Here is a 115,343-nt window from a genome sequence, read left to right as displayed (position 1 = left end):
GTGCTCGACCGGCACGGCATCCTGTGGATCACCGATGAGGTGCAGACCGGCTGGGGCCGCACCGGCGACCACTTCTGGGGCTGGCAGGCACACGACCGCTCCGGGCCGCCCGACATCCTCACCTTCGCCAAGGGCATCGGCAACGGCATGTCGATCGGCGGTGTCGTCGCCCGCGCCGAGGTCATGAACTGCCTGGGCGCCAACTCCATCTCCACCTTCGGCGGCAGCCCCATCACGATGGCCGCCGGTCTGGCCAACCTCACCCACCTGGTCGAACACGATCTGCAGGGCAACGCCCGCCGGGTCGGCGGGCTGCTGATCGAGCGGCTGCGCGCCGCCTGCGCCGGTCTGGACACCGTGCGCGAGGTCCGCGGCCGGGGGCTGATGATCGGCATCGAGCTGGTCGAACCGGGCACCGGCGACCCGTACCCCGAGGGCGCGTCCGCCGTCCTGGAGGCCGCGCGGGAGGGCGGGCTGCTCATCGGCAAGGGCGGCGGGCACAACAGCAGCGTGCTGCGGATCGCCCCGCCGCTCAGCCTCACCGTCGCCGAGGCCGAGGAGGGCGCGGAGATCCTCGAGGCCGCCCTCAAGACCACCCGGTCCGGAAGGAGCGTGAGCTGATGTCCCGTACCGTGATCCGTGGCGGGCTGGTCGTCACCGCCGCCGAGGAGACCTTGGCCGATGTGCTGGTCGAGGACGGGAAGGTCGCCGCCCTCGCCTCGTCCGGCAGCGCGTACGCCCAGGGCTGGACCGCCGACCGTACGATCGACGCCACCGGCAAGTACGTCATCCCGGGCGGGGTCGACGGGCACACCCATATGGAGATGCCGTTCGGCGGCACCTACGCCGCCGACACCTTCGAGACCGGCACCCGGGCGGCGGCCTGGGGCGGCACCACCACCATCGTGGACTTCGCCATCCAGACGGTGGGCCACGCGCTGCGTGAGGGGCTGGACGCCTGGCACCTCAAGGCGCGGGGCAACTGCGCCATCGACTACGGCTTCCACATGATCCTCTCCGACGTGAACGAGAGCGCGCTCAAGGAGATGGATCTCCTGGTCGGGGAGGGCGTGACCAGCTTCAAGCTGTTCATGGCCTACCCGGGGGTCTTCTACAGCGACGACGGGCAGATCCTGCGGGCCATGCAGCGCGCCTCCGCCAACGCCGGGCTGATCATGATGCACGCCGAGAACGGCATCGCCATCGACGTCCTGGTGGAACAGGCCCTGGCCGAGGGCAGGACCGACCCCCGCTACCACGGTGAGGTCCGCAAGGCGCTGCTGGAGTCGGAGGCGACCCATCGCGCCATCCAGCTCTCCCGGGTGGCCGGCGCCCCGCTGTATGTCGTCCATGTGTCGGCGCAGGAGGCCCTCGCGGAGCTGACTCAGGCGCGTGACCTGGGACTTCCGGTCTTCGGCGAGACCTGTCCGCAGTATCTGTTCCTGTCCACGGACAACCTCGCAGAACCGGACTTCGAGGGCGCCAAGTACGTGTGCTCCACACCGCTTCGGCCCGTCGAGCACCAGGCCGCGCTGTGGCGGGGGCTGCGGACCAACGACCTCCAGGTGGTCTCCACCGACCACTGCCCGTTCTGCTTCACCGGGCAGAAGGAGCTGGGCCGGGGCGACTTCTCCAAGATCCCCAACGGGATGCCGGGCGTGGAGCACCGGATGGACCTGCTCCACCAGGCCGTGGTGGACGGCCATATCTCCCGCCGCCGCTGGATCGAGATCGCCTGCGCCACCCCGGCCAGGATGTTCGGCCTCTATCCGCGGAAGGGCACCATCGCGCCCGGGGCCGACGCGGACATCGTCGTCTACGATCCGGCGGCCCAGCAGACCCTGTCCGCCGAGACCCACCACATGGACGTCGACTACTCGGCGTACGAGGGCAAGCGGATCACCGGGCAGGTCGAGACCGTGCTGTCGCGCGGTGTCCCCGTCATCGACCGGCGGGAATACACCGGGCGTGCCGGGCACGGCCAGTTCCTCATCCGCGACACCTGTCAGTACCTCAGCTGAGCCAGGGAGCGAGCATGGACTTCGGACTCGTCCTGCAGACCGATCCACCCGCCTCTGCCGTCGTCGAGCTGATGCGCCGCGCCGAGCGCAACGGCTTCGGCTACGGCTGGACCTTCGACTCCGCCGTGCTGTGGCAGGAGCCGTTCGTCATCTACAGCCAGATCCTGGCCCGCACCGAGCGGCTGATCGTCGGCCCCATGGTCACCAACCCGGGCACCCGCACCTGGGAGGTGACCGCCTCCACCTTCGCCACCCTCAATGAGATGTACGGCAACCGCACCGTCTGCGGTATCGGCCGCGGCGACTCCGCGCTGCGGGTGGCCGGGCGCAAGCCCAACACCCTCGCCCGCCTCGGCGAGGCCATCGACGCCATCCGCGATCTGGCGGAGGGCAGGGAGGCCGTCGTGGACGGCAGCCCGATGCACATCCCCTGGATCGAGGACAGCAGGCTGCCGGTGTGGATGGCGGCGTACGGCCCCAAGGCGCTCGCGCTGGCCGGGCAGAAGGCCGACGGTTTCATCCTGCAGCTCGCCGACCCCTTCCTGACGGAGTGGATGGTCAAGGCGGTGCGCACCGCCGCCGCCGGGGCCGGGCGCGATCCGGATGCGGTCACCATCTGCGTCGCCGCCCCCGCGTATGTCGGCGACGACCTGGCCTACGCCCGTGAGCAGTGCCGCTGGTTCGGCGGCATGGTCGGCAACCATGTGGCCGACCTGGTCTCCCGCTACGGCGAGCACTCCGGCGCCGTCCCCGACTCCCTGACCGCGTACATCAAGGAGCGGCAGGGGTACGACTACGCGCACCACGGCCGCAGCGGCAATCCGGACACGGCCTTCGTCCCCGATGAGATCGTCGACCGGTTCTGCCTGCTCGGCCCGGCCGAGGCGCATATCGAGAAGCTGGAGCGGCTGCGCGCCCTGGGGGTGGACCAGTTCGCCGTCTACGCGATGCATGACGCGAAGGAGCGCACGCTCGACGCGTACGGCGAGCGGGTCATCCCCGCGCTCACCGGCTGACGGTCCAGCCGCGCACCCGCACCCGTAGCCCGCACACCACATCTGCCGGCCGGCCCACCACCACCGGCCGGCCCCCGGGCCCCGCACGGCCCTCGTTCGTTCCGCACTCCCCGACACCTTCCGTACGAACGAAGAGGGTCCCCATGACCGCTACCGCACCGCCCCCTGCCGAGCCGGACCCGGTCACCCCCCGCCCCGACGGCCGGGTGGAGCTGCCGCCCGGTGCGACTCTGGACGACAACCGCTTCAGCAACGAGGATCTGCGCCCGGTGCCGGTGGCCGAACGCCGCTGGACCACCTATAACTTCAGCGCGCTGTGGGTGGGCATGGCCCACAACATCCCCTCCTGGACGCTGGCCTCCGGTCTGGTCGCGCTCGGCATGGACTGGAAGCAGGCCGTCTTCACCATCGCCGTCGCCAATGTCGTCGTCCTGCTGCCGATGCTGCTCACCGGCCACGCCGGGCCCAAATACGGCATCCCCTTTCCCGTGCTGGCCCGCGCCTCCTTCGGGCTGCGCGGCGCCAACCTCCCGGCGCTGATCCGCGCCGCCGTGGCCTGTGCCTGGTTCGGCATCCAGACCTGGATCGGCGGGCAGGGCATCTACATCCTGCTGGGCAAGGTCGTCGGGGGCGGCTGGGAGAGGGCCGGGGAGATCGCCGGCTACCCCTGGACGCTGTGGCTGTGCTTCCTCGTCTTCTGGGCGCTGGAGCTGGCCATCATCTACCGCGGCATGGAGACTCTGCGCCGCTTCGAGAACTGGGCCGCGCCCTTCGTCCTCGTCGGAGCCGTGGTGCTGCTGGTGTGGATCGCGGCCAAGGCGGGCGGCTTCGGCTCGCTGCTCGACCAGCCCTCCCGGCTGGGCTGGGGCAGCGACTTCTGGCCGGTCTTCTTCCCCGCCCTCATGGGCATGATCGGCTTCTGGTCCACCCTCTCGCTGAACATCCCCGACTTCACCCGCTTCGGCGCGGGGCAGCGGGCCCAGGTGTGGGGCCAGACGCTGGGGCTGCCCACCACCATGACCGCCTTCGCGCTGCTGTCGGTCCTCGTGACCTCCGGCTCCGAGGCGGTCTACGGGGAGCCGATCTGGGATCCGGTGGCGCTCGCGGGCAAGGCCGACAATGTCTTCGGCCTGCTCTTCGCGCTGGTCACGGTGCTGATCGCCACTGTCTCGGTCAATATCGCGGCCAATGTGGTCTCGCCCGCGTACGACCTGGCCAATCTCGCGCCGAAGTTCATCACCTTCCGTACCGGGGCGCTGATCACCGGCATCGTCGGGGTGCTCATCTTCCCCTGGAAGCTCACCTCCACCCCCGAGCTGTACATCTTCACCTGGCTCGGGGTGGTCGGCGGACTGCTCGGCACGGTCGCGGGCGTCCTGATCGCCGACTACTGGATCATTCGCCGTACCGTTCTCGATCTCGTCGATCTGTATCGGCCCAAAGGGCGCTATTGGTATGCATCCGGCTGGAACTGGCGGGCGGTCGTCGCCTTCGCGGTGGGCGGCGTGCTCGCGGTGGGCGGTTCCGCCTCCCAGCCCGGCAAAGGGCCTTTTCCCAAGGAAGGGTTAATTCCGTTTCTGCGGCCGCTCGCCGACTATGGATGGGCGGTCGGACTCGGGACTTCATTGGTGCTGTATACGGCCCTGATGCTGCCCGTCGGGGCCCGGAGAACAAAAGACACTCCCGCTCCCTGAAACCTTCGAACATGGCTACAATCACCTCGGATTTTGTGCTCTGATGTGCCGCCGGCTGAACGACTCCTTGCCAGAGAAGGGTTGGGCATGACGCAAACCGAGGTACCGATAGAAGTGGAGCTCAGAGGGCTCTACAAGGCCCACTATCGGTTTCAGTTCCTGAGCGCGGGATTCCAGTTGGGGCTCTTCGCGCTGGTGGAGAAGGAGCCCGGTCTGGCCGTGCGGGAGATCGCCGCACGGCTGGACCTCAAGGAGCAGCCCACCCGCATCCTCCTTCTCGGCTGTACGGTATTCGGGCTTTTGCGCAAGGACGGCGCGGGTTACCACACCACCCCGCTCTCGAAGCCGCTGACCGCAAACTTCGACGAGGCGCCCGCCTCCAACATTCCCTGGGAACAGCACGGTATCTACCGGGCGATGGCCTGGTTCTGCGAATCCCTCAAGGAAGACACCAACATCGGTCTGCGGCGGGAAATTCCGGGAACGGCGCCCACCCTCTACGGGCGGCTCGCCGAAAATCCCGAGCTGGAGACCACATTCCACACCATGATGTCGTCGGTGAGCAGGCTCGTGGGCGCCGAGCTGGGGGAGAAGCTGGACCTCTCGGGGTGCGGCCACCTGCTGGACATCGGCGGCGGAACGGCCATCAACGCCGCCAACCTCGCCGCCCGCTGGCCTGAACTGCGCATCACCATCGCCGATCTGCCCTCCGTGGCCACCGCCGCCAACGAGAAGATCGGGAAGCTCGGGCTGGCCGACCGGGTGCGGGCGGTGAGCCTCGACGCCTTCCACGACGAGTTCCCGACCGGCTGCGACGGAGTGCTCTTCGCCCACTTCCTGGAGATCTGGTCCGCCGAGCGGATCCAGGAGCTGCTCGCCAAGGCCGCCCGCGCCCTCCCGTCCGGCGGCGGGATCTACGTGGTCACCCCGCGCCAGGACGACGACGGCACCGGACCCGAGCGGGCGGCGATGCTGTCCGCCTACTTCCACACCATCGCCTCCGGCGAGGGCATGGTCTACACGGGCGCCGAGTACGAGCGGTGGTTCCGCGCGGTGGGCTTCGAGCCCACCGGACGGCTGCCCCTCGGCGCGGACACCGTCGTGATCACCGGCCGCAAGGCATAGTCCGGAACCAGGCGAGGCACCCCCGGCGGGCGGACCCTTCGATGCGGAGGTCGCAGCGGTCCGTGCGCCGGGGCATGACCCGCCCCGATCGGGAGGCGAACCATGGCCGGCTCCATGAGCCAAGCCACTCCGGGCGACGCGGGCAGCGAGGGAGACGGTCCGCCGCCGCGCCACCGCCACAAGTGGCTGATCCTGGGGATCTGCTGCATCAGCCTGTTCATGGTGGGCCTCGACACCACCATCGTGAACCTCGCACTGCCGTCCATCCAGGACGATCTGGACGCCTCGCCGTCGGGGCTGCAGTGGACGGTGGACTCCTACACCGTGGTGCTCGCCAGCCTGCTGATGCTCTCCGGCTCCATGGCCGACCGGTTCGGCAGGCGCCGGACCTTCCAGACCGGGCTGCTGCTGTTCAGCCTGGGGTCGCTGCTGTGCGGGCTCGCCACCGACACCGGTTCGCTCATCGCCTTCCGGATGGTGCAGGCCATGGGCGGGGCCATGCTCAACCCCGTCGCGGTCTCGATCATCGCCAACACCTTCACCGACCTCAAGGAGCGGGCCAGGGCGATCGGGCTGTGGGGTGCGGTCGCGGGGGTGAGCATCGCGCTGGGGCCCGTCGTCGGCGGTGCCCTGGTGGACTCGACGGGCTGGCAGGCCGTCTTCTGGGTCAACCTCCCGGTCGCCGCCCTCGCCCTCGTCCTCACCGCGCTGTTCGTCCCCGAGTCCAAGGCCCCGCGGCCGCGCAGGCTCGATCCGGTGGGACAGCTGCTGGTGATCGCGCTGCTCGCGACGCTCACGTTCGGCATCATCGAGGGCCCGGTCAGGGGCTGGGGCTCGGCGCAGATCGTCGGCTGCTTCACGATCGCGGCCATCGCCGCCGCCACCCTCATCGGCTATGAACTGCGCCGCGCCGAACCGCTGCTGGACGTCCGCTTCTTCCGCAGCCCCTCCTTCAGCGGCGCCATCGCCTCCGCGGTGTGCGGCTTCGCCGCGCTCGCCGGGTTCCTCTTCCTCAACGCCCTGTATCTGCAGGACGTACGGGACTTCTCCCCGCTGCACACCGGGCTGCTCACGCTGCCGATGGCGGCCATGACGCTGGTCTCCTCACCGCTCGCGGGCCGTATCGTCGGCGCCCGCGGCCCGCGTATCCCCATGGTGATCGCCGGAGCCGGTACGGCGGGGTGCGGGCTGCTGCTGACCCAGGTGGGCGCGGACACCCCCATCTGGTACCTCGTGATCGCCTATGTGGCGTTCGGCATCGGCTTCGGCATGCTCGACGCCCCGCTCACCTACTCGGCCGTGTCCGGGATGCCGCGCTCCCAGGCGGGGGTGGCCGCCGCGGTCACCTCCACCGGCCGCCAGGTGGGGGCGGCCCTCGGCGTCGCCGTCCTCGGCTCGGTCTCCACCGCCCGCGTGCACGGTCCCTTCGCCTCCGGCTTCCCCGAGGCCAGCCATCTGGGCTGGGCGATCATGGCCGGCTGCGGTCTGGCCATCGTGACCCTGGGCCTGGTCACCACCGGCTCGCGGGCCCGCGGCCCGGCGGAGCCCAGCCCGGAACCGGCCACCGGCCGGCCCGCCGAGCGCGTGCGCTGATCCCTGTCCGGCGCCGGGGGTGTTCCTGTGCCGCCCCTGGCGCGCGGCGGCGCGTCCGTCCCCGGGCCCCTGGCGCCCGGCGGCACGCTGGTTCCCGCGCTCGCGGCGCCCGGCAGCGTGCTCGTTCCCGGGCCCCGGGCACCTGGCAGCGCGTCCGTTCCGCGTCCGCGGCGTCCGGCACCGCGCCTGTCCCGTAGGTCGGCGGGGTGAACCGGGATGCCGGGCGAAAGGGGTTGTGCGGCGGTCGCTCCCTTCACCTCGATGACACCGCCTGGCAGCCGCTATGCCACCTGCCGTCGCTGAGACATGGTTCGATGAACGCATGATCGATGAATTTCTCGCCGGTGATCTCGGCGCGGTGGAGGAGGCGATCCGCACGGCGGTCGCCGACGAGGTCATGCCGCGCTACCGGCAGCTCGCCGCCCACGAGATCGTGGAGAAGAAGGGCCCGCACGACCTGGTGACCACCGCCGACCGGCAGGCCGAGGAGCAGCTGACCGACGCCCTCACCAGGCTGCTGCCCGGCTCCGTGGTGGTGGGCGAGGAGGCGGTGCACGCCGACCCGGCCGTGCTCACCGCCCTCGGCGGCGACGCGCCCGTATGGATCGTCGACCCGGTCGACGGCACCCGGCAGTTCGTCCACGGCGACCCCGGCTTCGCGACGCTGGTCACCCTCGCACACCGCGAAGAGCTCCTCGCGTCCTGGACCTACGCCCCGGTGTTCGACCAGATGGCCATCGCCCGCCGTGGCGGGGGCGCCCTGCTGAACGGCGAGCCGATCCACTGCGGCTCCCCGGAGCCCGGCGCGGTCCTCCACGTCGCCGTCTCCCACTACGACTTCACCACCGACGCGGAGAAGCGCGCCCTGTCGGGCCTGCAGGTGCCGGGAGTTGAGGTGCGCCCCTGCGGTTCGGCCGGTCTGGAATATCTGAACGTGGCCCGAGGGCTGCTCGACGCCGTCGCCTTCACCTGGGAGAACGCCTGGGACCACGCCGCCGGTCTGCTGCTGGTCGGCGAGGCGGGCGGGGCACATGCCACGCTCAGCCGCGAGCCGTTCCGGATCACCGGGGGCAATGCCCTTCCTTTCACGGCGGCCAGGGACGAGGCGGCCGTTGCGCATATCCTGGGCTTGCTGGCCGCCGCCGGCTGATCGTTCGACTGATTCCTCAAGGACGAGGGGGCCGAGGTGCCGTCCATGCTCGACGCGGTCGTTGTGGGTGCCGGGCCGAACGGGCTGACCGCGGCCGTCGAACTCGCCCGCCGCGGCTGTGCGGTGGAGATCTTCGAGGCCGCGGACACCATCGGCGGGGGCTCCCGCACCGAAGAGCTGACTCTCCCGGGCTTCCGGCACGACCCCTGCTCCGCCGTGCACCCCCTCGCCATCGGCTCCCCGGCCTTCGACCGGATGCCGCTCGCCCGGCACGGCCTGGAGTGGCTCCACCCCGAACTCCCGCTGGCCCACCCCTTCCCGGACGGCTCGGCCGCGGTGCTGGCCCGCTCGGTCGGCGAGACCGCCATGTCACTCGGCCCGCGCGACGCCGGCACCTACCGCCGGCTGATCGCGCCCTATCTGGGCAAATGGGCCACCCTCGCCCCCGATATGCTGCGCACCCCCTGGGACGGAGTGCCCCGCGACCCGATCACCTGGGCCCGCTTCGGGCTGCACGCGCTGCAGCCGGTCTCGCTGCTCGCCGGGCCGCTCCGTTTCCGTGACGAGAAGGCGCGCGCCCTGTTCACCGGGCTGGCCGGGCACGCCATCGCGCCGACCAGCGCGCTGGCCACCGGCGGACCCGCCCTGATCTTCGCCGTCGCGGCCCATGAGGTCGGCTGGCCGATTCCGCGCGGCGGCTCCCAGTCGATCGTGGACGCGCTGGGGGCGTATCTGCGGGAGAACGGCGGGACGATCCACGTCTCCACCGAGGTCAAGCGGCTCGACGAGCTGCCGCCCGCCCGCGCGTACATCTTCGACACCTCGCCGCGCGCCCTGGCCCGTATCGCCGGTCTCGGCAACGCCTACCGCCACTACCGCTACGGGGCCAGCGCCTTCAAAATCGACTACGCGCTCTCCGGCCCGGTGCCCTGGACCGCGCCCGAGGCCCGGCGCGCGGGCACCGTCCATGTCGGCCCCACCTCGGGCGAGATCGGCGCGGCACTGCGGGCCGCGGTCGAGGGGCGCGACCCCTCCGTCCCGTTCCTGATCACCTCTCAGCCGACCCTTCTCGACCCCTCACGGGCCCCGGAGGGCAAGCACACCTTCTGGGCGTACGGCCATGTGCCCAGCGGGTGGAAGGGCGACGCCACGGAGGTGATCGAGCGTCAGCTCGAGCGCTTCGCCCCGGGTTTCCGCGATCTGGTCCTGGCCCGCGCGGTGGCCGGACCGCCCGAACTCGCCGCGCGCAACGCCAACTACATCGACGGCGACATCGCCTGCGGCGCCTTCGAGGGCATCCAGGCGGCCATACGGCCCAAGCTCGCCCGCGTCCCGTACGCCACCGCCCACCCGGCGGTCTTCCTGTGCTCCTCCGCCACCCCACCGGGGCCGGGCGTCCACGGCATGTCGGGGCACCACGCGGCGCGGGCGGTGTGGCGGAGGCTGCGGGCGCGGTAGGGCCCGGAGGCCCGGACGGCGGCGGAGCTGCCTCAGTGCGGGATGGTGTCGATGACCTCGCGGGCGCCCTGCCGCAGCAGCGCCACCGCGACCGACGTGCCCAGGGTGGCCGGGTCCAGCGGGCCCGCCCACTCGTGGGCGTCCAGCACCGTCTTGCCGTCCGGGCTGAAGACCCGGGCGCGCAGCGAGAGCCGGCCGTCGCGCTCGGCCTTGGCGTAGCCCGCGATGGGGGAGTTGCAGTGCCCCTGCAGCACATGCAGCAGCATCCGCTCCGCGGTGATTTCCTTCCAGACGTCGGCGTCGCCGAGCCCGGCCACGGCCTCGATCGTCTCGGTGTCGTCCTCGCGGCACTGCAGCCCCAGCACTCCGGCCCCGATGGGCGGGCACATGGTGTCCACCGGCAGGATCTCGCTGATCCGGTCCGTACGGCCGATCCGCTCCAGCCCCGAGACGGCCAGCATCAGCGCGTCGCACTCGCCCGCCGCCAGCTTCTCCAGCCGGCGGTTGGCGTTGCCGCGCATCGGCACGCACTCCAGCTGCGGGTGGGTGATGGCGAGCTGGGCGACGCGGCGGACCGAGGAGGTGCCGATCCGGGTCCCCGCGGGCATCTCGTCGAGGGTCAGCCCCTCGGGGTGGATCACCGCGTCCCGGATGTCGTCCCGCTTGAGGTACGCGGCGAAGACCGTGCCCGCGGGCAGCGGGCGGTCGGCGGGCACGTCCTTGATGCAGTGCACCGCGAGGTCCGCCTCGCCCGCCAGCAGCGCGGCGTCCACCTCCTTGGTGAACGCCCCCTTCCCGCCCAGCTTCGACAGATCGCCCATCCAGCGGTCCCCGGAGGTGGTGACCGGCACGACCTCCGTACGGATACCGGGTCGCAGCGCGGCCAGCTCGGTGCGGACCCGCTCGACCTGGGCGAGGGCCATGGGGGAGGAGCGGGAGACGATGCGGACGAGATCGGCGGAGCCGTGACCGGAGTCGGAGGCGGAAGACATGGCCTAGAGGATAGGCCCTCGGCGTGGGCGCTATGTTCCGGCCCCGGGGAACCCCTCCGCGACCAGCGCCGCGAGATCGAGGTAGGCGTCGAAGGTCCTGGGCGCCAGTTGCTCGAGGTCGATTTCCCTCCCAGCGGCCACATGGTCGTCGTACGGCACGACGACCACGTCGCGGCAACGGGCCCGGAACTCCGTGACCGGGTCTTCCCTCGGGTCGGGCTGGGATGTCTCGTGTGATGTGCTGATCACGGTGATGGCATTTCGTGCCAGGTCCGCGTGGCCGTCCTCGGCCAGCCGGTCCAGGATCGTATGCGCGCTGTTCGTGAGTTCCGCGGACGGGGTGGTGACGATGATGAGCTGGTCGGCGAGGTCGAGCACGCCCCGCATACCGGTGCGGGACGCGCCGGCGTCCGAGTCGGCGAGAATGATCGAGTAGTGCCTGCTCAGCACCCCGATGACGCGGCGGTACTCCTCGTTGGTGACCGGGACTCGCGGGGTTCCCAGGCTCCTTTGGTCATAGTCCCCCGCGAGGATCTCGAGTCCGGACGGCTTCTGTGTGGTGAATGGCTCCAGGGACGGATGGTCGTCGGGAAGCGGATCGCTGTGCGCCAGATCACGGATGGTCGCCCTGGTCTCGTGCCGAACGCGACGGGTGAGACCCCGGCCGCCGGGGATCGCGTCGACCGCGAGGACGTGCTCCTCGCGCTCGCTCGCGAAGATGGCGCCGAGCGCGAGGGTCGTGGCGGTCCGCCCGACCCCGATCGGGTGGCTGATCACCGCGATGCGGTGGCAGACCGTCAGGTCCCTCAGGATCACCTCCCGTTTACGTTGCCGCCGGGCACTTCTGCCGAATCCGGCGTTCCGGAGAATGGTCGTCAGACGGCTGGGGCGCGCGGCGCGGGCGGGCGGGTCCTCGGGCTGTTCCGGAAGCGGCACCTGAGGGCCAGGGACGGGCGTCTCCGGCGCCGGGTCGTCCGGGAGTTGGGCGCCTGTCGGGAGTTGGGCGTCCGTCGACTCGAGCTCGTACAGCGTCTCGTGGCCGGACGTCGGCGTGGTCGACAGGCACCGGACGAAGACGTCCGCCACCCGGCCCGCCGACGGTCGCCTGCCCGGCCGGTCGTCCAGACAGGCGGAGATGGTCGAGAGCAGCTCGGGGTTGCGCCACAGGTCCATGGTGCGGATGAGCTCACCGGTCGGCTGCGCGTCGCTCAGATCGCGGAGGATCTGGCCCAGGGCGTAGACGCTGTCCGCGGCGGTGGGAGCGCCCGGGAGGCGGTCGCCGACACTCGCCTCGGTCCAGCCGATCAGCTTCACCGTGCTGTCGGTGACGAGCACGGTGTCCGCCGTCAGGGTCCCGGGCACGACGCCCTTGAGCGAGCACATGTTCACCGCCTCGGCGATGCGGAGGCCGATGGTGGCGGCGCGCTCGGCGTCCAACCGGGGCGAGCCGTCGGGCCTTCGGCCCATGAGCGAGGACAGCGGTGGGGCCGGTGAGCCGTCGGGCAGCCGGACGCATTCCACCACGAGCCCCGGAGGGTTGAGCGAGGAAGCGTCGACGAAGAGCCGAGGGGCATAGTGCCCGGCCATCCGCCGCAGCGCGTCCGCCTCGGCCCGCAGTCGCCGCCCGATCCCCCGGGCGGTGCCGCCAGGGGCGACGCGTATCACCACATCGTTCGACGCGCCCGGCCGACGGGCCAGATAGACGCCGTACCCCTGACTGCCGCCCAGCCTGCGGTAGGCCCGATACGCGTTGATCGACGGCAGGCCGCTCCTGGGCTCCGGGCGGGAGACGCGAGCGGAGTCGGGTGGCGCCGACGACGGCGGGGTCGTCAAGATATCCGAACCGCAGGTATCGCAGAAGCGGTCGTCCGGGGCAAGCGCACTGCCGCACTGCGCGCAGACGATGGGCCGCTCGGTCCGGGGGCGTCGGGCGCGGGGCTCCGGTGTTCCGGCCTCCGGCCGGAAGTGCATGAGGAACTCCCAGACCTCGTGCGCGGTGTGGCCGTGGGGCCTCTCCCGGCACGACATCACCAGGGTGCGGAGCGGCTCCCAACCGGCACTGCTCCAGCGCGGCATGAAATAGAGCCCCGGGGCGGGCCGACGCGTCGACGCCCCGCCGCCGAGGCTCACCAGGATGTCGCCCAGCGCCCTGACGTTGTCCTGGGGGGTGGGCGGGCGGTCGCCGCCGAGTGCCGGGGACGGCACACCGTCGATGGACGCCGATGACCAGCCGGTCAGGAGGATGTCCGCCCCGGCGACATGCACCGTGCTGATGCTGAGGTCACCGTGCACCATGCCCGCCTCCTCGGACAGCCGTACCGCGTCCGCGACTTGGCGGGCGAGCGCGAGGGCGGTGAGCCCGTCCCACCGCCCGGGGTCGGTACGGGTGGCCTCGTCCAGCCGGTCGTCCCATCGCTCGGCGTCGCCGCGCAGGACGTCCAGCCGGTCGTCCCATCGCTCGGCATTGCCGCGCAGGACGTAGTCCAGCCGGTCCCCGATGAGGGCTTCCTCCGCGAGCCACGGAACGTCGTCGCCCAGCCCCGTGCGCAGCAGACGGCGGGTGTAGCGCCCGTCCATCCGGCGCAGTGCCTCCGCCTCCACGCCCAGCAGGTCGGCGGCCCGCTGTCCGCGCAGATGGCGGGCGATCCGGACGATGGCCGCCGCACCGTAGGCGTCCTGGCCCAGAAAGGGATTGACCCGCGCTCCCGGCGGCCCGGCCATCGTCAGCCGGTACGGCCCGAGCACGTATGGGTCACCGGGTTCCGGGCGGCGCCACTCCTGCGCCGCGGTGGGGGTCGCGAACGCCGACGGCAGCGACGGCGCCCCCAGCCGGGCCGCCAGCCGTCGCTCCACCGAGCTGAAGGGCCGGGCGCCGGGCGGGAGCCGATCGGTGCCGCGCGCGTCGGCCAGCCAGGCGGGGAAGTCGGGTGAGCGGCCCGCCAGTTGCTCAAGACGGCGGCCGATCAGCTTGCTGGTCGCGACCAGTTCGGACAGCGGCACCGCGCCCAGCAGGGCCCGCTGCGCCGCGTCGGCGAAGGCGAAGGGACGGTGTTCGGGCGGCAGCGGGTCCGGTCCCGCCGAGGCGGGCGGTGCGACGGGGCGCATCAGGCCGCCCAGGAACACCTCGGCGAGACGTCCGGTGTCGGTCCGGCCGTCCACCGCCTTCTGCACCATCCGCATCACCGGCACCGGCAGCGGGGCCACGGCGGCCAGATGGGCCGCCAGCCGGTATGCCTCCGGGGACGCCGCGTCCCGGAAGCGCTGGACACGGCTCAGCTCATCGGCCGGGGTCGGAGCGGCGGCCGGGCTGGGGGCGGTGGCGGCCGGGGCGGGGCGGGGGCCGCCGCGCCCCGGGTCCAGCAGCGGCAGCACGGCCGTACCGCTCGCGGAGGCGATCAGCCGGGCCCAGTCGGCCAGCGGTCCGGCGTCCGGTTCCAGCACCGGCACCGGCACCCCCTCGAACCGCGCCAGGGCGGCGGGCAGCACCGGATCCGCGACCGTCCAGTCCGTATTGGCCGAGCCCGGTCTGCGGGTCCGCACCTGCCAGCGCCGCGCCCGGATCCCGGAGCCCTCCCACAGCCGGGGCGGCAGCGCGTGCACCACCGCCGTGGGGCCGACCCCCGCCCAGCGCGCCAGCACCTGGCCCATCCGCCCGTCGCGCCACGCGGCCCCCACCCCGTCGCTCACCACGAGCACCAGCGTGTGCCCGGAGGGGTCCGAGAGCGCCGTCGTGGGGAGCCTGGGCGCGTCCGGGGCGTAGGGCCGGGCGCGCAGCGCGGGGGCGCCGGTGCCGCGCGTGTGCAGCCCGAGGACGCGTACGACGCGGAACGCGCCCGAGCGCTGCAGCACCGTGCGCAGTTCGACGGCGAGCCGCCGCCACAGCAGCATCGACATCCCATCGTCGATGACGAGCGCGAGATCGAGCCAGCGCTCGCGGGCGGGGCGGGTCACCACGTCCGGCAGACCGGTCTCGGCGAGCGCGGTGGCGGTGGCGGCCTCGTCGAACTCCCGCTTGAGCGGATTGGGGCGGTGCTGTTTGAGCGGGCGCAGGGCCCGGCCGATGGACAGCTCCTGGTGCAGCGCCTTGTCCTCGGGCACGCGCAGCGGCAGTGCGCGCCGGGCGTCGGGCGGCGCGATGTCCGTATCGGGGCCCTGGCTTCCGCCGTACAGGCCGCGCAGCCGCTGATCGCCACGGGGGCGGGACTGGTCCGGCGGGTCGTCCGAGCGCCCCTTCGCGGGGGCGGACGGCTGGGCGCCGGGGCCGCCGGCCTCGGGGGTACGGGCGGGGGCGGTCGGCTCGGGGGCCGGCTGGGCGGACGCGGCCGGGGAGGCCGTGGCGGCGGGACGGGCGGGCTCGGGGCGCGTGGCGGGCAGCGCCGCCCCGCCACCTGTCACCGCGCGGGCCAGGGGTGCCCAGTCCACGCCGTCCTCGGGCAGCCGGCCGGCCAGCCAGAGCGCGTCGAGCAGCTCCTCCCTGGACAGTTCGAGACCGCTGGAGGCGAGGACCACCATCGCCTCGTCGAGCCGTCCCAACCGCTCGGCGCCGCCCTGCCCTGCGCAGTCCTGTCCGGCGCCGCCCTGCTTCGCGCCGCTCGGCTCGGCGCCGCCCCGCCCGGCGTCACCCCGGCCCATGGGTCACACCGCCCCGCCCAGCCGGTGCAGCACCGCTTCCAGCAGCCCGTCCGCCGTCACGTCCATGCCGCCCGCCCGCAGGAACACGGCGTTCAGCAGCTGGTCGGTCGCCAGCTCGCGGGCCGCGCGCCGACGGAGGAAGGCGTCCAGCAGCTGATCGACCTCCTCCAGCGCGTCCTCCCCCAGATGCGCGGTGACGATCGCCCGCAGCCGCCCCTCGTCGGGGGTGGGCAGCTCCAGCCGTACGCAGCGGCGCAGGAAGGCGGGTGGGAAGTCGCGCTCACCATTGCTGGTGATCACCACGACCGGGAACTCCTCGCACATCAGCCGGCCCCGACGCACCGTGGCCCGCTCGCCCGCCCGTGCGGTGAGCACCTCCACCACCGACTGGTCCTCCGGCAGCCGGGCCAGCTCGGGGATTTCGAACTCGCCCTCCTCGAAGACGGTCAGCAGGTCGTTCGGCAGGTCGACATCGCCCTTGTCGAGTTCGTCGACGAGCAGCACCCGGGGGCGTTCGTTCGGCACCAGCGCGGTGCCCAGCGGCCCGAGCCGTACGAAGCTGCCGATGTCGGGCTCGGTCTCGCCACGGTCGCGCGTCAGGGCCGTCTCGCGCAGCCGCCCGATCGCGTCGTAGCGGTAGAGCGCGTCCTGCACGGTGGAGCGGCTGTTGACCGGCCAGCGCAGCACCTCGCCCAGCCCCATCTCATGCGCGACCGCCCGTGCGAGCGAGGACTTGCCGGTCCCCGGGCTGCCGGTGACGAGCAGCGGGCGCCGCAGATGGAGGGCGGCGTTGACCACGTCGGCGTGTTCGGGCGAGATGAGATACGGCGCCGGGCCCGCGGAACCGGAAGCGGACGGCGCCTGCTCCCCGTCCCCGCCGGGCGCCGTCTGCTCCCCGCCGCCGAAGTGGCGCCACGGCGGGGCGGGTGGCATCTCCACGCGCCGGGGCACGCCGTCCCCCCGGAACAGCCGCCAGTCGTGCCGTTCCCGTGGATTCATCGGGGATCCTCCCTTTCGGTCCGCCTCAGCGGACATCGCGCGCCTCCTGCCGTCATCACGCCCCGCCGTTCCAGCCCAGCATCGCCACCGCGTCCCACCGTCACTCCGTGGGGTCCGCGAGGTCCAGGCGCGGCAGCGCCCGCCCGGCGTCGGCCCAGGCGAGCACCGGCCGCCCGCTGTACTCCTCGGGTCTCTGCAGGATCTTCGTGCGGTAGGTCCGTACCGCTTCGGGCAGTTCACGGGCGCTCACCCCCGCCGCGTGACGCACCGCCGGGGATCCCGCCTCCCCGCTCCGGTCCCACAGCACCACCGGAATGCCCGCGGCGAGACACATCTGCACCACACCGGTGCGCCGGTGGGCCGCCACATCGATGGTGACCCGGGCGGTGAGCCGCTCCATGACCAGCCCGCACACCGCCTCCGGGTCCGGGGCCGTGGCGTCGTCGATGTGCACGGGCTCCTCGGCGTCCAGCCGGACCCAGCGCTCCCGCCACTGGTCGAGCATCGTGCCGCCGTTCAGCTCGCGCAGCTCGGGGCAGTTGACGACCAGGGGGTACGGAGTGCCGAGCCGGATGGGGAGCACCGCGCCCGGCCCCGCGGCCTTCCAGCGGTCCACGGGCACCTCCAGGGCGTCCCGGTCCACGATCAGTTCGATGACGGGCCGTGGCCCCGAGGGGTCGGGGCGGCGCAGCGAGCCCACGGCCGCGAAGATCTCCTGGGCCACCTCCTCGGCGCCGCGCGGCCGTTCACTGTCGTCCGACACCTGACGCAGCCCGTCCCCGTCGTCGCACCACAGCCGCAGCCGGTACCGCTCCGGCTCCTCGCGCGCCGTCGCCGACGTGCCGCCCGATGGGGCCCCGTAGGGGTCCAGCTTGGCCACGACGCGGGGCGCGGAGCCCCGGGAGGCGCTCTGGGCCCACTGCTCGGCCTCGAGGCGGCGTTCGGTCATGGCGGCGTCATGGACGCCGAGGCGGCGGGCGACCGCCGTGTTCCACCGCCGCAGCGCGATGCGCTGGTCCGCCGGACAGCACCCGGCGGCCACGAACTCCACGGCCCGCAGCAGGCCCGGCACGGCCATGACCCCGTCGTCGATTGGCGAGCTGTCGCCGTGCAGCCCCTCCAGATGGGCGATCAGAGCCTCGAACCGCCCGGTGGGGCCGGCGCCGTTCCTGCCCTCATCACAGTGGCCGCCGTCGTGGCCGGTGAGCAGCGCGGCGGGCAGGGCCGCCAGCGGCAGCGCCGCCCGTACGGCCCCGGGGACACCCGCCGCGGCGGCCGGGGGCAGGGCGCGCAGCAGGACCAGCAGCCGCTCGTGCTCACCCGGCGAGAGCAGCTTGGGCAGACCGCAACGGCGTCCGATCGCGAGGAGGTCGTCGGCCGCCGTGCCCGCCGTGCCGCGCACCGCCTCGACCAGCGCGGGCAGGGCGCGCCCCCGGGTGAGCAGCAGATGCGCGAACTCGTCGGCTGAGGGGACGCCGTCCGCGCGATGGCCGAGGCCGCACTGCCGGGCGACCGTCCGGCAGGAGCGCAGCCAGCCCTCGGACAGCGGCAGCGGCCCGTCCAGCAGGGAGACCAGCTCCGCGTAGCCCGGGTGGTCGCGCACGTCCTCCTCGGGCTGACGGGGCAGCAGATGGCCCGCCCCGGCGTCGTGCAGCTCCCGCGCCACGCGCTGCCAGGGGATCCCCCAGGCGCGGCGCAGCGTCCCCTGGATGCGGAGCTTCGCGGTCACGAGCCCGACGACGGCGCCCTCCTCGTTGGACCACAACGGGCCGCCGCTGTAGGCGGGTTCGATGTCCAGGGCGCGCTCGGCCCCGTCGAAGTAGCCGAACCGCCCGTCGCATTCGCTCACTTCGGCATCGGCGAAGACCCCCGGCTCACCGCTGCCGTGCCACGCCCGTACGAGCTGCCGCTGGGCCATCGGGTGCCAGCGCGGCGGCTCGATCGCGGGCGGCAGGGCCGCCGACAGCCGTAGCACGGCGAGGTCGCCGTTCCACTCGAAGGCGCCCAGGCCGCCGTCGTCGGTCCGGGGCGGTATCCAGACCGCCAGCTCGGCCTCGGCCTCGACGGTGTGCTCCGGTCCGTGGAGCCGTACGGGAACGGCGATCGGGCCCGGGTGATCCGGGGCCAGCCGGTCCTTTCCGAGCGCGCTGTTGACCACATGAGCGCAGGTCAGCAGATGGCGGCGCGGCAGCAGGACGCCCGCGCCCGCCGGTCTTCCGTCGGCCTTGGCGAGAATGGATACGGCGGGCCGCGACAAGGACCCGTGCGCGTGGAACCACCCCATGGCTCAGGCCGCGGGGCCGGGCCGGGACGGCTGTGGCGGCACCGTCGGCTCGGGCTGCTCCGACGGCCTCCAGGTGGCCGAGAGCGTCAAGTTGGCGTTCCCATTGGCGCCCACGATGCCGAGTTTGAGGTCCTGGCCGACCTGCACCCCGAACTGCACGGTGAACTCCTGCGGCGGATGGGGAGTCGAGCGGACGGCGCCGTGCACCTCCTCCAGCACCTGCCCCAGCCCTTGCAGGATGACGCTCAGACCGGCGTTGGCGAGGGCGGCCGCGGCCTGCGCACCGCGCCCCACCGGGGTCACGCCACCGACGCCGCCGTACGCGTCCTCGAGAGAGGCGTCCCCCACGGGAGCCAGTTCCAGCCGTACGGTGGTGCCGTTCGCCAGGGGTATCTCACGGTGTTCCGTCACATTCCTCATCATGCCGATCATCAGGCTCCCGGTCTGCCCCTTCGCACCAAACACCGCCGGAACGGGGACGTGGCGCGGGGCGCCGCGGGCGGGCGTCGCCCCGTGAGGTCAATGTCGGATTCCCGCGAGAACGCACCCGCCCCGCTGACCGATGCTGGACCCATGCACACCGACACCGACCGCTGCCTCCGCGCCGCACAGGCGAAGGACGCCCGCTTCGACGGGTGGTTCTTCGTCGCCGTCGTGACCACCGGGATCTACTGCCGGCCGAGCTGTCCGGTCGTCGGGCCCAAGGCCGAGAACATGCGGTTCTACCCCAGCGCCGCGGCCGCCCAGCAGGCGGGCTTCCGGGCCTGCAAGCGGTGCCGTCCGGACGCCGTCCCCGGGTCGCCGCAGTGGAACGAGCGCGCCGACCTCGTCGCGCGGGCGATGCGGCTGATCGCCGACGGCGTGGTGGACCGGGAGGGGGTGCCGGGCCTGGCGGCCCGGCTGGGATACAGCACCCGGCAGGTCGAGCGGCAGCTGCTCGCCGAGCTCGGCGCGGGCCCGCTGGCGCTGGCCAGGGCGCAGCGGGCGCAGACCGCCCGGCTGCTCATCGAGACCAGCGCGCTCCCGATGGCGGACATCGCCTTCGCGGCCGGGTTCGCCAGCGTCCGCGCGTTCAACGAGACCGTACGGGAGGTCTTCGCGCTCTCCCCGACGGAGCTGCGGCAGCGGGCCACCCGCGGGCCGCGGGCCGGCGTGCCGGGTGCGCTCACGCTGCGGCTGCCGTTCCGGGCGCCGCTGTGTCCGGACAACCTCTTCGGCCACCTGGCCGCCACCGCCGTCCCCGGGGTCGAGGAGTGGCGCGACGGCGCCTATCGGCGGACGATGCGGCTGCCGTACGGGCCCGGGGTGGTCACCCTGAGCCCGCGGCCGGACCACATCGCCTGCCAGCTTTCCCTGGCCGACCTCCGCGACCTGGCCGGGGCGATCAGCCGCTGCCGGCGGCTGCTGGACCTCGACGCGGACCCGGCCGCCGTGGACGACCTGCTCCGTACGGACCTTCAGCTGGCGCCGCTGGTCGCCAAGGCCCCGGGGCGGCGGGTGCCGCGCGCGGTGGACGCGGACGAGTTCGCGGTGCGCGCCGTGCTCGGCCAGCAGGTGTCCACGGCGGCCGCCCGCACCCACGCCGGGCGCCTGGTGGCGGCGCACGGCGAGCCGGTGGAGGACCCGGCGGGCGGCCTGACCCACCTCTTCCCGTCCGTCCAGGCCCTGGCCGGGCTGGACCCCGAGACGCTGGCCATGCCCCGCACCCGCCGCGCCACCCTCACCGGGCTGGTCGGCGCGCTCGCCGAGGGCCGGGTCGCGCTCGGCGTCGGCAGCGACTGGGACGACGCCCGCGCGGCCCTGGGTACGCTGCCGGGGCTCGGGCCCTGGACCGTCGAGGTGATCGCGATGCGCGCGCTCGGCGACCCGGACGCCTTCGTCCCGACCGACCTCGGGGTGCGGCGCGCCGCCGCCGAACTGGGGCTGCCCGCCACGCCCGGCGCCCTCACCCGCCACTCGGCGCGCTGGCGCCCCTGGCGCGCGTACGCCGTCCAGTACCTCTGGGCGACGGACGGCGCCCACGCCATCAACCGCCTGCCCGTGGCGTGATGGCCCGCCGGGCCGCACCCGGCAACGAGACGACGGAAACCGGCCACCGGCCCGCACTCGGCGACGAGACGGCGGCCCGTTACCCGGGGAAGCCGCCCAACCCGCACCCGAGAGGAACTTCGTGAACCGCACCCACACCGTCGTCGACAGCCCCTACGGCCCGCTCACCCTCGTGGCCACCGGCCCGGAGCTGTCCGGCCTCTACATGGTCGAGCAGCGCCACCGCCCGCCCGAGGAGACCTTCGGCGCGCCCGGCGACCCCGACGACGCGCCCTTCGCCGAGACCGTCCGCCAGCTCGCGGCCTACTTCGAGGGCGAGTTGACCGCCTTCGACCTGCCGTTGCACCTGGACGGCACGCCTTTCCAGCGGCGCGTCTGGGCCGAGCTGCGGCGCATCCCGTACGGCGAGACGTGGTCGTACGGGCAGCTGGCCGACCACATCGGGCAGCCGACCGCGTCCCGCGCCGTGGGCCTGGCCAACGGCAAGAACCCGGTCGGCATCATCGTCCCCTGCCACCGCGTCGTCGGCTCCAGCGGCAGCCTCACCGGCTACGGCGGCGGCCTGGACCGCAAGCGACGGCTGCTGGAGTTCGAGGCGCGGCAACAACTGCCCGGCCTCTTCTGATGCGGGACGGGGGTGATCAGCCCCCGTCACCCACCGCGATGCGGTCCAGCAGCGCGGGCAGGGCCGTGCTGATGGGCTCGCGGACGACCTCGTCCGCGAGCTCGTCATACGGCGTCGGCTCGGCGTTGACGATGATCAGCCGGGCGCCGTGCTCGGCGGCCAGCCCGGCGAGCGAGGCCGCGGGCTGGACCTGGAGGCTGGTGCCGACCGCGATGAAGACCTCGCACGCCTGCGCCACCGCGACCGCCTCGGTCAGCACCTCCGGATCGAGGTTCTCCCCGAACATCACCGTGGCCGACTTCAGGATCCCGCCGCACTCCTGGCACGCCGGATCCGGCTCACCCGCCGCGACCCGCTCCAGCGCCTCCGCCATCCCGGACCGCGCCTCGCAGTGGGTGCACAGCACGGCCCGTGCGGTGCCGTGCAGTTCGAGCACCTTGCGTGCGGGCATCCCGGCGATCTGGTGCAGCCCGTCCACGTTCTGGGTGATCACCCGCACCGGCACCCCCGAGCGCTCCAGCCGGGTGACGGCCTCATGCGCCCCGTTGGGCCGGGCGCGCAGCGTCTCGCTGTCGCGCCGCATCTGCCAGGAGCGCCGCCGGATTTCCGGGTCGGTCATGTAGTAGTCGTACGTCACGAGCTTCTCGGCCTCGGGGTCGCGCAGCCAAAGCCCCTGCGGGCCGCGGTAGTCGGGGATCCCGGAGTCGGTGGAGATGCCCGCCCCGCTCAGGATCGCCACCAGCGGCCGGTGCGTTGTCTCGCTGCTCATGCGGCGAGCGTACGCACGCCGCGCGGCCGACGGCGAGCGCCTTTCTCCGGACGGGTAAAGTCCGCCCGGCACCGGGACGGACGGGGAGAGTGGGGGAATGGCGCGTTTCCTGTGGCTGACCAGCCACGACGCACGGGAGGACGAGGCGCGGGAAGGCCATGGGCAGGAGGGCCGGGCCCAGGGAGCCCACGACCCGGAGGCCCATGCCCAGGACGGCCATGGTCCGGAGGCCCATGCCCAGGACGGCCATGGTCCGGAGGCCCATGCCCAGGACGGAGGCGTCCCCTGGGCTATACGGATCTCCGACGGCCCCGCCCGCCGCGGCCGCACCAGCCGCCCGCTGGCCTTCCCCGAGCGGCGGAACCCACCCGGCGGCGGTCTCCCCGAATACCGTGCCGCCCGTAAGGAGGGCGCCCGCGCGTTCACCCTCTGGGCAGATCCCCATCGCGGGCAGGTGTTCGCGCAGGTGGTGACCAAGTCGGCCACCAAGGGCGGCCCGGCGGCCTATGACGTCCTGGGCGCCGCCGGTGAACCCCTGGCCCTCGTCACCCGCCGCCCGGCGATGAAGGGCGGCCTCCGCACCCGCTGGACGGTCCAGCAGACCGGCTCCCGGCCCGCCGTCGGCTTCAAGGGGCGGCCGATCTGGTGGGGCGTGTGGTGGCTGTTCCTCCCCCTCCAGCTGCTGATCGTGATCGGCAGCATCCTCAACGGCGGCGGCGACCCCGCCCGCACCCCGCGCCGCACCCGATGGCGGCTGGACCGCCGGATCGTCCTCGACTTCCACAGCGGCCCCGGAACCGCCTTCGAGCTCACGGTCGTGGCGGATTGGTGGGACGACCGCGTGACCGCCTCCCTGGTCGCCCTCCTCGACAGCCACGGCGGCTGGCTGGGCAGTCAATGGGACACCGCCGAGCGCTGACATCCGGGGAGGCGGGGGCGAGCGGGCCCGGTTTCGTTCGCTACGTCACCGGGGCGGCGTGACAGCCGACTTCAGGTAGTCCTCCAGGCGCACCGTGGGCCGGCCGAGCAGTGCGGCGAGCGTGGGGTCGACCGGTGCGAAGTCGCCCCGGCGGCTTGCGGCGAAGAGACCGACGAGCATGCCGGCCGCCGACTCGGGCGCGCCATGGGTCACCAACTGCGCGCGGTAGTCGTCGTCGGAGACGACCACCCGGCGGATCGGGCGGCCCGTCACCCGCGTGAGGATCTCCGCGATACCGGCCATGTCGATCACCTCGGGCCCGGTGAGCGCGGGGCTCAGGCCGTCCAGGACCTCGCCGGTGAGGGCGAGGACCGCCGCGTCGGCGAGGTCGGCATGGGCGGTCCAGGCGACCGGGCCGTCCTCGGGCACGGCCAGGACGCCCGTTTCGAGCGCGGCCCTGACCAGTTCCAGGGCCGATGAGGCGTAGAAGCCGTTGCGCAGCGAGGTGAAGGGGACCCCGGACCGCCGCAGCGCCTCCTCGGTGGCGGCGTGGTCGGGCATCGGGTGGAAGGGGGAGGAGGGGTTCGCGCCCATGTGGCTCGTGTAGAGGATCCGCTTGGCGCCGGCCGCCGCCGCGGCGTCGATGGCCGCGCGATGGCCTCGGACGGCGGCCTCGCCCGTGGTGCCCGTCGAGACGATCAGGACCTTCGAGGCGCCCTCGAAGGCGTGGGGGAGGGTTTCGGGGTCGTCGAAGTCGGCCCGACGGACGCGCACGCCCTGCGCGCCGAGGTGCCGTGCCGCCTCCACGTCGCGCACGCTGACGCCGATCTCCCCGGCGGGGACGCGCTTCAGCAGCCGCTCGGCGACCATCCGGCCGAGCTGGCCATTGGCTCCGGTAACGATGATCATGGCGATCTCTCCTCGCTGTTTCCAGTGATATCGCGGTTAACGTATCACCGGAAACGAACGACCGCTAACGCAATTCTGTTATCGTCGGAAGCATGGAGAGCGAGGACGTCACCACGGCGGACGGGAGCCGCGACGGGACCCAGGACGCGAACCGCGACCGCGACGCGAACAGCGACCGCGACCGCGACGGAAACCGCGATCGCATCGTCGCGGCCGCCGCCCGGCTGCTGTCCGAGGGTGGGCCCGACGCCGTCTCGACCCGGGCGGTGAGCTCCGCCGCCGGGGTGCAGCCGCCGACCATCTACCGGCTCTTCGGGGACAAGCAGGGACTGCTCGACGCGGTCGTCGCCTACGGCTTCACGGAGTACCTGAGCAGCAAGACCGCGGAGGAACCCACCGATGACCCGGTCCAGGACCTGCGCGTCGGCTGGGATCTGCACATCGGCCTCGGCCTGGCCAACCCGGCGTTGTACTCGCTGATGTACGGCGGGCACCGCCCCGGGGTGTCCTCGCCGGCCTCCGTCGCCGCCTTCGAGATGCTCGCCCGGCTCATCCGGCGCATCGCCGAGGCGGGGCGGCTCGCCATCCCCGAGGAGCGCGCCGCGGCCCTGGTCCACGCGGCGGGCTGCGGTACGACGCTCACGCTCATCGCCACGCCCGAGGACCGCCGCGATCCGGAGCTGTCCCGTACCGCCCGCGAGGCGGCCATCGCGGCGATCACCACGGACGCCCCCGCGGCCGCCGAACCCGGGCCCGTCGCGGCGGCCGTCACCCTCCGCGCCGCACTGCCCCGCACCGACGCCCTGACCGCGCCCGAACGCGGCCTCCTGCGGGAGTGGCTCGACCGGATCGCCGATCCGGTCGGCCCACACCGTCATGGGGCCGACTGAGACCGCCTAGCGCTCCGCCGCGACCGCCAGCCGGTGGGTGCGGGCCGCCAGGTCGCTGATGCGGGCGCCGTCGAAGCCGAAGACGGCACTGCGCACCCGGTCCTCCAGCGGCTCGGTCCATTGCGTCGGGATGGCGGCCGCGCCGCACAGCACGCCCGCGACCGACCCGGCCGTGGCCCCGTTGGAGTCGGTGTCCAGGCCGCCGCGCACCGTCAGGGCGATCGTCGTCGTGAAGTCGCCCGCGCCGTAGAGCAGTCCGGCCGTAAGAACGGCGGCGTTGGGGACGACATGGATCCAGGGCAGCCCGGTGGTCTCCCGCTCCAGCTGGGCGAGCGCGTCCGCCCACGCCACGCCCGCGTCGTGCAGGGACGTGGCGCGGCGCACCGTACGGGCCAGTCGGCAGCGTGGCGGGATCCGGTCCAGGGCGCTCGCGACGGCGGCACGCGGACCGTCCGCCGTGAACGCGGCCGCGATCAGCGCGGCCGCCCACATCGCCCCGTACACCCCGTTGCCGGTGTGGGAGAGGACGGCGTCCCGGCGGGCCATCGCGGCGGCCCGGTGCGGATCGCCGGGGTTGACCCAGCCGTGGACGTCGGCGCGGATCAGGGCGCCGATCCACTCCTGGTAGGGGTTGTCGAGGGTCGCGCTGAGCGGCGGTTTCACCCCGGCCGTGAGGTTGCGGTAGGCGGCCCGCTCGGCGGTGAAGGTCTGCAGATACGGCAGCCTCAGCAGCCACACCTCGCCGACCTGCTCGGTGGTGAAGCCGGGGCCGTGGGTCTCCAGCAGGTGCAGGCCGAGGACGGAGTAGTCCACGTCGTCGTCGCGGCAGCTGCCGTGGATCCGGCCGCGGACGCAGCTCTGCCACTCGGGGCGCAGCGCGAACTCCACCGGGTCGGGCGGCGGCTCCAGCGCGGGGAGGTAGTCGGTCAGCGGCAGGGCGTCGGCGCGGCGCAGATACCGGTCGATGCGGTCGCGGGTCCAGTGGTCGCCGTTTTCGATGGGCTTGCCGAGCATGTTCCCGGCGATCCGGCCGAGCCAGCCGCCGTGGATCCGGTCCGCGAGTGCGCTCCCGCTGAGGGCCATGGGTCAGGTGTACCCATATGAGGTGGGTGTACCGGTGAGCCCGCGCCGGATAGGGTCACAGCGGCGCGACCGCCTGTGCGAATGCGAGGAGTTACCAAGGTGACGGACGCTTCGACGGAGACTTCGGGCGCTACGGGCGCTTCCGGGGCTTCGGACGCTTCGAAGGCAGAGGCCGCGGCTGAGTCCACGACAGAGACCCGGACAGAGACCAAGACGTGGGCGGAGGGGCAGGCGACACCCCCGAAGCGCGTACTGATCGCCGCGGACAAGTTCAAGGGCTCGCTCACGGCGGTGGAGGTCGCCGAGCGCGTCACGGCGGGGCTGCGCCGCGGCGCGCCCCAGGGCGGCGAGGGGCTGCGGATCGCGGCGCTGCCCGTCGCCGACGGCGGGGACGGCACGGTGGACGCGGCGGTCGCGGCCGGGTTCGAACGGCGCGAGGCGCGGGTCACCGGGCCGCTGGGCGCGCCGGTGACGGCGGCGTACGCGCTGCGCGGGACCACGGCCGTGGTGGAGATGGCGGAGGCGTCCGGGCTGCGCCATCTGCCGGCCGGGGTGTTCGCGCCGCTCACCGCGACCACGTACGGCAGCGGCGAGCTGCTGCGCGCGGCGCTCGACGCGGGCGCCCGCACGATCGTCTTCGGCGTCGGCGGCAGCGCCACGACGGACGGCGGCGCGGGGATGCTCAGCGCGCTCGGCGCGCGCTTCCTGCGCGAGGACGGTACGCCCGTGGCGCCGGGCGGGGGCCCGCTGCGCGATCTCGCCACGGCCGATCTGTCCGGCCTCGACCCGCGCCTCGCGGACACCGAGACCGTCCTGGCCAGCGATGTCGACAACCCCCTGACCGGTCCGAAGGGCGCGGCGGCGGTCTACGGCCCGCAGAAGGGCGCGGGCGAGGACGATGTGGCGGCCCTGGACGCCGCCCTGGCCCACTACGCACGCGTCCTGGAGCGCGCGGTCGGGGCCTCGGCCGCCGAGTACGCCCTCGCGCCCGGCGCGGGCGCGGCGGGCGGCATCGGCTTCGGCGCCCTCGTCGGCCTGGGCGCGGCGTTCCGCCCCGGCATCGAGGTGATGCTCGACGTCCTCGGCTTCCCCGCCGCGCTGGAGGGCGCGGACCTGGTGATCACGGGGGAGGGCTCGCTGGACGAGCAGACCCTGCACGGCAAGGCCCCGGCGGGCGTCGCGGCGGCGGCCCGGGCGCGGGGCATCGAGGTGGTCGCGGTCTGCGGCCGTCTGGCCCTCGCCCCGGTGGCCCTGGGCAACGCGGGCATCCGCCGCGCCTACCCCCTCACCGACCTGGAACCGGACCCGGCCCGCTGCATCGCCGAGGCCGGCCCCCTCCTGGAACGCGCGGCAGAACGCCTGGCGACGGACTTCCTGACCTGACCCCGGGCCGGGCCGCCGGCGGCCCTTCCCCACCCCGCCCCTACCCGAACCGGGGGAAGCCCCGGACCCCACCGGGGCGTGCCCCGGGGCCCTACCGGGGCGTGCCCTGGGGCCCTACCGGGGCTGTGCCCCGAGTCCTACCGGGGCTGCGCCCCGGACGTCGGCCTGGGGCTGTGTCCCTGTCCTCGCTTTGGGGCCTGGGTCCTGTACCGGCTCTGGCCGTAGCTGCCGGGCCCGCGTCCCGGCCCTGTGATGCCCTCGGCCCATGAGCCCGGCGCCCGGTCGGCGCGGCGGACGCCCGCGCCGCCCAGGCCGCCATCGCGAGCGCCACGCGCCCGCAGACCACGGCCCCGGGCCGCGCCTGCCCACCCGGCGTCGTCGTGCCCAAGCTCCCGCCGGAGCGCGACGCACCGGGAACGGCGAATGGGGTGGGCCCGAGCGCAATGCTCGGGCCCACCCCATTCGGCAGGTGCGGCCGAAGGCCGCTACGGCAGCTGCGCTGCCCTCGCCTCGCGGCGGTTGTCGCGGAAGGCGTTCACCCGGCGGGCCGTGGCGAAGAGGGGGATCACCGCGCCCATGACGACCTGCAGGGCGCAGGCCGACTGGAGCAGCAGCTCGCCGCCGGGGGCCTCGAAGGCCCAGGCCGCCAGCAGCGCCATGCTGGTGACGATCCAGCCGAGCATGGCCACCGCGAGCCGGCCGCGCGGCTTGGGGTACTCCACCCGGCTCACCATCAGCCAGGCGACGCCGATGATCGCGAGCAGCGTCGGCACGAACGGCAGGCCCAGCAGGACCACCGAGACCACCGTCAGGGCGCCGAAGGGGCTCGGCATGCCCTGGAAGACGCCGTCACGCAGCGTGACACAGGAGAATCTGGCAAGCCGTAGCACCACCGCCAGCAGCACCACGATCGCGCCCACCACCGAGACCCGCTGATACGCGTCGTCGGAGACCATGCCCCAGACGAGGACGAAGTACGCGGGGGCCAGGCCGAAGCTGATCAGGTCGGAGAGGTTGTCCAGCTCCGCGCCCATCGCCGAGCTGCGCAGCTTCCGCGCGACCAGTCCGTCGAAGAGGTCGAAGACGGAGGCGAGCAGCATCAGCATCACGGCCGACGCCGCGCTGTGCCGGGTCATCCCGCCGTCCTCGCTGCCCGTCAGGTGCGGGATGAGGACGCCGGTGGTGGTGAAGTAGACCGCCAGGAAGCCACAGGTGGCGTTGCCCAGGGTCAGCGTGTCGGCTATCGACAGTCGCGTCGACAGCGGCATGTCGTCCGTCTCGTCGACGGCGTCCACCTCGGCCTCGGGGACCCAGGCGGCCTGTGTGTCGGGATCAATCACGGTCAAGGCGTGTCACCCCCGCGGTGGTGGCCTGGCCGACCTCGACCGCGACATCGACACCCTCGGGGAGGTAGATGTCGACCCGCGAGCCGAAGCGGATGAGACCGATCCGCTCACCCTGCTCGACCTTCGTGCCCTGTGGCACATAGGGCACGATACGCCGGGCGACCGCACCGGCGATCTGGATCATCTCGATGTCGCCGAGCTCGGTGTCGAAGTGCCAGACGACCCGCTCGTTGTTCTCGCTCTCCTTGTTGAACGCGGGAACGAAGCCGCCGGGGATGTGCTCCACGGAGGTCACGGTGCCGGCCAGCGGGGCGCGGTTGACGTGAACATTGAGCGGGCTCATGAAGATGGCGACGCGGGTGCGCCCGTCCTTCCACGGCATGATGCTCTGCACCACACCGTCGGCCGGCGAGATCACACGGCCTTGCGTGATCTCTCTCTCGGGGTCGCGGAAGAACCACAGCATGCCCGCCGCGAGCGCGGTGGCGGGCACGGCGACTGCCGCCCAGCGTCCGGAGCGGCGGGCCCGAGCAAGACTGACCGCCGCGGTGGCGACGGTCGGGAGGAGCCACGGCGATGCTCCGCGCGCGAGGCGTACACCGACCGGGCTGTCGCGTTGTGCAGAGGATTGGCTGTGGGGCATGGATGACCTTCGTAGCGGAGGATGCCGCGACGCAAGACTGGGGACGGCGGCTTTCCCGGATGGTATCGGTTGCGAGCGGTAACTGGGCAAGCGCCGGGGCCTGTCGGTGGCTGGTCAGTGACCGAAGACCCTCGGCGCGGTGTGACCTTCTTCTCTCGGATACCACCCCAAAAGGGACGTTCAGTCTTGGGTTCGGTATTCCTCCAGGAGCCTCCGTCCAATAATCATTTTCTGAATCTCGGCGGTACCTTCGCCGATGAGGAGCATCGGCGCCTCTCGGTAGAGGCGCTCGATCTCGTATTCCTTGGAGAAGCCGTACCCGCCGTGGATGCGGAAGGCGTCCTCCACGACCTCTTTGCAGTACTCCGACGCGAGGTACTTGGCCATTCCCGCCTCGAGGTCGTTGCGCGCGCCGGAATCCTTCTTCCGGGCCGCATTGACCATCATCGCATGGGCCGCCTCGACCTTTGTTCCCATTTCGGCCAGTTTGAACTGGATGGCCTGGTGCTGCGCGATCGGCTTACCGAAGGTATGCCGCTGCTGCGCGTATGCAACGCCCAGCTCGAAAGCGCGCCGCGCCACACCACAGCCGCGGGCGGCCACATTCACCCGGCCGACCTCGACTCCGTCCATCATTTGGTAAAAACCTCGGTTCGGCATCCCGCCGAGCACCCGATCGGCCGGAATGCGCAGTCCGTCCATGATGAGCTCGGTGGTGTCGACGCCCTTGTAGCCCATCTTGTCGATCTTGCCGGGGATGGTCAGACCGGGCCGGACCTCGCCGAAGCCCGGCTCCTTCTCGATCAGGAAGGTGGTCATCGCCTTGTGCGGCGCGACCCCCTCCTGGGCGTCACCGGTCCGGCACAGGACCGCCACCAGAGTGGAGGTGCCGCCGTTGGTCAGCCACATCTTCTGCCCGTTCAGGACGTACTCGTCGCCGTCCCGCACCGCCTTGCTGGTGATAGCCGACACATCCGAGCCCAGGCCCGGCTCCGACATCGAGAAGGCGCCCCGGATCTCGCCCAGCGCCATCTTGGGAAGGAAATACTCCTTCTGTTCCTCGGTGCCGTGCTGCTTGAGCATGTAGGCCACGATGAAGTGGGTGTTGATGATGCCCGAGACGCTCATCCAGCCGCGTGCGATCTCCTCCACACACAGCGCGTAGGTGAGCAGTGACTCACCCAGACCGCCGTATTCCTCCGGGATCATCAGTCCGAAGAGGCCGAGCTCCTTCAGCCCTTCGACGATCGCGGTCGGATATTCGTCGCGATGTTCCAGTTCCGTCGCGACCGGCAGGATCTCCTTGTCGACAAAATCCCTGACCGTGGAGAGGATCTCCCGCTGGATGTCGGTCAGGCCCTCGGTCTGCGCCAGGCGGCTCATATCACTGCTCTCCCAGCTCCGGGCGGCCCGGCTGCTCGCCGCCCCGCTCCTTGATGTACGTGGCGGTCGGCACCATCACCTTGCGCCGGAAGATGCAGACCAGGGTGCCGTCCTGCTTGTAGCCCTTGGTCTCCACATGCACGATGCCCCGGTCCGTCTTGGACTTCGACGGCGTCTTGTCGAGGACCGTCGTCTCGCCGTAGATCGTGTCGCCGTGGAAGGTGGGTGCGACATGCCGTAGCGACTCGACCTCCAGATTGGCGATGGCCTTTCCGGAGACATCGGGGACGGACATCCCCAGGAGCAGTGAGTAGATGTAGTTCCCGACCACCACGTTCTTGCCGAAATCGGTCGTCTTCTCGGCGTAGTTGCTGTCCATGTGCAGCGGGTGGTGGTTCATGGTGAGCAGACAGAAAAGATGGTCGTCGTACTCGGTGACCGTCTTCCCCGGCCAGTGCCGGTAGACGTCGCCCACCGTGAACTCCTCATAGGTACGGCCGAACTGCATGGCTCATGCCTCCGGGGGCTGGAAGGTGGACGTACGGGTCATCCCGGCCGCGCGGCCCTTGCCCGCGACGACCAGGGCCATCTTGCGGCTGGCCTCGTCGATCATCTCGTCGCCGAGCATCGCCGAGCCCTTCATGCCGCCTTCCGCCGAGGTGCAGTAGTCATAGGCGTCCAGGATCAGCTCGGCGTGGTCGTAGTCCTCCTGGGACGGCGAGAAGACCTCGTTGGCCGCCTCCACCTGGCCGGGGTGGAGCACCCACTTGCCGTCGTAGCCGAGGGCGGCCGCGCGCCCGGCCACCTCGCGGAAGCCGTCCACGTTCCGGATCTGGAGGTAGGGGCCGTCGATCGCCTGGAGGTCATGGGTGCGGGCCGCCATCAGGATCCGCATCAGGATGTAGTGATAGGCGTCCGCCGGATAGCCGGGCGGCTGCTCGCCCACGACCAGCGACTTCATATTGATGGACGCCATGAAGTCGGCCGGGCCGAAGACGATGGTCTCCAGACGCGACGAGGAGCCCGCGATCTCGTCCACGTTGACCAGGCCCTTGGCGTTCTCGATCTGCGCCTCGATGCCGATCCGCCCGACCTCGAAGCCCATCGTCTTCTCGATCTGGGTGAGCAGCAGGTCGAGCGCGATCACCTGCTGGGCGTCCTGCACCTTGGGCAGCATGATGCAGTCCAGGTTGGGGCCCGCGCCCTCGACGACCGTGATGACGTCCCGGTACGTCCAGTGGGTGGTCCAGTCGTTGACCCGCACCACCCGGGTCTTACCGGTCCAGTCGCCCTCGTTCAGCGCCTTGACGATGGTGTGCCGGGCGTCCTCCTTGGCCAGCGGCGCACAGGCGTCCTCCAGGTCCAGGAAGACCTGGTCGGCCGCGAGTCCCTGGGCCTTCTCCAGGAAGCGCGGATTGGAGCCGGGGACGGCCAGGCAGGAGCGGCGGGGTCGACTGAGGGCGGTGGTGGGCGACGGGCGGGAATCTGCGCGGGCGGGGGCGGTCATACGAGAACCTCCAGAGGGGGAAGCGTGTTCGCGGCGCGGATCTCATCGACAATACGGCCGATGATCTCCGTGATACCGAAGTCCTTGGGGGTGAAAACGGCGGCGACACCCGCGGCCCGCAGCGCGGCCGCGTCCGTGGCCGGGATGATCCCGCCGACGATGACGGGGATCTCCTGGGCGCCCGCGTCGCGCAGCCGCTCCAGGACGTCCGGCACCAGCTCGGCATGCGAACCGGACAGGATGGACAGCCCGACGCAGTGCACATCCTCGGCCACGGCCGCCGAGACGATCTGCTCGGGGGTGAGCCGGATCCCCTGGTAGACCACCTCGAAACCGGCGTCCCTGGCCCGTACGGCGATCTGCTCGGCGCCGTTGCTGTGCCCGTCCAGACCGGGCTTGCCGACCAGCAGCCGCAGCCTGCCGCCGCCGAGCTCGGCCGCCGTCTTCTCGACCTTCTCGCGGACGGAGGACAGCAGGGAGCCCGCCTCCGTGGCGACCGCCAGGGGCGCGCCGCCGACCCCGGTGGGGGCGCGGTACTCGCCGAAGACATCGCGCAGCGCCCAGGACCACTCCCCGGTGGTCACCCCCGCGCGGGCGCAGCGCAGGGTCGCCGGCATCAGGTTCTCGGTCCCCGCGGCGGCCTTACGGAGGGCGGTGAGGGCCTCCTGGGCGGGGCCCTCGTCGCGCTGCTCACGCCAGGCGTGCAGGGCCGAGACCACCCGCGCCTCGTTCTCCGGGTCCACCGTCATGATCGCCGTGTCGAGATCGGCGGTGAGCGGATTGGGCTCGGTGGACTCGTAGCAGTTGACGCCGATGATCTTCTCTTCGCCCGCCTCGATCCGCGCCCGGCGCTCGGAGTGCGAGGCCACCAGCTGTGCCTTGAGGTAGCCGGATTCGACGGCGGCCATCGCCCCGCCCATCTTCTCGATCCGTTCGATCTCCGCCTCGGTCTCCTCGACCAGCGCGGCGACCTTGGACTCGATCACATGGGAGCCCTCGAAGATGTCGTCGTACTCCAGCAGATCGCTCTCCAGGGCGAGGACCTGCTGGATGCGCAGCGACCACTGCTGGTCCCACGGGCGGGGCAGGCCCAGCGCCTCGTTCCAGGCCGGGAGCTGGACGGCGCGGGCGCGGGCGTCCTTGGAGAGGGTGACGGCCAGCATCTCCAGGACGATGCGCTGGACGTTGTTCTCCGGCTGGGCCTCGGTCAGGCCGAGCGAGTTCACCTGGACGCCGTAGCGGAACCGGCGGTGCTTGGGGTTCTCGATGCCGTACCGCTCACGGGTGATCCGGTCCCAGATGCGGCCGAAGGCGCGCATCTTGCACATCTCCTCGATGAAGCGGACGCCCGCGTTCACGAAGAAGGAGATCCGGGCCACCACGTCGCCCTTACGGTCCTCGGGAACCTGGCCGCAGGCGAACACCGCGTCCAGGACGGCGATCGCCGTGGACATCGCGAAGGCGATCTCCTGCACCGGAGTGGCTCCGGCCTCCTGCAGGTGGTAGCTGCAGATGTTGATCGGGTTCCACTTGGGGATGTGGTTCACCGTGTACGCGATCATGTCCGTGGTCAGCCGCAGGCTCGGGCCCGGCGGAAAGACATGCGTACCGCGCGAGAGGTACTCCTTGACGATGTCGTTCTGCGTCGTCCCCTGGAGCTTGCCGATGTCCGCGCCGTGCTCCTCCGCGACGACCTGATACAGCGCCAGCAGCCACATCGCGGTCGCGTTGATGGTCATGGAGGTGTTCATCCGCTCCAGGGGGATCTCCTGGAACAGCCGCCGCATGTCGCCCAGATGTGAGACCGGGACCCCGACCCGGCCCACCTCGCCGCGGGCGAGGATGTGGTCGGGGTCGTAGCCGGTCTGGGTGGGCAGGTCGAAGGCGACCGAGAGCCCGGTCTGGCCCTTGGCCAGGTTGCGCCGGTACAGCTCGTTGGACGCCTCGGCGGTGGAGTGCCCGGCGTAGGTGCGCATCAGCCAGGGCCGGTCCTTGGGGCGGGGTGTGCCACTCATCAGATGTCCCGGCTGTGCTTGATGGTCCGCTCCGAGGAGTCGTCACGGAACAGGTTGATGGCGTCGATGTGCTGCTCGCGCATCGCCTGGTCGCGCACGCCCATGCCCTCCTCGGGAGCCAGGCACAGCACGCCGACCTTGCCCTGGTGGAGGTTGCGGTGGACGTCGTACGCGGCCTGTCCGGTGTCCTCCAGCCGGTAGGTCTTGGACAGCGTCGGGTGGATCTTGCCCTTGGCGATCAGGCGGTTGGCCTCCCACGCCTCGCGGTAGTTGGCGAAGTGCGAGCCGATGATCCGCTTCAGCTGCATCCACAGGTAGCGGTTGTCGTACTCGTGGGTGTAGCCGGAGGTCGACGCGCAGGTGACGATCGTGCCGCCCTTACGGGTGACATAGACGGACGCGCCGAAGGTCTCCCGGCCCGGGTGCTCGAAGACGATGTCCACGTCCTCGCCGCCGGTCAGCTCGCGGATCTTCTTGCCGAACCGCTTCCACTCGCGCGGGTCCTGGGTGCCGTCGTCCTTCCAGAACGCGTAGTCCTCGCCGGTGCGGTCGATGATCGCTTCGGCGCCCATCCGCCGGCAGATCTCGGCCTTCTGCGGCGAGGAGACCACGCAGATCGGATTGGCGCCGCCGGCCAGCGCGAACTGGGTGGCGTAGGAGCCGAGCCCGCCGCTCGCGCCCCAGATCAGGACGTTGTCGCCCTGCTTCATCCCGGCGCCGTTACGGGAGACCAGCTGCCGGTAGGCAGTGGAGTTGACCAGGCCCGGGGCGGCCGCCTCCTCCCAGCTCAGGTGCTTGGGCTTGGGCATCAGCTGGTTGGACTTGACCAGGGCGATCTCGGCGAGCCCGCCGAAGTTGGTCTCGAAGCCCCAGATGCGCTGTTCGGGGTCGAGCATGGTGTCGTTGTGGCCGTCGGAGCTCTCCAGCTCGACCGACAGACAGTGCGCGACGACCTCGGCGCCCGGCTGCCAGGCGTTCACACCGGGGCCGGTGCGCAGCACGACGCCCGCGAGGTCGGAGCCGATGATGTGGTACGGCAGATCGTGCCGCTTGGCCAGGGGGGAGAGCTTGCCGTACCGCTCCAGGAAACCGAAGGTCGGCAGCGGCTCGAAGATCGAGGTCCACACGGAGTTGTAGTTGACCGAGCTGGCCATCACGGCGACGAGTGCCTCTCCGGGGCCGAGCTCCGGCACCGGCACCTCGTCCACGTGCAACGACTTGCGGGGGTCCTTCTCCCGGGTGGTGAGGCCCGCGAACATCTCGGCCTCGTCCTTGCGCACGGTCACCGCGCGGTACGACTCGGGGATGCGCAGTGCCGCGAAGTCCTCGGGTGCTGTGTCCGACGCCAGGATCGCGTCAAGTATCTCGTTCATCGGTGCCTCCGGCGAGGCGTCCAGGGGGGACGCCTGAGGGAACGCTGGGCTCGTGACGGGTGATGCTGATGCGGTGCCGTCGGTTCGGCGGAGGTGGTGCTCGATGCGGCGCGGGTGGCGCCGGTTGCCTGGTGACGCAGGCGTTGTCCGGGCGCACAAAGCGGTTTGCGGGGACAGCCGGCGCACGAAGGTTGGCAGTGCGCCGGCCGCCCGGACTCCACTCACGGTATGGCACGCTGTGCCACCTCGCAAGACACTGCGTGCCAACAAATTCCCTCAGTTGTCATCTCGGCTGCACACATGAGCAATGACGGCCGCCCCGGGATGGGGCGGCCGTCACTATGGGTGTGCGGTTAGGTGTGTTTCGTCAGTCGTTCTTCTCCAGCGAGAGCGCGAAGACATGGGCCCGTGCGGTGCCCGAGGGGGCGGTCAGCGTGATCGCCGACAGCTCCTTGGCCGGGTCCAGCTCCACCAACTGGTGGAAGATCGCGGCCTTGGTGCCCAACGGGCCGGTGCGGGTGTGGATCTGGCTGGTCCGCACCGCCTCCGTCTCGCCGTACGCCGGGCCCGACGTCCAGCCCGTGAGCTGGATGGTCAGCGCGCCCGTGGAGCCGTCGGCGTACGTGGCCTCGGCGGGCACGGACACATTGCCGGTGTCGCCCGCGCCCAGCACATGCAGCTTCGTGTAGCTGCCCGCCGGGACCGCGACCTTCTGGCCCGCCGCGATCACGTTGTTGTCGGAGCCCTCGCTGCCGTTGGTGAACGCGAAGGTGATCCCGTCGTCCTCGGTCTGCCCGGTCTGCGGCAGCTGTGCCATCGGATAGGTGCGGCCCGTACCGTCGAAGTCGCCGTCCCCGTAGTACATCTCGGTGGTGATGGCGTCGTTGTCGAAGTGTCCGGTCAGATCGACCTGGGTGACCGCGCCCGCCTGCGGCAGCTCCGGCAGGCCCCAGGGCTCGGCCGGGGTGGTGACCTTCACCGGGGCGACCCGGAAGTCCGGCCGCGGGCCGGCCGGGTAGACGACCGCCTCGTCCTCCCGGCCCAGCTCCAGCTCGATCTCGCCGTTCCCCAGGTCACGCCAGTTCGGCGCGGGGCCGCCGACCCCGGCGACCGCGACCCGGCCGCCGATCGAGTGGCGGATCCGGCAGGGCTCCCCGGCCAGGCTGCGCACCCGCACCCAGCGCGTCCTGCCGCCCGTGCGCACCGCGCTGACCAGGAACGCGCCCTCGGTGCGGAAGTCGTGCAGCGTGACGTCCTTCCACTCGCCCGGCACCCCGGGAAAGAAGCGGATGGTCCCGCCCCAGCTCTGGCAGAGCATGTCGTGGATCGCCTGCGCACCCGACAGCGGGGTCTCGATCACCGGACCCGCCTCGTAGTAGTGGGTATTGGGCTGGATGAACCGCGCCACCAGCTCCCGCAGATATTTCAGCGCGTCATCGCCGCGCCCCATCTGGGTCGAGATCGAGGCCGCGCCCGAGAAGCTGTAGCCGCGCAGCGCGCCCTCGAAGCTGATCCAGTGCTTCAGCGAGCGGGCGATCAGGTCCCGGTGCTCCTGCTGGTCCCAATTGACCAGGTAGAGCGGGTAGACCGAAAGCATATGGGAGTAGTGGCGGTGGGACTTGGCGAAGGGGACACCGGTGCCGATCATGAAGCCGTTCTCGTCCACCGGATAGTCGACCAGCTTCTCCAGCACCTCGCGCCACTTGGGCACCAGCGGATCGTCCTTGCCCAGCAACTCGACCGTCGTCAGCAGGGTCTGGCAGGACCAGCGCAGCAGCGCCAGGTCGTAGTTGCAGTCCGGGGCCGCGCCGTACTCGGGGGAGAAGGTCTTCGGCAAATGCAGCCTGCCGTCCGACTGCTCGGTGAGAAAGTGCAGGTAGTAGTTGGTGGAGCGGCGCAGCAGCGGATAGAGCACATCCTCCAGCACGCCCCGGTCCATGGTGTGGCGGTAGGTCAGCCAGACGTTGTGCAGCGCCCAGGGCAGATTGCCGACCTCGGGGGAGTCCCCGACGCCGGGCACCGGGACCGTGCCGTTGTCCTCGCACTGCGCGTCCGTGGAGCGGCGCAGCCCGGCCGAGTCGGCGCGGTACTCGGGCTTGAGACCGCCGATGAGCACATCGGTGTTCTCGGCGAGAGTGCGCGGAATCGCGTCCAGCTCCAGGTGGTTGGAGCCGTGGACGGGCCAGTACTCCAGTTGGACGTTGAGGTTCCACCACACGCCGGGCCAGGGGGTCGGCTCCACCCACGGGCCGGTGGTGGCCATGACGGGGGCGTGCTCACGGGCGGCGCAGGCCAGCTTGTAGAGCTGGATCCAGTAGAAGCTCTGCAGCATCCCGTCGGGCAACGAGATGAAGCTCTTGCGGTAGAAGCGGTGCCACCACTCGTAGTGGGTGCGCCGCAGGCTGGAGACCGGCAGCGCCGACGCCTTGCGCACGGTGGTCCGGGCCCGGCCCTCCGCGTCCGTACCGGGGTGGGAGTGCGCCACGGCCAGGTAGTACGTGCGCTCCCGGCCGCTGCCGCGCTGCCGGTACGCGCTCACCGTCTGCCCGCCCGCCACCAGCGACTGGACGGTGATGCCGAGCCCGTCCTCGGTGCGGGTGACCGGGGCCGGGTTGGGCTCGAAGCCCTTCGGCGGATCCTCGCGGACGATGCGCGGGCTGATCGCCGGTGACGGCTTGAACTCCCAGCGGAACCCCTCTTCGCCGGCGCTCGCCTCGACGGTGGCCAGCAGCATGGTGCGGTCGTTGTGCACCAGGGCGCGGAGCTTCAGCTTCCCCTTGTCCGTGGTGATCGTGCCGCGCAGCTCGGCGTTCCACAGATCCAGCCGCAGATCGACGCCGGTGATGGCGCCGACCGGGCGCAGCAGCAGATTGCCGACCGGAAGCCGTGCCACGCCCCAGTCGCTGCCGCCTTCGGCGGGCCGGTGATCCTGCACCTCGCTGTGGTGGATGGTGAAGCGCAGCGCGTTCTCCCCGGGCTCCTGATAGATCATCGAGCCGAGCAGCCCATTGCCCAGGAAGGGCCCCTCGTACCAGGTTCTCGGCAAGCGCTTCCAGGCCAGATCCTGGCCGCCCAGAAAGCGCTCCCACTCCCGGTCGGTGCGCATGCCCCGCAGGACCACCGACTGCTGTGGGTGGGCGGCCGCCTCCTGTTCGGGGAGGGCCGTACCGACGGCCGTGCTCGCGGCCGCGCCCGCCGCCACCCGGCTCAGGAACCCACGTCTGCTGACTGGCATCCCCATCATCTCCCGTCTCCGGAGCGATCAGATTGATCCGATGATTTGGCTAGACGGGAGCGTAGGAACGGGCTAATGATGCGTCAAGGTAGGCGATTGCTCTGATGTATCGAGCGCCGCACCGAGATGCGGTGAACGAGGAGGAACGATGCATACGGCACGATCAAAGGTCACCAGAGCCGTGGCCGCGCTCGCCTGCGCGGCGGCCGTGCTGGTGCCGCTCCGGGCGGCGGCGGCATCGGACGGTCGTGCGCAGGACTGGCGGCTGGCCGGGAAAGGGCAGGTCAGCGGCGAGCTCAGGCTGAGCAACGAGGGCGAGCTGACGCTGGCCGCACGCCATGGCGCCACCACCGTGCTGCGGCCGTCGGGCTTGGGTATCCGCACCGCGGAGACCGATTTCAGCAAGGGCTTGCGGTTCGCGGGGCGCAGCGACCGTAAAGTCCACGAGACCTATACGACCACCACTGGCCGCCGCACCCATCACACCTCCGACGCCTCCGAGTCGACCTTCACCTTCCGCAAGGACGGGCGGACGCTGAAGGTGGTCATCCGAGTCTCGGCCGACGGGCTGGCCTACCGCTATGTAGTGCCGGACAAGGGGACGGTCACCGTCCTCGGCGAGCACTCGGAGTTCGCCGTCCCGCCGTCCGCCGACTCCTTCCTCCTGCCGTACGACAACGGCCGCCAGGACTACGAATCCGCCCATGACCACGGCAAGGTCGCCGACGCCAAGGCGGGCGACTACGGCTATCCGTCGCTCTTCCACATCGGCAAGAGCTGGATGCTGATCGAGGAAGCGGATCTGAACAGCTCGTACGGCGGCTCCCGGCTCGCCCTCGACTCCGCCGCCGACCGCTTCAAGCTCACCCTCCCCGACCCCGCCGAGGTCAGCGGCCCCGGGCTGACCACGCCCTGGCGCACCATGGTCATCGGGGATCTCGCCACCGTCACCGAGAGCGATCTGCCGACCGATCTGGCCGCCCCCTCGAAGGTCGCCGACACCTCATGGATCAAGCCGGGCCGGGCGGCGTGGTCCTGGTGGTCGGACGGGCAGAGCCCGACCAGCCTGGACGCCCAGAAGAAGTTCGTGGACTTCGCGGCGCGCGAGGGCTGGGAGTACATCCTGGTGGACTCCGGCTGGAGCGACTCCTGGATGCCCGAGCTGACCGCGTACGCCAAGGAGAAGGGCGTCGGCGTCTGGCTGTGGGCCCGCTGGCAGACGATCGACGCGCAGAGCGAGCGCGACCGGCTCTTCCCGCTGTGGAAGTCCTGGGGGATCGCCGGGCTGAAGATCGACTTCCTGGAGTCGGATGGCCAGGACCGGATGCGCTGGTACGACGCGGTCTTCAAGGACAGCGCCCGGAACCAGCTGATGCTGAACTTCCACGGCGCCACCATCCCGCGCGGCCAGGAGCGGACCTGGCCGCAGCTGATGAGCACCGAGGCGGTCAAGGGCGCCGAGGGCACCCGCCCCAAGCCGGGCCGCCAGCCCTTCCCGGCGGCGCACTACACGACCTTGCCCTTCACCCGGAACCTCATCGGACCCATGGACTTCACACCGGCGACCTTCACGGGCGTACGGCCCACGAGCGACGCGGCCGAACTCGCGCTCTCGGTCGTCTACGAGTCCGGGGTGCAGCACTTCGCCGACAGCGTGGAGTCGTACGAGAGCCGGCCGGCGGAGCTGAAGTTCCTGAACCAGGTGCCCACGGTGTGGGACGAGACGCGGCTGGTCGACGGCGACCCCGGCGACCGCGCCGTCCTGGCCCGCCGCTCCGGCGACACCTGGTACCTGGGCGCGATCACCTCGGGCGCGGCCCGCACGCTGGACGAGCCGCTGGGCTTCCTCGGCAAGGGCGGCTGGCGGATCGAGGTGTGGAAGGACGGCCCGGACGGCAAGGTCGTCACCGAAACCTACGAGGTCACACCGGACTCGCGGCTCTCGGTGGACGTCCCGAAGAACGGCGGCTTCGCCGCCAAGCTGACCAAGACCGGCTGACGCGCCCGCACCGCCCCGACGGCACCGGGGCGGCGCCGAGCCGGGCCTGAGGCCCGGCGGGGGCGGGATCTGCCTTGTGGGGGGCGGGCCCCGCCCCTCGTCTCCGCCGCGGCCACCCCGGTCGAAGACCCAGGCCACTGGGCTCGAGGGGGCCCGGCCCGGCGGCGCCAGCACGGCCGGGCCGGCGCTGCGCCTGCGCCCGGGCCGGTCGCGGTGCTGCCCCTGGGCCGGCCGCGGGACGGGCGGGCGCCCTGTGCCACCAGGGCGCGGTCGCCGGCGAGACGGGAGGGGGTGGGGCCGCAGGGGTGGTGTCCTGGACGCTTTCGCATATGTGTGGCGCCAATCCCCGGCCCACACCACGCCCCCGGGCGCCGGCGCCGTAAATATGCGGTCCAGGGCGCCGCACCGGAGGCCCCGCCCCCGGCACCCACCACATCCGCACGGGCGGGCCACCCCAGCCCATGACGCGGGCCACCCGGTCCGGGAGTTGCGGCCCCGGACCGGCGAACCCGAAGCGCCAGAGCGCTACCGCTTCAGCGCTTCCTTGATCGTGCGCATCACCTCGGCCAGCGGCGCGTCCGTCCGCGCCACCATCACCACCACCTCGTCCTCGTCCGTCGGCGACACCGTCGCCGCGGGGCGGCTGCCGGACGGGATGGGGCGGGCGCCGATGCCGCTCCCGAAGGTTTCGCGGACGATCGCGAAGGCGTGGTCCAGCTGGGACTCCACATCGCCCTGGCCGCCCGCCCGCAGCCAGCGCCGCAGCACATGGTTGTGGGCCGTGACCACAGCCGACGCGGCGACCTCGGCCAGCAGCGGATCGTCGTCGCCGTCGTGGTGGGCGCCCTCGTCGAAGTGGCCCAGCAGATAGCGGGTGAACAGCCGTTCGTAGCGGGCCACCGAGGCGATTTCCCGCTCCCGCAGCGCCGGTACCTCGCGGGTCAGCCGGTAGCGCTCCACGGAGACGGTCGGCGCGGCCGCGTACATCCGCATGACCTCCTTGATCCCGCGGCACACGGTGTCCAGGGGGTGCTCATGCGGAGGTGCCGCGTCCAGCACCGCCGCCGCCCGCACCAAGGTGTCGTCGTGGTCCGGGAAGATCGCCTCTTCCTTGGAGCGGAAGTGCCGGAAGAAGGTACGGCGGGCCACTCCCGCCCTGGCCGCGATCTCATCGACGGTCGTCGCCTCGTACCCCTGCGTCGCGAACAACTCCATCGCCGCGGCCGCGAGTTTGCGGCGCATGGACAGACGTTGAGCCGCGGCGCGGCGACTTCCCGCGCTCTCACCGCCACCGGATGAGGGGGATCGCTTCGTACGCTCCGTACGCGTGGCCTTCACGGGCTGGGACATGTGGGGAACGTAACACGCTTGTGAGTGCCGGTGCGGGGGCAGACCGACGGAAGGCTCCAGCAGCCCGCCCCACCCGGAACCGGACTCAGACGGTCCGCCCCACCCGGAGCAGAATTCAGGCTTTGGCATACTCGCGGAAGCCGCGCCCGGTCTTGCGCCCCAGGCACCCCGCGGCCACCAGATGCTCCAGCAGCGGCGCCGGCGCCAGGCCCGGTTCACGGAACTCCCGGTGCAGCACCCGCTCGATGGCGAGCGACACATCGAGCCCCACGACATCGAGCAGTTCGAAGGGGCCCATCGGATAGCCGCCGCCCAGCTTCATCGCGGCGTCGATGGCGTCCGGGGTGGCGTAGTGCTCCTGCACCATCTTCACGGCGTTGTTGAGGTACGGGAACAGCAGGGCGTTCACGATGAAGCCCGCCCGGTCGCCGCAGTCCACCGGATGCTTGCCCACCGCCGCGCACACCGCGTGCGCGGTCGCGCGCACATCGTCCGCGGTCAGCACGGTGCGCACCACCTCGACCAGCTTCATCGCGGGCGCCGGGTTGAAGAAGTGCAGGCCCACCACGTCCTGCGGGCGCGAGGTCGCCCGTGCGCAGGCCACGACCGGCAGCGAGGAGGTGGTCGTCGCCAGCACCGCACCGGGTTTGCAGACCTTGTCGAGCACCTTGAAGAGCTCCTGCTTGACGACCAGATCCTCGGCCACCGCCTCCACGGCCAGATCCACTTCGGCGAACGCGTCGAGCGCATCGGCCGCGGTGATCCGCTCCAGCGCCTGCTCCCGGGCCCGTTTGGTCATCCGCCCCTTGGACACCGACCTTTCCAGGGATTTCCCTATGCGGGCCTTGGCCCGCTCGGCCTTCTCCAGGGTCCGGCCGGCCAGCACCACCTCCAGGCCCGCCTTCGCGAAGACCTCGGCGATCCCGGAGGCCATCGTGCCCGAGCCGGCGACGCCCAGGGCGCGCACCGGACGCGCCCCTTCCGTGGAGTGCCGCACCTCGGCCGTCGCGGCGTCCGGGACGACGGTGGCGCTGCCCGGCGCCTCGTACGTGTAGAAGCCGCGGCCCGCCTTACGGCCGGTGAGACCGGCCTCGGAGAGCTGCCCCAGGATCGGCGCGGGCGCGTGCAGCCGGTCGCCGGAGGCGGCGTACATGGCCTCCAGGACGGTGCGGGCGGTGTCGATGCCGATCAGGTCGAGCAGGGCCAGCGGCCCCATCGGCAGCCCGCAGCCGAGGCGCATCGCGGCGTCGATGTCCTCCCGCGCCGCGTACTTGGCCTCGTACATCGCGGCGGCCTGGTTGAGATAGCCGAACAGCAGCCCGTCGGCGACGAATCCGGGCCGGTCGCCGAGCGCCACCGGCTCCTTGCCCAGATCGCGGGCGAGCGCGGTGACCGCCTCGACGGCCGCGGGGGCGGTCAGCACGCTGGAGACGATCTCGACGAGCTTCATCGCGGGCGCCGGATTGAAGAAGTGCAGGCCCAAGACCCGCTCCGGATGGGCGGATTCGGCGGCCAGCCGGGTCACCGACAGCGCGTTGGTGCCGGTCGCGACGATCGCCGTGGGGCTGATGACGGTGTCCAGCTCGGCGAAGACCTCGTGCTTGGTGTCGTAGTCCTCGGGCACCACCTCGATCACCAGCTCCGCGTCGGCGGCGGCGCGCAGATCGGTGGAGATGCGGAAGCGGTCGAGGATCCCGGCGCGCTCCCGCTCGGTGATCCGCTCGCGGTGCACGGCGCGGGCGGTGGCGACCTCGAGCGCGGTGACGGCTCGGCGGCAGGCGCTTTCGTTGATGTCGATGCCGATCACCTCGCGGCCCGCCCGGGCCAGGATTTCGGCGATGCCGGTGCCCATCGTGCCGAGCCCGACGACGGTGACAGTAGTGAGCGGGGCCCGGGAGGGGGAGAGATCAGAGGGGGACGCAGTGCTGACGCCGGTGTGTGGGAGACGGTCCATCGCGGACTCCAGAGGGTGTTCCCCGTGGACGGGGATGAAGTGACGACTGAGGGGAGCTCGTGTCATGCCACTGATGCCGTTCACGCCACGCATGCGCGGGGGGCTGACGCGGCTGACACAAATCCCCGATGGAAGGGCTTGCACGCTCCCTTACGGACAGCGCCGCACGGAGGAAACTGCCCGTGGGAGACACGCGGCCGGCCCTGTCCCGGGGCCATGCCGTACTCGCTTTTCTGGAACTGCCGAACCGACGTCACACAAGGCGGCTGCGTCACCAGGCCGCCGGAGCAGGGGTGCTGCTCGTGTCGCCATATTAACTCGCGGGTAACCAAGATGCCAGAGCTCAAAGTGCGGCCGTGCCCGGGCGCGGCCCACCGGGGAGGGGAGACCTCGTATGGACGAAGAATTCCGGACGCTGACGGAGCGGGTACGGGCCTCGCTCTCAACCCCGCAGGAAACGGCGGCCCATGCCTCGCTGCTCGCGCTCGTACGTCAGGGCACCCCCGCCGCGCGCGAACAGCTGGCCCGCATCCTGGTAGCGCCGGAGCAGCCGCTGTGGGCGCGTGAGACGGCCGCCTTCGTGCTCGGCAGCGCAGGAGACCGCCGGGCCTTCGAAACCCTGGTCCTCCTGCTCAACTACCGCGAGCCGGCCCGCTGTGCGACCGCAGCCCGGGTGCTGGCCCGCCTCGGCGATCCGCGCACCGCGCGGGCCGCCGCCGCCCTGGCCACGAACCCGCTGCGCACCGCGTACTCCCTGCACCCCATCCGGCTGCTGGTGGAGCTGCGGGCCGCCGAGTCCGTACCGGCCCTGGTCGCCGCGCTGGAACGGCAGTTGGGGGCCCGCGACCGCCACTGGGCGATCGCCCGCGCCTGCGTCGAGGGTCTGGGGGCGATCGGCGACGAGCGCGCCATCCCGGCGCTGACCGCCGCCGCCCAGCACATACGCCTCAGCGCGGCGGCCGCCGCCGCCCTGGCCCGCATCACCGGCGAGGGCGCCGTCACGGGTGGGGGCGCCCCGGAACCGGCGGGCAAGGGCGGCGCGGCGGAGAAGGTGGGTGAGGCGCGCGTGCCGTGAGGGGCAGCAGGGACACCGCCCGCCGCGGGGCGCGTGTGCTCACGGCGGTGCGCGCATGCTCACCCGCGCCTGCTCACAGCAGGGACAGCTGGGCGGGCGCCGGCGGTGAGTCGGCCCGGGTGTCCGGCTCCTCCGGCTCCTCCGGCACATTGCGGTGCGCGCCCGCCGCGTACGGGCCGATGCCGTACTCGGCGGCGAAGTCATGGACCATCCCGGTGATCCGCCGCTGATACCACTTCGGCGCGTAGGAGCCGCCCTCGTACAGCGCGTCGTACCGCCGCAGCAGCCGAGGGTGGTGGTGGGTGAGCCAGGTGGTGAACCACTCGCGGGCGCCCGGGCGCAGATGGAGCACCAGCGGGGTCACGGAGGTGGCTCCGGCCTGAGCGATCGCCCTTACGGTGGCGCGCAACTGCTCGGGGGAGTCGCCGAGAAAGGGGATCACCGGGGCCATCAGCACGCCGCACGGGATCCCGTGGGAGGACAGCGTCCGTACGACGTCCAGGCGCCGCTCGGGCGAGGGCGTGCCCGGCTCGACGGTGCGCCACAGCTCGCCGTCGGTGAAGCCGACCGAGACCGAGACGCCGATGTCGGTGACGCGTGACGCCCGCCGCAGCAGCTCCAGATCGCGCAGGATCAGCGTGCCCTTGGTGAGGATCGAGAACGGGTTGGCGCGCTCCACGAGCGCCGTAAGGATGCCGGGCATCAGCTGGTACCGGCCCTCGGCACGCTGGTAGCAGTCCACATTGGTCCCCATGGCGATGTGCTCACCGGCCCAGCGGCGCGAGGCCAGCTCGCGGCGGAGCAGCTCCGGCGCGTTGGTCTTCACCACGATCTGGGAGTCGAAACCGATCCCGGTGTCCAGGTCGAGATAGCTGTGCGTCTTGCGCGCGAAGCAGTAGACGCAGGCGTGGGTGCAGCCGCGGTACGGGTTCACCGTCCACTCGAAGGGCATCCGGGAGGCCCCGGGCACCCGGTTGATGATCGAGCGCGCCCGGATCTCGTGGAAGGTGATCCCGCGGAACTCCGGGGTGTCGAAGGTACGGGTGGTCACCGCGTCCGCGGCGAAGAGGGCCGGGGTGGCCGATGTGTCGTCTCGGGTCAGGTTGTCCCAGCGCATCGCAGGCACCTCCGGGTCTCGCTCGTTACCACAATAGAACACATGTTTGATTGGTTTTCGTCAACCCCCGATTTGGGCGGGTGACCCCGAGGTGGTTGGCTTGCGCTCGTCAAGGCGTCACGGGCTGGGGGCGCCACGTCGAGCGCGGAGGGACATGCGATGGGCCAGGTCGAGGCCACCACGGAGCGGATCGTCACGGGTAAGCCCGAGGACGTGTTCGACGCACTCGCTGACTACCGCGAGGCCCGCCCCCGGCTGCTTCCGCAGCAGTTCAGCGAGTACGAGGTGCGCGAGGGCGGCGACGGTGAGGGCACCGTTGTGCACTGGAAGCTCCAGGCCACCAGCAAGCGGGTGCGCGACTGCCTGCTGGAGGTCTCCGAGCCGAGCGACGGCCGGCTGGTCGAGAAGGACCGCAACTCCTCCATGGTCACCACCTGGACCGTCACCCCGGCGGGTGAGGGAAAGTCGCGGGTCGTCGTCACCTCGACCTGGACCGGCGCGAGCGGCATCGGCGGCTTCTTCGAGCGGACCTTCGCCCCCAAGGGGCTGGCCCGGATCTACGACGAACTGCTGGCCAAGCTCGCCGCCGAGACCGCCCAGTAGCGCTCGGCACGCCCTGATCCCGTCCCCCGGACCAAACGTCGCACTCACCGGTTCGGGTGGTTTTCTCCGCGGTCCGGCATACCCCCCGCACACACTCCCACCGGGGGGAATGCCGTCTACAGCCCCTCGTCGGTGATTCGTCGCTGTTTGCCCCTGGTTGCGCGTGATGCGAGAAATGGGCGGCGCAGGCGTGACGAGGGGAGAAGGACGTGGGCGGCACCACCGGGACCACCGGGGCCACCGTGCCGAAGCGGCGAGAGAGCCACGAGCGGCACGGGGGGTACGAACCGGCGGGCCCTCCCGCCCACGCGACCGACGACGGAACCGACGGGGCCGGGGGCGCGGGCGCGGCGCCGCCTCCGGTGGCGGGCGCCGCCCCGGCGCCCGCCCCGCTCAGCCCGGCCCGGGTGCGGATGGTCTTCTTCGGGCTGATGCTCGCGCTGCTGCTCGCGGCCCTCGATCAGACCATCGTCGCCACCGCCCTCCCCGAGGTGGTCGGCGAACTCCACGGCCTGGACAAGATGTCCTGGACCGTCACCTCCTACCTCCTCGCGGTCACCATCGTGCTGCCGGTCTACGGCAAGCTGGGCGACCTCATCGGCCGTAAGAGCGTCTTCGTCTTCGCGATCGTCGTCTTCGTCGCCGGATCCGCGCTCGCGGGCTGGTCCCGCACGATGGACGAGCTGATCGCCTTCCGGGCGGTGCAGGGCGTGGGCGCCGGCGGTCTGATGATCGGCGTCCAGGCGATCATGGCCGATATTGTTCCGCCTCGGGAACGCGGCCGCTATATGGGGCTCATCGGCGCCGCCTTCGGCCTCGCCTCGGTGGCCGGGCCGCTGCTCGGCGGGTTCTTCACCGACCATGCCTCCTGGCGCTGGTGCTTCTACGTCAATGTCCCCTTCGGGATGGTCACCCTCGCCGTCGTGGCCGCCGTCCTCAAGGTCCCGGAGCCGCCGCGGCGGGCGCGCTTCGACTACCTGGGCGCACTGTTCCTGTCGCTGTTCTCGACCTGCGCGGTGCTGCTGACGAGTTGGGGCGGCACGGAGTACGCATGGGGCTCCCGCGTCATCCTCGGGCTCGCCCTGGGGGCGGCGGGTTCTGCGGTCCTCTTCGTCGTCGTGGAGTGCGTCGTCCCCGAACCGATCATCCCCATGCGGCTGTTCCGCGACTCGGTCTTCTGCGTCAGCGGGCTGATCGGCGCCGTCATCGGTGTCGCCCTCTTCGGCGCGGCCAGCTATCTGCCGACCTTCCTGCAGATGGTCGACGGCGTCTCGGCCACCGAGTCGGGGCTGCTGATGGTGCCCATGATGGGCGGCATGGTGCTGGCCTCGATCATCTCCGGCCAGCTCATCAGCGCCACCGGCCGCTACAAGGTCTTCCCCATCGTCGGCGGGCTGATCTCCGTCGTCGGCATGTGGCTGCTCTCCCGGCTGGAGGAGGACACCTCCCGCCAGGACTACAGCCTGTGGATGGGCGTCCTCGGGCTCGGCCTCGGGCTCGTCCTGCCGGTGCTCATCCTCGCCGTGCAGAACGCCGTGCCCGCGGCCGACCTCGGCTCCGCCACCAGCGCCAACAACTACTTCCGGCAGATCGGCGGCAGCGTCGGCGCGGCCGTCTTCGGCACGCTCTTCGCCAACCGGCTCGCCGACCGCCTCGAGGTCGACCTGCCCTCTGGAGCCGCGTACGGGCGCGGCGGCGACGGATCCGGTCTGCCCGACCCCGACTCGGTCACCCCGCAGATGGTGCACGCGATGCCGGGCGCCCTGCGGGACGGCTACATCGCGGCGTACGCCCACGCCATGCCGCGGATCTTTCTCTATCTCGTGCCGGTGCTCGTCCTGGGCTTCCTGCTCGCCTTCCTCCTGAAGGAGAAACCTCTGGTGTCCCACACCGACTATGCCGTCCAGCAAGACCTGCAAGACCCCGTGGTGCCGGCCGCGCGCACGGGCGCCCGGCACGCCGCGGCGGCCGCGCCCTCCGCGCCGCCACCCTCCGCGGGCGTCCCGGTCTGCGGCACGGTCCAGCACCACGACGGCACCTCGGTCCCTCGGGCGGCCCTGACCCTCATCGACATCGGCGGACGCCAGATCGGGCGCGGTGCCACCGGGGAGGACGGGCGGTACGCGCTGAGCACGCCCGGCGCCGGATCGTATGTCCTGATCGCGGCGGCCGGCGGCCACCAGCCGCGGGCGGTCAGCGTCACCGTCGGGGACCGGCCGGTCGACCTGGACGTGGTCCTCGGCGGGGCGGGGCGGCTCGCCGGTGCCGTCCTTACGGCGGACGGCACCCCCGTAAGGGAGGCGACCGTCACCCTGACGGATGTGCGCGGCGAGGTCGTCGCGTCCACCCGCAGCGGCCGCGAAGGGGGCTATGTGATGGACGAGTTGGTGGCGGGTGAATACACCCTCGCCGCCAGCGCCCCCGCGTTCCGCCCCGCGGCCCTCCCCGTCTCCGTCCAGGCCGCCCGCGAGACCCGGCAGGACATCGAACTGGCCGGTGGCGCGGTCCTGCGCGGGGTCGTCCGGGCCACCGGCGGCCGGGTGGTGGAGGACGCCCGGGTCACGCTGCTGGACGCGGCGGGCAATGTGGTCGACACGGCGACGACGGGCCCGGACGGCGCGTTCCGCTTCATCGACCTGTCGGCGGGCGAGTACACGGTCATCGCGGCCGGCTACCCGCCGGTGGCGACGGTCCTCCAGGTCGCGGGCGGCGGCCGTACGGAGCGTGATCTCCAACTGGGCTACGAGGACTAGGCCCGGAGCCCCGCCGGGAGACGCCGCGACGCCTCCCGGCGGCGGCCTCCTTCGCACGTACCCGCACATGACACCTATTCGGGTATTGGCTCCCGCGGACGTCCGCAACAGCCGTACCGTGGGTAGCGCTGTCGCAGATCTTGCGTGCGAAGGAGTCTTCCGCCTATGGAGTACGGCACGTCGCGCTGCGACGACGGCCGGGGCGAGCCGCCCGCGGTGCCGGAGCAGCGCAGGGGTGTCCACGGGAGGATGCCGCTCGCGGTCGTCGTCATCGACGCCGAAGGGCGCGTCACGCATTGGAGTTCGGGGGCCCGCAGGCTCTTCGGCCCCACACGCGAACAGGCCGTCGGCTGCCCAGCCGTCGACCTGATGCCGGTCTCGGGGGCGTTACGCGGCGCGGAGGTGCGCACCGACGCGACGGGCCACCCCGAGCTCGACGATTCGCTGCTCGGCACCATGTACTACCCCACCGCGGGCCGGGCCCGTATGGCGGACCCGGCGCATGGCCGGGCGGACGTCCTGTGGTGGGCGTATCCGCTGGTGGGCCCCGGGCCGGAGCGGCTGCTGGTACTGGCCGCGGACGCCAATGGAGTGGGCGGGGACGCGCTGGGGCAGGACGAGCGGATCGCACCCGGCTTCGCGCTGCACACCGAATTCTCCGGCGCCGAACGGCTGGCCGGACGGTTGCCGGACATCCTGCCCAACATGGGCCCGGCCACGGCCGGCCGGATCGTCGCCCAGGTGCTGGAACTGGGCTATCCGGTACTGGAGATCAGCCACCACGAGCGCGTCCCGGTGACGCCGGACTGGGGGATGCCCCGCTACCGCGAGCGCCGGGCGCGTCAGGAGGCCGTACTGCGGCGCGCGGTCACGACGGACGGCGCACCGGATCGCGCGCACGCCTCCGAGCGGTCGCTGGACCCCGATGAGGTGGACCTGGAGTACGCGGCGGTCCGTGAGCGGCTGGAGTTCCTCAACGAGGTCAGCGGCAGCATCGGCACCTCCCTGGACCTCGCCCGCACCATCCGCGAGGTGACCAGCGCCGCCGTCCCGCGCTTCGCCGACTTCGCCGGTACCCATCTGCGCGCCCAGGTCCTGGCGGGCGAGGGGTTTCCCGACGGCCCGCCCGACGTCACCACCGTCTGGCACCGCGTCTGGGTCGAGCACAACGACGAACCGGGCCGCTGGGACGACACCGTGCCGGTCGGTGAGAGCATCGCGTTTCCCGAGCACACCCCGTTCTTCCAGTGCATGGTCACGGGCGAGCCGGTGCTCATCCCCTACATCAGCGACGAGGTGGGCGACCGGATCGCCGGGCAGTTCGAGAAGCGCGACCTCAGACCGCTGATCAACGGCCGGTCGATCCTGATCGTGCCGCTCAAGGCGCGCGATGTGGTGCTGGGCTTCATGGTGCTGCTGCGGCGCCCCGGGCGTGAGCCGTTCGACGACATGGACCGCACGACCGGCGCCGAACTGGCCGCCCGCGCAGGTCTCGTCCTCGACAACGCCCGGATGTACACCTACCAGGAGAACGTCGCCGAGACGCTCCAGGACAGCATGCTGCCCCAGGTGACCCCGCGCATGGCGGGCTGCGACACCGCGACCCGCTATCTGCCCGGGACCCGGCTCGGCAGGGTCGGCGGAGACTGGTTCGACACCATCAAGCTGCCCGGGTCGCGCACCGCGCTGGTGGTCGGCGACGTGATGGGACACGGGCTCACCTCGGCGGCGATGATGGGGCAGTTGCGCACCGCCGTGCAGACCATGGCCGCGCTCGATCTGCCGCCCGCCCAACTGCTGCGCACCCTCGACGACCTGGCCCAGCGGCTCGGCGAGCACTATCTGGCCACCTGTCTGTACGCCGTCTACGACCCCGTCAGCTCCGAGCTGGTGCTCTCCAACGCGGGCCATATCCCGCCCGTGCTGGTGCGGGCCCAGGACGGCCGCAGCGAGCTGCTGGACCTGCCGACCGGTGCGCCGATCGGCGTGGGCGGGGTGCCCTTCGAGACGGTGACGGTGCGGGTGGAGCCCGGGGACCGGCTGGTGCTGTGCACGGACGGCCTGGTCGAGGTGCGCGGCCAGGACATCGGCGCCGGGATCGCCGCGCTGTGCGAGTCCGCTGCGCATCCGGCGGCGTCCATGGACGACGCGTGCGACACCATCATCCGGGCGCTGGCCGCCGCCTCCCGGGACAAGGACGGCCGTGGCGGCCGTAAGGACGACGTGGCGCTGCTGATGGCCCGGCTGGGCGGCATACCGGCCGAGCATGTCGCCCAGTGGCGGCTCGCGCTGGACCCCAGCGAGGTCGGCCGGGCCCGCCGGCTGGTCCGCGAGCGGCTGCTGCGGTGGGGGCTGCCGGAGTCCGTGGAGACCGCCGAGCTTCTGGTGAGCGAGGCGGTGACCAACGCGATACGGCATGCCCACACCCACCATGTGCGGCTGCGCCTGGTCCGCACCGACGCCCTGCTGTGCGAGGTCACCGACGACGACCACGAACTGCCGGCGCTGCTGAGCGCGGACCGGGACGACGAGAGCGGGCGCGGGCTGCGGGTGATCAGCAAACTGGCGCGCGAGTGGGGTACGAGTCGCACGGGGCGCGGTAAAACGTTGTGGTTCGAGCAGGCGTTGGCACACCCAGGGGAGCGGCGATGAGCGTCTCGGAGCGCTACCGGCAGGCGTGGGAGAGCTACTGGCAGCAGACCTCGGACGCCCCGGGGGACGCCATCTGGGACGCGGATCCCTCGCTGAGCGCCGCCCCGCATCTGGACCTGCTGGCGCCGTACGCCGACCCCTCGCTGCCGATCGTCGACCTGGGCTGCGGCAACGGCACCCAGACCCGCTATCTGGCCTCCCGCTTCGGACCGGCGGTGGGCGTCGATCTGTCCCGCGCCGCGGTGGAGCATGCGCGGCGCGCCGATCCGGCGGGCGCGGCGGAGTACCGGCAGCTGAGCCTGACGGACGCGGCCGGGGTGGCGGAGCTGGCCCGGCGGCTCGGCGACGCCAATGTGTATATGCGCGCCGTCATCCACCAGAGCGAGGCCGCCGACCGGCGTCCGGTCGCGGAGGCGGTGGCCACGCTGCTGGGGCGGCGCGGGCGGGGGTTCGTCGTGGAGCTGACGGCGGAGTCCAAGGCCGTGCTGGCTGAGCTGGCGGCGAGCCCGGGCGGTCCGCCGCTGAAGCTGCGCCGGGTCTTCGACCACGGGCTGCGGCCGGCCGACGCGGCGGACAAGGAGGTTCCGGACGTGCTGGCGGAGGCCGGGCTGGAGATCCTCGCCGAGGGCCCGACGGCGCTGGCCCAGACGGAGCAGTGGCCGGACGGCTCACGGGTCGAGCTGCCGGCCCGCTGGTTCGTCGTCTCGCGGGCGTAGGGCCCCTTGCCCGTGGGTGGCCGGGGCGCGTGCCCGCGGGCGGTTGGGGCGCGTGCCCGCGGGTGGTCGAGGCGCGGCGGGCGCGCGCCGGACGAGGCGGGCACGGGCCGGTCCCGGCAGTGGACTGGACCAGTTATCCACAGGGGTGGTTCGGGTCGGGCGCGGCGCGTAACGTGACGAGGCATGAAGATCCTCATCAGCGCCGACATGGAGGGCGCCACCGGCGTCACCTGGCCGGCTGATGTGCTGCCCGGCACCCCCCAGTGGGAGCGCTGCCGCCGTCTGTTCACCTCCGATGTGAGCGCGGCCGTCGCCGGATTCCTCGACGGCGGTGCGGACGAGGTGCTCATCAACGAGGCGCATTGGACCATGCGCAATCTGCTGCTGGAAGAGCTGGACGATCGAGCCCAGATGCTCACCGGCCGGCACAAGAGCCTGAGCATGGTCGAGGGCGTGCAGCACGGTGATGTGGACGGAGTGGCGTTCGTCGGCTATCACACCGGCGCGGGCACCGAGGGCGTCCTCGCCCACACCTACCTGGCCAACTCGATCACCGGAGTGTGGGTGAACGGCGCGCGGGCGAGCGAGGGCCGGCTCAACGCCCTGGTGGCCGCCGAGTACGGGGTGCCGGTGGTGCTGGTGACCGGGGACGACAAGACCTGCGAGGACGCCGGGGACTATGCGCCGGACGCCCGTTCGGTCGCGGTCAAGGACTATGTCTCGCGCTATGCGGCGGTCTGCCGCACCCCCGCTCGCACGGCCGCCGACATCCGGGCGGCGGCGCGGGAGGCGGCGGTGCTGGCGGTGCGCCACGAGCCCGCCCGCGGCGGGCCGTTCACGGTGGAGCTGGAATTCGACGCCGAGCATCTGGTCGGGGCGGCGAGCGTCGTGCCGGGTGTGGAGCGCAGCGGTGAGCGGCGCGTCGCCTACACCTCACCGACCATGTACGAGGGGATCCGCTGCTTCAAGGCCGTCACAACGGTCGTCTCGGCCGCGGTGGAGGAGCAATATGGCTGACACGGACCGTCCGGAGACCATCGACGCCCAGACGCTCGACGAGGTGGTGCGGTTCACCTCCGAGCTGATCAGGATCGACACCACCAACCGCGGCGGCGGTGACTGCTCGGAGCGCCCGGCCGCCGAGTATGTGGCGGAGATGCTCGGCGATGTGGAGATCGAGCCCACCTTGCTGGAGCGCTCGCCCGGGCGCACCAATGTCGTGGCCCGGATCGAGGGCACCGATGCGTCCGCGCCCGCGCTGCTGGTCCACGGCCATCTGGACGTGGTGCCCGCCGAGCCCGCCGACTGGACCGTGCACCCCTTCTCCGGGGAGGTGCGCGACGGCGTCGTCTGGGGCCGGGGCGCCATCGACATGAAGAACATGGACGCGATGGTGCTCGCGGTCGTCCGGGCGTGGGCGCGGACGGGCGTGCGGCCGCGCCGGGACATCGTGCTGGCCTTCACCGCCGATGAGGAGGACAGCGCCGCCTGGGGCTCCGGCTTCCTCGCCGAGCGCCATGCCGACCTCTTCGAGGGCTGCACCGAGGGCATCAGCGAGTCCGGAGCCTTCACCTTCCACGCCGGGCCCGGGGCGCGGATCTACCCCATCGCGGCGGGGGAGCGCGGCACGGCCTGGCTCAAGCTCACCGCGCACGGCCGCGCCGGACACGGCTCCAAGGTCAACCGGGACAACGCGGTCAGCAGGCTCGCCGCCGCCGTCGCCCGGATCGGCGAGCACCGCTGGCCGGTCCGGCTGACGCCCACGGTGAAGGCCGCGCTCATCGAACTGGCCGCGCTCCAGGGCATCCCGGCCGATGTGGACGCCGCGGACTTCGACGTCGATGCCCTGCTGGCGAAGCTCGGGCCCGCCGCCGCCCTCATCGAGCCGACCGTGCGCAACAGCGCCAACCCCACGGTGCTGGAGGCCGGTTACAAGGTCAATGTGATCCCGGGCAGCGCCACCGCCTATGTGGACGGGCGGATGCTGCCCGGTGGCGAGGAGGAGTTCCACGACACCCTGGACCGGCTCACCGGGCCGGACGTGGAGTGGGAGTTCCACCACCGGGAGCGCCCGCTGGAGGCGCCGATCGACACCCCCACCTACCGGGCGATGCGCGCCGCCGTCGAGCACTTCGACCCCGGCGCCCACGCCGTGCCGTACTGCATGTCGGGCGGCACCGATGCCAAGCAGTTCTCCCGGCTCGGCATCGCCGGATACGGCTTCTCACCACTGCGCCTGCCCGAGGGCTTCGACTATCAGGCGCTCTACCACGCCGTGGACGAGCGGGTCCCGGTGGAAGCCCTGCACTTCGGCGTCCGGGTGCTCGACCACTTCCTGCAGAGGGCGTGAAGAACGGTGCGAACGGTGCAGCAGCAGACGGCCGTCACGGCCCCCTACGGAGCCTGGAGTTCCCCGGTCGACGCCGCGCTCGTCGCCTCGTACGACGGCCATCCGGAGTATGTGGGCACGGTCGGCGAGGAGGTGTGGTGGACCGCGCCGCGCCCCGGCGAGGGCGGCCGCCGCGCCCTGATCCGGCGGCGCATCGACGGCGCGGAGGTCACGGTGCTGGCCCCGCCGTGGAATGTGCGCAGCAAGGTGATGGGGTACGGCGGAATGCCCTGGGCCGCGGTGGACCGCGCGAGCGGCGGCCCGCTGGTGGTGTTCGTCCACTTCGCCGACCAGCGGCTGTACATCCATGAGCCGGACGCCCCGGCCGGGGGCGCGCCGCGCCCGCTGACCCCGCTGTCGGCGGTGGGGGAGGGGCTGCGCTGGGCGGATCCGGTGCTGCACCCGGAGCGCGGCGAGGTGTGGTGTGTGCTGGAGGAGTTCACGGGCGGAGGGCCGACGGATGTGCGGCGGGTGATCGCCGCTGTGCCGCTGGACGGTTCGGCCGCCGAGGACCGCGCGGCGGTGCGCGAGCTGACCGACGACCGGCACCGCTTCCTCACCGGGCCCCGGCTCTCGTCCGACGGCCGGCGAGCCGCCTGGATCGTCTGGGACCACCCCCGGATGCCCTGGGACGGCACGGAGGTGATGCTGGCCGATGTCGCGGAGGACGGCTCCTTCACCGGCGCCCGGGCGGTGCTGGGCGGGCCCGATGAGTCGGTCGCCCAGATCGAGTGGGCCGAGGACGGCGCGCTGCTCGCGGCCACCGACCGCACCGGCTGGTGGAATCTGCACCGTCTGGAGCCGCCGGAGGAGGCGGCCGGTGGGCGGGAATGGGCCCCGGCCGGACGGCCGGTGGCGCTGTGCCCCCGCGAGGAGGAGTTCGGGGGGCCGCTGTGGAAGCTGGGCCACCGCTGGTTCGCCCCGCTGGCCGGCGGTCTGATCGCGGTGCTGCACGGCCGGGGCGCGGCCGCCCTCGGCATCCTCGATCCACGGACTGGCCGGACGGCCGATGTGCCGGGCCCCTGGACCGAATGGGAGCCGACGCTGGCCGTGAACGGCACGCGCGTGGTCGGCGTCGCGGCGAGCCCGCACAGCGGCCATGAGGTGATGGAGCTGGACGTCTGCACCGGCCGCTCCCGGGTCATCGGCAGCGCCCACACCGACCCCGTGGACCCCGCGTACTACCCCCGGCCCCTGGCCCGCACCTTCACCGGACCGGACGGCCGGGAGATCCACGCCCAGCTCTATCCACCGCATCATCCCGGCCACACCGCACCGGACGGAGAGCTTCCGCCGTATGTGATCTGGGCCCACGGCGGGCCCACCGGCCGCGCCCCGCTCGTGCTCGACCTGGAGATCGCCTATTTCACCTCACGCGGCATCGGCGTCGCCGAGGTCAACTACGGGGGCTCCACGGGCTATGGCCGCGCCTACCGCGAGCGGCTGCGCGAGCAGTGGGGCGTGGTCGATGTCGAGGACTGCGCCGCCGTCGCCGGGGCGCTCGCCGACGAGGGCGTCGCCGACCGCGCCCGGCTCGCGATCCGCGGCGGCAGCGCGGGCGGCTGGACGGCGGCGGCCTCCCTCACCGCCACGGATCTCTACGCCTGCGCCACCGTCACCTACCCCATCCTCGACCTGGTCTCCTGGGCCACCGGCGGCACCCATGACTTCGAGTCGTGCTACACCGAATCGCTGGTCGGCCCGCTCGCGGAGGTGGCGGACCGCTACCGCGAGCGCTCCCCGCTGCACCGGGCCGACCGCATCGGCTCGCCCTTCGTGCTGCTCCAGGGGCTGGATGACACCATCTGCCCGCCCGAGCAGTGCGAGCGGTTCCTGGAGGCGGTGTCCGGGCGCGGTATCCCGCACGCCTACCTCACCTTCGAGGGCGAGGGCCATGGCTTCCGCCGCGCCGATACGATGATCCGCGCCCTGGAGGCCGAATTGTCGCTGTACATCCAGACCTTCGGGCTGATCAGATCCGATGTGCCCACCCTGGAGCTGCTGACATCGGCGGCCCCGATCTCCACTGGAGGAGCGAGTTGACACCCCCATCGGTCCCGCGCATCGTCGGCTCCGAGCCGCTGCCCACCGCCGTCGCCGGTGCCTGGCCGCAGGGCGGCGAGCCCGAGACCTGGCTGCTCAGCGTCTCCCGGTACACCGCGGCCATGGACGCGGGCGCGCCCGGCACGATCCTGGACGCCGGGGAGCGGGAGCGGGCCGCGAAGTTCCTGCGGGCGGAGGACCGCGAGCGCTATACGGCGGCCCATCTGGGGCTGCGCGAGCTGCTCGGCGCCTATCTGGGCATGTCCCCGGCCGACGTTCCGTTCACCCGCGAGGCGTGCCCCGGCTGCGGCGGTCCGCACGGCCGCCCCGCCGTGTCCGGCACCCCGCTGCACTTCAACATGTCGCACGCCGGTGATCTGGTGCTCTTCGCCTTCGCGGGCTCCGCGGTCGGCGTGGACGTGGAGAAGCTGCAGCCCGCCTCGGTGGTCGACCAGGTCGCCGAGAGCCTGCATCCCAAGGAGCGCGCCGAGCTGGACGCGCTGGCGCCGGCCGACCGGCCCGCCGCCTTCGCCCGCTGCTGGACCCGCAAGGAGGCCTATCTCAAGGGCCTGGGCACCGGCCTGTCCCGGGACCCCGCGGTCAACTATGTCGGCACCGGGCTCTCCGCCGTGCCCGTCGGCCCGTGGGGGATGACCGACATCCCCGTGGACGAGACGATATCCGGTGGCTCCGGCTATGCGGCGGCCATGGCGCTGCTGTCATCATTGCCGCATGCCTGACGTCCGGTATGTCACCGAGGGAACCCGGGCGGCCATCCGCCGCACCACCCGCGCGGACGGTGCGGAGTTCGTCAGGCGCGCCCGGGAGAGCATGGAGTTCCACCGCCCCTGGCTCACCCTCCCCACCACCGAGCGGGCCTATCTGCACTACATCGCCCAGCTGGAGCGCGAGGACCGCGAGGGCTTCCTCGTCTGTGCCCGGGAGACCGGGGACATGGTCGGGTTCATCAACATCAACAACATTGTGCGCGGCGCCTTCCAGTGCGGCTCGATCGGCTACGGAGCCTTTCCGCCCGCCGCCGGACAGGGCTATATGTCCGAGGCGCTGGGGCTCGTTCTGCGCCATGCATTCGGGCCGCTGGGGCTGCACCGCGTCGAGGTCAACATCCAGCCGGGCAACAAGGCGTCGTTGGGGCTGGTGAAGCGCCATGGCTTCCGGCTGGAAGGGTTTTCCCCAGACTTCCTGTATATCGAGGGCGCGTGGCGCGACCATGAGCGCTGGGCCATGACCAGCGACATGCTGGACCAGCTGACCGGTCCTGGCTGACGGGGCACCATGATCGGTCCGAAGCGGCTCTGTTCAGCGGGCCCCGCGACGTTGTTCCATGGTCATCGGACGGTCGCCGCACCGAGGTGACCCAAGGCAGTCGGAGCGAGGCAGCCCGTGGCCACGAGCGTGCGACGTACCACCCTGACCCTTCCCACCGCCCCCGTCGGGCCCGACAACCCCCTGCCCGCGCTGCGCCCCCTCGACGAGGTGCACCGCGTGGACGACCGCGTCCGGGCCACGCTCCCCGCCGACATGGCCCGCCAGGTCGCCCATGCACCCCTGCGGTCGGTGCTTCCGGTCCGGCTGCGCGACGGCTACGGCCGCGACCGCGCCCCCGTCACGCTCGACGCCATCGTCCTGGAGAACGACCGGCTGCGGGCCACGGTGCTGCCCGGGTTCGGCGGCCGGGTCCACTCGCTGATCCACAAGGCCACCGGCGATTCCGCCGACACCGAGCTGCTGTACCGAAACCCGGTGCTCCAGCCCGCCGACTTCGCCCTCAACGGCGCCTGGTTCTCCGGCGGGATCGAGTGGAACATCGGCGCCACCGGCCACACCACCCTGTCCTGCGCACCCCTGCACGCCGCCCGCGTCCCCGCCCCCGACGCCGCCGACGGGGGCGCGATGGTGCGGCTGTGGGAGTGGGAGCGGCTGCGCGATCTGCCCTTCCAGGTGGATCTGTGGCTGCCCGCCGACTCCGCGTTCCTCTACGTGGGGGTCAGGATCCGCAACCCCCACCACCTCCCCGCCCCCGTCTACTGGTGGTCCAACATCGCCGTACCCGAGGACGAGCACACCCGCGTCCTGGCCCCCGCCGACGACGCCTGGCACTTCGGCTACGCCCGCACCCTCAGCAAGGTTCCGGTCCCGGAGTGGGATGGCGCCGACCGCACCTATCCGCTGCGCGGCGCCTACCCCGCCGACTACTTCTACGAGGTGCCCGACGGTGCCCGCCGCTGGATCGCCTCCCTCGACGCCGACGGCAGCGGCCTCGTCCAGACCTCGACCGATCTGCTGCGCGGCCGCAAGCTCTTCGTCTGGGGCGCGGGCCCCGGGGGACGGCGCTGGCAGCAGTGGCTGACCGAGCCCGGCACCGGCGGCTACGCCGAGATCCAGGCCGGGCTCGCCCGCACCCAGCTCGAGCACATCCCGCTGGAGGCGGGCGAGGAGTTCGCCTGGCTGGAGGCGTACGGTCCGCTGACCGCCGACCCGGCCGCCGTCCACGGCACGGACTGGGCGGCCGCCCGCCGCGAGACCGAGACCCGGCTGGAGGCGGCGCTGCCGCGCGCCGCGGTCGACGCGGCCTACGCCGCCTGGCGCCCGTACGCCGACGCGGAACCGGCGGAGCACCTCGCGACCGGTTCCGGCTGGGGCGCGCTGGAGGTCGAGCGCGGCGGGTTCCAGCTGTCCGGTACGCCGTTCGACCCGGGCACGCTGGGGGAGGACCAGGAGCCGTGGCGCCGGTTGCTGCGCACCGGCGCCCTCCCCGACTGGGAGCCGGGCCCCTCCCAGGCCGACCCCGGCGCCTCCCTGGTCGCGCCCGCCTGGCGCGACCTCCTCGAAGCGGCCCCATCGACCGCCGCCGCCGAATACCACCTGGGCGTCGCCCAGTGGCATGCGGGCGACCGCGCACAGGCCGAGCGCAGCTGGGAGCGGTCGCTGCGGTGCGCCGAGACGCCCTGGGCGCTGCGCTGTCTGGCCGTCGCCGACACCGCCTCCGGCCATCCGGCGCGCGCGGCGGAGCGGCTGCTGCGCGCCGTACAGCTCCTCCTCGCCTCGGGCGCCGTCCCGCCACGGGAGGCGGACCCGGTGCTCGAAGCGGCGGGAGCGGGGCAGGGGCAGGGAGTTGGAGGGGGCGCGGGACAGGGGGCGGAGGCGGCCGGAGCGCCGACCGCCGTCTCGCTGGCCGCGCCGCCCGTCGCTGCCACCGCCGACCCGGTCGCCCTGGAGGCGGCCGAGGCGGCGCTCGGCCGGGAGGCGATCGCCGCGCTGCTCGCGGCCGACCGCGCCGACGACGCACGAGCGGTCCTCGACGCCCTGCGCCCCACCATCCGGTCCCGCGGCCGCTTCCGGCTGCTGCGCGCCCAGGTGCTGCTGGCCCAGGGCGACGCGCCGGCCGCCCGCGCCGTCTTCGACGAGGGCTTCGAGGTCTGCGATCTGCGCGAGGGCGACGAGGCGTTGAGCGACACCTGGTACGCGATCGTGGATCGGCTGGTGGCGGGGACCGATGAGCCCCTGACCGAGGAAGCACGGGCCCGGGCCAGGACCGAGCACCCGCTGCCCGGCCGCTACGAGTTCCGAATGCGCCCCATGTAGCGGGCCTACGGCCCGCATGGGGGCGGCCCGGGTGCGCCCGCAGGGGCCTGCGTGCCCGGGGTGCGCCCTCAGGCGGCGGTCGTCCGGAAGCGGGCTTGCCTGGGTTGTCCCCGCAGGCGGTCTCGTCTGGAGGCGGGCCTGCCCGGGGCATGAGCGTGAGCGGTCTGCGTCCTGCCAGTGGCCTGCGGGTCGCATGGCGGCCTGCCCGGGTTCGTCCCCGCATGGCGCGTGGCTTGGCCGGGTGTGCCCGCAGGCAGTCTCGCCTGGAAGAGAGCCTGCCTGGGTTGCGCTCGGCCTCGGCCGGAAGTGGGCGTGCCCGGGTCGCGGCCGCGAGCGGCCTGCGTCCTGCAGTGGCCTGCATCTCGTGTGGGGCATGCTCGGATTGCGCCGCAAAGCGAGCGGCTTGACCGGGTTGTGTTCGCAGGCGGTCTCGTCTGGAGGCGGCCTGCCCGGCTTGCGGCTGTGGGCGGTCTGTGCCCCGCAAGTGGCTTGCGGCCCGGTTGGAGGGCTGCCCGGGGCTGTGTCCGGAGGCGGTCTTGGCCGAGAGCGGGCCTGCGCGGGTCGTGCCCGCGGGCGGCCTGCGTCCCCAAGTGGCCTGCGGCCCGCATAGCGGCCTGATGGGCTTGCGCCCGCAGGCAGCCTCGCCCGACAGCAGCCTTGCCCGACAGCGGCCGTGCCCGAGAGCCGGCCTGCCCGGGGCGCGGGGGCGAGCGGCCTGACCTCTGCAAGTGGGTTGCATCCCCCATGGATGTCTGCCCGGCCTGCGCCCGCGTTCGCGTCGCGCGACGCGGCTCGCATAGGGCTGAGCTATGGGGGCACCCGGTCGTGGACGTCGGCATATCGCATGAGCGAGCGGAAAGGAGCCGCGACCGTGAGGACACCGCATGACCCCGGCGCGGACCCCGAGGACGAGGGGATCCCCGATCTGCAGGACGGTACGCCCGAGCAGCAGCGGGCCGAGGATCCTGAGCAGTTGCCCGTGCCCGGGGATGAGCCGACGATCGCCGCGTACCGGGACACCACGAGCGCGGAGACGCATGAGCGGGAGTCGCTCGAGGAGCGCTTGACCGATGAGGAGCCGGAGACCGGGGAGCCGGTCGGCATCGAGGCGGAACGGGCGGGGCTGCTGTACGACGAGCCGGACCCCGACTTCCCGCGTGAACAGGACGTCTACTCCCAGGAGGGCTCGACCAGCGGGCTGTCCGCCGAGGAGGAGGCGGTCCGGATCAAGAGCGATGAGCTCCGTGATGTAGACGATCTCTACGAGGCGTACGAGGAGTTCGACGACGGGGAGCTCACCGAGGATCCGGGACCGCCCTCCTGACGGGTCTGCCGGACGGTGAGTTCACGGGCGGGTCACGCCATCGGGTTCCGGTCGACGTACTCGAAGATCGAGCCGTCGGGGTGGCGCGCCACCAGGGTCCGGCCCACGGGGGCGGGCAGCGGACCGGCCACGATCTGCCCGCCGACCGCCGTGAGATCGGCGATCGCCTCGTCCACGTCCTTCACCGCGATCGTCGCCGTGATCTTGCGAAGAATCGACAGCTCCGACTCCGGGCCGCTCATCAGGAAGAAGCAGCCGACCGCCGCGACCGAGACGGGCCCGCGCTGGAAGCGCACCGCCTCGGCTCCCGTCAGCCGTTCGTAGACGGCGATCGCCGAATCCAGATCGTCGACGCACACGCGGAGTGAAGTCCCCAGAATATCCATGCGGGCGAGCCTAGTTGAACTGCTCAGACGCGGCAGAGGATCTCACCGTGCAGGACGGCGAACCAACCGTCCGGGGCCTCGCCCCACGCCCGCCACGCCTCCGCGATCGACCGCAGCTCCTCCTCGGTGGCATGGCCCCCGTCCACCGCGCGCCGGGCGTAGGAGGAGGCGACCGTGCGGTCCGCCCACAGCCCGCTCCACCACGCCCGCTCCTCCTCGGTGGCGTAGCACCACGCCGAGGCGGTCGAGGTGATGTCGATGTCGGTGAACCCCGCCTCCAGCGCCCAGGAGCGCAGCCTGCGACCGGCGTCCGGCTCACCGCCGTTGGCCCGCGCGACCCGGCGGTAGAGGTCCAGCCAGCCGTCCAGGCCGGGGACGGACGGATACCAGGTCATGGCGGCGTAGTCGGAGTCGCGCACCGCCACGATGCCGCCCGGCGCGCACACCCGCCGCATCTCGCGCAGCGCCCCCACCGGGTCGCCGACGTGCTGCAGCACCTGATGGGCGTGGACCACGCAGAAGGAGTCGTCGGGGTAGTCCAGCGCGTGCACGTCGGCGACCGCGAAGGACACGTTCGCCAGCCCGCGCTCCTCGGCCACCGAGCGGGCCCGCTCCAGGACGGAGTCCTCGGCGTCGACGCCCGTGACCTGCCCCTGGGGGACCAGTTCGGCCAGGTCGGCGGTGATGGTGCCGGGGCCGCAGCCGATGTCCAGGATCCGCATATGGGGCCGCAGATGGCCGGTCAGATACGCGGCGGAGTTGGCCGCCGTGCGCCAGGTGTGCGAGCGCAGCACCGACTCATGGTGGCCGTGGGTGTAGACGGCGGCGTCCTTCGGCATGGCGGAACTCCCCCTTCGGGACTGGTGAGCGGGTGGCTCCACAGTAGAAGGCGTCTCGTATCACGAGAAGAACCGTCTCACTATGTAATCAGCATGGGTGCCATGCGGAAGCGGCGGGGGTCTCATGGCGAAGGGGCGGCGGGGGAGGACCCCCGCCGCCCCTTCGGCGGAACGTGCCGCGGGAATTCAGGGCGGCTCCGTCACATCGCCCAGACTGATCACGCCCAGCGGACGCCCCGCCTCGACGACCGGAAGCCGCCCCACCGCATGTCGCCGCATCAGCGCGGCCGCCTCGGCCACCCCCTCGTCCGGCCCGATGGTCACCGGGTCCGGAGTGCACACGGCATGGCAGGTGACGGCGAGGGGGTCGATGCCCTCGGCGACAGCGCGGAGGGTGATGTCACGGTCGGTGAGCACACCGAGCAGCTCCCCGTCGCTGGCGACCAGCACATCGCCGATGCCCTGTGCGCGCATCAACTGAGCGGCTTCCACCAGCGAGGCATCGGGGTGCACCCAGATCACGGGCCGCGTCATGACTTCCCGCACATAGCGAGGTGGGTCCTGGGACATCTGTCCACCTCCCCTTCGTGGGTGATGTGCTGCCCGCAGTACCCGCGCGGGGCGGGGGCTATGCGTGCCGATGTGCGCCCTTCATGTCCGGCCGTCCCTTCATGTCTTACGAGGCCGGGTGCAGCCCCAGCGCCGAGACCACCTCCTGCACCGTGTGGAACGTCCGGTCCGCGGGCAGTTCCTCGGCCAGAGCGATCAGACCGTCCGGCGTGTGCCGTTCCTCCAGGACGCGCAACAGCTCCTCACGATCGGCGGGGAACGAGGTACGTCCCAGCCGGCGCGCGAACTCGAACCGCACCGCCTCGGCCTCACCGGTCGTCCCCCGGGACGGGATCGGCCCCATGGTCACGTCCGGGTCGTCGTCGGCGGCCGGCTCCGGGTCGTGCCACTCCTCGGCACGGGTCGGGTGCCCGGAGCGGATCAGCCCCTGGAGCTCGTGCTTCATCTCGTCGTCCTTGTGGACGCTCAGCCGGTCGCTGCCTCGCTGCATGTCGGTCCCCTTCCTCAGCGGGTCCGTATGTGTCTCCCGGGTCGGTCGTCTCCCGGGATGGTCGTCTCACGGGATGGTCAGTCCGCGCCGCCCTCGTACGGCCGGCGCAGCAGTGCCCCGAGGCCGCCTACCGGAATGTCGTCGCCGTATGTCTCCCTGTCGGCCGACGACACCGTCAGCACCTCGGCGCCGGTGACCGCGACCGAGCGGATCAGCGCGTCGTCGGCGCGGCCCGGGGACGGCCGGGCGTCGCCCAGATACTGGACATCGGTGCGGCGCAAGGCCAGCTGGTCCGGTTCGGTGCCCACCCCTACCTCACGGTAGAGATCGGGCCCGTCGGGGCGTATCAGCAACGAGCCTATGCGGTGTTCGCGCGCCGCGTCGACCAGTGCCGGAACTCCTTCCGCCGCTTCCACGCGCCCGTCCGAGGGCATCCGGCCGGCCCGGAACCGCTCCATCGCCGCCTCGCCGCGCTCCTGTGCGTGCCGGGCGCGGGCGCCGGCCACCTGTTGGAGATGTCCGAGTCGCATGTACTCCCTCCAGATTTCGCGTCCCCCACGCGTACCCGTCACGATGGCATCGACACGAGGTTGCCGGGCGCGTTTGAGGACCCCGGGGGGCGGGGACCCGTCGTGCGGCCGAGCGGCCCGTAGGGAGTGAGGAGCGGCGTCGGACGCGGGAGATCAGGGGCCGCGTTCGACGCCGTGCCCTGCCCTGCGGATGTGCCCGCGTATCCGTGTCCCGTCCGTTTTCCGTCCCATGCCCCGCCCGTCCCGGCTGGGACTGTTAACGAGGATGGGGCACGGGTACCCGGCGGCACATGACTGATAAATCGGGCTACCCGAAGGCGGGCATACCCTCGGCCGGGGACCTGGCGGAGCCGGTCGCCCGGGCCGTCCGCGACGAAGTCCGCAGGGAGCTGCGCGAGCAGTCTGGACGGCGCGCGGTCCGCCTCTACGGTGGCGCGGCGGCGGCCGCGCTCTACGCGGGGGGTGCGCTGACGGCCTGCCTGGTACTGCTCTTCGCCCTCGCGCTTCCGGCATGGGCGGCGGCGCTGATCGTTTTCGCGCTGTTGCTGGTGGCGGCGGGGTGGCTGAAGAATTCCGCGGCGCAGGCGTCGGGGCCGGGGGCGGCTCCTGGGCCGGCCGCGCCCTCGGCTCCTGCGCCGCCTACGGGCCCTGCCGGCCCTTCGGGCCCCGCTGGGCCCTCCGCGCCTCCCACGCCGCCGACGCCTCCGGCGCCGGGATCCGGGGCGCCTCCTCAGCCCCCTCAGCCTCCTCGGACGGGGTGATCGCCCATGGCGGAGAATCCGCTGCTGGCCAGGCACCGCGAGGCGCTGGACCTCTTCACCGAACGGGTGCACGCGATCCGTCCCAACCAGTGGGACGACCCGACGCCCTGCACCGAGTGGACCGTACGCGATCTGGTGAACCATCTCGCGGTCGAGCAGATGTGGGTGCCGCCGCTGGTCCGGGAGGGGGCGAGCGGCGCCGACCAGAGCGATGCGCTGGAGGGCGATCTGCTCGGTGACGACCCGGTTGCCACGTGGGACGTGGTGGTCGGCGCGGCGCGGGAGGCCTTCCGCGAGCCGGGGGCCCTCGACCGGACGGTCGACCTCTCGTACGGGGAGAGCCCCGCCACGCATTACTGCGCCCAGATGACGGCTGACGCAGCCGTCCACGCATGGGATCTGTCACGGGCCATTGGGGCGGAGGAGCGCATTCCGAAGCCGCTGGTGGACTTTTCGGTGCGGGAAGTCGCGCCGTATGCGGCGGACTTGGAGGAGAGCGGGCTTTTCGCGGCGCCCGTGGAGCCACCGCCGGGGGCGGATGCGCAGGCCCGCCTCTTGGCCCTGCTCGGCCGCGAGCCGTAGCGGGGGCGGGAATCTGGGGGCGCGGCGCCTGCCCCGGGTGCGGGGCGTGGGTGCCTCCGGCGGAGAGTCCCCCACCCCGCCCCTTCCCGAGACGAAGGGCTCCGCCCCTCGGCCCCGGCGGTTCCGGATGGATCTTTCCGGTCCGGATGTCGACCGCGACCATCGACTCCGTCTCGACCGCGGGTCCCCCGAGCACTGCCAGCGTGACCAGGGTGTTTGTCGTCGGGCCGAACCGCATGCGCGTCGACCCGGTGAATTCCTTCGGTAATTCGCCCCGGCGTCCCGTCTCCAGTCGCCTGGCGGACGCTGAGAAGACGTGCGCGAAGCCGTTGGGCCGGTTTCCTTTTGTGCATCTGGGCGTATGGGAGTGAGGGCTGGGCGTGCCGACACGCGAACGGGACTCGGGCCCGGTCGCCCCGACAAGGGAGCGGGGGTGGGGGGGGGGGGGGCGGCCCCCCCCCCCCCCCCCCCCCCCCCCCCCCCGCCGCGTTCGCCGCCCGTCGCGGACCCGTCGCGCGCCTCGCCCTGTGACCCAGCTCTCACCGTGGCCATGCAGCGATCGCCGCCAAGGATGCTCCGGACGCCCACGTTCGGCGGATCATGGTGCCTCGAGCTCCGCAAGGTCGGCGAGGTGGAAGCGGCAAGAACGGCAAGCCGGGCACGGTCGTCGAGGTCTCCCCCACAGCCCGAACGCCGCGCCCAGAGGCGCCAGGATCAGCCTGATCCGCTGCACCGGCTGACCTGAGGCGCCCTGTCCCGGTTCCTCCGGGCACCGCCGGGAGGGGCGGGGCACTTCCCGCTCAGCCCTCCAGCTCCGCCGCCACGAAGCGGCGCAGGTGGCGGCGGGCGTCCCCCACGGTCAGGGCGGGGGCCTGGCGCAGGCGGCGCAGGGCCAGGCCGTCGGCCAGGGCGGAGAAGCGGAGGGCGAAGTCGGCCGGGTCGCCGCATACGAAGTCGCCCTCGTCCCGGCCCCGTTCGACCAGGGACTGGATCTCGCCGTGCCATGCCTCGTAGCGCTCGGCCTGGCCACGGGCGAAGGACTGGTCGCGTTCGCCCGCGTTCCAGTAGTCGAACCACATCCGCCAGTGCTGGTCCGTGTCGTCCGTGAAGAGCGCGTCGATGAGCAGCCGCAGCCCCTCCGCGCCGCTGGTGGCCTTCGCGGCGGCCTCGCTCAACGCGGTGTAGTAGCGCTCTATGTGCAGGACCATCGCCTCGGAGAGGACTTCCTGCACGCTCTCGAAGTGGTACGTGACCGTGCCGACCGAGACCTCGGCCGCGGCCGCCACCTCGCGCACTCCGACCCCCTTGGTGCCGCGCTCCGCGATGAGCGGAACGGCAGCCTCCACGATGAGGCGGCGGCGCACCTCGGTGGGCTGCCGGGTGCGGCGCGAGGCGTCGACGGCGCGTCGCGGGGGTCGGCGTTCGGCGGGGGACGTCACGCGGATGTCCTCGGCGTGGTGTGGTGCCATGCGCGCGTGGCCACTGTCTCTCCGTTCGCCCGTGCCTCGATGCTGCTGTCCATGATGAATTCCTCCGCCGTGGCACGCAGTTCCACGGCGGTGACGACCTCCGTGTCCCAGGCCCCGCGCCGCAGCCGGATGGTCCACCGAGAGCTTGCCACGGCCGACAGCGGATCGTCGGAGCGGATGCGGTACGTCTCGCGGGCGCTCTCCTCGTAGCGGAGTCCGTCGGGATAGGTGCGGGAGCCGCCGTAGTTGGGGTCCACGTCCAGTACCCACTCGCCCGTCGCCACATCGTGGGTGATGGTCCGCTCGGGGCGTGGTTCGGTGGGCGGGTCGACGGTCACGGCGAGCGGCGCGGCCTGTTCGGGCTCCTCGAAGACGATGGGCGGGCGGCCCGCGTCGGCGCCCGGATCCCGTACGGGCAGCAGCAGGGCGCTGTCCCCGGGCCGTACGGTCAGCCGGCCGCGCTCGCCGTGCGGCCAGACCCACGGCCAGTACGCGTCGGAGACGGCGACCCTGATGCGGTGGCCGGGCGGGAAGGCGTAGCCGGTGGCGTTCAGCTCGAACTCCACGTCCTCTTCTCGCCCTGGCTCCCACTCCACGGCCTTGTCCCGCCCCTTGCGGGAGAGCAGGTTGAGCACCCCACGGGTGACGAGGGTGGAGGAGCCGTCGGGCGCCACATCGCAGACGCGGGCGATGACATGGGCGCGTGGGGTGGCGCTGTCGAGGCGCAGCCGTATGCGGGGACGGCCGAGGATCTCGACCCTCTCGGTCAGCGGCGCCGAGTCGAAGCAGGCCGAGCGGCCGTCCTCCTCGCGCTGGTCGGGCGGCAGATCGGTGGCGTTGCCGAAGGGGAAGAAACGGCCCGCGTCCAGCCCGGTGTGCAGCGGCGAGCGGACGATCACCGGCTCGTCGGCGGGGCCGCCGAGGGAGCGTTCGTCCCAGGTGATGGACGGCGACGGCCAGGCGTCCTCGCCGACCCAGCGGCCGGGCATGGTGTCGTACGAGGTGGCGGGCGGTACGGGGTCGTTGATCCAGGCGCGCAGCGGCGGCTCGTCCAGCACGCCGGTCGGCTCGTCCTTGAGCCAGTGGTCCCACCAGCGCAGCGTCTCCTGCAGGAAGCCGATCGCCGGGCCCGGTGGCAGCCCCCGGTCCGGGTACTGATGCGACCAGGGGCCGATGAGCCCGCGCACGGGCGCGTCCAGGTGTTCCAGCAGGCGCAGCACGGTGTCCCGGTACGGATCGGCCCAGCCGCCGACCGCGAGCACGGCGGCCTCGATCGCGCCGTAGTCCTCGCAGACGCTGCCGTGCCGCCAGTAGTCGTCCCGCTCCTGGTGGGCGAGCCAGGTGTGCAGATATGGCTCGAGCGCGTCGAGCCGCTCCCGCCACATGGGCAGCCAGCGGTCCTCGCCGACGGAGGTGGGGTGCGGGGGGCGGGCGGTGAAGGCCAGCATGGTCCCGGCCCAGGCGAGCATGTCGATGCCGAGGACGGCGCCGCCCGTGTAGTGGACGTCGTTGTCGTAACGGTCGTCGGTGGAGCAGACGGTGACGATCGCCTTCAGGGGCTCGGGGCGCAGGGCGGCGATCTGGAGGGAGTTGAACCCGCCCCAGGAGATCCCGAACATCCCCACCTTGCCGGTGCACCAGGGCTGTTCCGCGAGCCAGTTGACGACGTCGACGCCGTCGGCGAGTTCGGTCGCGGTGTACTCGTCGAGCATCACGCCCTCGGAGTCGCCGCTGCCGCGCAGGTCGACCCGTACGGAGGCATAGCCGTGCCCGGCGTACCAGGGGTGGCGCTGGGCGTCGCGGGGTGCGGTCCAGTCGCTCTTGCGGTACGGGAGGTATTCGAGGAGGGCGGGGACGGGGACGGTCTCGGCGTCGGTCGGGCGCCAGATGCGTGCGTGCAGCCGCGTTTTCCCGTCCCGGGTGGGGATCCATACGTCCTCGACCCGCACCTTGCGGGCGAACGTCTCGCGGTACTTCACGCTTCTCCTTACGGGGTGCGGGTTGGCTGCGGGTCGGGGGTGGGTTGTCTGAGGGTCGGGTGGTGCGCCTGCGGGTCGGGGGTGGGTTGTCTGAGGGTCGGGTGCGCCTGCGGGTCGGGGGTGGGTTGTCTGAGGGTCGGGTGGTGCGCCTGCGGGTCGGGGGTGGGTTGTCTGAGGGTCGGGTGGTGCGCCTGCGGGTCGGGGGTGGGTTGTCTGCGGGTCGGGTGGTGCGCCTGCAGCGGGCAAGCCCCCACCCCGCCCCTTCCCGAACCCGGGCTCCGCCCCGGCCCCCGCTCCTCAATCGCCGGAGGGGCTTGAACTGCGCCGCGCGCAGCTCGCTCGGAGGCTGGAGGCCCCACCCGGCGAGGCTCTGGGCACAGGTCCGGCGCAGGTTCAGGGGCACGGCCCCGGCCACCCCTCGGGCGCGCCTGCGGCGGGCCGCATCCGACCCGGTCGTGGGCAGTCGTTCCTCCCCCAGCTACCGCTGGGAGGTGCCCCCGGCGGAGCGGGTGGGCACAACCCGCCCACCGGCCCGCACCCGGCGGCGATGCCTCAGGGGGCACCCTCCGCGGGGGCCGGGGCCGGCCCCGGTATCGGGATGGGGCGGGGTGGGGGCTAACCATCCGCCGGCCGCCACCTGCGCACCCGGTGCCCTCCGCCCAACTCATCCCAGATCGCCCCCGGCTCGGCCGCATCGGCCCACTCCTCGGCCGACACCGCCACCCCCTCCGCCTCCGGATCCGGCTCCAGCGCCGCCGCCATCAGCGCTCGCGTATACGGATGCCCCGGCCCCTCGAACACCGCATCCGTGGGCCCCTCCTCCACCACCAGCCCGTGCCGCAGCACCACCACCCGGTCCGCGATCCCCCGCACCACCGCCAGGTCGTGGCTGATGAACAGGCACGCCAACTCCCGCTCCCGGCGCAGATCGTCCAGCAGCCGCAACACATCGGCCTGTACGGACACGTCCAGCGCCGTCGTGATCTCGTCCGCGATCAGTACCTCCGGCTCCCCGGCCAGCGCCCGCGCGATCCCGATCCGCTGGCGCTGGCCGCCCGACAGCTGCGCGGGCAGCCGGTCGGCGAAGTCGGGGTCGAGGCGAACGTCGGCGATCAGCTGCCGGGCCCGCGAGGCCACCTCGCCCCGCGACCCCGCCGAGCCGAAGAAGCGCAGGGGCCGCCGTATCGCATCGCCCACCGAACGCCGCGGATTGAGCGAGGTGTCGGCGTTCTGGAAGACGAGCTGCACGGTGCGGCGCAGGGCGAGCGGGCGCCGCCGCGCGGGGACCCCCAGGTCACCGCCGGACGCACCGCCCACCGCACCGTCGGGCGTACGGCCCGACGCAGCCCCGGACGCACCGCCCACCACACCCCCCGCCCCAGCCCGCATCGTCCCGCCCGACGGCCCCCGCAGCCCCGCCAGTGACCACGCGATCGTCGACTTGCCGCTACCCGACTCTCCGACCAGGGCCAGCACCTCCCCCCTCCGCACGCTGAAGGAGACCCCGTCCACGGCGCGGCTGGTGCCGTAGTCGATCGTCACCTCTCGTACGTCCAGCGCCTCGGCCGCGTCCGCGGGCACCTCGGCCCGGGGGCGGATCTCCCGCGTACCGTCCTCGCCCACCAGCGCCAGCCCGGCGTCCGCGATGCGCGGGACGCTGGCCAGCAGGCGGCGGGTGTACGGGTCGCCGGGGGCGGCGAAGAGCCGTCGGGTGGGGGCGGCCTCGACGACCCGCCCGGCGCGCAGCACGCACACCTCGTCGGCCATGTGCGCGACCACGCCGAGGTCATGGCTGACCAGGACGGCGGCGAGGCCGAGTTCCTCGCGCAGGGCGCCGACCAGGTCCAGCACCCCGCGCTGGGTGATCACATCGAGGCCGGTGGTGGGCTCGTCCAGGACGAGCACCTTGGGGCGGGCCGCGATGGCCATGGCGATGGCCACGCGCTGCTGCTGTCCGCCGGAGAGCTCATGCGGATAGCGGCGGGCGAGTTCGCGGGGGTGCGGCAGCCTGACCTGCTCCAGCAGGTCCGTGACGGGCACCTCGCCGCCCGCCTCCGCGATCTGCCGTCCGATGCGCATGCTCGGCGTCAGGGCGTGGCCCGCGTTCTGGGAGACCATCGCGACCGTACCGCCGCGCAGCCGCCGCAGCTCTCGCGCGCCGAGCGCGAAGACGTCCCTGCCCTCGACGGCGACACGTCCGCCGGTCAGCCGGGATCCGTGCCGCAGATGCCCCAGAAGCGTCGCGGCGACCGTCGACTTGCCGCTGCCCGACTCGCCGACCAGGGCCAGCGTCCGGCCGGGGCGCACCTGCAGCGACACCTCGTCCACGACGGGCACCTCGCGCCCGCCCGAGCGGTAGGCCACGGACAGGGCGTCCACCGAGACGATGGGCGTCGTCTCCGACGGAACAGTCGCCTCCGCCGACACAATGGGCGTCATCAGGAGCCCTCCCGGATCCGGTCCACGCCCCACGCCTTGGACAGGCCGTCGGCCGCGAGGTTGAGCCCGACCACCAGCGTGGCCAGGGCGATGATCGGCGCGAGGCTGGCCATCGGGACGACGGTGATGGCGGTGCGGTTCTCCGAGACCATCAGCCCCCAGTCGGGGGTGGGCGGGTCGGCGCCGAAGCCGAGGAAGGACAGCGAGGAGATCAGCAGCACCACCCAGGAGGCGCGCATCGCGAACTCGACGCACACCACGTCGGTGATGTTGGGCAGCACCTCACGGCGCAGGATCGCCCAGGTGCTCTCGCCGCGGGCGCGCGCCGCGGTGACGTAGTCCTGGGGGACGACGGCGAGCGCGGCGCCGCGCACGACCCGTACCACCTGGGGGACGCAGACGACGGCGATGGCCAGCACGATGACCGAGGATCCGGTGCCCAGCGCGGTGACGATCACCAGCAGGACGAGGATCGCGGGGATGGACAGCACCGCGTCCAGGACGCGCATCAGCAGATCGTCCAGCCAGCCGCCGCGCAGGGCGGCCGCACAGCCGAGGACGGCGCCGAGGGCGACGGTGAGGACGGTCGCGGCGACGGAGACGCCGAGCGCGTACCGCCCGCCGTACAGCACCCGGGTCAGCACATCGCGCCCGTAGCTGTCGGTGCCCGCCCAGTGGTCCGCGCCGGGCCCCAGCAGCGCGTGCGAGGCGTCGCCGGTGGTGGGGTGGTAGGGGGTGAGCAGCGGGGCGAGCAGCGCGACCACGAGATGGACGGCGACGATCGCGAGCCCGATGGCGGTGGGGCGGGAGGAGCGCACGGCGCGCCAGGTGCGGGCGGCGACACCGGGCCGGACGGGCGCGGGCGGAGCGGCGGCCGGGGCCGCGCCCGCGGGTGCCGTCAGGGAGCTGATCGGATCTTCCAGTGAGCTCATCGGATCCTCCCTCCTCGGGTGCGGAGCTTGGGGTTGAGGGCCATGGAGCCGAGGTCGGCGGCGAGGTTGCACAGGACGTAGACGACGGCGCTGATGAGGGCGACGGCCTGGATGACGGGCAGGTCGCGGTTCTGGACGGAGGAGAGCATCAGCTTGCCGATGCCGGGGTAGTTGAAGACGTTCTCGACCACGGCGACGCCGCCCACCAGCCAGGCCACGTTGAGCGCGATGACGTGGAGGGTGGGCAGCAGGGCACTGGGCAGGGCGTGCCGGGTGACCACCCGCCAGGTGGACAGGCCCTTGAGCCGGGCGGTGGTGACGTATTCGCTCGCCATGACGTCGATCACCGAGGTGCGGGCCATTCGCACGATGTACGCGGCCATGACGATCGCGAGCGAGGCGGCGGGCAGCCAGACCGCCGGGAGGAGCTGCCCGGTGCCGGCGCCCGGTCCGTACAGCACCACGGCGGGAAGCACCGGCACGGTGACGGAGAAGGCGAGCACCAGCACGGTGGCCACGACGAATTCGGGGACGCTCATCCCGATCAGGCTGACCGTGGAGATCAGGTGGTCGGGCCAGCGGTCTCGGTAGAGCCCGGCGACGATGCCGAGGACGAGGGAGCCGGTGACCGCGAAGAGGATGGTGACGACGGCGATGAGGGCGGAGTTGCCGAGGTACTGGGCGACCTCGCCGCCCACCGGTTTGGTGGTGACCAGCGAGGTGCCGAAGTCGCCGTGCAGGGCGCCGTTGATCCAGTGGCCGTAGCGCTCCCACGCGGGCTGGTCGAGCCCCATCTGCTTGCGCAGCGCGGCGACCGCGTCGGGGGTGGCGTCCCTGCCGAGCACCTGGGTGGCGACATCGCCGGGCAGCGCCTGGACGGCCAGGAAGACCAGGACCGAGGAGAGCAGCAGGGTGCCCAGCGCGGAGACCACGCGACGGACGAGGAAGGTGAGCATGCGCCTCATGCCCCCTTCAGGCCGATGCGGAGGTAGTCGAACTCGAAGCCGTGCTCGGCGTAGCCACGCACCTTCCGGGAGATCCCGACGAGCCGGTCGGCGAACATCGGGGTGATGGCCCCGCCCCGCTCGATCACCAGCGTCTGCGCCTGTCCGTACAGCTCGCGCCTGCGGCCCGCGTCGGTCTCCCGGCGGGCCCGGTCGAGCAGCGCGTCGAACTCCTTGTCGGCCCAGGCGGTCTCGTTGTACGAGGAGCCGCCGCGGAAGACCTGGTTGAGGAGCTGGTCGACGGGGCGCCCGGTGTACCAGTAGGTGGCCATGAGCGGCTTCTTCATCCAGATCTGGGTGTAGTACGAGTCGGCGGCCGCGGTCTTGACCCGGATCCGGATGCCGGCGCGCCCGGCCGACTCCTGGTAGGCGAGCGCCATGGGCGTGAAGATCGGGTCGTACGAGGAGGTGTAGAGGTCCACCGCCAGCCGCTCGTACCCGGCCTTCTTCAGCAGATGCCGGGCCTTCTCGGGGTCGTGGGCGGGGTGGGCGGCGGTGTGGGCGGGGTCGGTCGGCGGGACGGGGTTGTCCCAGCCGGCCGTGCCCGCGCCCTGGAGGGCGGCCTTCAGGATGTGCTCGGGGTCGTAGGCGAGCTTCATCGCCTGCCGTACCCGCACATCGGTGAAGGGCTTCTCGGTGGTGAGCATCGGCAGCACGTACCACTGGGCGTTCTCGGCGCGGGCGATGGTGGCGCGGTCGGAGGCGGCGATGACCCGGGCGGTGGCGAAGTCGAGATTGGTCTGGGAGAGCAGATCGACCTGTCCGGCCAGCAGGGCGTTGGAGCGGGCCTGCATATCGGCGACGGAGTAGAAGTCGATGGCGTCCAGGACCGGGCGCCCGGCCCAGTGGTCCGGGTAGGCGGTGACCCGGCCGGGCCCGGCAGCGGCGAAGGATTCGAGCCGGAACGGGCCGGTGCCGATGCCGGTGCGGCCGATGGAGCGGGCGCTGCCGTCCGGGACGACATAGCAGTTGTAGTGGGTGAGCAGGCTGGGGAACTCGGCGTGCGGGCTCTTCAGCGGCACGACGAGGGTGTGGGCGTCCGGGGTGCGCAGCCGCTTCGGGTCGACCAGCGGGGACAGCACGGGGGCCTGCGGGGAGGCGGTCGCGGTGTCGAGGATGTGGCGCAGGGTGTAGGCGGCGTCGGCGGAGGTGAAGGCGCGGCCGTCGTGGAAGGTGACGCCGCGGCGCAGCCGGAAGGTCCAGGTGCTCGCCTTGGCGTCGGGCTCCCAGGATTCGGCGAGGTCGGGGGCGACGGTGCCGTCGGGCCCGATCCGGACGAGCCGGTTGTAGAGCGCGCCGAGGTATTCGTACGCGGAGAGCGCGCTCGCGGGGTCGAGGGTCTCGGCGTCGGAGGCGGGCGGCCGGGCGATGCGCAGGGTGCCGCCGCGGTCGGGCCGCCCGGCCGGGCCGCGGGTGGGCACGGCCCTGGTCGGGGACGCGGAGGCGGCTCCTGAGCAGCCGCTCAGCAGGGCGGAGCCGCCGAGCGCACCGCCGATCGCCGCCGCGGTGGTGAGGAGCGACCTCCGTGGCAGGCCGGCCGCGGCGGGGGCTGTTCGGTGGGAGGTCTCGGACGTGAACGGGGGCATGAACGGGGGCACCCTTCCCTTACTCGTTCAGCGGAACGATTGGGTGAAGTGCGTGAACGATAGCCAGGACACCCGTTCGGGCCAACCCTTCGTTCGCGAAAATTAACGCCGGAAACAGAGTCGTTACCCGGCACGGAGGGCGGCCCGGGGGACGGCGCACGGGGTCGCGCACCCCGCCCCACGGCGCCCCCGCACCCCGTCCACGTGGCGAAAAACACCGAGCGGCTCCGGATACTCCGCCGTATGGTGGCCGACATGCAGGTGATCCAGTCCACGAAGCTCTCCAACGTCTGCTACGAAATCCGTGGCCCGGTACTCGAGGAGGCGATGCGACTGGAGGCGGCAGGACACCGCATCCTCAAGCTGAATACCGGCAATCCGGCGACCTTCGGCTTCGAATGTCCCCCGGAGATCCTCGAGGACATGCTCCGCAACCTCGGCGACGCCCACGGCTACGGCGACGCAAAGGGGCTGCTGTCCGCGCGGCGCGCGGTGATGCAGCACTACCAGACCCAGGGCATCGACCTCGACGTCGAGGACATCTTCCTCGGCAACGGCGTCTCCGAGCTGATCCAGATGTCGATGCAGGGGCTGCTCGACGACGGCGACGAGGTCCTCGTCCCGGCCCCCGATTATCCGCTGTGGACCGCCTCGGTCTCACTGGCCGGCGGCACCGCCGTCCACTACCGCTGCGATGAGCAGTCGGACTGGCTGCCGGACCTCGCCGACATCGAGCGCAAGGTCACCGACCGCACCAAGGCGCTCGTCATCATCAACCCCAACAACCCCACGGGCGCCGTCTACGGCGAGGAGATACTGCGCGGGCTCACCGATATCGCCCGCCGCCATCAGCTGACCGTCTGCTCCGACGAGATCTACGACAAGATCCTCTACGACGGGGCCACCCACACCCCGACCACCAGCGTCGCCCCCGATCTGCTGACCCTCACCTTCAACGGGCTCTCCAAGGCGTACCGGGTGGCGGGCTACCGCAGCGGCTGGCTCGCGGTCTGCGGCCCCAAGGCGCACGCCGCCAGCTATCTGGAGGGGCTGACCATCCTGGCCAATATGCGGCTGTGCGCCAATATGCCGGCGCAGCACGCGGTGGCCACGGCGCTCGGCGGCCGTCAGTCGATCAACGACCTGGTGCTCCCCGGCGGCCGGCTGCTGGAGCAGCGGGACACGGCGTACGACCTGCTGACCCAGATCCCGGGCGTGACGTGCGTGAAGCCCAAGGGCGCGCTGTACGCGTTCCCCAAGCTGGACCCCAAGGTCTACAAGATCAAGGACGACCGGCAGATGGTGCTGGACCTGCTGCGGGCCGAGAAGATCATGATCGTGCACGGCACGGGATTCAACTGGCCGGAGCCGGATCACTTCCGCATCGTCACGCTGCCCGCCAAGAAGGATCTGGCGGACGCGGTGACCAGGATCGGGAACTTCCTGGATGGATACGGCCAACCCTGATCTTTTAGCCTCAGCTCAACTTTAGACAGAGTCTAAGTTAGGATGGTCTCCTGACCCCTTGGAGGCCATCCATGTACGAGCCGATCCGCACCAAATCGGTCCACAGCATGGCCGAGCCCGCGCCCGACTTCCCGCACCGCACCCGCGAGGAAGAGCTGGACATCCGGCTGGCCGGACATCTGACCGCGCTGCTCACCGTGACGGACGAGCTGCGCGCCCGCACCCCGCACCCCGGCCTCGACGACGCCGCCCAGCGCCTCGCCGAGCAGGCCGCCCGCCTGCGCGACGGCCACGCCCCGCTGCGCGCGGCCCCCTCTACGACGGAACCGGACGCGGCGCATATCGCCGCCCTCCACCAGCGCGCCCACACCCTGGCCGGGTGGGCCCTGGTCGTGGCCACGTCCCGGAACGACACGGCGGCCTCGACGCTGGCGGCCGAGCGGCTGGAGGCGCATGCGGCGGCACTGGGGCTCAACGAGGCGTAGCCGCACCCGCCGGGAGCGGGCGCGGCCCGAGCCGACGGGCCCAAGGGCGGGGCTTCGCGGGCGCGGCCCGAGCCGGTGGGCGGGGCCGGGGTTCCAGACCGGACGGTAGGGCCTGTGCGGATCGTGGCGTCTGTGCGGCGGAAAGGCCCGGGGCCCGCACCTGGGTGCGGGCCCCGGGCCTTGGGCGGTGATCAGCCCAGGCGCTTCACCAGCGCGTGGTACTCGTCCCACATCTCCTTCGGCGTGTGCTCACCGAAGGTGTTGAGGTGGTCGGGCACCAGCCCCGCCTCCTCGCGCCAGACCTCCTTGTCGACCGTGAGCAGCAGCTCGAGCGAGGCGTCGTCGAGGTCCAGACCGTCGGTGTCCAGCGCCTCGGGCGTCGGCAGCACCCCGATCGGGCTCTCCACGCCCTCGGCCTTGCCGTCCAGTCGGTCGACGATCCACTTCAGCACCCGGCTGTTCTCGCCGAAGCCCGGCCAGACGAAGTGCCCGTCGGCGTCCTTGCGGAACCAGTTGACGTAGTAGATCTTCGGCAGCTTGGCGGCGTCGGCGTTCTTGCCGACCTTCACCCAATGCGCCATGTAGTCGCCCATGTTGTAGCCGCAGAACGGCAGCATGGCGAAGGGATCGCGGCGCAGCTCGCCGACCTTGCCCTCGGCCGCGGCGGTCTTCTCGCTCGCCACGTTGGCGCCGAGGAAGACACCGTGCTGCCAGTCGAAGGACTCGGTCACCAGCGGAACGGCGCTGGCTCGGCGGCCGCCGAAGAGGATCGCCGAGATCGGCACGCCCTTGGGGTCCTCCCACTCGGGCGCGATGATCGGGCACTGACCGGCCGGCACGGTGAAGCGGGCGTTGGGGTGGGCCGCGGGCGTCTCGCTCGCCGGGGTCCAGTCGTTGCCCTTCCAGTCGGTCAGATGGGCGGGCGGCTCCTCGGTCATGCCCTCCCACCACACATCGCCGTCGTCGGTGAGCGCGACATTGGTGAAGACCGAGTTCCCCCACAGGGTCTTCATCGCGTTGGCGTTGGTGTGCTCACCGGTGCCGGGCGCGACGCCGAAGAAGCCCGCCTCGGGGTTGATCGCGTACAGCTTGCCGTCCTCGCCGAACCGCATCCAGGCGATGTCGTCGCCGATCGTCTCGACCGTCCAGCCCCGGATGGTCGGCTCCAGCATCGCGAGGTTGGTCTTGCCGCAGGCGCTCGGGAACGCCGCGGCCACGTACTTGGACTCGCCGCGCGGCGGGGTGAGCTTGAGGATCAGCATGTGCTCGGCGAGCCAGCCCTCGTCCCGGGCCATCACGGAAGCGATGCGCAGGGCGTAGCACTTCTTGCCGAGCAGGGCGTTGCCGCCGTAGCCGGAGCCGTACGACCAGATCTCCCGCGCCTCGGGGAAGTGCGAGATGTACTTGGTCGAGTTGCACGGCCAGGGAACGTCGGCCTGACCCGGCTCCAGCGGGGCGCCGAGGGTGTGGACGGCCTTGACGAAGAAGCCCTCGTCCCCGAGGACGTCGAGGACCTCCTGTCCCATGCGGGTCATGGTGCGCATGGAGACGGCGACGTAGGCGGAGTCGGTGATCTCGACGCCGATCGCGGACAGCGGCGAGCCGAGCGGGCCCATGCAGAAGGGCACGACGTACATGGTCCGGCCGCGCATGGAGCCCCGGAAGACGCCCTGCTCCCCGGCGAAGATCTCGCGCATCTCGTCGGGGTGTTTCCAGTGGTTCGTCGGGCCCGCGTCCGCCTCCTTCTCGGAGCATATGAACGTACGGTCCTCGACGCGCGCCACATCGCTCGGATCGGAGGCGGCGTAGTACGAGTTGGGGCGCTTGATCGAGTCAAGGCGTGTGAAGGTGCCCTTCTCGACGAGCTCCGCGCACAGGCGGTCGTACTCCGCCTCCGAGCCGTCGCACCACACCACACGATCGGGCTGGGTGAGGGCGGCGATCTCGCCGACCCAGGAGACGAGCTCCTGGTGGTTCGTGGGGCTCGGGGTGGTCGTGAGGGAGGAAGCCACATTGCTGGGCGCCACGATCGCTCCATCCCGCCGGAACCGCACGCGCTCCGGCGTCTTGATTGAGGGTTTTGGACGGATATGTGCACTCATATCCGTTTATGGAGACAGCTACCCCTTGGGGGCTGCGACCCGGATGCTCAGCTCATCCGGTGCCGACCGCGCTCATTTGATCATCCGACTGTGTGGGCCATCTGTCCAGTGGGCGCTTTGGTGACCATCACCACTCGACATGAACCGGTAACTTACGGTGGCGTAGGTAGCATGAGCGCCATGACTGCCGCCGCGTCCGATGCCGCCGTTGAGAACCCCCCAGGGCCCGAAGCGGCCCCGCCGCTCCCCCTGAAGCCGATGCTCCGCGGCTGGCTGCATGCCGGCATGTTTCCCGCGGTCCTGGTCTCGGGGGTGGTGCTGACGGCCCTCGCCGACAGTCCGCGCGGGCGGCTGGCCTGCGCCATCTTCACGCTCACCGCATGTGCGCTGTTCGGCACCAGTGCCCTTTACCATCGCGGCAATTGGGGTCCGCGCACCGCCGCGGTGCTGCGGCGGCTGGACCACGCCAATATCTTCCTGATCATCGCCGGCACGTATACGCCCTTCACGATGCTGCTTTTGCCACACGGCAAGAAGCAGCTGCTGCTGTGGCTGGTGTGGGCCGGGGCGCTCGCCGGAATCGCCTTCCGGGTCTTCTGGGTCGGCGCCCCGCGCTGGCTGTACACCCCGTGCTACATCGCGCTGGGCTGGGCGGCCGTCTTCTTCCTGCCCGACTTCCTGCGCACCGGCGGCGCCGCCGTCATGACGCTGATCATCGTCGGCGGGTTGCTCTACAGCGTGGGCGCGGTGATCTACGGCACCAAGCGCCCCAACCCCTCGCCCCGCTGGTTCGGCTTCCACGAGGTGTTCCACAGCTTCACGCTGGCCGCCTTCGTCGTGCACTACGTCGGCATCTCCTTGGTGGCCTACCAGCACGCCTGAGATGCCCAAGGCCACCACCACGTCACAGCCGGAGCGCAGGCCCGGGCCAGGGCTGCGCGAACGGAAGAAGATCAAGACCCGGCAGGCGATCCGGCGCGCCGCCCTGCGGCTCTTCGCGGAGCAGGGCTACGAGGCCACTCCGGTGGACCGGATCGCGGCGGCCGCCGACGTCTCGACCAGCACCGTCTTCCGCTACTTCCCGGCCAAGGAGGACATCGTCCTCACCGATGAGTACGACGCGCTCATGGCGGAGGCGATCCGCGACCGCCCACAGGACGAATCCCCGGCCGCCTCCCTGCGCCATGCCGTCGTGGGGCTGCTGGGTCCCGCGGCGGGTGCGGAGCGCGAGGAACTACTGGCCCGGCTGGCCCTCGTACGGCAGGTCCCGGCGCTGCGCGCTCGGATGAGCGGCGGCCTGGCCGACAGCGGGACGCTGCTGGGCGAGGCGCTGGCCGAGCGCAGCGGCCGGGCCCCGGACGACTTCGAAGTGCGGGTCGCGGTGGGCGCCGTCCTCGGTGCCCTGCGCGAAGCCGTCTTCCACTGCCTGGACCACCACCGCCCGACGGCAACCACGACGAGCACCGCGAAGGCCACCGCCACCCGCGCCGACGCCATGACAACGGCCATCAACCGGGCCCTGGACCTCCTCTCCCGAGGCATCCCGCTATGACCCGCGGGGCGGGGCCCGCTGTGCCCGGCCCCGCGCTTGCGGCTACGAGCCGCCGTGCGCTTCCGGGCGGGCCGCTGGAGCCGACAGCGGGCTGACCCCGGGCTGGCCTGGGAGCCGGCCGGGGCCGACCGAAACCGACCCGGGACCTGGTCCGGGTCCCCGTCGCCCCCTCCGGCTCAGCCCCCCAGCTTCGCCGTCAGGGCCTCGACGTCGGCGGTGGGTGCGTCGCAGGTGAAGCCGCGGCAGACGTACGCCGCCGGGCGTCCCTCCAGCAGGGGGCGGTCCTGCAGCAGCGGGACCTCCCCGGAGCCGGGCTCGCCGACCGCGACGACCGCCCCGGGGGCGGTGGCCAGGAGTGCGGCGCGGTGCAGGGCACGGGTCGCCGGGTCGTCGCCGGGGCCGACCACGGCCACCTCGCGCGGCCCGTCGAGCCGGGCCTCGGCCACCGCCAGGCCCCAGCCGATGAAACGGGGCACCCGGGGGCCGAGGGGCCGCACCACGGCGAGGGCGCGCTCGGCGGCCTCCCGGTGGCGGGAACTGCCGGTGATGGCGGCGTAGGACAGCAGGGCCCCGGCGGCGGCCGTCCAGCCGGACGGCGCCGCGTTGTCCGTCGGGTCCTGGGGGCGGCGGATGAGCGCCTCGGCGTCATCGGCGGTGTCGAACAGCGTGCCGTCCTCGGCGGTGAACCGGGTCAGCACGGTGTCCAGGAGCAGCCCGGCGAAGTCCACCCACGCACCGTCGCCGGTGACGGCGGACAGGGCGAGGAAGCCCTCGGCCACATCCGCGTAGTCCTCGAGCACGCCCGCGTGGGCGCCCGCGGTGCCGTCGAGCGAGGTGCGGGCCAGCCGCCCGCGCTGGTCCATGTGGAGGCGCATCAGCAGCTCGGCGGCCTCGGTCGCGACGTCCACCAGGTCGGGGCGGTCGAAATAGGCACCGGTCTCGGCGAGAGCCGCGACGGCCAGCCCGTTCCACGCGGCCACGATCTTGTCGTCGCGGCCGGGGCGGGCCCGCCGCTCCCGGGCGGCCAGCAGCCGCTCCCGTACGGAGGCGACTCGGCCCGCGTCCGTCGGCCGCTCCCCGTCGGGCAGCTGCAGCACGGAGGCTCCCTGCTCGAAGGTGCCCTCCTGGGTCACGCCGAAATACCCGGCGGCGAACTCCGCGTCGGCCTCCCCCAGCACCTCGCGCAGCCGCTCGGGCGTCCACACGTAGTACGCGCCCTCGACATGCCTGCCGGTGCCGTCGTCGCTGTCGGCGTCCAGCGCGGAGGCGAAGCCGCCCTGTGCGGTGCGCAGCTCGCGGACCATGAAGTCCGCCGTCTCCAGGGCGACACGGCGCGCGAGGTCCGAGCCGGTGGCGCGCCACAGATGGGCGTAGACCCGGCACAGCAGCGCGTTGTCGTACAGCATCTTCTCGAAGTGGGGCACGGTCCAGCCGGCATCGACGGAATAGCGGGCGAAACCGCCGCCGAGCTGGTCGTAGATACCGCCGCGGGCCATCGCCTCGCAGGTGGCCGACACCATCTGCAGCGCACCCTCGGACCCGGTGCGGGCGTGGTGGCGCAGCAGGAACTCCAGCGCCATGGACGGCGGAAACTTCGGCGCACCGCCGAAGCCGCCGCGCGTGGCGTCGAATTCACGGGTCAGCCCCATGAGCGCGGCGTGCAGATCCTCCTCGCCGGGCGGCGCGGGCGCATCCGAGCCCAGGGCGATCCCGGTGCGCTGGGCCAGGTCCTCCACGATCCGGCCGGCGACGTCCACCACCTCCTCGCGGCGGTCCGTCCAGGCCGCGCTCACCCCCTCCAGCACCTGCCGGAAGGACGGCATACCGGGCCGGGGCCGGGGCGGGAAGTACGTGCCGAAGTAGAACGGCTGGGCCTCGGGGGTCAGAAAGACCGTCATGGGCCAGCCACCCTGCCCGGTCGCGGCCTGCACCGCCTCCATGTACACCGCGTCGACGTCCGGCCGCTCCTCGCGGTCGACCTTCACGGAGACGAAGTGGGCGTTGAGATAGTCGGCGGTCTCCTTGTCCTCGAACGACTCATGCGCCATGACATGGCACCAGTGGCAGCTCGAATAGCCGACGCTCAGCAGCACGGGCACCCCGCGGCGACGCGCATCCTCGAACGCCTCGTCCGACCACGGCCACCAGTCGACCGGGTTCTCGGCGTGCTGAAGCAGATAGGGGGACGTCTCGTGCGCCAGGCGGTTCGGCATGGGTCCATCCTCCCCCACCCGGCGAGGCAGACGAAGTTATCCACAGGGGCGCGGCCAAGAGACCCCCGAATCCGCTGTGGACCGCAGCGGCCTCGGCCGGCCCACCCTGCGTGGGGATGCGGAAGGCGGCAATCCTATGAGCGCTGCCGGGGGTGGGGCCGGGAGTGCGGAGTGGGCGCATACGGCCCAGCGGCGCGACGATGGTGATGTGGGGCTTTGACCCCCGTGTGTGGCGTTCGCGGCGGGGCGGAGCCGGGAGTCAGGACTGCACGGATCAGTCCGGACAACGGCCGCTCGAGAAGGATGGAAAGCCATGAGCACGGAGAAGGGGATGCGCGGCTCCGCGGGGGTCGCCGTTCTGCGTGACCCGATCCGCAATCGCGGGACCGCGTTCACGGAGGAAGAGCGCACGCGGTTCGGGCTTACCGGTCTGGTGCCGCCGGGAGTGCTGTCGGAAGAGCAGCAGGCGGTGCGCGCGTACGAGCAGTTCATGGCACAGCCGACGCCGCTGGCGCAGAACACGTTCCTGGAATCGCTGCGGGACCGCAACGAGACGCTGTACTACAAACTGCTCGTCGATCACCTGCCCGAGATGCTGCCGATCGTGTACGACCCGGTCGTCGGGCAGGCCATCGAGCAGTACAGCCATGAGTACCAGCGTCCGCGCGGCGTATACCTCTCGGTGGACGATCCCGACTCCGTGGAGGCCGCGTTCGCGAACCTCGGGCTCGGCGCCGACGACGTCGACCTGCTGGTGGCCACGGATGCCGAGGAGATCCTCGGCATCGGCGACTGGGGCAGCAACGGCATGGGAATCGCGCAGGGCAAGCTCGCCGTCTACACGGCGGCCGCGGGCATCGATCCGGCCCGGGTCATCCCGGTCATGCTCGACGTCGGCACCAACAACGAGACCCTGCTCAACGACCCCATGTACGTCGGGCTGCGGCACTCCCGCAACCACGCCGAGGCGTACGACCGGCTCATCGACGCCTATGTCACGGCCGCCTCGCGGCGCTTCCCGAAGGCGCTGCTGCACTTCGAGGACTTCGGCCCGTCCAATGCGCGCCGGATTCTGCTGGAGTACGCGGACAGGGCCTGCGTCTTCAACGACGACATGCAGGGCACCGGCGCGATCACCCTGGCCGCGGTCCTCGCCGGCGTACGGGTGGCCGGCACACCGCTGGCCGAGCAGCGGGTGGTCGTCTTCGGCGCCGGCACCGCCGGAGTGGGCATCGCCGACCAGATCCGCGACGCGATGGTCCGTTGCGGCGCCCGGCCGGAGACAGCGACCCAGCAGACCTGGCTGGTCGACAGGCAGGGCCTGCTGCTGGACGACATGAGCGACCTACGCGACTTCCAGACCCCGTTCGCCCGGCCGGCAGGCGAGGCCGAAAGCTACGAACGGGACGGCGAAGGCCGGATCTCCCTCGCCACCACGGTGGCCGAGGTACACCCGACCATCTTGATCGGCACCTCGACGGCTGGTGGCACCTTCACCGAGCCGATCATCCGGAAGATGGCCGCGCACGTCGACCGACCACTGATCTTCCCGCTCTCGAACCCGACCGAGAAGATCGAGGCCCACCCGGCCGACCTCATCCGCTGGACCGAGGGCCGGGCGCTGATCGGCACCGGCACCCCGTGGGATCCGGTGTCGTACCAGGGCGTCGACTACAAGATCGGGCAGGCCAACAACGCCCTGGTCTACCCCGGCCTCGGCCTGGGCACGGTGGTCTCCCGCGCGAAGCACGTCACCCCCGGGATGATCCGCGCCGCCGCCGAGGCGGTCGCCGGCCTGGTCGACACCACCACCCCCGGCGCGTCGCTGCTCCCCGAGGTGGCCAACCTCCGCGCCTCCTCCGCCACCGTCGCGGTCGCCGTCGTACGCCAGGCACTCGAGGAGGGTGTCGCCCGCGCCAGGATCGATGACGTCGTGCAGGCCGTGCAGCAGGCGATGTGGCAGCCCGAATACTCCGACTACTCCGACAGAGGCCGTGGGACGACGACCGCCGCGGACAGGGCCGCACCCACCGGCACCCGCGTCGAGAGCGACTCGATGGGCCAGATCGAGGTGCCCGGCGACCACTACTGGGGCGCGCAGACTCAGCGTTCCCTGATCCACTTCTCCATCGGTGACGACCATATGCCGAAGGCCCTCTACCACGCCTACGGCTATGTCAAGAAGGCCGCCGCGATGGTCAACCAGCGCGCGGGCCGCCTGGACGAGCGGCGCGCCAACGCGATCATCCAGGCCGCCGACGAGGTCATCGCCGGTGACTTGGACGCGGAGTTCCCGCTGTACGTATGGCAGACCGGGTCGGGCACCCAGTCGAACATGAACGTCAATGAGGTGATCGGCAACCGGGCGAGCGAGCTGCTCGGCGGCACCCTCGGCTCCAAGGCCCCCGTGCATCCCAACGACCACGTCAACATGGGCCAGTCGTCCAACGACACCTTCCCCACCGCGATGCACATCGCCACCGTGCTCGAGGTCACCGGGCACCTCCTGCCCCAGGTCGACCGGCTCACCCAGGCGATCCGCGCCAAGGCCGAGGCATGGGTGGACGTCGTCAAGATCGGCCGCACCCATCTGCAGGACGCCACCCCGCTCACCGTCGGACAGGAGTGGTCCGGCTGGGCCACACAGTTGGACGATGCACGCACCAGGCTGGCCGACAGTCTCCATGCCGTCTGCCGGCTCGCCGCCGGCGGCACCGCTGTGGGCACCGGGCTGAACGCTCCCGAGGAGTTCGGCGAGCAGATCGCCTCGCAGCTCGCCGAGCTCGTCGGCCATCCCTTCGTCACCGCCCCCGACAAGTTCGCGGCCCAGGGCTCGCTGGACGCGATGGTCGCGGTCAGCGCCGGGCTGCGCGGCCTGGCCGTCGCGCTGATGAAGATCGCCAACGATATGCGCTGGCTGGCCTCCGGGCCCCGCGCCGGGCTGCATGAACTCAAGCTGCCCGCCAACGAGCCCGGTTCCTCGATCATGCCCGGGAAGGTCAACCCGACCCAGCAGGAGGCCATGGTCATGGTCTGCCTGCAGGCCCTCGGGGAGGACGCGCTCATCGCCTCCGCGGGGGCACAGGGCAACTTCGAGCTCAACGCCATGCGCCCGATCATCATCAACAACGTGCTGCACTCGGCCCGGATCCTCGGCGACGCCTGCGAGAAGCTGCGCCGCTACAGCATCGAGGGCACCGAACTCGACCGACCCACGATCGACGGGTACGTGGACCAGTCCCTCATGCTCGTGACCGCACTCAGCCCCACCATCGGCTACGACAAGGCATCCGCGATCGCGCACAAGGCCGACGACGAGGGCACCACCCTGCGCGAGGCCGCCCTCGCCTCGGGCGTCGCCGCCGCCGACTTCGACCGCCTCGCCGACCCCACCACCATGGTCGGCCGACCCCGAAGCGACCTGGGGCTCGACCGGTCCGACGACAACCACACCTGACCCCTCACTGCCCTGGCCCCTCGCTACTGGGCGTCGAGGCACATAAAGAGGCTGTTCAGGCCCTCCGCCAGCAGCGGGGCGACGGTCCGTATCCGCAACGCGAAGGAGCGCGTCGAGCGGCTGACGGACAGGCCTGTCGCGCCGCCGCCCGAACCGCTGGTGTCCGCGGCCCGGATGAGCACCGCCGACGGTCGGACGGCGCAGCCCGCGGCGGAACTCACCGGCGTCCGTGTCGGGGACCGGCTGCATGTGCCGTCGCTGCGGATCGGCGGCGAGGAACGGCTGTTGGTCACCGGACCCAATGGGGCGGGCAAGACGACGCTGATGCGGGTCCTGGCGGGTGAGCTGCGGCCGGATGAGGGGACGGTGCGCAGGCGGGGCCGAGTCGGGCACTTGAGGCAGGAGGAAACGCCGTGGCCGCCCGGCCTGACGGTCCCGCAAGCGTTTGCCCACGGCCGCGGGGGCGACCTGGATGAGCACACCGACCACCTTCCGTCCCTCGGTCTGTTCAGCCCCGCCGACCTGCGCCTGAAAGTGAGCGAGCTGTCCTATGGACAGCGGCGCCGGATCGAACTGGCCCGCCTGGTCGGCGAACCCGTCGACCTGCTGCTGGACGAGCCCACCAACCATCTCGCCCCGGCCCTGCTCGAGGAACTGGAAGGAGCCCCGACCGGCTGCCACGGCGCGGTCGTCACCGTCACCCACGACCGCCGCATGCGCACCCGCTTCACCGGCACGCACGTGGAACTGAACGCCGGCCACGTCACCCAGCTTGAGGAGGCCGCAGCGAGCTGAAGCCCGCGGGTCGCCTCCGCGTCCTCATCCGGCACAAGGTGGCCCCCCTGCCACAACGCCGAACCTCTCGTGGGCCAGACGGGTCGGCATGGGTCCATCCTCCCTCCACCCGGCGCGGCAGGCGAAGTTGTCCACAGGGGAGTTATCCACAGGACTGCCGGATAAGAGCCAGAAACGGAAGACTGAGGGCACTGCTGCAGGAGGGGGATCACATGCCGGGGTCATTGGCGGTGCTGCGGGACAGCCACCGGGCGGAAGTTGAGCGGCTGCTGTCGCGCGCCGTGGAGGAGGAGGTGCGCCGCTCGGGCGGGCGCACCGATGGCGGGGTGCTGCTCAGCCGCGCGCGGGGCGCGCTGGACGAGATGGCCGCGACCGCCGCGGAGGAGTACGGGGCGTATGTGCGCGCGTTGGACGAATCCGACGCGGGCAGCAGTCCGCTCTCGGCGCGGCTGTCGCGCGGGCAGCTCGGCACCCCGGCGCTGGCCGCGACGGTCGCCGCGGCGGCGGCCTTCGGCGCGGATCTCACCTATGGCACCTCGGCGGGCACGGCGCTGGGCGCGGGGGTGACCGCCGCCGTGGCCGGATCGGCCGCCGCCGTCGTCAAGCTCACCGCGCGCCATTGGCCCGCCGCCCACCGCCAGGCCGCGCTGCGCAACCAGCCCGGCGGGCCCGAGCAGTTGCGGCTGCAGTGGCTCACGGCGGTCGAGGTGCGGGGCATCCGGCCGTTCATCGACCAGCACCGGATGACCTCGGCCGCCACCCGCCAGGGCGGCGGTTCGGCCAAGCGCTCCGCCTCCTCCTCCATCGGTCAGGTGCCGAGGCTGCGCGGTGCGGACCGCAGCCAGGCGGCCCGCAGGCGCACCGTGCTGGAGCAGTCCTTCGCCCATCTCCCCGAGGCGGAGGGCCCGTTCGCGGGGCGCCGGGCGCAGCTCACCCAGATCGCGCAGTGGGTGCAGCAGGCCCGCGCGTCCACCGAGACCCAGCCCACGGTGGTGCTGCTGGAGGGCCCGCCGGGCTCCGGCCGGACCATGCTGGCCGTGCGGGCGGCCCACCATCTGCGCGATCAGTTCCGCGGTGCGTGCCTGGTCGATCTGCGCGGCGACAGCTCCGAGCAGGCCCCGCTGCCCACCCGCGACGCGCTGCTGCATCTGCTGAACCGGCTCGGCGCACCCCGCGACCAGCTGCTCTTCCGGGAGCGGTCCTCGCAGGACCAGCACATCAGACGGCTCACCGAGCTGTATCACCAATATCTGACCGGGCTGCCGGTCACCATCGTGCTCGACGACGCCCGCGACGCCGAGCAGGTGCGCACCCTGATCCCGGAGCGGTCCGACAGCCTGGTCCTGATCACCTCGCGCACTCCGCTCGATCTGCCGGCCGACCTCGCCGCCCGGGTGCACCGGATGGAGGTGGGCCCGCTGGACGAGCCGGGTGCCGAGGAGCTGCTGCGGACCTCCGCCGAGGAGCCCACCGGGGCGGGCCCCTATGACGGGCAGTCCGTGGAGCGGATCGCCGAGCTGTGCGGGCGGCTGCCGCTGGCGCTGCGGATCGCGGGCTCCTCGCTCGGCCCCCGCACCCCCGCCGCCCTGGTCACCGAGCTGGAGGCGTACGGCCCGGTGGGCGCGATCGACCGCGCCCTGTGGCTGCGCTACACCGATCAGCAGGACGGCGCCCGGCGGCTGCTGCGCCGGCTGGCACTGGCCGGGCGGGCCAGCCTGGGCCGCGCGGCGGCCGCGGCCCTGCTGGACACCGATGAGCAGGCGGCCGGCCGTCATCTGGAGGCGCTCGGCCGGGCCGGGCTGATCCAGCATGTGCGTGGCAGCCGCTACCGCCTCCATGACCTGGTGCGCTCGTTCGCCCATGCCCGGCTGCTCGACGAGGAGCAGCCGGAGCAGCGCACCGCCGCGCAGGAGCGGCTGATCCGCAGCTATGCCGAGCTCGCCGACTCGGTGATCCGGCTGGTCGACGGCAAGACCTCCACCCGTGCCGACATGTTCGGCAAGGGCGCGGCGGGCGGCCATGGCTTTACCTCGCTGGACGCGGCGCTGCGCTGGCTGGACGACGAATCGAGCTTCATCACCGCCGCCCTGCGCCATGCGGAGGGCGTGGACCAGTCCGCGGTGCTGCATCTGCTGGGCGCCCTGTGCGACTACTGCCTGCTGCGCGGCGATCTCTACCGACTGGGCGAGATCAGCGAGCTCACCCAGGCCGTGGACCAAGGGCTGCTGATGCGATCCGTGCAGTGGCGCACCGGTATCGCGGCCCGCCAGCTCGGCGAGCTGGACCAGGCGCGCACCACGCTGTCCTCCGTGGTGGACCTGTATTTCGAGGCGCAGCACCAGGCGGGCGCGGCCCGTGCCCTGTGCAGTCTCGGCATCACCCTGCATCACCAGGGCAATCTCGGGGAGGCGGCGGCCAAGCTGCGCGAGGCGCTGGAGCTCCAGCAGGCCGAGGAGCTGCGCGGTGACCGGGGCTGGACGATGCACGCCCTGGCGGCGGTGGAGCGCGACCGCGGCGGGCTGGCCGAGGCGCTGGAGCTGCTGGACGCGGCCCTGGAGCTGCATCAGGAGAACGAGAGCCTGCACGGCCAGGCCTGGGCGCACTTCCAGCTCGGCCAGGCATGTCTGCGGATGGGCGATGTGCCGCGCGCCGAGGCCGAGCTGCGGGGCGCGCTGGACGCCTACAGCCGCACCCATGACCAGCGCGGTGAGGCATGGGCGCTCACCCAGCTCGCCCGGGCCCGGCTGGTGGCCGGAGAGGCGTCGGCGGCCGTCGACCAGCTGCGCCAGGCCCTCTCCCGCCACCGGGAGAACGAGGACGCGCGCGGTGAGGCATGGACGCTGTACTACCTGGGCCAGGCGCTGGAGGAGCGCGGCGACCATGATTCGGCGCTGCGCGAGCTGGAGCGGGCCCGTCTGATGTTCAACCGGATGCGCGATGTGTACGGGCTGGCGTGCTCCCGCCATCACTCGGCGCGGGTCACCCGTGACCTGCGGGCGGCGCAGACGGGCTCGTTGCGCAACAGCGGCTTCGCCCGGCAGCTGCTCCAGGACGCGCGGCATGACTTCCGGCGGGTGGGCGTGGCCCATGGCGAGGCATGGTCCTGCGTCGAGCTGGCGGTGATCGACGCGGGAAACGGCAAGGCGGCGCAGGCGCTGGAGCTGGTGGACGAGGCGGCCGGGCTGTTCGCGGGGTACGGGGACCGGCGCGGCCGCTCCTGGGCCCGGTTCCTGCGCTGCACCCTGCTGCCGTTCGCCTCCGCGGGCGGCTCGGTCATCGGCACGGCGGTGGCCCAGGAGGAGCTGGCGGAGCTGGCGCGGGACATGCGCGAGGAGGGCACGGCGGGTGATTCCCGGCTGGAGGGATGCGCGGAGACGTTCGCGCTGGTGCTGGAGCGCGGCGTCGAGCCGGAAACGGGGTGGCAGGCATGGCAGCTCGGCATGGTGCCGAGCCGCCACTCGCGCGAGGTCATGGCCGTGCTGCCGGAGCCTCGCGGCTAGCCGCGAAGAGCGCGGAGAGGGGGCCGGGATATGTGGGATCCCGTCGGCCAGACCGTGAGGCCCCGCTCACGCGGGGCACGCGGTCGGGCCCGGCCAGGGTTCAGGCCGTGCGCTCCTCGCCCTTGGTGGCTTCGGCGGAGGCCGTCGCCGGAGCCTTGCCGGGCTCCGGCCCCTCCTCGAAGTCCACCCGCTTCATGTGCTTGTTCATGGACTTCATCAGCAGCCACACCGCCGCGCCGATCACGGCGAAGACGATGAAACCGAGGACGCCCGGGGTCACCTTGTTCTCGTCCAGGTCCTTGGCGAGCGGGACGAGATGCGTCATGGCGAGGGTGCTGGTGGCGCTCATCATGGGCTCAATTGTTGCGGATGCCCGCGAAGAGGTCGTCCTCGGGGAGGGAAGTGTCCACAAGCGACTTGGCGAGCTCGTACTCCTCGGTGGGCCAGACCTCCCTCTGGACGTCCATGGGCACCCGGAACCAGCCGCCATCGGGATCGATCTGCGTACGGTGCGCGATCAGCGCCTTGTCACGGATCTCGAAGAAGTCGGCGCAGGGCACATAGGTGGTCAGGGTGCGCTCGGGCCGGTCGAACGTCTTCCAGCGCTCCAGCCACTCCTCGTACGGCGAGTCCAGACCGCGGGCCAGCAGCGCCTCATGCAGGGCGACGGTTCGCGCCCGGTTGAAGCCCTGGTTGTAGTAGAGCTTCTGCGGCTGCCAGGGCTCCCCCGCCTCCGGGTACTTCTCGGGGTCCCCGGCCGCCTCGAAGGCCACCATCGTGATCTTGTGGGTCATGATGTGGTCGGGGTGGGGATAGCCGCCGTTCTCGTCATAGGTGGTGATCACCTGCGGCTTGAACGAGCGGATCAGCCTCACCAGAGGCTCCGCCGCGGCCTCGACGTCCTGCAGTGCGAAGCAGCCCTCGGGCAGTGGCGGCAGCGGATCGCCCTCGGGCAGTCCGGAGTCCACAAAGCCCAGCCACTCCTGCTTGACGCCGAGGATCTCGCGCGCCTCGTCCATCTCCTTGGCCCGGACCTCGTGGATGTTCTCCTCGATGTAGGGGTCGCCCTGGAGCTTGGGATTGAGGATGGAGCCGCGCTCACCGCCTGTGCAGGTCGCGACCAGCACATCCACCCCCTCAGACACGTACTTGGCCATGGTGGCCGCGCCCTTGCTCGACTCGTCATCGGGGTGCGCATGCACGGCCATCAAACGCAGCTGTTCAGTCAAGTTCGATCCTCAGTGATTCGTCGTGGAAGACGGCTTCTATAGTGACCTAAACCAGGGACAAATAATTCCGATCTCGCCCCCAGCAGGAGGAACGCCCATGGCCGCCGTGCGCGAGGGTCTGCCCGACGGGCGTTACGGCCGGTCCGCGGACGCGCGTGCCGACCGCACACTGAAGATCATCGGCGCGGTGCTCGGTGCCGGGCTGCTGGCCCTGATCACGTGGTTCGGATACGACTACATCACCGGTCAGGACGTCAGCGGCCGGTTGACCGGTTTCAAGGTGGTCGCCGACGACGCCGTCGACGTCCGGCTGGAGATCACCAAGGACAAGGACGCCACCGGTATCTGCACCGTGCGTACCCTGGATGAGTACCACGACGAGGTGGGCCGGAAGGACTTCACCTTCGATCAGCGCGATGGCGACTTGGTCAAGGTGGTGACCGTGCGCACCACGGCCCGGGCGACCACCGCCGAGCTGATCGGCTGCGAGCCAGGCCGATAACCGAACCGGACGTGTCGGCGGCTGCCCCGATCTGACCAGCGCTGACAGCTTTCCTGCGCATTGCGCCCAGTTCCCTCCTCCCCGTTTCTTGCCGGAATTGTTAGGCTCGTGGTTTCGCCCCGCTTTGAAGGCGCACCCTTCTGAGTAGGGCGTTCATTTGTATTCCCAGCACCGACGAGGAGCACCTGTGACCCAGACCAGCGAGAACGTCACCTGGCTGACCCAGGAGGCGTACGACCAGCTCAAGGCCGAGCTGGAGTACCTGTCGGGTCCCGCACGTGTCGAGATCGCGAAGAAGATCGAGGCTGCCCGGGAGGAAGGTGACCTCCGGGAGAACGGGGGCTACCACGCCGCCAAGGAGGAGCAGGGCAAGCAGGAGCTCCGAGTGCGTCAGCTGACGCAGCTCCTGCAGCAGGCGAAGGTCGGCGAGGCACCCGCGGACACCGGCGTGGTCGCCCCCGGCATGGTCGTCACCATCGCGTTCGACGGCGACCCGGACGACACCCTGACCTTCCTGCTCGCCTCCCGTGAGTACGCGAGCGCGAACATCGAGACCTACTCGCCGCAGTCCCCGCTGGGCTCGGGTGTGAACGGCAAGAAGGTCGGCCAGGACGCGGAATACGAGCTGCCCAATGGCCGCACCGCCTCGGTGCGGATCCTGGAGGCCAAGCCGTACCAGGGCTGAGCGCCCGGTGTGGAGACCCGGCCGGACGGCCGGGTCTCCCTCCACGATCGCCACGCCCCCAGCGGGGCTCCTCCACGATCGCCACGCCCCCAGCGGGGCCGCTCAGGCGGTCGCCGAGCGGTATTTGCGCACCGCCAGCGTCCGGAAGAGCACGATGATCAGCAGCGACCAGAGGACCGATGCCAGCGCCGGATGCTGCATCGGCCAGGCATCCGAGACCACGCCCTCCGGATTGCCGAACAGCTGCCGGGACGCCTGCACCGTCGCGCTGAAGGGGTTCCAGTCGGCGATATGACCCAGCAAGGCGGGCATCTTGCTGGACGGCACGAAGGCGTTCGAGATGAACGTCAGCGGGAAGAGCCAGATCAGCCCGCCCGAGGTGGCCGCCTCCGGCGTCCGTACCGACAGGCCGATCAGCGCGCCGATCCACGAGAAGGCGTAGCCGAGCAGAAGCAGCAGCGCGAACGCGCCCAGCGCCTTCAGGACGCCGTCATGGATCCGCCAGCCCACGATGACCGCGACGATCGCCAGCACCACCAGCGTCAGCGCCGTCTGCACGAGGTCCGCGAGCGTACGGCCGGTGAGCACCGCGCCACGCGCCATCGGCAGTGAGCGGAAACGGTCGATCAGCCCCTTGTGCATATCGTCGGCGATCCCCGCCCCCGCGCCCGCCGTGGCAAACGTCACGGTCTGCGCGAAGATGCCGGCCATCAGGAACTCGCGATACACCGTGGCATCCGCGCTGGCCTGTCCCGGAACCATGATCGCGCCACCGAACACATAGCTGAACAGCACCACGAACATGATCGGCTGCACCAGGCCGAACACCACCATCTCCGGGATGCGCATCATCCGCAGGAGATTGCGCTTGGCGACCACCAGCGAGTCCCGGACGGAACGCAGCGGTCCGCCGCGCGGCCGGGGGGCCGCCGCGACGGTGGCACCGGTCTCCTCGACGACGGCCATCACTCGACTCCCTTGCTCTCGGCCTCGCCGCCGCCCTGGAGTCCGTCCTCGGTCCCATGGCCGGTGAGGGAGATGAACACGTCGTCCAGGGTCGGGCGGCGCAGCCCGATGTCGTCGATCTCCACACCGCGGGTGTCCAGTTCGCGGATCACCTCGGCGAGCAGCTTGGCGCCGCCCACGACCGGAACGGTGACCTGACGGGTGTGCTCCTGCACGGTCGTCTCGCCCTTGCCCAGGACCCGCAGGACCTCCTCGGCGACCGCGATGTGCTCGCGCTCATGCACCACGACCTCCACCCGCTCCCCGCCCGTATGGGCCTTGAGCTGGTCGGAGGTGCCGCGGGCGATGACCCGGCCGCGGTCGATCACGCAGATGTCATGCGCCAGATGGTCCGCCTCCTCCAGATACTGCGTGGTCAGCAGCAGTGTCGTGCCACCGGCCACCAGCTCCTGGATGACCTCCCACAGCGCCTGCCGGTTGCGCGGGTCCAGACCGGTGGTCGGCTCGTCCATGAACATCACGGGCGGGCTGACCACAAGGGCCGCGGCGAGGTCCAGCCTCCGGCGCATCCCGCCGGAGTACGTCTTGGCGGTGCGGTCGGCCGCCTCCGCGAGGCTGAACCGCTCCAGCAGCTCACTCGCACGGGCCTTGGCCGCCCGCGCTCCCATTTGGTAGAGCTGGCCGACCATCTGGAGGTTCTCGCGGCCGGTCAAATACTCGTCCACGGCGGCGAACTGACCCGACAGCCCGATGGAGCGGCGGACCTCGTCGGGGTTCTTCAGCACGTCCACCCCCGCGACCACCGCCGTTCCGCTGTCCGGGCGCAGCAGCGTGGTGAGCACGCGCACCGCGGTGGTCTTGCCGGCGCCATTGGGGCCGAGCAGTCCGAGCACGGTTCCTTCCGGTACGTCGAGATCGACGCCGTCCAGAGCCCTTACGTCGCCGAAGGTCTTCACCAGACCCTCGGCGTGAATAGCGCCTGGCATGTTGGCACTCCCGGGGTTGGGGCCGTTCCACACTTAATCAAGGCATAAGTCCGCCCATATGGGCAGCGCTCGGCAGCATCTGGACGGCAATGGTACCGGGAACGCGATACATCGCGACATACGCGAGACAGAGAAAGTAGGACCGGGGGCGACGGCGGCTCCCGGGCGGCAAGGGCATCAGCCCCGCCGCGGAGGCGCACCGTCTCTCGTCGTCAGGCCATCACCGTGTACCCGGCCCCGCGCAGCGCCTCCCGGACCTCCTCGCAGTGGTCCGTCCCCTTCGTCTCCAGGTGCAGCTCCACCTCGGCCTCGCTCAGCCCGAGCCGCGGGTTGGTGCGTACATGGCTGACATCGAGCACATTGGCGTCCAGCGTCGACAGCACCCCCAGCAGCGTGGCCAGCGCCCCCGGCCGGTCGGTGAGCCGCAGCCGCAGCGACAGATAGCGCCCCGCCGCGGCCATGCCGTGCCGCAGGATGCGCTGCAGCAGCAGCGGATCGACGTTGCCGCCCGAGAGCACCGCGACCACCGGCCCCTCGAAGGACTCCGGCGCCGACAGCAGCGCGGCCACCGGGCTCGCGCCCGCCGGCTCCACCACCAGCTTCGCCCGCTCCAGGCAGAGCAGCAGCGCACTGGACAGCTCGTCCTCGGTGACCGTACGGACCTCGTCGACGAGATCGTCGATGATCTGGAACGGCACATCGCCCGGCCGCCCCACCTTGATGCCGTCCGCCATCGTCACGGGCGCCTCGATCGAGACCGGCCGCCCGGCCGCCAGCGACGGCGGATACGCCGCGGCGCCCTCCGCCTGCACCCCCACCACCCGCACATCCGGCCGCAGCGCCTTCACCGCCACCGCGATCCCGGCCGCCAGCCCGCCACCGCCGATGCCCACCACCACGGTGCGCACCTCGGGACACTGCTCCAGGATCTCCAGCCCCACCGTGCCCTGCCCCGCGATGATGTCCGGGTGGTCGAAGGGGTGGATGAAGACCGCGCCCGTGCGCTCGGCGTACTCCTGCGCCGCCCGCATCGTCTCGTCCACGATCTGACCGCGCAGCCGCACCTCGGCGCCGTAATCCCGGGTGGCCGCGATCTTCGGCAGCGGGGCGCCCTCAGGCATGAAGACCGTCGAGCGCACCCCCAGCAGCGAGGCCGCGAGGGCGACGCCCTGCGCATGGTTTCCGGCACTCGCCGCGACCACCCCGGCCGCCCGCTCCTCGGGGCTGAGCCCGGAGATCCGCACATAGCCGCCGCGCAGCTTGAACGACCCGGTGCGCTGCAGGTTCTCGCATTTGAGGTGGACCGGCGAGCCGACCAGACCGGACAAGTAGCGGCTGCCCTCCAGCGCGGTGAGCCGGGAGATCCCCGACAGCGTCTTCTGCGCCCCGCGGATGTCGTCGAGAGTGATCGTCTTGATCGTCTCGGGTCCCTCGGAGGCGGAAGCGGAGGCAGAGCCCCCGGGAGCGAAACCCTCGGAGCCGGACCCCTCGGAGCCAGAAGCGGAGGCGGACTCCCCGGAGCCGGAAGCGGGGCCGGAAGCGAGGCCAGACCCCGCGGAACCGGTGGAGGCGGAAGCAGAAGCGGAGGAGGTGGGGTGCGAGGCCGGGCCGGACCCGGAGCCGGGCCCGTCCTCGTCGCCGTGTCGTGCAGCCATGGTCCCCAGTCTGGCAGCTCACCCCCGGCAGGCCCCCGCGGCCCGGACCGGTGCCGGGCCAAGGCCCACCGGCGGGCTACGGCGACGGAGAACGGCTCAGAACGGCAGGTTGTGGCTCGGAGGTCGTCAGGTTTCTGCAGCCCCCGTACGGGCAGGGCCCCGGCCGCGTACTCTGTGCCACATCCCACAGACCACCGCATGAAGTGAGCCCTAGGCCATGCCCACCCAATCGGACATGACGACTCAACTCGACACCGGCGTACTGGACACGCTCCAGCATCAGGTCGCCGTCTTCGCCCGCCGTGCGGAACAGACCCGGCTCGGCGGCGTCGGCCAGGCCCGCAACTCCATGGACCGAGCCGCGTATCTGCTGCTCAACCGGCTCGACCAGGAAGGCCCGATGGGGGTCAAGGCGCTCGCGGGGAGCATGGGCATCGACTCGTCCACCGTGACCCGCCAGGTCGCCCCGCTGGTCGACTCCGGCATGGTCAAGCGCACCTCGCACCCCGAGGACGGCCGCGCGGTCGTGCTGCAGCTCTCCCCGCGCGGCAAGGCCCGCCTGGAGGAAGTGCGCTCCTCACGGCGCGATCTGATGGCCCGCGTGACCGACGACTGGACGGCGGAGGAGCGCGACCTCTTCTGCGATCTGCTGACCCGGTTCAACATCGCCCTCTCCGCCGCGCACAGCACGGTGCCCCAGGCGGCGCCCGCCACCTGACCCCGGCGCGACCTCGCAGACCTCGCAGACCTCTTGACCGGGTGCCCATGCCTGCCGTGTCCTAAAGGAACGGGAGGCGGAGGACGTGGTGCGAGAGCGGCGGGCAGCACGGGATGGCCGCCGGGCCCGGGAGTTCGAGGTATTCGTCGCGGGCGCGGGTGGCCGTCTGCTGCATGCGGCCGCGCTGCTCACGGGGGAGCCGACGGGGGACACCGAAGCCGCCGAGCGCCTGCTGACCGCCGCGCTCGCGCGCACGTACGCCCGCTGGGACCGGCTGCGCGGCGAAGATCCGTACGACCACACCCGCCGGACGCTGGCCGCCCTTTTCGCCCACCGAGGCCACCGCTACCGCCACCCGCGCGGCGGCCTCCTGGCCCGACTCACCCCCCAGGAGCGGCTGGTGCTGGTGCTGCGGCTGTACGAGGGGGTCGCGGAGGAGCAGACGGCGGCGGCGCTCGGCCTCCCGGTCGAGCGGGTCCGGGCGATCTGCACCCGCGCGGTCACGGCGATGCGCAGCGCGGCGCCGCGGCGCGGTGCCACCGGGAGGCCCCCGTCCGCCGCAACGCCCGCGTCCGCGGGACAGCCCCCGCCCACCGGGACACCTCCGTCCACCGGCCGCCGGACGGACACCGGCGCGGCCGGAGCCGGGGCTGGAACCGGGGCCGGGACCGGGGCTGGAACCGGGGCTGGAACCGGGGCCGGGACCGGGGCTGGAACCGGAGCCGGGACCGGGGCTGGAACCGGAGCGGCGCCATGAGCTTTCCGGACCGCAAGGAGACCGAGGTCCGCCGGATGCTGGAGGGCCCGCATCCGGCGCTGCCGCCAGATCTGGCGGGCCGGGCGACCGAACGGGGGCGGCGGATGCTCCGCCGCCACCAAGCCGTACGCACCATCGGCTGGCTGCTGCTGCTCGCCGCGGTCATCGCCTTCGCCGTCTGGGCGGCGATCGTCGAACCGTGGACCGCGCCGCCGCCCACCGACACCACCCCACCCCTCGAAGGATGGTGACCGCCGGAGGACGGTGACCACCGAAGAACGGCAACCGCCGAACGACGGTGACCGCCCTCAAAGATCCGCAGCCCACGCGGTCAGGCGTCAGGCGTCGGGGCGCCTACGCGCCCCAGCCGTCAGCCCAGAGCCTGGCTCAGGTCCATGAGCAGATCGTCGACGGACTCGATGCCCACCGACAGCCGTACGAGATCGGCCGGCACCTCGAGCGCCGAGCCCGCCACCGAGGCGTGGGTCATCCGTCCCGGGTGCTCGATCAGCGACTCGACGCCGCCGAGGGACTCCCCGAGGGTGAACAGCCGCGCCCGGTCGCAGACCTCGACCGCCGCCTCCTCGCCGCCCGCGACCTGGAACGACACCATGCCGCCGAAGGCCCGCATCTGCTTGGCCGCGATCTCGTGCCCCGCGTGCTCCGGCAGCCCCGGGTAGTAGACCCGGGTCACCTTGGGGTGCGCGGTGAGCATCTCCGCGATTCGCGTGGCGTTCGCGCTGTGCCGGTCCATGCGGACGGCGAGGGTCTTGATGCCGCGCATCACCAGCCAGGCGTCGAAGGGCCCGGCGATGGCGCCCATCGCGTTCTGGTGGAAGGCGAGTTCGTCCCCGAGGCCGGTGTCGGAGACGACCAGCGCACCGCCGACGACGTCCGAGTGTCCGCCCATGTACTTGGTGGTGGAGTGCACCACGACGTCCGCGCCGAGCGCGAGCGGCTGCTGGAGGTAGGGGCTGGCGAAGGTGTTGTCCACCACCAGCCGGGCCCCCGCGGTGCGGGCGATGTCGGCGACGGCGGCGATGTCGGTGATGCCGAGCAGCGGGTTGCTCGGGGTCTCGACCCAGATCACCTTCGTACGGGGGCGGAGCGCGGCCCGTACCGCCGCCGGGTCGGAGGTGTCGGCGACCGACCACTCCACCCCCCAGCGCTCCACGACCTTGGCGAACAGGCGGAACGTACCGCCGTACGCGTCGTCCGGGATGACGACATGGTCGCCCGGCACCAGAAGCGTGCGCAGCAGGCAGTCCTCGGCGGCGAGACCGGACGCGAAGGCGAGGCCACGGCGGCCACCCTCCAGCGCCGCCAGGTTCTCCTCCAGCGCGCTGCGGGTGGGGTTGGCGGAACGGCTGTACTCATAGCCGCCCCGCAGACCGCCCACGCCGTCCTGCTTATAGGTGGAGACCTGGTAGATCGGCGGGACGACGGCGCCGGTGAGCGAGTCGGCCTCCTGGCCCGCGTGGATGGCGAGCGTCTCGAAACTCTGAGGATGCCCCTGGGGGTGCTGGTGGCTCATGTGCCCGAGCGTAACGCCCGACGCGCCCGTGCTGGATTCAACGACCGTCGAGGCGCATAGGCTGGACCACAAGCCGTTCTGGGCCACCAGCCGTTACGGAACTTCACACGGGGACACCTCATGGAGCTTCTGATCTTCCTCATCGCCATCGTCATGATCGGCGGGCTGATCGTCATGCCGGCCCTGCGGCGGCGGCGCGGGGGCCGCGAGGCCATGCAGGGGATGATGCGCGCCTCGGATCCGCAGGAGTACGGCTTCGTACCGCGCGAGCGGCTGGACGTACGGCTGCCCGGCCCGGACCGGCAGCTGATCGACGCCCTGGAGGAGGTCCAGGCCCGGCAGGACTGGCAGCCGGCCGCCCGCCTGCTCGCACTCACCGAGGCCACCTCGGAGCTGCGCTGGCAGCGGGTGCAGACGCTGGCCGGAGCGGCGGCCTTCGAGCTCGCCCAGGCCCCCGGCCAGGGCGGGATGTGGCTGCGCACCTGGCGGGTGGCGGCCCCCGAGGACCCGGGCGCGGCGGCGGTGCAGGCGGAGTTCCTGGTCCGCCAGGCACTGCTCGACCCGTCCTCGGTCGACTTCCGGATGATCCTGGAAGAGGCCCGGGACGTCTGTCACGAGGCGGCCCGGCTGGCCCCGGACGACCCGGTGCCGCACATCATCGAGCTCGGCGTCGCCCGCGGTATGGCCTACCGGCAGGCCGACTTCGAGGAGCTGTGGTCCAAGGTCACCAAGCTCGCCCCGCACCACATGGGCGCCCACCTCGCCGCCCTCCACTACTGGTGCGAGAAGTGGCACGGCTCCCAGGACCGCGCCGACGCCTTCACCCACGCGGCCGCCGCCTCGGCCCCCGAGAAGAGCCTCCTGCCCGCGCTGCCCCTCTTCGGCGTCTTCGAGCACCTGCCGGAGGCCAACCTCGTGCGCACGCTCTACCGGAGCGAGGTGATCGTGAAGGCGATCGAGGGCGCGCTCTTCGCCGTCCGCCAGGCCCCCGCCGACCACCCGGTGCTGCCGCACGTCCGCCATCTGCTGGTCTTCTTCCTGGTCCGGGCGGAGCGGTACGCGGAGGCCCTGGAGCAGCTACGGCACGTGGACGGCCATGTGGGCGCGGTCCCGTGGTCGTACGGGGCGGACCCGGCGGCCGAGTACATGGTCTACCGGGCGCTCGCGGTCGCGGGCTGGGAGGGCGGGGGCGGCTCCCCGGCGACGCTGCCGCGGTGAGGGTACGGGCGGCGGAATTCAGACACGCCGAAGCCCGTTGTAACAAGCACACGGCGCAGGGAAACACCCCGCGCCGTAAGACCCGCACCAAGGCAGGGACCACACCCGCCCGAGGTAACGCCCAGCCCGAGTGACCACACCAGCCCGAAGTAACGCACCCGCCCGAGGGACCACACCCGCCAGCCGGATCCGCATGGGAGCCCAGTGATGTTGTTCAGCCGCCACAAGAACCACCTCCCCACCCCCGAGGAGGCGCTGAAGGGCCGCGCCGAACCGGGCTTCGCCGTCCCCGACCGCCACACGGTCCTCGGCAACCCGCTGGCCGGCCCGTACCCCGAGGGCCTGGTCGTCGCCGACTTCGGCCTGGGCTGCTTCTGGGGCGCGGAGCGGAAGTTCTGGCAGGCCCCGGGCGTCTGGACCACCCTCGTCGGCTACCAGGGCGGCCACACCGAGAACCCCACCTACGAGGAGGTCTGCAGCGGCCTCACCGGCCACACCGAGGCCGTCCGCGTCGTCTTCGACCCGACCGTCACCTCCTACGCCGCCCTCCTGAAGCTCTTCTGGGAGTCCCACGACCCCACCCAGGGCTTCCGCCAGGGCAACGACGTCGGCACCCAGTACCGCTCGGCGATCTACGCCCACTCCCCCGAGCAGCAGTCCGAGGCCGAGTCCTCCCGCGCCGCCTACCAGTCCGTCCTGACGGGCTCCGGCTACGGCGAGATCACCACCGAGATCCTCCCGGCGGGCGCCTTCTACCCGGCCGAGGCATATCACCAGCAGTATCTTGACCGCAACAAAAACGGCTACTGCGGCATCGGCGGCACGGGCGTGAGTTGCCCGATCGGGGTGGCCTCAGCCGACGGCTAAGCTCTTCCTGAAGGCCACGGAGACATGGAGGACGCTGCTGACCAGCGCGGATCCGGTGAGCAGCGCCTTCCGCCCGTAATCTCGGACGCGCAGGTGACGAGCAGGTGCGGCTACAGTCGACCTGATGGTCGAACCGATCGCCGCATGGCCGGAGCCCCGCTTTCATCAAGTGCTGAGCGCACTGGCTGGCTCGCACCGAACGGGGTATCGAACCACAGTCCGGCGAAGCGACCTCGTTTGAAAGACCTTCTCGCTGGCATCGACGTGTGCGTGGTTACCTTGGGCTGGTCCTGTGAGCCCAAGGGGTCAATGCCCACGCGATGGCGCGCGAGATGCGCTCTCCCTCTTCAGGTCATCGTTTTCTCAGTTTGCGACACGCTGTCAGCGTCAGGCATCAGAATCGTGCCCGTGGATGTGAGATCTGACTTTGCGTTGAAGTTGCAACTGAAGCACGTCGACGAGCAAGCCACCGATCCCAAGGTCAAGGGAACGCTTGAAACAGTCTTCAAGCACATGACCAGTGGCAAGAGCCACTACAGAGGAGGCCGAGCCCTCGTCACCCTGCTGGAGGAAGTGCGCTCAGCGGCAGCAACAGCGGACGAGTGGCAAGTCGTGCGATTGATACAGGACTCTCTGGACTACGCCGAAGGACGAATCCTCCGGCCAGACTTCGAAGAGCGATACCGGCTTTTTCAACGGTCGACAGAACCGTTGAGCTCTCACCAGGACTACCTGGCACGAACGCTCTCCGCGAGTCTGACTTTCTTCATGCAACTCGGCGACCAGTACCTTAGCCAGCATCCCGATGCAAGCCCGAGCGAGGTGCTTACCCATGTGGAGACCGTTGGCCGGGACGCACGTTACATGCAACAGTCACAGGAGCGGCCCGGCCGATATCGGATACTTCGTGGCATTGCCGAGGTAGCCGCATGGCTGGAGCAAGTCTTCCGCGAAAGGGTCGATCTGGAAGATCCGGAGCAAGCCGCCCGCCGCATCGTGACGTCCCCTGACTCCTTGGCTATTTTGGCAGCGGACAAGGAAGGCCAGCTGCTACTCCGGGCCGCGGAGATCCAGCGGCGTCGGAGGGACCTCAAGGCGCTACGCAAGGTGGTAGAGGATCCCGAGGCGAGCGAGTTGGACCTGCAACGTGCACTGGACGGGCAACACTGGATCTTCGGGGGACAGTTCGCGAGCCAAGCAGTCCAGCGTCGACTGGTTCCAGGTGACGAGGTGGATATTCCACTTATACGTGGTGATGGTGCACTACACATCGTCGAGTTGAAGCGCTCCATGAGCCTCAATGGCTCCCTGGTCAAGAGACACCGAGGGTGCTGGGTTCCGACGGCTGAAGTACACGACGCGGTGAGTCAAGCGGTGAACTACCTTGTCGGCTTGGACGAACACCGGCTCCGTATCCGGGAAGAACTGGGCATCGAAACTCGCCGAGCAAGCGCACTCGTATTGATTGGACACCCATCCGTACAGCCTGACGTTGCCGAAGAAGAAATCAACGAAGCTCTGCGCACCCTCAATACGCATATAAGCCGCGTTGAGGTCGTGACTTATAAAGAGTTGATCGACAACGCAGAGCGTGCATTGAACGGCTGGCGGTGAAGTCTGGTAGGCCCTCGACGTCCTCTGGACAGCAGCTCACCAGCTACATCTTGATCGCAACAAAAGCGACTACTGTGGCATTGACTGGACGGGTTTCGCTTGCCCGATCGGTGCCGCGAGGTTCTCCCAGGGGTGAGCTGCGCGGGTCCGGGAGGTCAGACACTACGGTTGGATCTCCCGGAGCTACTGGCTTAGCTCCCTGCACTACGTCCCGTAGGTAGCCTCACCGACACATGTCGAGAACAACATGTAGGCCGTGCTCACCTCTTCGATGTGATGCGCCCACCGCTGCATCCTCGGCGTGTGCTCGTCTCTGGCGTCCTCGGGATGGGCGAGAAGGGATGCTACGGCTCCAGAAGCGCGGTCCAGGCAGTTGTGAACCGCTGCCGCCGCGTTGATGACTTGGGGTTGGGCAAATGGCCACACGTCGTCCTGTTGGCTGAGCCAGACAGCTCGGATCGCTTTGGCGAAGGTTTCCTGCGTGGCGTGTTGGCCATCGCGTAGCGCTTGCACCGCTTCATCCAGAGCCTCGATTGCCGCGCTGACCTTGCTCCTGAACGCGGCATAGCTCTCCAGCCGCCTTTTCTCATGCCTGTGGCCCCTCTCCTCCACAGCCGTTTGGACGACCGTTTCACGCGCCGAGCGCCCTGCCGATACGGCACCAATGGCGGCTCCCGCAGCGCTTGAGAAGCCAGCAACAGCAGCGGCCCATACCGCCGCAGCCCCCTGATCCATGAGGAGCGATTTTGCCGCATCCATGCCACGCGGTCATCCCCGTAGCTACCTGATCCGCTACCTCACCGGTCCGCGCCATGACCGATCGGGCCGACTGTGAGCCATTCGGTTGCGCTCCAGATAGCAGGCCCCCGACCTTGCCAGGGGGCCTGCTGTACTGGTGCTGCGCGTGTCAGGCAGCCACCAGTTCGCGCGCTCGTTCGTTGAAGTCCGCGACCAGGCGGTGCCTGCCGAACGGCTTCATGCGCTTCTGCAAGTCCTGGACAGCCTCGACCGCTCGCGACGACTTGACCTGCCGTGTGAGAGAGATCGTCCGTACTCCCGCAGCGTGCGCCGCTTCCAGATCCTTGTCCTGGAGATGCGAAGCAGCCAGCGCCGCATGGGACATGGCACCCCGGCGGGCACGCTTCTGCTTGCGGGCTTGGTCGATTGACCTGCGGGCGTGTTCTTTGGCGTTCTCCGGCTCGCCTAGATCACGGAAAGTGTTGGCGTGCTCCCCGTGCAAGTACGCCGGGTCGATGAACGCCGCCCACTCCTGTTCCTCCTCGGGGCGCACGCTCTCGTACGAGGTCTCCGACTTCGCGACCGCCGACACTGCCGCACGCTTGTCACCGAGCTTGGCGCAAGCGCGAGCCTCCAGCGCCCAGAGATCGGCGAGACATGCGGGGGATGTTGACTTGATGAGTCCCGCACGGCCCGACTGGGCCAGCCTGCGGCCCTCCTCGGGATGCCCGAGAAGCGTGGCCTGATCCGCCATCCCGGCGAGCACATGCGCGCCGAGGGCCGGGTTGCGCGACTCCTCGGCGAGACGGAGCGACTGGATCAGGTAGCGCTGCGCCGCCCCGTGCTCCCCGTTGTCGTACGCCATCCAACCCAGCAGATACGTCTGCTCGGCGGCGGCCTCGCAGAGAGCACGCCGTACCCGCTCGGTGTGCGTGCGACGGAGAAGCGGGAACACATGGGCGTTCATGTACGCGGCCAAGGTGACGCGGCCCGAACCGCCACCCTGGAAGATGTCCATCTGCTGGAAGACGCCGAACATGTTCCGAACGGCGCTGACGTCCTCCAGCCTCACCCGGGGGCCGGGCTTGGGCTGCTGGTCGAGCGTGCTCAACAGCCAGTCCCGGCTTGGTCCGATGCCCGCCACGGCGGCGAACGGTGCTGAGGCCAAGAACTTACGACGGTCCACGTCGGCCCTCCCCAAGTCGGCAACGGCTTCCACGGTAGCCAGGAAGGAAGGGCTGTACACAAGCCCCCTGTCCGCCGTCGCGCTGTCGCCGAGCCCCAGATCGTAGGTCGTGACTCGGTAGCCCATGGCCGCTGAGAACACATCCGCCAGGATGTCGGGTACCGGGGGCCGGGGTTGTTCTCCGGTCAGCCAGCGTCGAACGCTCGTGGCATCTGGGGCAATATGCGGCTGTCCCCATTGCTTGGCTTGAACTCTTGTTCGTCGGGCTAACTCGCCTTGGCTCATTCCCGATCGATCCAGCCAATCGGACAGCTTTTCGTTCGGCGTTTTCATGATTCACGGCCTTCGGTCATGAACGAATGCGGAACCAACACCTTTCAACACCCCTACAGACGCTACCCGCTGAAGTGCCACAGGGGTTGCCTAGGTGTACCCCCGCGACCGGGCGAACGGTCCGGGGGCGTGGTCAACGCTGCGAGGAGCGCCAACATGAGAGAGCGTATCGCCGGTCGGGGCGAACAGTCGTGGTTGTCCGCACATCGCTGTGCCGGGCCAGAGGTGGTGAACCGATGAGCGCACGCCCCCGACTTCTCCCCTGGTCCGATCCGAGTGGCAAGCCGTGCTATCTCGTCACCGATCACCACGGTTACGTCTCGCAGGTCGCGGACGAGATGGAGGACGTACAGCTACGCACAGGAACGGAACTCCTCGCCATCGGCCAGGAGATGCTGAACGAAAAGAAGGTGAGCGCCGGGGAATTACGGTTCCTTGGAAACCGTCTCTGCGAGGCGCTGCGCGATGCCCTGCGGGTGGCCGAGAGCAGAGGCAAGCGGCTGCCCGAACCCGAGGAGTGAGGCGCGGTGCCCGGTCGGTGCGCCGTGGGCACGCCGCCGGCCGTAGAGGCTTTGGACGGGAGCTGCCACGGGGCGAGAGAACAGTGGGCCTTACGCTGGCCCGGCGAATCGGGCGGGTCTGTGATCCTGCCCGCGTTTGCGACCGATCGGCCCCCTGTTCTTAGAGGCTCGCCCCGTGGCGGCTGTCTAAAGCCTCGGAGGCCGTCGGCCACCAGCCACAACGCATCAGCCCCGACAGGCGGATGGGCGTGTCCGCGCGCCTCAAGATGCGCTGGCAATACGGGCGGTGGGGCGCCCGTCGGGACCGGCCGCCAGGCCGCAGCCCGGCGAGGCGGCCAGACCGCCCGGCGCGCCGCAAGGCGCGCCCTTGGGTAAGTGAAGACGGTTTCCGCCACATCCATTCGGTCATCGGGCGCTGCGGCATGAAGGGCGCCGGGGCGGTCGGCTGACCGTGCGCACTGCGCTGCCTTCCGGGGTCTGGGCCGGTCAGGCCAGCAGGGCTGAGGGGCGAATATTCGCTGGCCCGTGGGCGCGGGCACCTGGGAATATATAGGCACCAGTGACGGCCCAACGAGGGTCAACCAACAGCCCAGAGGAGCATCGGCTGACTAGGTCAGCCAAAGCGATCGAAGTCCACCTGACGCGGCGTCAGGAACAGCCAGGAGGGACACGCCCTGCGAGGTGGTCCTCCGGTCCGATTGCTCTCGCTCCCCTGGAAGGTGGCACTTGTCCGACGCTTCGCGCGTCCACTTCACCCGATCCCTGTCGACCGCCTGTGCTGACCGCTCGGCCGAGCTGGTGCGCGAAAGGCGCCTGCGTCTGCTCTCCGAAGCTGACAGGGACACCGTCCGCCTCGCCCAAGATCCGGGCTTCACCCGCTGGCTGGAACAGATCAAAGCCATCGGCGGCTGCGCCCACCCGATCTACCTGTCCGGCTCAACTATCACCCGTGACGCCCACACGGGCGAAGTGCTCTACGCCTACTCCACCGCCGACGAACCCGGCGAACGACTGGCCGTACGGTGCCGTAACCGACGCGCCACCGTCTGCGCTCCCTGCTCACGACTGTATGCCGGGGATACCTTCCACCTGGTGCGCTCCGGCCTGACGGGCGGCAAGACCGTGCCCGAGGCGGTACGCGACCGGCCCCGGCTGTTCGTCACTCTGACCGCCCCCGGTTTCGGCCCTGTGCACCGCATCGCCGACGACGACTCCCCTTGCCGCCCCCGGCGGACCGTCCACGGTGCGCACACGGAACACCGCTGAGCTGCTCACTCACCCACAGCGAAGGTGATCCGCTAACAGGCCAGCCGGTCTGTCCGGCCTGTTACGACTACCCCGGCCACGTCCTATGGCACGCGCACGCCGGGCGGCTGAGGGACCGCTTCACCACCGCCGTACGTCGCCACCTCGCCTCAGCGGCTGGCGTCCCCCGGTCCCGGCTAGGTGCTCACCTGATGGTGTCGTTCGCGAAGGCGGCCGAGTACCAACAACGCGCGGCCATCCACTTCCATGCCGTGGTGCGCTTGGACGGCCCCTCCGGTCCCGGCGCGGCCCCGCCCTCTTGGGCCACTCCGGAGTTGCTCGCCGACGCCGTACGCGCCGCTGCCGCTTCCGTGACCGTCCGGGTCCCCGAGTCGGCCGCCTACGGGGCGGAAGTCCTCAGCTGGGGTGCACAGCTCGACGTCCGGCCGATCCGCTCGTTCGGTGACGGCGCCGGGGTGTCCGATGACGCGGTGGCAGCCTATGTGGCCAAGTACGTCGCCAAAGGCGCCGCCGACACCGCTGCCGGACTCGACCACCGGGTGAGCGGTCCGGAGGACATCCGTACGGCTCAGGTGTCCGGCCATGTACGGGCTCTGATGGGCACCTGCTGGCGCCTGGGCGGCCTGCCAGAACTGGAAGACCTGCGGCTGCGCGCGTGGGCTCACACGCTCGGCTACCGGGGACACATCCTCACCAAGTCCCGGCGTTACTCCACCACCTACGCCGCGCTACGCGCTGAACGGGCAGAGCATCAGCGCACCGGCGCCGAGACAGCCAAGGAGGCACACACAGTCGCGGAAGCGGCTTGGCGCTACGTCGGTTCCGGCCACACCCCCGGCGCGGCCCTCATCGCCGCTGGAATCGCCGAAGACCTCACCCGGAACCGAGAAATAGCGAGCGAGGAAATAGCACATAACTTCCGTGGGCAGCAGGGGTGCGACACATGACCCATATCAGCGCCCGCGAATGGGGACGAAAGCAAGCGGCCAACGCTCCCGCTTGGAGCGAAGAACGGTGGCGTCGCATTTCCAGGATACTCGGCGTTGATCTCGTGGAAGGCGATCGGCGAGATCATAAAACGAGAAGGAAGCATACACAAGGATAATCGCAGCGAACACCAAAGAGGGGGCGCAACCACCCCGCCCCTCTTCGCCGTATTGAGTCTAGCTTTCCGCCCACCTGGGAACGAGGAGGTCAGGGTTAAACGGGCGCCTACCCCCTCCGCCGACTGGAAGAACGATCACAGCATGCAGTGCTTCGCGGATGAGAGCACGCTTCTGGGCCATATCGAGCTTCCCCGAATACCACTGCTCCCGGACATTCTCCGTGACCACTGAAGCACGCTGAACCTGCAAGGCGTGCTGCGTCCGCTCCTTGCGAAGTACCTTGATCCGGGACTCCATCTTGTGGTTCTCCGGGAAGAACAGCTCATCCGAGATCTGGTCTTCCTGCCAAGCCTGCAACATCTTCCGCTGCTTGACCATGAGGCGATCAAGTTCCTCCTGCCCACCCCACTCGGCATCTAGCTGAGTCTTGGCCGCAGTACGCTCCTCCAGCTTCGCCAGGACCGCTTCCGTGATGTACTCGTCGACCTTGGCGCCGTTCCGGGCACTTCCACCACAGCCACCCATGGACCGGCTCTGACACTGGTAGACGTACCCGCCTGACAGATCCGGCCTGGCACTCACCCGCAAAGGGGCGTTACAGATCTGCCCGCCTTCCTTGGGCTTCCCACACCGAAGAATCCCAGTGAGGAGGTATGAGGGAGTGCGATAGTCCGTGACCGAACCGTCCGCCTTGATGTTAGGCCCAATCCGCGCCGAAAAGAGAGCATCGATGGCCATCCATTCCTTCGGCGTAATAATAGACTCCCATTTACCGACTACGGGGAGGCCGTTGGCATCTCGCACCAACTCCCCGTTGTGCTTGCGCCAGCCGCACAGCCGAGGATTCCATAGTGCCAGCTTGAGTGACCGGCTTCGCCATTCGTTGCCATGGACCGTTCGCACCCCCGCGTCATTCCATCGAAGCTGAATGGAGTGCAAGGATTTCCCTGCGATCACGTCCCGCGCAGCTTCGGCCAAAAGTGCGGCCTCATCTGGCTCAAGCGTTAGCTTGTCGTCCTTCCACCCGAACGGCCGTTTCCCCCCGACAGGGATTCCCTCCTCCGCCCGCCGCCGATGCGAGCGACGGGTGCGCCGCTTGATCTTGCGCACTTCCGCCTTCGCGATGACAACACCGAACAGCCCCATGGACTCAACGTCTTCGTTGTAGAGATCCTTCAGCCCTTTGGCGTCCGCGTACACCCGCCCGTCCTCGTAAGTCAGGGCATCCACGAAGCGCTCGTAGTCGCCGACGCGCCGCACCAATCGGTCATCCGCAACGACGATCGCGCCACGCACCGGCTGGCCATCCGGGAGGCGTCCGGCCTTGAGCGCCCTCAGCATGGCCTCGAAGTCGGGCCGCACAAGATCGGCTTTGGCCGCTGAAAGATCGTTGTCCGTGTAGTAGTGAACGATCTTCAGGCCCAGCGTTGCAGCCGTCTCGTCGTTCACCCTGTGCTGATCTTCGACTCCGTGCCCGTCCCTGGCCAGATCTGCGGAGATCCGCGCGTAGGCCACCACCGGCACTAACTGAGAGTCGTTGGTCATACCGCCCCCTGTAGTCGTCCCAGACTAATATTGCCCGAGGGACAGGAGTATCACCAGCAGTACTTGGACAAGAACCCGGCCGGCTACTGCGGCATCGGCGGCACGGGCGTCAAGCTGAGTGACCCGTCGGACGGCGGCTCCTGCCCGACAGGGATCGCCCCCGCTGGAAGCTGAGGGCCTCCGCGCGCACAGCGAGGGCGACCGGCCGACGCGGGACGCGTGCCTTGTAGCGGATCCGGATCGCTTCGGCGGCGGCTTCGGCCCCGTCACCTACTGGCAACCGGGCCGAGGGTGTCAGTCGTCGTCACCATGTCCGCCGGCATCGGCGGTCTTGGAGAAGCCGTCGTGCCAGGCGGCCTTCGCTCCGGAGTCGCCGATCCGGTACACGTCCACCACGGCGCCCGCGGCCACCACGACGGAGAGCACCACTGCCGCTGCACGGACGATCAGAGCGGACCGGGGGGTGGCCGCCCGGGTCCACTCTCCGGGGGCCGCCTCCGCCGACGCCGACCTGCGGGTCGTCCACCAGACCGCCGTCGCCAGCGCGAACAGGCCCGCCGCCCAGGGAAGCAACCCGTCGCCCAGTTCGGCGTGCCTGCGCACCAGGGCGTCGCTGTCGACGTGCTCCTCCAGCCACTCGCCGGCGTTCGTGGCCACGGGCACACTCGCCAGTGTCACGAGGGCCAGAAGTGGAAGCACCACCCCCATCCGCCGGGCGGCACTCGGCCATATCGCGCCGACCACGACCGCCAGGGCGCTCAGGGGAACGAGCACGACGACGAAGTGCACGACCAGGACGTGTGCGGGCAGGCCGTTGACAACGGAGATGCTCATCTTTTGTTCCTCCAGAAAGTGACCATGAGAAGTCGGCGCGCGCACGGGCACTCCGTGTGTCGGCCTGTGAGGCGCGCCAGACTGTCAGAGGAAGCTCTGAGCTTCCTCTGAACCCGCCCTCTTCCGGAGGCCCGCACCGGGCCCGAAGACGCCGCCCCGCCCTGTGCCTGTGTGCTCACAGCGGCTGTCGCGGCCACCGGTATGTCCAGGGGCCGACCGAATCAGTCGGATTCGTTCGCGAGCCCGGCCACCGGAGCGGCACACACCTTCCGAGGGACACACGGCAGCGCGGGCTCGGCGGCACGGGCGTCAAGCTAAGCGACCCGTCCGGGGGTGGCTCCTGTCCTACGGGCATCGCCCCCGCTGGAAGCTGAGGCCTCCGCCCCACTCATTCGGGCGATGTGATCGAGCTTGGACTCGATACGCTGCTCCCAGGGATCAGAATCTCGCCCATGGGAGCAGCAATGACCACCTCCAGCGCCGGGCAGCCACTCATCCCTCAGCCGCCTGCCACTGTCACGGCCCTTCGCCAGGCCGTCGCGCAGATCGCGCCCGCCGCCCTGCCCGCCTTCACACGGGAGCTGGATCAGGCCGCCGATCAGTCCCGCCAAGCTTCCGATCTCGCCCCCCTCCAGCGGTTCATCGCCCAGTGGGCCGTCTACATCCACATCCAGCGGCAGCCGAATGTCGCGAAAGAGTTCCGTCATTGGGAGGACACCGCCGGGATCGGTGACGCGACGCAGGCCCGCCGCGCCGCATCCGCTCTCGGCAAGATCCTGGACGACGCATACGCCGCGCTCGGCTTCCCGCCGCGGTGAGCGCCGACTGGCGCTGGGAATACGACCCCGATCACGCCCACGTCGCAGGCGGCATCCCCGCTCACGTGGTGGCTGAAGTCGAGCGTCTCGCGGAGCAACTGGTCGGCCTGGCAGGGATAGGAGTCGACGTCAGCGATTTCGGCAATGGCCCCCGGCCGGGAGGCATGCGCCGCATGGACGCGGCGGACGGCTGGTTCCACTTCCTGGTGGCACCGCGAGACCAACTCATCGTGATCGTCCGAATCATCCCACCCTTCCCCCACATCTAACTCGGACACCCGCTGCCCGCCCGGTGACTGCGTCTCGCCCAGGTAGCCCCCTGTCCAACGGACGACCTTCCCGTCTTCACGAGGCATGAGAGGAACGACGAGCAGCACGCCAACGGGTCACATGGCACGACAGGCTCGGCGGCACGGGCGTCTCCTGCCCGATCGGGGTGGCCCCGGCGGAGGGCTGACGTCCGCTCCGGTAGTCAGCCCCTGCGCCCCTCAGCCCTCCGGGGACGCCCGCCCCGACGCACCCATGCGACAACCACACTGGACAAACAGAATGGAAGGTGGAGCAACTCGGGCACTATGGGCGTAGCGGCGTCATACGCAAGAGGCGGTGGCCGATGACGGACGACAGCGGCGGCGGGGGTATATGGGGCTGTGCCCCGGCGCAGCTGGGGGAGCTGCTGGATCTTGTTGACGAGGCCGTCGTCATCTGCGATCAGGTCGACGGGCCCGTCCGCGGATTCAACCGCGCCGCCGCCCACCTCTTCCCCCGGTTGCGCCCGGGCAGCCCGGTCACCATGTCAGCGGCCGCGCCCCTCGCCCGGGCCGCCGCCCAACAAGCGGAGCACTTCTCCACCGCTTACGAGGGCCGCGGGCTCAACGGTCGCCTGCACACCGCCGGTGGGCTCACGGTGTGGCTGGTCCATCAGGTCAGCAGCGCCCAGGAGGCCGAGGCCGCCCTCGCCCACGAGCGCGAGAAGTCGGCCTTTCTGGAGGAGACCACCCGGCGCCTGGGCGCCTCGCTCCACCACGGCCGTACCGTCCATGCGCTGGTCGACATCGTGATCCCGAAGCTGGCGGACGCGTCCGTGGTCGTCCTGCCCGCGAGCGGACGGCGTACCCACTGGCACCGGGCAGGTCCGGGCGATGCCCGGTGCTCCGGGGAGGTGGCCGTCGAGACGCTGGAACGGGCGCCCAAGGTCGCGGACGCGCTGTACGGCCTCCAACCGCGCCCCACTGTCCTACGTCCCCAGGAGATGGACGCGCTCGACGAGGTCATGCCCGGTGAACTCGGTCAGGGCGAGGCCGCACTGGTGGTCCAGCTCGCCGCGGGGGGCGTCCCGGCCGGTGCGCTGATCATGCTGCGCGGCCCGGAGCGTGCCCGTTTCGACGACGCGGACATCGACCTGGCGCATCGGTTCGCCATACGGGCCGGACTCGCGCTGACAACGGCGGCGCTCTACTCGCAGCAGGCCCACACCATCGCCGTCCTGCAGGCCAGCATGGCTCCGGAGCCGCTGCCGTCGGCCGACGGTCTCAGGCTCGGCGCCGCCTACCGGCCGGCCGCGGAGGCTCTGCGCATCAGCGGCGACTTCTACCATGTGGCCCCTTCCGCCGCGGGCGGGGTCACGTTCTTCTTCGGTGACGTGTCCGGCAAGGGTGCGGAGGCCGCGGTGGTGGCGGGCCAGGTGCGGCAGAGCATGCGCACCCTGGCCATGGTCCAGCGGGGGCCCGAGCCCCTGGGTGACCTGCGGCTGCTCAACGACCTCGTGATCAGTGCGGGCCACCGCTTCACGACCCTGGTCACGGGTTCCGCCCGCCCCTGCGACGACGGCTCGGTGAAGGTGGAGATCGCCAGCGGCGGCCACCCCTCCCCGCTCGTCCTGCGGGGCGACGGGAAGGTGGCGGAAATCGTCTGCGAGGGCATGCTCCTCGGAGCGGTGCCCGATCCCAGTTTCGGCCGTACCGAGTGCCGTCTCGAACCCGGTGAGCTGATGCTTCTCTACAGCGACGGGGTCACCGAGGCACGAGGTGGTGCGAGCGGGCGTGAGATCTACGGTGACGAACGCCTCGTCGACGCGCTGGCCAGCTGCGGCGGCATGCAGGCACCCTCGGTCGCCGAGCGGCTGGAACTCCTCACGACCGAATGGCTCGCCGGCCGCCCGCACGACGACATCTCCCTCCTGACGCTTCAGGCACCCCCTCACCGTGGCTCACCACCGCACCGTCCGCCCGAGAGCAGCGGCGGGTCCGGACATGCCGGGGAGTCCGAGGCCCCATGAGCGGCACCGGGATCACCGACGCCGTCCGGGCGGACTTCGACACCTGCCTGGCGGCTGCGGACGAGGACGGAGCGCTGGAGCTGGCCACCGGCCTGGTGACGAGCGGCGTGAGCGCGGAGGACGTACTGCTCGGACTGGTGGCACCCGCCCAGGTGAGAGTCGGTGAGCGGTGGGA

General features: G+C 71.4%; 88 protein-coding genes and 4 pseudogenes (2 of these 92 cut by a window edge). 50 read left to right on the top strand and 42 right to left on the bottom strand.

Going from position 1 to position 115,343, the window contains the following annotated elements:
- The 8 genes from ACFYOY_RS22400 to ACFYOY_RS22365 all read left to right on the top strand — a co-directional run.
- Positions 1 to 621 carry the end of an aspartate aminotransferase family protein gene (locus tag ACFYOY_RS22400; RefSeq protein ID WP_388589220.1) on the top strand. 744 nt of this gene lie to the left of the window's left edge, so 621 of the gene's 1,365 nt are visible here — the last part of the coding sequence; the start codon falls outside the window, past its left edge; it ends in the stop codon at positions 619 to 621.
- Positions 618 to 2,021: a dihydropyrimidinase gene (gene hydA / locus ACFYOY_RS22395; RefSeq protein ID WP_388589218.1), complete on the top strand. Its 1,404-nt coding sequence runs from the start codon at positions 618 to 620 to the stop codon at positions 2,019 to 2,021. Before ACFYOY_RS22400 ends, hydA begins: the two co-directional genes overlap by 4 nt.
- A gap of 14 nt (positions 2,022 to 2,035) precedes the next feature.
- Positions 2,036 to 3,037, top strand: a complete 1,002-nt coding sequence (locus ACFYOY_RS22390) for a TIGR03842 family LLM class F420-dependent oxidoreductase (protein ID WP_351878577.1) — start codon at positions 2,036 to 2,038, stop codon at positions 3,035 to 3,037.
- Between the two features lie 143 nt (positions 3,038 to 3,180).
- Entirely contained in the window at positions 3,181 to 4,731 is a 1,551-nt protein-coding gene (locus ACFYOY_RS22385; protein WP_351878574.1) for an NCS1 family nucleobase:cation symporter-1, read from the top strand.
- 87 nt (positions 4,732 to 4,818) lie between these two features.
- Entirely contained in the window at positions 4,819 to 5,856 is a 1,038-nt protein-coding gene (locus ACFYOY_RS22380; protein WP_351878571.1) for a methyltransferase, read from the top strand.
- A gap of 114 nt (positions 5,857 to 5,970) precedes the next feature.
- The gene (locus ACFYOY_RS22375; protein ID WP_351878568.1) at positions 5,971 to 7,449 is read left to right on the top strand and encodes an MFS transporter; all 1,479 of its coding nucleotides are present in this window, start codon (positions 5,971 to 5,973) and stop codon (positions 7,447 to 7,449) included.
- 322 nt (positions 7,450 to 7,771) lie between these two features.
- Entirely contained in the window at positions 7,772 to 8,599 is an 828-nt protein-coding gene (locus ACFYOY_RS22370; RefSeq protein WP_351878564.1) for an inositol monophosphatase family protein, read from the top strand.
- Between the two features lie 45 nt (positions 8,600 to 8,644).
- Positions 8,645 to 10,057 (top strand): NAD(P)/FAD-dependent oxidoreductase, encoded by a 1,413-nt coding sequence (locus ACFYOY_RS22365; RefSeq protein WP_351878562.1) that lies wholly within the window; start codon positions 8,645 to 8,647, stop codon positions 10,055 to 10,057.
- 32 nt (positions 10,058 to 10,089) lie between these two features.
- On the opposite strand, the gene hemC is transcribed toward ACFYOY_RS22365, so the two are convergent.
- The 5 genes from hemC to ACFYOY_RS22340 form a co-directional block, all read right to left on the bottom strand.
- Positions 10,090 to 11,049, bottom strand: coding sequence for a hydroxymethylbilane synthase (gene hemC, locus ACFYOY_RS22360; protein WP_388589041.1), 960 nt, complete (start codon positions 11,047 to 11,049; stop codon positions 10,090 to 10,092).
- A gap of 30 nt (positions 11,050 to 11,079) precedes the next feature.
- On the bottom strand, positions 11,080 to 15,681 hold the full coding sequence (locus tag ACFYOY_RS22355) for an SAV_2336 N-terminal domain-related protein (protein ID WP_388589038.1): 4,602 nt from the start codon (positions 15,679 to 15,681) through the stop codon (positions 11,080 to 11,082).
- Between the two features lie 3 nt (positions 15,682 to 15,684).
- The gene (locus tag ACFYOY_RS22350; RefSeq protein ID WP_388589035.1) at positions 15,685 to 16,680 is read right to left on the bottom strand and encodes an AAA family ATPase; all 996 of its coding nucleotides are present in this window, start codon (positions 16,678 to 16,680) and stop codon (positions 15,685 to 15,687) included.
- Between the two features lie 100 nt (positions 16,681 to 16,780).
- Complete coding sequence (locus ACFYOY_RS22345) at positions 16,781 to 18,964, bottom strand: trypsin-like peptidase domain-containing protein (RefSeq protein WP_388589032.1); 2,184 nt, start codon at positions 18,962 to 18,964, stop codon at positions 16,781 to 16,783.
- Between the two features lie 3 nt (positions 18,965 to 18,967).
- Positions 18,968 to 19,384 carry a CU044_2847 family protein gene (locus ACFYOY_RS22340; RefSeq protein ID WP_351878547.1) on the bottom strand — a complete coding sequence of 139 codons (417 nt, stop codon included), beginning with the start codon at positions 19,382 to 19,384 and terminating at the stop codon, positions 18,968 to 18,970.
- Between the two features lie 153 nt (positions 19,385 to 19,537).
- Between ACFYOY_RS22340 and ACFYOY_RS22335 the strand changes: the two genes are divergently transcribed.
- Together ACFYOY_RS22335 and ACFYOY_RS22330 are read left to right on the top strand one after the other, a co-directional pair.
- A complete protein-coding gene (locus ACFYOY_RS22335; protein ID WP_388589029.1) occupies positions 19,538 to 21,013 on the top strand; it encodes an AlkA N-terminal domain-containing protein in 1,476 nt (491 codons plus the stop codon).
- Positions 21,014 to 21,134: 121 nt separating this feature from the next.
- Positions 21,135 to 21,638, top strand: a complete 504-nt coding sequence (locus ACFYOY_RS22330; protein WP_351878541.1) for a methylated-DNA--[protein]-cysteine S-methyltransferase — start codon at positions 21,135 to 21,137, stop codon at positions 21,636 to 21,638.
- Between the two features lie 16 nt (positions 21,639 to 21,654).
- On the opposite strand, the gene ACFYOY_RS22325 is transcribed toward ACFYOY_RS22330, so the two are convergent.
- The gene (locus tag ACFYOY_RS22325) at positions 21,655 to 22,407 is read right to left on the bottom strand and encodes a Sir2 family NAD-dependent protein deacetylase (protein WP_351878538.1); all 753 of its coding nucleotides are present in this window, start codon (positions 22,405 to 22,407) and stop codon (positions 21,655 to 21,657) included.
- A 97-nt stretch (positions 22,408 to 22,504) separates the two neighbouring features.
- Between ACFYOY_RS22325 and ACFYOY_RS22320 the strand changes: the two genes are divergently transcribed.
- Positions 22,505 to 23,326, top strand: coding sequence for a hypothetical protein (locus tag ACFYOY_RS22320; protein ID WP_388589025.1), 822 nt, complete (start codon positions 22,505 to 22,507; stop codon positions 23,324 to 23,326).
- 45 nt (positions 23,327 to 23,371) lie between these two features.
- Here the strand turns inward: ACFYOY_RS22320 and ACFYOY_RS22315 are convergent, their stop codons facing one another.
- Entirely contained in the window at positions 23,372 to 24,235 is an 864-nt protein-coding gene (locus ACFYOY_RS22315) for an NAD(P)H-binding protein (RefSeq protein ID WP_351878532.1), read from the bottom strand.
- Positions 24,236 to 24,327: 92 nt separating this feature from the next.
- On the opposite strand from ACFYOY_RS22315, the gene ACFYOY_RS22310 reads away from it, so the two are divergent.
- On the top strand, positions 24,328 to 25,125 hold the full coding sequence (locus ACFYOY_RS22310) for a helix-turn-helix domain-containing protein (protein WP_351878530.1): 798 nt from the start codon (positions 24,328 to 24,330) through the stop codon (positions 25,123 to 25,125).
- 6 nt (positions 25,126 to 25,131) lie between these two features.
- Here ACFYOY_RS22310 and ACFYOY_RS22305 read toward each other — a convergent pair whose 3' ends face one another.
- Positions 25,132 to 26,208 (bottom strand): ADP-ribosylglycohydrolase family protein, encoded by a 1,077-nt coding sequence (locus tag ACFYOY_RS22305; protein WP_351878527.1) that lies wholly within the window; start codon positions 26,206 to 26,208, stop codon positions 25,132 to 25,134.
- A 252-nt stretch (positions 26,209 to 26,460) separates the two neighbouring features.
- On the opposite strand from ACFYOY_RS22305, the gene ACFYOY_RS22300 reads away from it, so the two are divergent.
- On the top strand, positions 26,461 to 27,591 hold the full coding sequence (locus tag ACFYOY_RS22300) for a glycerate kinase (protein ID WP_351879528.1): 1,131 nt from the start codon (positions 26,461 to 26,463) through the stop codon (positions 27,589 to 27,591).
- Positions 27,592 to 28,076: 485 nt separating this feature from the next.
- Here the strand turns inward: ACFYOY_RS22300 and pssA are convergent, their stop codons facing one another.
- The 8 genes from pssA to ACFYOY_RS22260 form a co-directional block, all read right to left on the bottom strand.
- The gene (gene pssA, locus ACFYOY_RS22295; RefSeq protein WP_185929962.1) at positions 28,077 to 28,937 is read right to left on the bottom strand and encodes a CDP-diacylglycerol--serine O-phosphatidyltransferase; all 861 of its coding nucleotides are present in this window, start codon (positions 28,935 to 28,937) and stop codon (positions 28,077 to 28,079) included.
- On the bottom strand, positions 28,924 to 29,580 hold the full coding sequence (locus ACFYOY_RS22290) for a phosphatidylserine decarboxylase (RefSeq protein WP_351878524.1): 657 nt from the start codon (positions 29,578 to 29,580) through the stop codon (positions 28,924 to 28,926). Before ACFYOY_RS22290 ends, pssA begins: the two co-directional genes overlap by 14 nt.
- Positions 29,581 to 29,760: 180 nt before the next feature.
- Positions 29,761 to 30,963, bottom strand: a complete 1,203-nt coding sequence (locus ACFYOY_RS22285) for an acyl-CoA dehydrogenase family protein (RefSeq protein WP_351878521.1) — start codon at positions 30,961 to 30,963, stop codon at positions 29,761 to 29,763.
- A 1-nt stretch (position 30,964) separates the two neighbouring features.
- A complete protein-coding gene (locus tag ACFYOY_RS22280; RefSeq protein ID WP_078640333.1) occupies positions 30,965 to 31,471 on the bottom strand; it encodes a MaoC family dehydratase in 507 nt (168 codons plus the stop codon).
- Positions 31,472 to 31,474: 3 nt separating this feature from the next.
- Positions 31,475 to 32,470, bottom strand: coding sequence for a CoA ester lyase (locus tag ACFYOY_RS22275; RefSeq protein ID WP_351878518.1), 996 nt, complete (start codon positions 32,468 to 32,470; stop codon positions 31,475 to 31,477).
- Complete coding sequence (locus tag ACFYOY_RS22270) at positions 32,467 to 34,485, bottom strand: protein meaA (RefSeq protein WP_351878515.1); 2,019 nt, start codon at positions 34,483 to 34,485, stop codon at positions 32,467 to 32,469. The genes ACFYOY_RS22275 and ACFYOY_RS22270 overlap by 4 nt, the downstream gene beginning before the upstream one ends.
- A complete protein-coding gene (ccrA, locus tag ACFYOY_RS22265; RefSeq protein ID WP_351878512.1) occupies positions 34,485 to 35,858 on the bottom strand; it encodes a crotonyl-CoA carboxylase/reductase in 1,374 nt (457 codons plus the stop codon). Before ccrA ends, ACFYOY_RS22270 begins: the two co-directional genes overlap by 1 nt.
- A gap of 367 nt (positions 35,859 to 36,225) precedes the next feature.
- Positions 36,226 to 39,093, bottom strand: coding sequence for a twin-arginine translocation signal domain-containing protein (locus tag ACFYOY_RS22260; RefSeq protein WP_388589017.1), 2,868 nt, complete (start codon positions 39,091 to 39,093; stop codon positions 36,226 to 36,228).
- 148 nt (positions 39,094 to 39,241) lie between these two features.
- On the opposite strand from ACFYOY_RS22260, the gene ACFYOY_RS22255 reads away from it, so the two are divergent.
- The gene (locus ACFYOY_RS22255) at positions 39,242 to 41,092 is read left to right on the top strand and encodes a glycoside hydrolase family 97 catalytic domain-containing protein (RefSeq protein ID WP_388589014.1); all 1,851 of its coding nucleotides are present in this window, start codon (positions 39,242 to 39,244) and stop codon (positions 41,090 to 41,092) included.
- A gap of 525 nt (positions 41,093 to 41,617) precedes the next feature.
- Here ACFYOY_RS22255 and ACFYOY_RS22250 read toward each other — a convergent pair.
- Both ACFYOY_RS22250 and ACFYOY_RS22245 read right to left on the bottom strand, forming a co-directional pair.
- Positions 41,618 to 42,442 (bottom strand): TetR family transcriptional regulator, encoded by an 825-nt coding sequence (locus ACFYOY_RS22250; protein WP_351878503.1) that lies wholly within the window; start codon positions 42,440 to 42,442, stop codon positions 41,618 to 41,620.
- A gap of 115 nt (positions 42,443 to 42,557) precedes the next feature.
- Positions 42,558 to 44,396, bottom strand: a complete 1,839-nt coding sequence (locus ACFYOY_RS22245; RefSeq protein ID WP_388589010.1) for a 3-hydroxyacyl-CoA dehydrogenase family protein — start codon at positions 44,394 to 44,396, stop codon at positions 42,558 to 42,560.
- Positions 44,397 to 44,790: 394 nt separating this feature from the next.
- Here ACFYOY_RS22245 and ACFYOY_RS22240 point away from each other — a divergent pair, with 394 nt between their 5' ends.
- Positions 44,791 to 45,471 (top strand): HEAT repeat domain-containing protein, encoded by a 681-nt coding sequence (locus ACFYOY_RS22240; protein WP_137967928.1) that lies wholly within the window; start codon positions 44,791 to 44,793, stop codon positions 45,469 to 45,471.
- Between the two features lie 73 nt (positions 45,472 to 45,544).
- Here the strand turns inward: ACFYOY_RS22240 and ACFYOY_RS22235 are convergent, their stop codons facing one another.
- Positions 45,545 to 46,588 (bottom strand): Rv2578c family radical SAM protein, encoded by a 1,044-nt coding sequence (locus tag ACFYOY_RS22235; RefSeq protein ID WP_351878497.1) that lies wholly within the window; start codon positions 46,586 to 46,588, stop codon positions 45,545 to 45,547.
- Positions 46,589 to 46,747: 159 nt separating this feature from the next.
- On the opposite strand from ACFYOY_RS22235, the gene ACFYOY_RS22230 reads away from it, so the two are divergent.
- The 11 genes from ACFYOY_RS22230 to ACFYOY_RS22180 all read left to right on the top strand — a co-directional run bounded on the left by ACFYOY_RS22230 (position 46,748) and on the right by ACFYOY_RS22180 (position 62,674).
- Positions 46,748 to 47,191: an SRPBCC family protein gene (locus tag ACFYOY_RS22230; RefSeq protein ID WP_351878494.1), complete on the top strand. Its 444-nt coding sequence runs from the start codon at positions 46,748 to 46,750 to the stop codon at positions 47,189 to 47,191.
- A gap of 413 nt (positions 47,192 to 47,604) precedes the next feature.
- Complete coding sequence (locus ACFYOY_RS22225; RefSeq protein ID WP_388589215.1) at positions 47,605 to 49,944, top strand: MFS transporter; 2,340 nt, start codon at positions 47,605 to 47,607, stop codon at positions 49,942 to 49,944.
- A 165-nt stretch (positions 49,945 to 50,109) separates the two neighbouring features.
- Complete coding sequence (locus ACFYOY_RS22220; protein WP_351878491.1) at positions 50,110 to 52,596, top strand: SpoIIE family protein phosphatase; 2,487 nt, start codon at positions 50,110 to 50,112, stop codon at positions 52,594 to 52,596.
- Positions 52,593 to 53,312, top strand: coding sequence for a class I SAM-dependent methyltransferase (locus tag ACFYOY_RS22215; RefSeq protein WP_351878488.1), 720 nt, complete (start codon positions 52,593 to 52,595; stop codon positions 53,310 to 53,312). Before ACFYOY_RS22220 ends, ACFYOY_RS22215 begins: the two co-directional genes overlap by 4 nt.
- A gap of 183 nt (positions 53,313 to 53,495) precedes the next feature.
- Positions 53,496 to 54,329, top strand: a complete 834-nt coding sequence (locus ACFYOY_RS22210) for a M55 family metallopeptidase (RefSeq protein WP_014055737.1) — start codon at positions 53,496 to 53,498, stop codon at positions 54,327 to 54,329.
- Positions 54,322 to 55,662: a M20/M25/M40 family metallo-hydrolase gene (locus tag ACFYOY_RS22205; RefSeq protein ID WP_388589005.1), complete on the top strand. Its 1,341-nt coding sequence runs from the start codon at positions 54,322 to 54,324 to the stop codon at positions 55,660 to 55,662. The genes ACFYOY_RS22210 and ACFYOY_RS22205 overlap by 8 nt, the downstream gene beginning before the upstream one ends.
- Before the next feature lie 15 nt (positions 55,663 to 55,677).
- Positions 55,678 to 57,744, top strand: coding sequence for a S9 family peptidase (locus ACFYOY_RS22200; protein WP_388589002.1), 2,067 nt, complete (start codon positions 55,678 to 55,680; stop codon positions 57,742 to 57,744).
- Positions 57,741 to 58,484 carry a 4'-phosphopantetheinyl transferase family protein gene (locus tag ACFYOY_RS22195; RefSeq protein ID WP_388589000.1) on the top strand — a complete coding sequence of 248 codons (744 nt, stop codon included), beginning with the start codon at positions 57,741 to 57,743 and terminating at the stop codon, positions 58,482 to 58,484. The genes ACFYOY_RS22200 and ACFYOY_RS22195 overlap by 4 nt, the downstream gene beginning before the upstream one ends.
- Positions 58,477 to 59,031: a GNAT family N-acetyltransferase gene (locus ACFYOY_RS22190; protein WP_388588998.1), complete on the top strand. Its 555-nt coding sequence runs from the start codon at positions 58,477 to 58,479 to the stop codon at positions 59,029 to 59,031. The genes ACFYOY_RS22195 and ACFYOY_RS22190 overlap by 8 nt, the downstream gene beginning before the upstream one ends.
- A gap of 117 nt (positions 59,032 to 59,148) precedes the next feature.
- Positions 59,149 to 61,350 (top strand): DUF5107 domain-containing protein, encoded by a 2,202-nt coding sequence (locus tag ACFYOY_RS22185; protein WP_351878473.1) that lies wholly within the window; start codon positions 59,149 to 59,151, stop codon positions 61,348 to 61,350.
- An 871-nt stretch (positions 61,351 to 62,221) separates the two neighbouring features.
- Positions 62,222 to 62,674 carry a DUF5709 domain-containing protein gene (locus tag ACFYOY_RS22180; RefSeq protein WP_351878470.1) on the top strand — a complete coding sequence of 151 codons (453 nt, stop codon included), beginning with the start codon at positions 62,222 to 62,224 and terminating at the stop codon, positions 62,672 to 62,674.
- Between the two features lie 32 nt (positions 62,675 to 62,706).
- Here ACFYOY_RS22180 and ACFYOY_RS22175 read toward each other — a convergent pair whose 3' ends face one another.
- The 5 genes from ACFYOY_RS22175 to ACFYOY_RS22155 form a co-directional block, all read right to left on the bottom strand.
- Entirely contained in the window at positions 62,707 to 63,060 is a 354-nt protein-coding gene (locus tag ACFYOY_RS22175) for a VOC family protein (RefSeq protein WP_014055744.1), read from the bottom strand.
- A 23-nt stretch (positions 63,061 to 63,083) separates the two neighbouring features.
- A complete protein-coding gene (locus tag ACFYOY_RS22170) occupies positions 63,084 to 63,899 on the bottom strand; it encodes a class I SAM-dependent methyltransferase (protein ID WP_351878467.1) in 816 nt (271 codons plus the stop codon).
- Between the two features lie 186 nt (positions 63,900 to 64,085).
- Positions 64,086 to 64,469 carry a CBS domain-containing protein gene (locus ACFYOY_RS22165; RefSeq protein ID WP_351878464.1) on the bottom strand — a complete coding sequence of 128 codons (384 nt, stop codon included), beginning with the start codon at positions 64,467 to 64,469 and terminating at the stop codon, positions 64,086 to 64,088.
- A gap of 106 nt (positions 64,470 to 64,575) precedes the next feature.
- Positions 64,576 to 64,959, bottom strand: a complete 384-nt coding sequence (locus ACFYOY_RS22160; RefSeq protein WP_351878461.1) for a DUF2795 domain-containing protein — start codon at positions 64,957 to 64,959, stop codon at positions 64,576 to 64,578.
- A gap of 77 nt (positions 64,960 to 65,036) precedes the next feature.
- Complete coding sequence (locus tag ACFYOY_RS22155; protein WP_388588991.1) at positions 65,037 to 65,489, bottom strand: hypothetical protein; 453 nt, start codon at positions 65,487 to 65,489, stop codon at positions 65,037 to 65,039.
- 290 nt (positions 65,490 to 65,779) lie between these two features.
- Here ACFYOY_RS22155 and ACFYOY_RS22150 point away from each other — a divergent pair, with 290 nt between their 5' ends.
- Together ACFYOY_RS22150 and ACFYOY_RS22145 are read left to right on the top strand one after the other, a co-directional pair.
- Complete coding sequence (locus tag ACFYOY_RS22150) at positions 65,780 to 66,250, top strand: phage holin family protein (RefSeq protein ID WP_351878458.1); 471 nt, start codon at positions 65,780 to 65,782, stop codon at positions 66,248 to 66,250.
- A gap of 6 nt (positions 66,251 to 66,256) precedes the next feature.
- Complete coding sequence (locus ACFYOY_RS22145) at positions 66,257 to 66,832, top strand: TIGR03086 family metal-binding protein (RefSeq protein WP_351878455.1); 576 nt, start codon at positions 66,257 to 66,259, stop codon at positions 66,830 to 66,832.
- A gap of 800 nt (positions 66,833 to 67,632) precedes the next feature.
- On the opposite strand, the gene ACFYOY_RS22140 is transcribed toward ACFYOY_RS22145, so the two are convergent.
- From ACFYOY_RS22140 to ACFYOY_RS22115, 6 genes are all read right to left on the bottom strand, one after another.
- Positions 67,633 to 68,271: a TetR/AcrR family transcriptional regulator gene (locus tag ACFYOY_RS22140; RefSeq protein ID WP_351887061.1), complete on the bottom strand. Its 639-nt coding sequence runs from the start codon at positions 68,269 to 68,271 to the stop codon at positions 67,633 to 67,635.
- The gene (locus ACFYOY_RS22135; protein ID WP_351887058.1) at positions 68,268 to 70,280 is read right to left on the bottom strand and encodes a CocE/NonD family hydrolase; all 2,013 of its coding nucleotides are present in this window, start codon (positions 70,278 to 70,280) and stop codon (positions 68,268 to 68,270) included. The genes ACFYOY_RS22140 and ACFYOY_RS22135 overlap by 4 nt, the downstream gene beginning before the upstream one ends.
- Before the next feature lie 615 nt (positions 70,281 to 70,895).
- Complete coding sequence (locus ACFYOY_RS22130; RefSeq protein WP_388588986.1) at positions 70,896 to 72,719, bottom strand: dipeptide ABC transporter ATP-binding protein; 1,824 nt, start codon at positions 72,717 to 72,719, stop codon at positions 70,896 to 70,898.
- The gene (locus ACFYOY_RS22125; RefSeq protein WP_351887052.1) at positions 72,719 to 73,651 is read right to left on the bottom strand and encodes an ABC transporter permease; all 933 of its coding nucleotides are present in this window, start codon (positions 73,649 to 73,651) and stop codon (positions 72,719 to 72,721) included. The genes ACFYOY_RS22130 and ACFYOY_RS22125 overlap by 1 nt, the downstream gene beginning before the upstream one ends.
- Entirely contained in the window at positions 73,648 to 74,607 is a 960-nt protein-coding gene (locus ACFYOY_RS22120; protein WP_351887293.1) for an ABC transporter permease, read from the bottom strand. Before ACFYOY_RS22120 ends, ACFYOY_RS22125 begins: the two co-directional genes overlap by 4 nt.
- 5 nt (positions 74,608 to 74,612) lie before the next feature.
- Positions 74,613 to 76,241: an ABC transporter substrate-binding protein gene (locus tag ACFYOY_RS22115; protein WP_351887049.1), complete on the bottom strand. Its 1,629-nt coding sequence runs from the start codon at positions 76,239 to 76,241 to the stop codon at positions 74,613 to 74,615.
- A 255-nt stretch (positions 76,242 to 76,496) separates the two neighbouring features.
- Here ACFYOY_RS22115 and ACFYOY_RS22110 point away from each other — a divergent pair, with 255 nt between their 5' ends.
- Positions 76,497 to 77,708 (top strand): pyridoxal phosphate-dependent aminotransferase, encoded by a 1,212-nt coding sequence (locus ACFYOY_RS22110; protein WP_351887290.1) that lies wholly within the window; start codon positions 76,497 to 76,499, stop codon positions 77,706 to 77,708.
- Positions 77,709 to 77,779: 71 nt separating this feature from the next.
- Positions 77,780 to 78,193: a hypothetical protein gene (locus ACFYOY_RS22105; protein WP_351887046.1), complete on the top strand. Its 414-nt coding sequence runs from the start codon at positions 77,780 to 77,782 to the stop codon at positions 78,191 to 78,193.
- 191 nt (positions 78,194 to 78,384) lie between these two features.
- Here the strand turns inward: ACFYOY_RS22105 and ACFYOY_RS22100 are convergent, their stop codons facing one another.
- Positions 78,385 to 80,220: a phosphoenolpyruvate carboxykinase (GTP) gene (locus ACFYOY_RS22100; RefSeq protein ID WP_351887043.1), complete on the bottom strand. Its 1,836-nt coding sequence runs from the start codon at positions 80,218 to 80,220 to the stop codon at positions 78,385 to 78,387.
- Positions 80,221 to 80,475: 255 nt separating this feature from the next.
- On the opposite strand from ACFYOY_RS22100, the gene ACFYOY_RS22095 reads away from it, so the two are divergent.
- Positions 80,476 to 81,177, top strand: a complete 702-nt coding sequence (locus ACFYOY_RS22095) for a hemolysin III family protein (RefSeq protein WP_388588981.1) — start codon at positions 80,476 to 80,478, stop codon at positions 81,175 to 81,177.
- A gap of 1 nt (position 81,178) precedes the next feature.
- Positions 81,179 to 81,847 carry a TetR family transcriptional regulator gene (locus tag ACFYOY_RS22090; protein ID WP_351887037.1) on the top strand — a complete coding sequence of 223 codons (669 nt, stop codon included), beginning with the start codon at positions 81,179 to 81,181 and terminating at the stop codon, positions 81,845 to 81,847.
- Between the two features lie 176 nt (positions 81,848 to 82,023).
- On the opposite strand, the gene ACFYOY_RS22085 is transcribed toward ACFYOY_RS22090, so the two are convergent.
- Positions 82,024 to 84,060 (bottom strand): thioredoxin domain-containing protein, encoded by a 2,037-nt coding sequence (locus ACFYOY_RS22085; RefSeq protein ID WP_351887034.1) that lies wholly within the window; start codon positions 84,058 to 84,060, stop codon positions 82,024 to 82,026.
- Between the two features lie 313 nt (positions 84,061 to 84,373).
- On the opposite strand from ACFYOY_RS22085, the gene fumC reads away from it, so the two are divergent.
- The 3 genes and pseudogenes from fumC to ACFYOY_RS22070 all read left to right on the top strand — a co-directional run bounded on the left by fumC (position 84,374) and on the right by ACFYOY_RS22070 (position 91,812).
- The gene (fumC, locus tag ACFYOY_RS22080) at positions 84,374 to 87,517 is read left to right on the top strand and encodes a class II fumarate hydratase (RefSeq protein WP_388588977.1); all 3,144 of its coding nucleotides are present in this window, start codon (positions 84,374 to 84,376) and stop codon (positions 87,515 to 87,517) included.
- 57 nt (positions 87,518 to 87,574) lie between these two features.
- A pseudogene (locus ACFYOY_RS22075) lies at positions 87,575 to 88,312 on the top strand (ATP-binding cassette domain-containing protein); the annotation flags it as partial.
- 212 nt (positions 88,313 to 88,524) lie between these two features.
- The gene (locus tag ACFYOY_RS22070) at positions 88,525 to 91,812 is read left to right on the top strand and encodes a tetratricopeptide repeat protein (RefSeq protein ID WP_351887028.1); all 3,288 of its coding nucleotides are present in this window, start codon (positions 88,525 to 88,527) and stop codon (positions 91,810 to 91,812) included.
- Between the two features lie 100 nt (positions 91,813 to 91,912).
- On the opposite strand, the gene ACFYOY_RS22065 is transcribed toward ACFYOY_RS22070, so the two are convergent.
- Entirely contained in the window at positions 91,913 to 92,161 is a 249-nt protein-coding gene (locus tag ACFYOY_RS22065) for a hypothetical protein (protein WP_351887288.1), read from the bottom strand.
- 7 nt (positions 92,162 to 92,168) lie between these two features.
- On the bottom strand, positions 92,169 to 93,041 hold the full coding sequence (gene mca / locus ACFYOY_RS22060; protein ID WP_351887025.1) for a mycothiol conjugate amidase Mca: 873 nt from the start codon (positions 93,039 to 93,041) through the stop codon (positions 92,169 to 92,171).
- A gap of 97 nt (positions 93,042 to 93,138) precedes the next feature.
- On the opposite strand from mca, the gene ACFYOY_RS22055 reads away from it, so the two are divergent.
- Positions 93,139 to 93,543 (top strand): DUF4307 domain-containing protein, encoded by a 405-nt coding sequence (locus tag ACFYOY_RS22055; RefSeq protein WP_351887022.1) that lies wholly within the window; start codon positions 93,139 to 93,141, stop codon positions 93,541 to 93,543.
- 187 nt (positions 93,544 to 93,730) lie between these two features.
- Positions 93,731 to 94,228, top strand: coding sequence for a transcription elongation factor GreA (gene greA, locus ACFYOY_RS22050; RefSeq protein ID WP_014054533.1), 498 nt, complete (start codon positions 93,731 to 93,733; stop codon positions 94,226 to 94,228).
- Positions 94,229 to 94,330: 102 nt separating this feature from the next.
- On the opposite strand, the gene ACFYOY_RS22045 is transcribed toward greA, so the two are convergent.
- The 3 genes from ACFYOY_RS22045 to ilvA form a co-directional block, all read right to left on the bottom strand.
- The gene (locus ACFYOY_RS22045) at positions 94,331 to 95,194 is read right to left on the bottom strand and encodes an ABC transporter permease (protein ID WP_388588972.1); all 864 of its coding nucleotides are present in this window, start codon (positions 95,192 to 95,194) and stop codon (positions 94,331 to 94,333) included.
- Positions 95,194 to 96,180: an ATP-binding cassette domain-containing protein gene (locus tag ACFYOY_RS22040; RefSeq protein ID WP_351887016.1), complete on the bottom strand. Its 987-nt coding sequence runs from the start codon at positions 96,178 to 96,180 to the stop codon at positions 95,194 to 95,196. The genes ACFYOY_RS22045 and ACFYOY_RS22040 overlap by 1 nt, the downstream gene beginning before the upstream one ends.
- A 212-nt stretch (positions 96,181 to 96,392) precedes the next feature.
- Positions 96,393 to 97,835, bottom strand: coding sequence for a threonine ammonia-lyase (ilvA, locus tag ACFYOY_RS22035; RefSeq protein WP_351887013.1), 1,443 nt, complete (start codon positions 97,833 to 97,835; stop codon positions 96,393 to 96,395).
- Between the two features lie 217 nt (positions 97,836 to 98,052).
- Here ilvA and ACFYOY_RS22030 point away from each other — a divergent pair, with 217 nt between their 5' ends.
- The 3 genes and pseudogenes from ACFYOY_RS22030 (at position 98,053) to ACFYOY_RS22020 (ending at position 99,561) form a co-directional block, all read left to right on the top strand.
- Complete coding sequence (locus tag ACFYOY_RS22030) at positions 98,053 to 98,553, top strand: MarR family transcriptional regulator (RefSeq protein WP_351887010.1); 501 nt, start codon at positions 98,053 to 98,055, stop codon at positions 98,551 to 98,553.
- A gap of 88 nt (positions 98,554 to 98,641) precedes the next feature.
- Positions 98,642 to 99,127: pseudogene (locus tag ACFYOY_RS22025) on the top strand (sigma factor-like helix-turn-helix DNA-binding protein); the annotation flags it as partial.
- Between the two features lie 179 nt (positions 99,128 to 99,306).
- Entirely contained in the window at positions 99,307 to 99,561 is a 255-nt protein-coding gene (locus ACFYOY_RS22020; RefSeq protein ID WP_388588968.1) for a hypothetical protein, read from the top strand.
- A gap of 119 nt (positions 99,562 to 99,680) precedes the next feature.
- Here the strand turns inward: ACFYOY_RS22020 and ACFYOY_RS22015 are convergent, their stop codons facing one another.
- Positions 99,681 to 100,844, bottom strand: coding sequence for a cystathionine gamma-synthase (locus tag ACFYOY_RS22015; RefSeq protein ID WP_388588966.1), 1,164 nt, complete (start codon positions 100,842 to 100,844; stop codon positions 99,681 to 99,683).
- 120 nt (positions 100,845 to 100,964) lie between these two features.
- On the opposite strand from ACFYOY_RS22015, the gene ACFYOY_RS22010 reads away from it, so the two are divergent.
- From ACFYOY_RS22010 to ACFYOY_RS22000, 3 genes are all read left to right on the top strand, one after another.
- Positions 100,965 to 102,062, top strand: a complete 1,098-nt coding sequence (locus ACFYOY_RS22010; RefSeq protein WP_351887002.1) for a hypothetical protein — start codon at positions 100,965 to 100,967, stop codon at positions 102,060 to 102,062.
- Positions 102,063 to 102,269: 207 nt separating this feature from the next.
- A complete protein-coding gene (gene msrA, locus ACFYOY_RS22005) occupies positions 102,270 to 102,929 on the top strand; it encodes a peptide-methionine (S)-S-oxide reductase MsrA (RefSeq protein ID WP_351886999.1) in 660 nt (219 codons plus the stop codon).
- A 408-nt stretch (positions 102,930 to 103,337) separates the two neighbouring features.
- The gene (locus ACFYOY_RS22000) at positions 103,338 to 104,543 is read left to right on the top strand and encodes a Shedu anti-phage system protein SduA domain-containing protein (RefSeq protein WP_351886996.1); all 1,206 of its coding nucleotides are present in this window, start codon (positions 103,338 to 103,340) and stop codon (positions 104,541 to 104,543) included.
- 204 nt (positions 104,544 to 104,747) lie between these two features.
- On the opposite strand, the gene ACFYOY_RS21995 is transcribed toward ACFYOY_RS22000, so the two are convergent.
- Together ACFYOY_RS21995 and ACFYOY_RS21990 are read right to left on the bottom strand one after the other, a co-directional pair.
- Positions 104,748 to 105,302, bottom strand: coding sequence for a hypothetical protein (locus ACFYOY_RS21995; RefSeq protein ID WP_351886994.1), 555 nt, complete (start codon positions 105,300 to 105,302; stop codon positions 104,748 to 104,750).
- A 148-nt stretch (positions 105,303 to 105,450) separates the two neighbouring features.
- Positions 105,451 to 106,800: a transcriptional regulator gene (locus tag ACFYOY_RS21990; RefSeq protein WP_351886992.1), complete on the bottom strand. Its 1,350-nt coding sequence runs from the start codon at positions 106,798 to 106,800 to the stop codon at positions 105,451 to 105,453.
- Positions 106,801 to 107,036: 236 nt separating this feature from the next.
- Here ACFYOY_RS21990 and ACFYOY_RS21985 point away from each other — a divergent pair, with 236 nt between their 5' ends.
- Positions 107,037 to 107,321, top strand: coding sequence for a hypothetical protein (locus ACFYOY_RS21985; RefSeq protein WP_351886989.1), 285 nt, complete (start codon positions 107,037 to 107,039; stop codon positions 107,319 to 107,321).
- A gap of 681 nt (positions 107,322 to 108,002) precedes the next feature.
- Positions 108,003 to 109,534 (top strand): annotated as a pseudogene (locus tag ACFYOY_RS21980) (replication initiator).
- Between the two features lie 216 nt (positions 109,535 to 109,750).
- Here the strand turns inward: ACFYOY_RS21980 and ACFYOY_RS21975 are convergent.
- Positions 109,751 to 111,238 carry a recombinase family protein gene (locus ACFYOY_RS21975; protein WP_351886987.1) on the bottom strand — a complete coding sequence of 496 codons (1,488 nt, stop codon included), beginning with the start codon at positions 111,236 to 111,238 and terminating at the stop codon, positions 109,751 to 109,753.
- 42 nt (positions 111,239 to 111,280) lie between these two features.
- Between ACFYOY_RS21975 and ACFYOY_RS21970 the strand changes: the two are divergent.
- A pseudogene (locus ACFYOY_RS21970) lies at positions 111,281 to 111,412 on the top strand (peptide-methionine (S)-S-oxide reductase); the annotation flags it as partial.
- 120 nt (positions 111,413 to 111,532) lie between these two features.
- On the opposite strand, the gene ACFYOY_RS21965 reads toward ACFYOY_RS21970, so the two are convergent.
- Positions 111,533 to 112,072, bottom strand: a complete 540-nt coding sequence (locus tag ACFYOY_RS21965; RefSeq protein WP_388588960.1) for a DUF2231 domain-containing protein — start codon at positions 112,070 to 112,072, stop codon at positions 111,533 to 111,535.
- Between the two features lie 464 nt (positions 112,073 to 112,536).
- Between ACFYOY_RS21965 and ACFYOY_RS21960 the strand changes: the two genes are divergently transcribed.
- From ACFYOY_RS21960 to ACFYOY_RS21945, 4 genes are all read left to right on the top strand, one after another.
- Entirely contained in the window at positions 112,537 to 112,890 is a 354-nt protein-coding gene (locus ACFYOY_RS21960) for a DUF6247 family protein (protein ID WP_351887285.1), read from the top strand.
- Positions 112,887 to 113,159 (top strand): hypothetical protein, encoded by a 273-nt coding sequence (locus ACFYOY_RS21955; RefSeq protein WP_351886981.1) that lies wholly within the window; start codon positions 112,887 to 112,889, stop codon positions 113,157 to 113,159. The genes ACFYOY_RS21960 and ACFYOY_RS21955 overlap by 4 nt, the downstream gene beginning before the upstream one ends.
- 344 nt (positions 113,160 to 113,503) lie before the next feature.
- On the top strand, positions 113,504 to 115,168 hold the full coding sequence (locus tag ACFYOY_RS21950) for a PP2C family protein-serine/threonine phosphatase (protein ID WP_388588957.1): 1,665 nt from the start codon (positions 113,504 to 113,506) through the stop codon (positions 115,166 to 115,168).
- A protein-coding gene (locus ACFYOY_RS21945; RefSeq protein ID WP_351886976.1) for a cobalamin-dependent protein crosses the window boundary here: on the top strand, positions 115,165 to 115,343 show its beginning. Its footprint extends 898 nt past the window's final position; 179 of the gene's 1,077 nt are visible here — the first part of the coding sequence; its start codon is at positions 115,165 to 115,167; its stop codon lies off the right edge, out of view. Before ACFYOY_RS21950 ends, ACFYOY_RS21945 begins: the two co-directional genes overlap by 4 nt.

Origin of the sequence: Streptomyces sp. NPDC007875 (assembly GCF_042868035.1) — a bacterium.
In the GTDB taxonomy this organism is placed as follows: domain Bacteria; phylum Actinomycetota; class Actinomycetes; order Streptomycetales; family Streptomycetaceae; genus Streptomyces; species Streptomyces antimycoticus.
This window is presented reverse-complemented; position numbering and strand designations above follow the sequence as displayed.

Excerpts from the sequence above, each read along its gene's own strand:
- ACFYOY_RS22205 (WP_388589005.1), top strand. The coding sequence starts at position 54,322 with ATGGCTGACACGGACCGTCCGGAGACCATCGACGCCCAGACGCTCGAC.
- ACFYOY_RS22170 (WP_351878467.1), bottom strand. The coding sequence starts at position 63,899 with ATGCCGAAGGACGCCGCCGTCTACACCCACGGCCACCATGAGTCGGTG.
- ACFYOY_RS22340 (WP_351878547.1), bottom strand. The coding sequence starts at position 19,384 with ATGAGGAATGTGACGGAACACCGTGAGATACCCCTGGCGAACGGCACC.
- msrA (WP_351886999.1), top strand. The coding sequence starts at position 102,270 with ATGTTGTTCAGCCGCCACAAGAACCACCTCCCCACCCCCGAGGAGGCG.
- ACFYOY_RS22220 (WP_351878491.1), top strand. The coding sequence starts at position 50,110 with ATGGAGTACGGCACGTCGCGCTGCGACGACGGCCGGGGCGAGCCGCCC.
- ACFYOY_RS22380 (WP_351878571.1), top strand. The coding sequence starts at position 4,819 with ATGACGCAAACCGAGGTACCGATAGAAGTGGAGCTCAGAGGGCTCTAC.
- ACFYOY_RS21985 (WP_351886989.1), top strand. The coding sequence starts at position 107,037 with ATGAGCGCACGCCCCCGACTTCTCCCCTGGTCCGATCCGAGTGGCAAG.
- ACFYOY_RS22115 (WP_351887049.1), bottom strand. The coding sequence starts at position 76,241 with ATGCCCCCGTTCACGTCCGAGACCTCCCACCGAACAGCCCCCGCCGCG.
- ACFYOY_RS22260 (WP_388589017.1), bottom strand. The coding sequence starts at position 39,093 with ATGCCAGTCAGCAGACGTGGGTTCCTGAGCCGGGTGGCGGCGGGCGCG.
- ACFYOY_RS22325 (WP_351878538.1), bottom strand. The coding sequence starts at position 22,407 with ATGAGCAGCGAGACAACGCACCGGCCGCTGGTGGCGATCCTGAGCGGG.
- ACFYOY_RS22040 (WP_351887016.1), bottom strand. The coding sequence starts at position 96,180 with ATGCCAGGCGCTATTCACGCCGAGGGTCTGGTGAAGACCTTCGGCGAC.
- ACFYOY_RS22375 (WP_351878568.1), top strand. The coding sequence starts at position 5,971 with ATGAGCCAAGCCACTCCGGGCGACGCGGGCAGCGAGGGAGACGGTCCG.
- ACFYOY_RS22320 (WP_388589025.1), top strand. The coding sequence starts at position 22,505 with ATGGCGCGTTTCCTGTGGCTGACCAGCCACGACGCACGGGAGGACGAG.
- ACFYOY_RS22120 (WP_351887293.1), bottom strand. The coding sequence starts at position 74,607 with ATGCTCACCTTCCTCGTCCGTCGCGTGGTCTCCGCGCTGGGCACCCTG.
- hemC (WP_388589041.1), bottom strand. The coding sequence starts at position 11,049 with ATGTCTTCCGCCTCCGACTCCGGTCACGGCTCCGCCGATCTCGTCCGC.
- ACFYOY_RS22150 (WP_351878458.1), top strand. The coding sequence starts at position 65,780 with ATGACTGATAAATCGGGCTACCCGAAGGCGGGCATACCCTCGGCCGGG.
- ACFYOY_RS22190 (WP_388588998.1), top strand. The coding sequence starts at position 58,477 with ATGCCTGACGTCCGGTATGTCACCGAGGGAACCCGGGCGGCCATCCGC.
- ACFYOY_RS22245 (WP_388589010.1), bottom strand. The coding sequence starts at position 44,396 with ATGGACCGTCTCCCACACACCGGCGTCAGCACTGCGTCCCCCTCTGAT.
- ACFYOY_RS22275 (WP_351878518.1), bottom strand. The coding sequence starts at position 32,470 with ATGACCGCCCCCGCCCGCGCAGATTCCCGCCCGTCGCCCACCACCGCC.
- ACFYOY_RS21950 (WP_388588957.1), top strand. The coding sequence starts at position 113,504 with ATGACGGACGACAGCGGCGGCGGGGGTATATGGGGCTGTGCCCCGGCG.
- ACFYOY_RS22160 (WP_351878461.1), bottom strand. The coding sequence starts at position 64,959 with ATGCAGCGAGGCAGCGACCGGCTGAGCGTCCACAAGGACGACGAGATG.
- ACFYOY_RS22365 (WP_351878562.1), top strand. The coding sequence starts at position 8,645 with ATGCTCGACGCGGTCGTTGTGGGTGCCGGGCCGAACGGGCTGACCGCG.
- ACFYOY_RS22390 (WP_351878577.1), top strand. The coding sequence starts at position 2,036 with ATGGACTTCGGACTCGTCCTGCAGACCGATCCACCCGCCTCTGCCGTC.
- ACFYOY_RS22350 (WP_388589035.1), bottom strand. The coding sequence starts at position 16,680 with ATGAATCCACGGGAACGGCACGACTGGCGGCTGTTCCGGGGGGACGGC.
- ACFYOY_RS22240 (WP_137967928.1), top strand. The coding sequence starts at position 44,791 with ATGGACGAAGAATTCCGGACGCTGACGGAGCGGGTACGGGCCTCGCTC.
- ACFYOY_RS22010 (WP_351887002.1), top strand. The coding sequence starts at position 100,965 with ATGGAGCTTCTGATCTTCCTCATCGCCATCGTCATGATCGGCGGGCTG.
- ACFYOY_RS22310 (WP_351878530.1), top strand. The coding sequence starts at position 24,328 with ATGGAGAGCGAGGACGTCACCACGGCGGACGGGAGCCGCGACGGGACC.
- ACFYOY_RS22095 (WP_388588981.1), top strand. The coding sequence starts at position 80,476 with ATGACTGCCGCCGCGTCCGATGCCGCCGTTGAGAACCCCCCAGGGCCC.
- ACFYOY_RS22335 (WP_388589029.1), top strand. The coding sequence starts at position 19,538 with ATGCACACCGACACCGACCGCTGCCTCCGCGCCGCACAGGCGAAGGAC.
- ACFYOY_RS21965 (WP_388588960.1), bottom strand. The coding sequence starts at position 112,072 with ATGAGCATCTCCGTTGTCAACGGCCTGCCCGCACACGTCCTGGTCGTG.
- ACFYOY_RS22145 (WP_351878455.1), top strand. The coding sequence starts at position 66,257 with ATGGCGGAGAATCCGCTGCTGGCCAGGCACCGCGAGGCGCTGGACCTC.
- fumC (WP_388588977.1), top strand. The coding sequence starts at position 84,374 with ATGAGCACGGAGAAGGGGATGCGCGGCTCCGCGGGGGTCGCCGTTCTG.
- ACFYOY_RS22285 (WP_351878521.1), bottom strand. The coding sequence starts at position 30,963 with ATGAGCCGCCTGGCGCAGACCGAGGGCCTGACCGACATCCAGCGGGAG.
- ACFYOY_RS22015 (WP_388588966.1), bottom strand. The coding sequence starts at position 100,844 with ATGAGCCACCAGCACCCCCAGGGGCATCCTCAGAGTTTCGAGACGCTC.
- ACFYOY_RS21975 (WP_351886987.1), bottom strand. The coding sequence starts at position 111,238 with ATGACCAACGACTCTCAGTTAGTGCCGGTGGTGGCCTACGCGCGGATC.
- ACFYOY_RS22165 (WP_351878464.1), bottom strand. The coding sequence starts at position 64,469 with ATGTCCCAGGACCCACCTCGCTATGTGCGGGAAGTCATGACGCGGCCC.
- ACFYOY_RS22385 (WP_351878574.1), top strand. The coding sequence starts at position 3,181 with ATGACCGCTACCGCACCGCCCCCTGCCGAGCCGGACCCGGTCACCCCC.
- ACFYOY_RS22070 (WP_351887028.1), top strand. The coding sequence starts at position 88,525 with ATGCCGGGGTCATTGGCGGTGCTGCGGGACAGCCACCGGGCGGAAGTT.
- ilvA (WP_351887013.1), bottom strand. The coding sequence starts at position 97,835 with ATGGCTGCACGACACGGCGACGAGGACGGGCCCGGCTCCGGGTCCGGC.
- ACFYOY_RS22175 (WP_014055744.1), bottom strand. The coding sequence starts at position 63,060 with ATGGATATTCTGGGGACTTCACTCCGCGTGTGCGTCGACGATCTGGAT.
- ACFYOY_RS21990 (WP_351886992.1), bottom strand. The coding sequence starts at position 106,800 with ATGAAAACGCCGAACGAAAAGCTGTCCGATTGGCTGGATCGATCGGGA.
- ACFYOY_RS22085 (WP_351887034.1), bottom strand. The coding sequence starts at position 84,060 with ATGCCGAACCGCCTGGCGCACGAGACGTCCCCCTATCTGCTTCAGCAC.
- ACFYOY_RS22270 (WP_351878515.1), bottom strand. The coding sequence starts at position 34,485 with ATGAGTGGCACACCCCGCCCCAAGGACCGGCCCTGGCTGATGCGCACC.
- ACFYOY_RS22250 (WP_351878503.1), bottom strand. The coding sequence starts at position 42,442 with ATGTCCCAGCCCGTGAAGGCCACGCGTACGGAGCGTACGAAGCGATCC.
- ccrA (WP_351878512.1), bottom strand. The coding sequence starts at position 35,858 with ATGAACGAGATACTTGACGCGATCCTGGCGTCGGACACAGCACCCGAG.
- ACFYOY_RS22370 (WP_351878564.1), top strand. The coding sequence starts at position 7,772 with ATGATCGATGAATTTCTCGCCGGTGATCTCGGCGCGGTGGAGGAGGCG.
- ACFYOY_RS22105 (WP_351887046.1), top strand. The coding sequence starts at position 77,780 with ATGTACGAGCCGATCCGCACCAAATCGGTCCACAGCATGGCCGAGCCC.
- ACFYOY_RS22355 (WP_388589038.1), bottom strand. The coding sequence starts at position 15,681 with ATGGGCCGGGGTGACGCCGGGCGGGGCGGCGCCGAGCCGAGCGGCGCG.
- ACFYOY_RS22155 (WP_388588991.1), bottom strand. The coding sequence starts at position 65,489 with ATGCGACTCGGACATCTCCAACAGGTGGCCGGCGCCCGCGCCCGGCAC.
- ACFYOY_RS22125 (WP_351887052.1), bottom strand. The coding sequence starts at position 73,651 with ATGAGCTCACTGGAAGATCCGATCAGCTCCCTGACGGCACCCGCGGGC.
- ACFYOY_RS22235 (WP_351878497.1), bottom strand. The coding sequence starts at position 46,588 with ATGCGCTGGGACAACCTGACCCGAGACGACACATCGGCCACCCCGGCC.
- ACFYOY_RS22255 (WP_388589014.1), top strand. The coding sequence starts at position 39,242 with ATGCATACGGCACGATCAAAGGTCACCAGAGCCGTGGCCGCGCTCGCC.
- ACFYOY_RS22055 (WP_351887022.1), top strand. The coding sequence starts at position 93,139 with ATGGCCGCCGTGCGCGAGGGTCTGCCCGACGGGCGTTACGGCCGGTCC.
- ACFYOY_RS22290 (WP_351878524.1), bottom strand. The coding sequence starts at position 29,580 with ATGCCCCACAGCCAATCCTCTGCACAACGCGACAGCCCGGTCGGTGTA.
- ACFYOY_RS22230 (WP_351878494.1), top strand. The coding sequence starts at position 46,748 with ATGGGCCAGGTCGAGGCCACCACGGAGCGGATCGTCACGGGTAAGCCC.
- ACFYOY_RS22020 (WP_388588968.1), top strand. The coding sequence starts at position 99,307 with ATGAGCTTTCCGGACCGCAAGGAGACCGAGGTCCGCCGGATGCTGGAG.
- ACFYOY_RS22315 (WP_351878532.1), bottom strand. The coding sequence starts at position 24,235 with ATGATCATCGTTACCGGAGCCAATGGCCAGCTCGGCCGGATGGTCGCC.
- ACFYOY_RS22305 (WP_351878527.1), bottom strand. The coding sequence starts at position 26,208 with ATGGCCCTCAGCGGGAGCGCACTCGCGGACCGGATCCACGGCGGCTGG.
- ACFYOY_RS21995 (WP_351886994.1), bottom strand. The coding sequence starts at position 105,302 with ATGGATGCGGCAAAATCGCTCCTCATGGATCAGGGGGCTGCGGCGGTA.
- ACFYOY_RS22110 (WP_351887290.1), top strand. The coding sequence starts at position 76,497 with ATGCAGGTGATCCAGTCCACGAAGCTCTCCAACGTCTGCTACGAAATC.
- ACFYOY_RS22225 (WP_388589215.1), top strand. The coding sequence starts at position 47,605 with ATGGTCTTCTTCGGGCTGATGCTCGCGCTGCTGCTCGCGGCCCTCGAT.
- ACFYOY_RS22045 (WP_388588972.1), bottom strand. The coding sequence starts at position 95,194 with ATGGCCGTCGTCGAGGAGACCGGTGCCACCGTCGCGGCGGCCCCCCGG.
- ACFYOY_RS22215 (WP_351878488.1), top strand. The coding sequence starts at position 52,593 with ATGAGCGTCTCGGAGCGCTACCGGCAGGCGTGGGAGAGCTACTGGCAG.
- ACFYOY_RS22130 (WP_388588986.1), bottom strand. The coding sequence starts at position 72,719 with ATGACGCCCATTGTGTCGGCGGAGGCGACTGTTCCGTCGGAGACGACG.
- ACFYOY_RS22090 (WP_351887037.1), top strand. The coding sequence starts at position 81,179 with ATGCCCAAGGCCACCACCACGTCACAGCCGGAGCGCAGGCCCGGGCCA.
- ACFYOY_RS22345 (WP_388589032.1), bottom strand. The coding sequence starts at position 18,964 with ATGGGGTGGTTCCACGCGCACGGGTCCTTGTCGCGGCCCGCCGTATCC.
- ACFYOY_RS22210 (WP_014055737.1), top strand. The coding sequence starts at position 53,496 with ATGAAGATCCTCATCAGCGCCGACATGGAGGGCGCCACCGGCGTCACC.
- ACFYOY_RS22065 (WP_351887288.1), bottom strand. The coding sequence starts at position 92,161 with ATGAGCGCCACCAGCACCCTCGCCATGACGCATCTCGTCCCGCTCGCC.
- ACFYOY_RS21960 (WP_351887285.1), top strand. The coding sequence starts at position 112,537 with ATGACCACCTCCAGCGCCGGGCAGCCACTCATCCCTCAGCCGCCTGCC.
- ACFYOY_RS22030 (WP_351887010.1), top strand. The coding sequence starts at position 98,053 with ATGCCCACCCAATCGGACATGACGACTCAACTCGACACCGGCGTACTG.
- ACFYOY_RS22280 (WP_078640333.1), bottom strand. The coding sequence starts at position 31,471 with ATGCAGTTCGGCCGTACCTATGAGGAGTTCACGGTGGGCGACGTCTAC.